Annotated in this window: 109 protein-coding genes and 2 tRNA genes (2 of these 111 cut by a window edge); 80 read left to right on the top strand and 31 right to left on the bottom strand. The window is 63.6% G+C overall.

All coding sequences use genetic code 11. The annotated features are described in order from the left end of the window. A protein-coding gene (locus AC1MEM_RS01825) for a mandelate racemase/muconate lactonizing enzyme family protein (RefSeq protein ID WP_499474967.1) crosses the window boundary here: on the top strand, positions 1-820 show its 3' portion. 347 nt of this gene lie to the left of the window's left edge; the window shows 820 of its 1,167 coding nt (coding positions 348-1,167); its start codon lies beyond the left edge, outside the window; its stop codon occupies positions 818-820. A gap of 16 nt (positions 821-836) precedes the next feature. On the opposite strand, the gene AC1MEM_RS01820 is transcribed toward AC1MEM_RS01825, so the two are convergent. Further along, positions 837-2,624: a phosphoethanolamine transferase gene (locus AC1MEM_RS01820; protein WP_499474966.1), complete on the bottom strand. Its 1,788-nt coding sequence runs from the start codon at positions 2,622-2,624 to the stop codon at positions 837-839. A 355-nt stretch (positions 2,625-2,979) separates the two neighbouring features. Here AC1MEM_RS01820 and rpsL point away from each other — a divergent pair, with 355 nt between their 5' ends. The 5 genes from rpsL (at position 2,980) to rpsJ (ending at position 7,974) form a co-directional block, all read left to right on the top strand. Continuing rightward, positions 2,980-3,366 carry a 30S ribosomal protein S12 gene (rpsL, locus tag AC1MEM_RS01815; RefSeq protein WP_056336781.1) on the top strand — a complete coding sequence of 129 codons (387 nt, stop codon included), beginning with the start codon at positions 2,980-2,982 and terminating at the stop codon, positions 3,364-3,366. Positions 3,367-3,501: 135 nt separating this feature from the next. Continuing rightward, complete coding sequence (rpsG, locus tag AC1MEM_RS01810) at positions 3,502-3,972, top strand: 30S ribosomal protein S7 (RefSeq protein WP_056336784.1); 471 nt, start codon at positions 3,502-3,504, stop codon at positions 3,970-3,972. Positions 3,973-4,089: 117 nt separating this feature from the next. Beyond that, on the top strand, positions 4,090-6,195 hold the full coding sequence (fusA, locus tag AC1MEM_RS01805) for an elongation factor G (RefSeq protein WP_499474965.1): 2,106 nt from the start codon (positions 4,090-4,092) through the stop codon (positions 6,193-6,195). 86 nt (positions 6,196-6,281) lie between these two features. Continuing rightward, on the top strand, positions 6,282-7,472 hold the full coding sequence (tuf, locus tag AC1MEM_RS01800) for an elongation factor Tu (RefSeq protein ID WP_499474964.1): 1,191 nt from the start codon (positions 6,282-6,284) through the stop codon (positions 7,470-7,472). Positions 7,473-7,659: 187 nt separating this feature from the next. Beyond that, positions 7,660-7,974 (top strand): 30S ribosomal protein S10, encoded by a 315-nt coding sequence (gene rpsJ / locus AC1MEM_RS01795; protein ID WP_136219921.1) that lies wholly within the window; start codon positions 7,660-7,662, stop codon positions 7,972-7,974. Between the two features lie 299 nt (positions 7,975-8,273). Here rpsJ and AC1MEM_RS01790 read toward each other — a convergent pair whose 3' ends face one another. The 7 genes from AC1MEM_RS01790 to AC1MEM_RS01760 form a co-directional block, all read right to left on the bottom strand. Continuing rightward, the gene (locus tag AC1MEM_RS01790; RefSeq protein WP_499474963.1) at positions 8,274-9,521 is read right to left on the bottom strand and encodes a TerD family protein; all 1,248 of its coding nucleotides are present in this window, start codon (positions 9,519-9,521) and stop codon (positions 8,274-8,276) included. Then, on the bottom strand, positions 9,518-10,426 hold the full coding sequence (locus AC1MEM_RS01785) for an HpcH/HpaI aldolase/citrate lyase family protein (protein ID WP_499474962.1): 909 nt from the start codon (positions 10,424-10,426) through the stop codon (positions 9,518-9,520). Before AC1MEM_RS01785 ends, AC1MEM_RS01790 begins: the two co-directional genes overlap by 4 nt. Further along, the gene (locus AC1MEM_RS01780; protein WP_499474961.1) at positions 10,419-11,516 is read right to left on the bottom strand and encodes a cysteine protease StiP domain-containing protein; all 1,098 of its coding nucleotides are present in this window, start codon (positions 11,514-11,516) and stop codon (positions 10,419-10,421) included. The genes AC1MEM_RS01785 and AC1MEM_RS01780 overlap by 8 nt, the downstream gene beginning before the upstream one ends. Then, positions 11,513-12,265 (bottom strand): HAD family hydrolase, encoded by a 753-nt coding sequence (locus AC1MEM_RS01775; protein ID WP_499474960.1) that lies wholly within the window; start codon positions 12,263-12,265, stop codon positions 11,513-11,515. The genes AC1MEM_RS01780 and AC1MEM_RS01775 overlap by 4 nt, the downstream gene beginning before the upstream one ends. Continuing rightward, positions 12,243-13,424 carry a phosphoribosyltransferase domain-containing protein gene (locus AC1MEM_RS01770; RefSeq protein ID WP_499474959.1) on the bottom strand — a complete coding sequence of 394 codons (1,182 nt, stop codon included), beginning with the start codon at positions 13,422-13,424 and terminating at the stop codon, positions 12,243-12,245. Before AC1MEM_RS01770 ends, AC1MEM_RS01775 begins: the two co-directional genes overlap by 23 nt. Then, on the bottom strand, positions 13,421-14,440 hold the full coding sequence (locus tag AC1MEM_RS01765) for an ATP-grasp domain-containing protein (RefSeq protein ID WP_499474958.1): 1,020 nt from the start codon (positions 14,438-14,440) through the stop codon (positions 13,421-13,423). The genes AC1MEM_RS01770 and AC1MEM_RS01765 overlap by 4 nt, the downstream gene beginning before the upstream one ends. Positions 14,441-14,513: 73 nt before the next feature. Beyond that, positions 14,514-15,089, bottom strand: coding sequence for a TerD family protein (locus AC1MEM_RS01760; protein ID WP_499474957.1), 576 nt, complete (start codon positions 15,087-15,089; stop codon positions 14,514-14,516). Between the two features lie 351 nt (positions 15,090-15,440). Here AC1MEM_RS01760 and AC1MEM_RS01755 point away from each other — a divergent pair. From AC1MEM_RS01755 to dsbD, 30 genes are all read left to right on the top strand, one after another. Beyond that, positions 15,441-15,517, top strand: a tRNA-Val gene (locus AC1MEM_RS01755). Between the two features lie 275 nt (positions 15,518-15,792). Further along, positions 15,793-16,449 carry a 50S ribosomal protein L3 gene (gene rplC, locus AC1MEM_RS01750; protein ID WP_494380040.1) on the top strand — a complete coding sequence of 219 codons (657 nt, stop codon included), beginning with the start codon at positions 15,793-15,795 and terminating at the stop codon, positions 16,447-16,449. Between the two features lie 2 nt (positions 16,450-16,451). After that, positions 16,452-17,072: a 50S ribosomal protein L4 gene (gene rplD / locus AC1MEM_RS01745; RefSeq protein WP_499474956.1), complete on the top strand. Its 621-nt coding sequence runs from the start codon at positions 16,452-16,454 to the stop codon at positions 17,070-17,072. Continuing rightward, positions 17,069-17,386 carry a 50S ribosomal protein L23 gene (rplW, locus tag AC1MEM_RS01740; protein ID WP_182990702.1) on the top strand — a complete coding sequence of 106 codons (318 nt, stop codon included), beginning with the start codon at positions 17,069-17,071 and terminating at the stop codon, positions 17,384-17,386. The genes rplD and rplW overlap by 4 nt, the downstream gene beginning before the upstream one ends. Then, the gene (rplB, locus tag AC1MEM_RS01735; protein ID WP_499474955.1) at positions 17,386-18,216 is read left to right on the top strand and encodes a 50S ribosomal protein L2; all 831 of its coding nucleotides are present in this window, start codon (positions 17,386-17,388) and stop codon (positions 18,214-18,216) included. The genes rplW and rplB overlap by 1 nt, the downstream gene beginning before the upstream one ends. Before the next feature lie 10 nt (positions 18,217-18,226). Further along, complete coding sequence (gene rpsS, locus AC1MEM_RS01730; RefSeq protein WP_182990704.1) at positions 18,227-18,502, top strand: 30S ribosomal protein S19; 276 nt, start codon at positions 18,227-18,229, stop codon at positions 18,500-18,502. Beyond that, on the top strand, positions 18,499-18,831 hold the full coding sequence (rplV, locus tag AC1MEM_RS01725; RefSeq protein ID WP_181017582.1) for a 50S ribosomal protein L22: 333 nt from the start codon (positions 18,499-18,501) through the stop codon (positions 18,829-18,831). Before rpsS ends, rplV begins: the two co-directional genes overlap by 4 nt. A gap of 11 nt (positions 18,832-18,842) precedes the next feature. Continuing rightward, the gene (gene rpsC, locus AC1MEM_RS01720) at positions 18,843-19,679 is read left to right on the top strand and encodes a 30S ribosomal protein S3 (RefSeq protein ID WP_499474954.1); all 837 of its coding nucleotides are present in this window, start codon (positions 18,843-18,845) and stop codon (positions 19,677-19,679) included. A gap of 2 nt (positions 19,680-19,681) precedes the next feature. Beyond that, positions 19,682-20,101, top strand: a complete 420-nt coding sequence (gene rplP, locus AC1MEM_RS01715) for a 50S ribosomal protein L16 (RefSeq protein WP_145653055.1) — start codon at positions 19,682-19,684, stop codon at positions 20,099-20,101. A gap of 12 nt (positions 20,102-20,113) precedes the next feature. Beyond that, on the top strand, positions 20,114-20,305 hold the full coding sequence (gene rpmC, locus AC1MEM_RS01710) for a 50S ribosomal protein L29 (RefSeq protein ID WP_379724242.1): 192 nt from the start codon (positions 20,114-20,116) through the stop codon (positions 20,303-20,305). Continuing rightward, a complete protein-coding gene (gene rpsQ, locus AC1MEM_RS01705) occupies positions 20,302-20,574 on the top strand; it encodes a 30S ribosomal protein S17 (RefSeq protein WP_020655684.1) in 273 nt (90 codons plus the stop codon). Before rpmC ends, rpsQ begins: the two co-directional genes overlap by 4 nt. A 232-nt stretch (positions 20,575-20,806) precedes the next feature. After that, positions 20,807-21,175, top strand: a complete 369-nt coding sequence (gene rplN, locus AC1MEM_RS01700; RefSeq protein WP_005663451.1) for a 50S ribosomal protein L14 — start codon at positions 20,807-20,809, stop codon at positions 21,173-21,175. Positions 21,176-21,184: 9 nt separating this feature from the next. Then, positions 21,185-21,499, top strand: a complete 315-nt coding sequence (gene rplX, locus AC1MEM_RS01695; RefSeq protein WP_056337594.1) for a 50S ribosomal protein L24 — start codon at positions 21,185-21,187, stop codon at positions 21,497-21,499. 4 nt (positions 21,500-21,503) lie between these two features. Beyond that, positions 21,504-22,043, top strand: a complete 540-nt coding sequence (gene rplE, locus AC1MEM_RS01690; protein WP_499474953.1) for a 50S ribosomal protein L5 — start codon at positions 21,504-21,506, stop codon at positions 22,041-22,043. Positions 22,044-22,047: 4 nt separating this feature from the next. Next, entirely contained in the window at positions 22,048-22,353 is a 306-nt protein-coding gene (gene rpsN, locus AC1MEM_RS01685) for a 30S ribosomal protein S14 (RefSeq protein ID WP_499474952.1), read from the top strand. Positions 22,354-22,367: 14 nt separating this feature from the next. Then, on the top strand, positions 22,368-22,763 hold the full coding sequence (gene rpsH / locus AC1MEM_RS01680; RefSeq protein WP_192056827.1) for a 30S ribosomal protein S8: 396 nt from the start codon (positions 22,368-22,370) through the stop codon (positions 22,761-22,763). A gap of 10 nt (positions 22,764-22,773) precedes the next feature. Then, positions 22,774-23,307: a 50S ribosomal protein L6 gene (rplF, locus tag AC1MEM_RS01675; RefSeq protein ID WP_499474951.1), complete on the top strand. Its 534-nt coding sequence runs from the start codon at positions 22,774-22,776 to the stop codon at positions 23,305-23,307. Positions 23,308-23,319: 12 nt separating this feature from the next. Continuing rightward, complete coding sequence (gene rplR / locus AC1MEM_RS01670; protein ID WP_454166490.1) at positions 23,320-23,682, top strand: 50S ribosomal protein L18; 363 nt, start codon at positions 23,320-23,322, stop codon at positions 23,680-23,682. 12 nt (positions 23,683-23,694) lie between these two features. Then, a complete protein-coding gene (gene rpsE, locus AC1MEM_RS01665) occupies positions 23,695-24,213 on the top strand; it encodes a 30S ribosomal protein S5 (RefSeq protein ID WP_193687461.1) in 519 nt (172 codons plus the stop codon). A gap of 10 nt (positions 24,214-24,223) precedes the next feature. Beyond that, positions 24,224-24,403 (top strand): 50S ribosomal protein L30, encoded by a 180-nt coding sequence (rpmD, locus tag AC1MEM_RS01660; protein ID WP_056337609.1) that lies wholly within the window; start codon positions 24,224-24,226, stop codon positions 24,401-24,403. 29 nt (positions 24,404-24,432) lie between these two features. After that, entirely contained in the window at positions 24,433-24,864 is a 432-nt protein-coding gene (gene rplO / locus AC1MEM_RS01655) for a 50S ribosomal protein L15 (RefSeq protein WP_123069948.1), read from the top strand. Positions 24,865-24,892: 28 nt separating this feature from the next. Further along, positions 24,893-26,227 carry a preprotein translocase subunit SecY gene (gene secY, locus AC1MEM_RS01650; RefSeq protein ID WP_499474950.1) on the top strand — a complete coding sequence of 445 codons (1,335 nt, stop codon included), beginning with the start codon at positions 24,893-24,895 and terminating at the stop codon, positions 26,225-26,227. 20 nt (positions 26,228-26,247) lie between these two features. Beyond that, positions 26,248-26,466 (top strand): translation initiation factor IF-1, encoded by a 219-nt coding sequence (gene infA, locus AC1MEM_RS01645; RefSeq protein ID WP_005663428.1) that lies wholly within the window; start codon positions 26,248-26,250, stop codon positions 26,464-26,466. A gap of 37 nt (positions 26,467-26,503) precedes the next feature. After that, complete coding sequence (gene rpmJ, locus AC1MEM_RS01640; protein WP_005663407.1) at positions 26,504-26,617, top strand: 50S ribosomal protein L36; 114 nt, start codon at positions 26,504-26,506, stop codon at positions 26,615-26,617. Between the two features lie 12 nt (positions 26,618-26,629). After that, positions 26,630-26,995, top strand: a complete 366-nt coding sequence (gene rpsM / locus AC1MEM_RS01635) for a 30S ribosomal protein S13 (protein WP_056337616.1) — start codon at positions 26,630-26,632, stop codon at positions 26,993-26,995. Between the two features lie 14 nt (positions 26,996-27,009). Then, on the top strand, positions 27,010-27,414 hold the full coding sequence (gene rpsK, locus AC1MEM_RS01630; protein ID WP_005663404.1) for a 30S ribosomal protein S11: 405 nt from the start codon (positions 27,010-27,012) through the stop codon (positions 27,412-27,414). A gap of 236 nt (positions 27,415-27,650) precedes the next feature. Beyond that, positions 27,651-28,274, top strand: coding sequence for a 30S ribosomal protein S4 (rpsD, locus tag AC1MEM_RS01625; protein ID WP_193687458.1), 624 nt, complete (start codon positions 27,651-27,653; stop codon positions 28,272-28,274). Between the two features lie 119 nt (positions 28,275-28,393). Beyond that, positions 28,394-29,371, top strand: coding sequence for a DNA-directed RNA polymerase subunit alpha (locus AC1MEM_RS01620; RefSeq protein WP_499474949.1), 978 nt, complete (start codon positions 28,394-28,396; stop codon positions 29,369-29,371). Between the two features lie 121 nt (positions 29,372-29,492). Continuing rightward, complete coding sequence (gene rplQ / locus AC1MEM_RS01615) at positions 29,493-29,888, top strand: 50S ribosomal protein L17 (protein WP_192056821.1); 396 nt, start codon at positions 29,493-29,495, stop codon at positions 29,886-29,888. A 147-nt stretch (positions 29,889-30,035) separates the two neighbouring features. Next, positions 30,036-31,958, top strand: coding sequence for a protein-disulfide reductase DsbD (gene dsbD / locus AC1MEM_RS01610; RefSeq protein WP_499474948.1), 1,923 nt, complete (start codon positions 30,036-30,038; stop codon positions 31,956-31,958). 141 nt (positions 31,959-32,099) lie between these two features. On the opposite strand, the gene AC1MEM_RS01605 is transcribed toward dsbD, so the two are convergent. Then, positions 32,100-32,630, bottom strand: a complete 531-nt coding sequence (locus AC1MEM_RS01605) for a Spy/CpxP family protein refolding chaperone (protein WP_499474947.1) — start codon at positions 32,628-32,630, stop codon at positions 32,100-32,102. A 201-nt stretch (positions 32,631-32,831) separates the two neighbouring features. On the opposite strand from AC1MEM_RS01605, the gene AC1MEM_RS01600 reads away from it, so the two are divergent. The 5 genes from AC1MEM_RS01600 to AC1MEM_RS01580 all read left to right on the top strand — a co-directional run bounded on the left by AC1MEM_RS01600 (position 32,832) and on the right by AC1MEM_RS01580 (position 40,426). Next, positions 32,832-33,560, top strand: a complete 729-nt coding sequence (locus tag AC1MEM_RS01600; protein WP_499474946.1) for a response regulator — start codon at positions 32,832-32,834, stop codon at positions 33,558-33,560. Further along, positions 33,557-34,915, top strand: a complete 1,359-nt coding sequence (locus AC1MEM_RS01595; RefSeq protein ID WP_499474945.1) for an ATP-binding protein — start codon at positions 33,557-33,559, stop codon at positions 34,913-34,915. The genes AC1MEM_RS01600 and AC1MEM_RS01595 overlap by 4 nt, the downstream gene beginning before the upstream one ends. A 104-nt stretch (positions 34,916-35,019) precedes the next feature. Continuing rightward, positions 35,020-36,225 carry an efflux RND transporter periplasmic adaptor subunit gene (locus tag AC1MEM_RS01590; RefSeq protein ID WP_499474944.1) on the top strand — a complete coding sequence of 402 codons (1,206 nt, stop codon included), beginning with the start codon at positions 35,020-35,022 and terminating at the stop codon, positions 36,223-36,225. Beyond that, the gene (locus tag AC1MEM_RS01585) at positions 36,222-39,380 is read left to right on the top strand and encodes an efflux RND transporter permease subunit (RefSeq protein ID WP_499474943.1); all 3,159 of its coding nucleotides are present in this window, start codon (positions 36,222-36,224) and stop codon (positions 39,378-39,380) included. Before AC1MEM_RS01590 ends, AC1MEM_RS01585 begins: the two co-directional genes overlap by 4 nt. Positions 39,381-39,583: 203 nt before the next feature. Then, positions 39,584-40,426, top strand: a complete 843-nt coding sequence (locus tag AC1MEM_RS01580) for a hypothetical protein (RefSeq protein ID WP_499474942.1) — start codon at positions 39,584-39,586, stop codon at positions 40,424-40,426. Positions 40,427-40,572: 146 nt separating this feature from the next. Here the strand turns inward: AC1MEM_RS01580 and hemB are convergent, their stop codons facing one another. Then, the gene (gene hemB, locus AC1MEM_RS01575) at positions 40,573-41,586 is read right to left on the bottom strand and encodes a porphobilinogen synthase (protein WP_499474941.1); all 1,014 of its coding nucleotides are present in this window, start codon (positions 41,584-41,586) and stop codon (positions 40,573-40,575) included. Between the two features lie 14 nt (positions 41,587-41,600). After that, positions 41,601-42,356: a ribosome biogenesis GTP-binding protein YihA/YsxC gene (yihA, locus tag AC1MEM_RS01570; protein WP_499474940.1), complete on the bottom strand. Its 756-nt coding sequence runs from the start codon at positions 42,354-42,356 to the stop codon at positions 41,601-41,603. 154 nt (positions 42,357-42,510) lie between these two features. On the opposite strand from yihA, the gene AC1MEM_RS01565 reads away from it, so the two are divergent. From AC1MEM_RS01565 to AC1MEM_RS01540, 6 genes are all read left to right on the top strand, one after another. Further along, positions 42,511-43,185: a c-type cytochrome gene (locus AC1MEM_RS01565; RefSeq protein ID WP_499474939.1), complete on the top strand. Its 675-nt coding sequence runs from the start codon at positions 42,511-42,513 to the stop codon at positions 43,183-43,185. A gap of 202 nt (positions 43,186-43,387) precedes the next feature. Then, the gene (locus AC1MEM_RS01560) at positions 43,388-45,478 is read left to right on the top strand and encodes a cytochrome c biogenesis protein ResB (RefSeq protein WP_499474938.1); all 2,091 of its coding nucleotides are present in this window, start codon (positions 43,388-43,390) and stop codon (positions 45,476-45,478) included. Positions 45,479-45,514: 36 nt separating this feature from the next. Continuing rightward, positions 45,515-46,675: a c-type cytochrome biogenesis protein CcsB gene (ccsB, locus tag AC1MEM_RS01555; RefSeq protein ID WP_499474937.1), complete on the top strand. Its 1,161-nt coding sequence runs from the start codon at positions 45,515-45,517 to the stop codon at positions 46,673-46,675. A gap of 83 nt (positions 46,676-46,758) precedes the next feature. Then, positions 46,759-47,739: a protein-methionine-sulfoxide reductase catalytic subunit MsrP gene (msrP, locus tag AC1MEM_RS01550; protein ID WP_499474936.1), complete on the top strand. Its 981-nt coding sequence runs from the start codon at positions 46,759-46,761 to the stop codon at positions 47,737-47,739. A gap of 3 nt (positions 47,740-47,742) precedes the next feature. Further along, complete coding sequence (gene msrQ, locus AC1MEM_RS01545) at positions 47,743-48,366, top strand: protein-methionine-sulfoxide reductase heme-binding subunit MsrQ (protein ID WP_499474935.1); 624 nt, start codon at positions 47,743-47,745, stop codon at positions 48,364-48,366. A gap of 129 nt (positions 48,367-48,495) precedes the next feature. After that, positions 48,496-48,897: an RcnB family protein gene (locus tag AC1MEM_RS01540; RefSeq protein WP_499474934.1), complete on the top strand. Its 402-nt coding sequence runs from the start codon at positions 48,496-48,498 to the stop codon at positions 48,895-48,897. Between the two features lie 99 nt (positions 48,898-48,996). Here the strand turns inward: AC1MEM_RS01540 and lysA are convergent, their stop codons facing one another. Then, complete coding sequence (gene lysA / locus AC1MEM_RS01535) at positions 48,997-50,274, bottom strand: diaminopimelate decarboxylase (RefSeq protein ID WP_499474933.1); 1,278 nt, start codon at positions 50,272-50,274, stop codon at positions 48,997-48,999. 7 nt (positions 50,275-50,281) lie between these two features. After that, positions 50,282-50,515, bottom strand: a complete 234-nt coding sequence (gene lptM, locus AC1MEM_RS01530) for an LPS translocon maturation chaperone LptM (RefSeq protein WP_499474932.1) — start codon at positions 50,513-50,515, stop codon at positions 50,282-50,284. A 39-nt stretch (positions 50,516-50,554) separates the two neighbouring features. Between lptM and cyaY the strand changes: the two genes are divergently transcribed. Beyond that, positions 50,555-50,884 carry an iron donor protein CyaY gene (gene cyaY / locus AC1MEM_RS01525; RefSeq protein WP_499474931.1) on the top strand — a complete coding sequence of 110 codons (330 nt, stop codon included), beginning with the start codon at positions 50,555-50,557 and terminating at the stop codon, positions 50,882-50,884. 123 nt (positions 50,885-51,007) lie between these two features. Here the strand turns inward: cyaY and AC1MEM_RS01520 are convergent, their stop codons facing one another. After that, complete coding sequence (locus AC1MEM_RS01520; protein WP_499474930.1) at positions 51,008-53,350, bottom strand: penicillin-binding protein 1A; 2,343 nt, start codon at positions 53,348-53,350, stop codon at positions 51,008-51,010. Between the two features lie 324 nt (positions 53,351-53,674). On the opposite strand from AC1MEM_RS01520, the gene AC1MEM_RS01515 reads away from it, so the two are divergent. The 8 genes from AC1MEM_RS01515 to AC1MEM_RS01480 all read left to right on the top strand — a co-directional run bounded on the left by AC1MEM_RS01515 (position 53,675) and on the right by AC1MEM_RS01480 (position 63,732). After that, a complete protein-coding gene (locus tag AC1MEM_RS01515; protein ID WP_499474929.1) occupies positions 53,675-54,763 on the top strand; it encodes a pilus assembly protein PilM in 1,089 nt (362 codons plus the stop codon). Next, a complete protein-coding gene (locus AC1MEM_RS01510) occupies positions 54,763-55,398 on the top strand; it encodes a PilN domain-containing protein (protein WP_499474928.1) in 636 nt (211 codons plus the stop codon). Before AC1MEM_RS01515 ends, AC1MEM_RS01510 begins: the two co-directional genes overlap by 1 nt. Then, complete coding sequence (locus AC1MEM_RS01505) at positions 55,395-56,069, top strand: type IV pilus inner membrane component PilO (RefSeq protein ID WP_499474927.1); 675 nt, start codon at positions 55,395-55,397, stop codon at positions 56,067-56,069. The genes AC1MEM_RS01510 and AC1MEM_RS01505 overlap by 4 nt, the downstream gene beginning before the upstream one ends. Then, a complete protein-coding gene (locus AC1MEM_RS01500) occupies positions 56,066-56,611 on the top strand; it encodes a pilus assembly protein PilP (protein WP_499474926.1) in 546 nt (181 codons plus the stop codon). The genes AC1MEM_RS01505 and AC1MEM_RS01500 overlap by 4 nt, the downstream gene beginning before the upstream one ends. A gap of 14 nt (positions 56,612-56,625) precedes the next feature. Next, positions 56,626-58,773: a type IV pilus secretin PilQ gene (locus tag AC1MEM_RS01495; RefSeq protein WP_499477540.1), complete on the top strand. Its 2,148-nt coding sequence runs from the start codon at positions 56,626-56,628 to the stop codon at positions 58,771-58,773. Between the two features lie 99 nt (positions 58,774-58,872). Next, a complete protein-coding gene (locus AC1MEM_RS01490; RefSeq protein ID WP_499474925.1) occupies positions 58,873-60,858 on the top strand; it encodes an Ig-like domain-containing protein in 1,986 nt (661 codons plus the stop codon). Positions 60,859-60,968: 110 nt separating this feature from the next. Further along, positions 60,969-62,579, top strand: a complete 1,611-nt coding sequence (gene aroKB / locus AC1MEM_RS01485; RefSeq protein WP_499477538.1) for a bifunctional shikimate kinase/3-dehydroquinate synthase AroKB — start codon at positions 60,969-60,971, stop codon at positions 62,577-62,579. A gap of 16 nt (positions 62,580-62,595) precedes the next feature. After that, complete coding sequence (locus AC1MEM_RS01480; protein ID WP_499477537.1) at positions 62,596-63,732, top strand: deoxyguanosinetriphosphate triphosphohydrolase; 1,137 nt, start codon at positions 62,596-62,598, stop codon at positions 63,730-63,732. Between the two features lie 44 nt (positions 63,733-63,776). On the opposite strand, the gene AC1MEM_RS01475 is transcribed toward AC1MEM_RS01480, so the two are convergent. The 4 genes from AC1MEM_RS01475 to mutM all read right to left on the bottom strand — a co-directional run bounded on the left by AC1MEM_RS01475 (position 63,777) and on the right by mutM (position 69,619). Further along, positions 63,777-65,137 (bottom strand): IS3 family transposase gene (locus AC1MEM_RS01475; RefSeq protein WP_499474645.1). Its coding sequence is split into 2 segments (ribosomal slippage): positions 63,777-64,658 and positions 64,661-65,137, totalling 1,359 coding nucleotides; the frame shifts between segments, so codons are not numbered across the junction. 591 nt (positions 65,138-65,728) lie between these two features. Then, on the bottom strand, positions 65,729-66,844 hold the full coding sequence (gene mutY / locus AC1MEM_RS01470) for an A/G-specific adenine glycosylase (protein WP_499474924.1): 1,116 nt from the start codon (positions 66,842-66,844) through the stop codon (positions 65,729-65,731). Beyond that, positions 66,841-68,760 carry a dynamin family protein gene (locus AC1MEM_RS01465; RefSeq protein WP_499474923.1) on the bottom strand — a complete coding sequence of 640 codons (1,920 nt, stop codon included), beginning with the start codon at positions 68,758-68,760 and terminating at the stop codon, positions 66,841-66,843. The genes mutY and AC1MEM_RS01465 overlap by 4 nt, the downstream gene beginning before the upstream one ends. Positions 68,761-68,785: 25 nt before the next feature. Next, positions 68,786-69,619, bottom strand: coding sequence for a bifunctional DNA-formamidopyrimidine glycosylase/DNA-(apurinic or apyrimidinic site) lyase (gene mutM, locus AC1MEM_RS01460; RefSeq protein ID WP_499474922.1), 834 nt, complete (start codon positions 69,617-69,619; stop codon positions 68,786-68,788). 97 nt (positions 69,620-69,716) lie between these two features. Here mutM and AC1MEM_RS01455 point away from each other — a divergent pair, with 97 nt between their 5' ends. From AC1MEM_RS01455 to pth, 7 genes are all read left to right on the top strand, one after another. Beyond that, entirely contained in the window at positions 69,717-71,555 is a 1,839-nt protein-coding gene (locus AC1MEM_RS01455) for a tetratricopeptide repeat protein (protein ID WP_499474921.1), read from the top strand. A 67-nt stretch (positions 71,556-71,622) separates the two neighbouring features. Further along, positions 71,623-72,237, top strand: coding sequence for an outer membrane lipoprotein LolB (locus AC1MEM_RS01450; RefSeq protein ID WP_499474920.1), 615 nt, complete (start codon positions 71,623-71,625; stop codon positions 72,235-72,237). Positions 72,238-72,253: 16 nt separating this feature from the next. Then, positions 72,254-73,135 (top strand): 4-(cytidine 5'-diphospho)-2-C-methyl-D-erythritol kinase, encoded by an 882-nt coding sequence (gene ispE / locus AC1MEM_RS01445; RefSeq protein ID WP_499474919.1) that lies wholly within the window; start codon positions 72,254-72,256, stop codon positions 73,133-73,135. A gap of 66 nt (positions 73,136-73,201) precedes the next feature. Then, a tRNA-Gln gene (locus AC1MEM_RS01440) sits at positions 73,202-73,278 on the top strand. A 148-nt stretch (positions 73,279-73,426) separates the two neighbouring features. After that, positions 73,427-74,377: a ribose-phosphate pyrophosphokinase gene (locus AC1MEM_RS01435; protein WP_499474918.1), complete on the top strand. Its 951-nt coding sequence runs from the start codon at positions 73,427-73,429 to the stop codon at positions 74,375-74,377. A 187-nt stretch (positions 74,378-74,564) separates the two neighbouring features. Beyond that, on the top strand, positions 74,565-75,161 hold the full coding sequence (locus tag AC1MEM_RS01430; protein WP_499474917.1) for a 50S ribosomal protein L25/general stress protein Ctc: 597 nt from the start codon (positions 74,565-74,567) through the stop codon (positions 75,159-75,161). A gap of 194 nt (positions 75,162-75,355) precedes the next feature. After that, positions 75,356-75,940 (top strand): aminoacyl-tRNA hydrolase, encoded by a 585-nt coding sequence (pth, locus tag AC1MEM_RS01425; RefSeq protein ID WP_499474916.1) that lies wholly within the window; start codon positions 75,356-75,358, stop codon positions 75,938-75,940. Positions 75,941-75,987: 47 nt separating this feature from the next. Here the strand turns inward: pth and AC1MEM_RS01420 are convergent, their stop codons facing one another. Next, complete coding sequence (locus tag AC1MEM_RS01420; protein WP_499474915.1) at positions 75,988-77,523, bottom strand: vanadium-dependent haloperoxidase; 1,536 nt, start codon at positions 77,521-77,523, stop codon at positions 75,988-75,990. A gap of 313 nt (positions 77,524-77,836) precedes the next feature. Here AC1MEM_RS01420 and AC1MEM_RS01415 point away from each other — a divergent pair, with 313 nt between their 5' ends. Continuing rightward, positions 77,837-78,946, top strand: a complete 1,110-nt coding sequence (locus AC1MEM_RS01415; RefSeq protein WP_499474914.1) for a patatin-like phospholipase family protein — start codon at positions 77,837-77,839, stop codon at positions 78,944-78,946. Between the two features lie 115 nt (positions 78,947-79,061). Then, positions 79,062-80,153: a redox-regulated ATPase YchF gene (gene ychF / locus AC1MEM_RS01410; protein ID WP_499474913.1), complete on the top strand. Its 1,092-nt coding sequence runs from the start codon at positions 79,062-79,064 to the stop codon at positions 80,151-80,153. A 189-nt stretch (positions 80,154-80,342) separates the two neighbouring features. Here ychF and AC1MEM_RS01405 read toward each other — a convergent pair whose 3' ends face one another. The 6 genes from AC1MEM_RS01405 to AC1MEM_RS01380 form a co-directional block, all read right to left on the bottom strand. Further along, complete coding sequence (locus AC1MEM_RS01405; protein ID WP_499474912.1) at positions 80,343-82,523, bottom strand: malate synthase G; 2,181 nt, start codon at positions 82,521-82,523, stop codon at positions 80,343-80,345. 96 nt (positions 82,524-82,619) lie between these two features. Beyond that, positions 82,620-83,021, bottom strand: a complete 402-nt coding sequence (locus AC1MEM_RS01400) for a heme-binding protein (RefSeq protein WP_499474911.1) — start codon at positions 83,019-83,021, stop codon at positions 82,620-82,622. Positions 83,022-83,076: 55 nt separating this feature from the next. Then, positions 83,077-84,330: a glycolate oxidase subunit GlcF gene (glcF, locus tag AC1MEM_RS01395; RefSeq protein ID WP_499474910.1), complete on the bottom strand. Its 1,254-nt coding sequence runs from the start codon at positions 84,328-84,330 to the stop codon at positions 83,077-83,079. Positions 84,331-84,342: 12 nt separating this feature from the next. After that, positions 84,343-85,416 (bottom strand): glycolate oxidase subunit GlcE, encoded by a 1,074-nt coding sequence (glcE, locus tag AC1MEM_RS01390; RefSeq protein WP_499474909.1) that lies wholly within the window; start codon positions 85,414-85,416, stop codon positions 84,343-84,345. 38 nt (positions 85,417-85,454) lie between these two features. Further along, the gene (locus tag AC1MEM_RS01385) at positions 85,455-86,942 is read right to left on the bottom strand and encodes an FAD-linked oxidase C-terminal domain-containing protein (protein WP_499474908.1); all 1,488 of its coding nucleotides are present in this window, start codon (positions 86,940-86,942) and stop codon (positions 85,455-85,457) included. Positions 86,943-86,977: 35 nt separating this feature from the next. Next, positions 86,978-88,630 carry an L-lactate permease gene (locus AC1MEM_RS01380; RefSeq protein WP_499474907.1) on the bottom strand — a complete coding sequence of 551 codons (1,653 nt, stop codon included), beginning with the start codon at positions 88,628-88,630 and terminating at the stop codon, positions 86,978-86,980. 219 nt (positions 88,631-88,849) lie between these two features. Between AC1MEM_RS01380 and AC1MEM_RS01375 the strand changes: the two genes are divergently transcribed. The 5 genes from AC1MEM_RS01375 to AC1MEM_RS01355 all read left to right on the top strand — a co-directional run bounded on the left by AC1MEM_RS01375 (position 88,850) and on the right by AC1MEM_RS01355 (position 95,067). Next, positions 88,850-89,659, top strand: a complete 810-nt coding sequence (locus tag AC1MEM_RS01375; RefSeq protein WP_499474906.1) for a FadR/GntR family transcriptional regulator — start codon at positions 88,850-88,852, stop codon at positions 89,657-89,659. Positions 89,660-89,863: 204 nt separating this feature from the next. Then, complete coding sequence (locus AC1MEM_RS01370; RefSeq protein ID WP_499474905.1) at positions 89,864-90,484, top strand: DVUA0089 family protein; 621 nt, start codon at positions 89,864-89,866, stop codon at positions 90,482-90,484. Between the two features lie 393 nt (positions 90,485-90,877). Beyond that, entirely contained in the window at positions 90,878-92,860 is a 1,983-nt protein-coding gene (locus AC1MEM_RS01365) for a PhoX family protein (RefSeq protein ID WP_499474904.1), read from the top strand. Between the two features lie 141 nt (positions 92,861-93,001). Further along, entirely contained in the window at positions 93,002-93,847 is an 846-nt protein-coding gene (locus AC1MEM_RS01360) for an MOSC domain-containing protein (RefSeq protein ID WP_499474903.1), read from the top strand. A 98-nt stretch (positions 93,848-93,945) separates the two neighbouring features. Beyond that, positions 93,946-95,067, top strand: coding sequence for a GGDEF domain-containing protein (locus AC1MEM_RS01355; protein ID WP_499474902.1), 1,122 nt, complete (start codon positions 93,946-93,948; stop codon positions 95,065-95,067). A gap of 71 nt (positions 95,068-95,138) precedes the next feature. On the opposite strand, the gene AC1MEM_RS01350 is transcribed toward AC1MEM_RS01355, so the two are convergent. Then, positions 95,139-97,118 (bottom strand): monovalent cation:proton antiporter family protein, encoded by a 1,980-nt coding sequence (locus AC1MEM_RS01350; RefSeq protein WP_499474901.1) that lies wholly within the window; start codon positions 97,116-97,118, stop codon positions 95,139-95,141. Between the two features lie 85 nt (positions 97,119-97,203). Between AC1MEM_RS01350 and AC1MEM_RS01345 the strand changes: the two genes are divergently transcribed. The 8 genes from AC1MEM_RS01345 (at position 97,204) to AC1MEM_RS01310 (ending at position 103,921) form a co-directional block, all read left to right on the top strand. Continuing rightward, positions 97,204-98,226: a KpsF/GutQ family sugar-phosphate isomerase gene (locus tag AC1MEM_RS01345; RefSeq protein WP_499474900.1), complete on the top strand. Its 1,023-nt coding sequence runs from the start codon at positions 97,204-97,206 to the stop codon at positions 98,224-98,226. Next, the gene (locus tag AC1MEM_RS01340; RefSeq protein ID WP_499474899.1) at positions 98,226-98,756 is read left to right on the top strand and encodes a KdsC family phosphatase; all 531 of its coding nucleotides are present in this window, start codon (positions 98,226-98,228) and stop codon (positions 98,754-98,756) included. The genes AC1MEM_RS01345 and AC1MEM_RS01340 overlap by 1 nt, the downstream gene beginning before the upstream one ends. 31 nt (positions 98,757-98,787) lie before the next feature. Continuing rightward, positions 98,788-99,390 (top strand): LPS export ABC transporter periplasmic protein LptC, encoded by a 603-nt coding sequence (gene lptC / locus AC1MEM_RS01335; RefSeq protein WP_499474898.1) that lies wholly within the window; start codon positions 98,788-98,790, stop codon positions 99,388-99,390. A 15-nt stretch (positions 99,391-99,405) separates the two neighbouring features. After that, positions 99,406-100,047, top strand: coding sequence for a lipopolysaccharide transport periplasmic protein LptA (gene lptA, locus AC1MEM_RS01330; protein WP_499474897.1), 642 nt, complete (start codon positions 99,406-99,408; stop codon positions 100,045-100,047). Beyond that, the gene (gene lptB, locus AC1MEM_RS01325; RefSeq protein WP_499474896.1) at positions 100,047-100,808 is read left to right on the top strand and encodes an LPS export ABC transporter ATP-binding protein; all 762 of its coding nucleotides are present in this window, start codon (positions 100,047-100,049) and stop codon (positions 100,806-100,808) included. Before lptA ends, lptB begins: the two co-directional genes overlap by 1 nt. A 35-nt stretch (positions 100,809-100,843) precedes the next feature. Beyond that, positions 100,844-102,316, top strand: coding sequence for an RNA polymerase factor sigma-54 (locus tag AC1MEM_RS01320; protein ID WP_499474895.1), 1,473 nt, complete (start codon positions 100,844-100,846; stop codon positions 102,314-102,316). A 63-nt stretch (positions 102,317-102,379) separates the two neighbouring features. Continuing rightward, positions 102,380-102,736, top strand: a complete 357-nt coding sequence (hpf, locus tag AC1MEM_RS01315; RefSeq protein WP_499474894.1) for a ribosome hibernation-promoting factor, HPF/YfiA family — start codon at positions 102,380-102,382, stop codon at positions 102,734-102,736. A gap of 99 nt (positions 102,737-102,835) precedes the next feature. Continuing rightward, on the top strand, positions 102,836-103,921 hold the full coding sequence (locus tag AC1MEM_RS01310; protein ID WP_499474893.1) for an enoyl-CoA hydratase/isomerase family protein: 1,086 nt from the start codon (positions 102,836-102,838) through the stop codon (positions 103,919-103,921). Positions 103,922-104,085: 164 nt separating this feature from the next. On the opposite strand, the gene rapZ is transcribed toward AC1MEM_RS01310, so the two are convergent. The 5 genes from rapZ to ilvA form a co-directional block, all read right to left on the bottom strand. Next, positions 104,086-104,949 (bottom strand): RNase adapter RapZ, encoded by an 864-nt coding sequence (rapZ, locus tag AC1MEM_RS01305; protein WP_499474892.1) that lies wholly within the window; start codon positions 104,947-104,949, stop codon positions 104,086-104,088. A gap of 140 nt (positions 104,950-105,089) precedes the next feature. Beyond that, positions 105,090-106,025, bottom strand: coding sequence for an HPr(Ser) kinase/phosphatase (hprK, locus tag AC1MEM_RS01300; RefSeq protein WP_056345175.1), 936 nt, complete (start codon positions 106,023-106,025; stop codon positions 105,090-105,092). Positions 106,026-106,070: 45 nt separating this feature from the next. Beyond that, on the bottom strand, positions 106,071-106,553 hold the full coding sequence (locus AC1MEM_RS01295) for a PTS sugar transporter subunit IIA (protein ID WP_499474891.1): 483 nt from the start codon (positions 106,551-106,553) through the stop codon (positions 106,071-106,073). Between the two features lie 344 nt (positions 106,554-106,897). Beyond that, positions 106,898-107,728 carry an NADPH-dependent 7-cyano-7-deazaguanine reductase QueF gene (queF, locus tag AC1MEM_RS01290; RefSeq protein ID WP_499474890.1) on the bottom strand — a complete coding sequence of 277 codons (831 nt, stop codon included), beginning with the start codon at positions 107,726-107,728 and terminating at the stop codon, positions 106,898-106,900. Positions 107,729-108,056: 328 nt separating this feature from the next. Beyond that, positions 108,057-109,589 (bottom strand): threonine ammonia-lyase, biosynthetic, encoded by a 1,533-nt coding sequence (ilvA, locus tag AC1MEM_RS01285; RefSeq protein WP_499474889.1) that lies wholly within the window; start codon positions 109,587-109,589, stop codon positions 108,057-108,059. 193 nt (positions 109,590-109,782) lie between these two features. On the opposite strand from ilvA, the gene AC1MEM_RS01280 reads away from it, so the two are divergent. Then, positions 109,783-110,286, top strand: a complete 504-nt coding sequence (locus AC1MEM_RS01280; protein WP_499474888.1) for a YqaA family protein — start codon at positions 109,783-109,785, stop codon at positions 110,284-110,286. Between the two features lie 317 nt (positions 110,287-110,603). After that, a protein-coding gene (locus AC1MEM_RS01275; protein WP_499474887.1) for a DUF3683 domain-containing protein crosses the window boundary here: on the top strand, positions 110,604-112,200 show its 5' portion. Its footprint extends 2,414 nt past the window's final position; only the first 1,597 of its 4,011 coding nucleotides appear in the window; its start codon is at positions 110,604-110,606; the stop codon falls past the right edge of the window.

The raw sequence follows: 112,200 nt of genomic DNA, 5'->3' as shown, positions 1-112,200 counted from the left end.
GGCGATCTGGGATGCGGTGGCCAAGATCGAGGGCAAACCCCTGTTCCAGCTGCTGGCCGACCGCTACGGCAAGGGCACGCCGGATCGTCAAGTCTTCGTCTACGCCGCCGGCGGTTATTACTATCCGGGCCAGGACCACGGCAAGCTGAAGGACGAGATGCGCAGCTATATCGACCGCGGCTACACGGTGGTGAAAAAGAAGATCGGCGGCGCCTCGCTCGACGAAGACCTGCGCCGGATCGACAGCATCTTGTCCGTGCTGCAGGACGGCCAGAAGCTGGCGGTGGATGCCAACGGCCGTTTCGACCTCGATACCGCGATCGCCTATGCGAAAGCGCTGTCGCAGTACGACCTGTTCTGGTACGAGGAGGCGGGCGACCCGCTCGACTTCGAGCTGCAGGCGACGCTGCGCAACTACTATAAAAATCCGATGGCGACCGGCGAGAACCTGTTCTCGATGCAGGACGCGCGCAACCTGGTCCGCTACGGCGGCATGCGCGCCGACCGCGACTGGCTGCAGTTCGACTGCGCGCTCTCGTACGGCCTGGTCGAATACCTGCGCACCCTGGACATGCTGCGCGAGCACGGCTGGTCGCCAGGCCGGTGCATGCCGCACGGCGGGCACCAGATGTCGCTCAACATCGCGGCCGGCCTGGGACTGGGCGGCAACGAGTCCTATCCGGACCTGTTCCAGCCCTTCGGCGGCTTCCCGGACGGGGTAAAAGTCGAGAATGGCTACATCACCATGCCGGACCTGCCGGGCATCGGCTTCGAGGGCAAGGCCGACCTGTACGCGGAGATGCAGAAACTGTCGGCCTGATGGCGATTCGCCGCCATTACCTGCGCGGCAGCGGCGTGCCCTTGTCGATCACTTCATGGCAATCGCCCCTGATCCGGGCGTTGTCGTAATCGGTCCAGCCGTAACTGTCGACATAGCGTTTATGGCGCACCAGCTGGCCGCTGACGATGCTGCGGTCGAGTGTTTCGCCGGGATAGCGGATGTCGCCCAGGTCGACCAGGGTATGAAACACGTTTTCGGTGGAGAGCGGCGCCGCGCGGTGCGCGCGTAACTGGACAAGCTTGTCCGGAAAGCGCGCGCCGTAGGCATCCGAATACCAGGCAAAGGCCGGCACGTGGAATTCGAACTGCGTGTTATGGCCATGGAAAACCTGGCGGCAACTGCCGTCGAACAGGGTCTGGCCGTGATCGGCCACGTACATCAGCGCCGCGGCCTTGTTCGATCCTTTCAGGGTGTCGATCAGCTGGGCCAGGAACCAGTCCGTATATAAAATCGAATTGTCGTAGCTGTTGTTCAGCTGCGGCTCGATCGCATCATCGGTCAGCACCGGTTTGTTCACACCCATTAACGACGGCTTCCACTGGTCGAAGCGGGCCGGATAGCGGTGCGCATAATTCCAGTGGCTGCCCAGCGTGTGCAGGACGATCAGCTTCTTTTGCGCAGGGTCGGCCAGCGCGCGTCCGAAGGGCCCGAACAGCACCTCGTCGAAATTCGAATTGTCCGTAAAGCCGCCCAGGTTCAGGAATTCGACCTGGTCCGCTTCCTTGGCGAACACGGAAACGGGCGTATCGAATTTGCCGAAGGAGATCTGGTTCGACAACCAGAAGGTTTTATAGCCGGCTTCATGGAAGGCGGTGATGAAGGATTTTTCCGTAAAGCCGTCTTTTAAACTTTTCATCGCCGGCTTGCGCGAAATGATGACCGGCACCGACAGGCGCGTGGCCGAGACCGAGGTGATCAGATCCTGCAGCGGCACCAGGTTCTTCTCTTGCGCCAGCAAGGGATTGGTCGGGCGCGCATAGCCGTTCAGGCTCCAGCGGTCGAAACGCGAGGATTCGCCCAGCACCATCACGATCACGTCCGGCGTATTGGCCGGGTCGGCCTGCCGGGCGTTGAAGCGGAACGATGCGCTGCGCCGCCGCAGGTCGGCCAGGTAGACGCGTTCCTTGTAAAAATCGAGCCCGCGCGCCACCACGCCGAAGGGCCAGGACTGGGCAAAGGCCTTGATGTCGAAGGGCGGCTGCGCCCAGTGCGGCAGGCGCGGCAGGGCGGACGCCGGCGTCGTTAGCTTCTTCGCCACCTGCGGCGCCGGGGCCAGCGTCGTGGGCGCCAGGCCCGCTTTCTGGCCGTAGGCGAACAGGGCGCAGGCCGCCACCAGCAGGCCCAGCACGAGCGACCGCGAGCGGTCGTTCCAGTCGAAGTCGCGCGTCGCCAGCGCGATCCGCCAGGTGGCCGCCCACCAGGCAACGACAGCCACCATCACGCCCAGCAGCAGCCAGGCGCGCGCGCCCAGGAACTCCAGCGCCTCCAGCGGACTGGTCTCGGCCATGATGCCCAGGTGGTGGGTCGAGATGCCCTGGCCGTAATACACATACAGGTACAGCTCGGCCGGCAGCGCAATAAACGCCGGCAGCAGCAGCCAATGAAAATACGCCGGGCGCTTGAACAGGGCCCAGGCGGCGATCCAGGCGATCACGGCCATGCCGGCGAGCTGGGCCGGCCGCGCGACGGGCAGGCCGATTGCCAGCGGAAAGAAGGGCACCACCGACAGCACCAGGTAAGTGAGCACGAGAGCAAGGTTGGCGGGGCGCAGCAGAGATCGCATCGGGAGGGGTGGCGAGGGAAAGACCGCTATTATCCGGCCTTTATCGCAGGAAATGCTATTCTGCTGGCGGGCGCGCTGCGGGGCCTGCGCCATCAATTGTGTCAGGACTACCACAGCCGTTCGCGGATTCCGCCCTGAGGCTGCCCAGAAAATCAGCAAATCGGTTGACCGCGGTTTGCGACAAGTCTATACTCGCGAGTTCTCGATTTATTCTGCACATCGCCTACGCATTCGCAGCCGCTCCTTCGGTGAGTGGCTTTCGTCGCCTCCGCTGTCGATATTTCGGGACTAGGTTTCAGTCCCCGGGCGCCAATGTTCGGGTCATCAACTGTAGTACTTTGTTGGATTAGGAACGATGCCAACCATCAATCAACTGATTCGCAAGCCGCGCGTTGCCGCGGTTGTGAAGAGCAAGTCGCCGGCACTTGAAAACTGCCCGCAAAAGCGCGGTGTCTGCACCCGTGTGTACACCACGACCCCGAAGAAGCCTAACTCGGCTCTGCGTAAGGTCGCCAAAGTTCGCCTGACCAACGGTTTCGAAGTCATTTCGTACATCGGCGGCGAAGGCCACAACCTGCAAGAGCACAGCGTTGTCCTGCTGCGCGGCGGTCGTGTCAAAGACTTGCCGGGTGTGCGTTACCACATGGTCCGCGGTGCACTGGATACCCAGGGCGTGAAAGACCGTAAGCAAGCTCGCTCGAAGTACGGTGCGAAGCGCGCCAAGGCCGGCGCCAAGAAGTAATCATCTGCGGTCTCGGTCATATCGAGGTCACATTTAAACGTTAAGTTGAGCCGGCCGGAAGGCCGAGTAAGTGAGTGGTCATGATGGCCCTCGCGAGTGCGGAACAAGCACTCAACTGAAGATAAAGGAATTGAAATGCCACGTCGTCGTGAAGTACCCAAGCGCGAGATCCTGCCAGATCCAAAATTCGGCAACACGGATGTCGCCAAGTTCGTCAACGTCCTGATGCTGTCCGGTAAAAAATCGGTCGCTGAAAACATCATCTACGGTGCGTTTGAACATATCCAGACCAAATCGGGCAAGGACCCGCTGGAAGTGTTCGCGGCCGCGATCAACAACTGCAAGCCGATGGTCGAGGTGAAATCCCGCCGTGTCGGCGGCGCCAACTACCAGGTGCCAGTGGAAGTTCGTCCGGTCCGTCGTATGGCGCTGTCCATGCGTTGGTTGCGCGAAGCCGCAAACAAGCGCAGCGAAAAATCCATGCCACAACGCCTCGGCGGTGAACTGATGGAAGCGGCCGAAATGCGCGGCGGCGCGATGAAGCGTCGTGACGAAGTGCACCGTATGGCCGAAGCGAACAAGGCGTTCTCGCACTTCCGCTTCTAAGTTATTGGCCAATCCTCTCCGGGGGCAAGGCCGTGCAGTATCAGTTGTTCAGGCCGGGCACATTTTGATCTCCAAGATGCCGCCCGGTTTTGTCCATTCAAAGATTTAGGAAAAATTATGGCACGCAAGACCCCCATTGAGCGCTACCGCAATATCGGTATCTCCGCTCACATCGACGCCGGCAAAACGACGACGACCGAACGCGTCCTGTTCTACACGGGCGTGAACCACAAGATCGGCGAAGTGCACGACGGCGCCGCGACCATGGACTGGATGGAGCAGGAGCAGGAACGCGGCATTACCATTACCTCGGCAGCGACGACCTGCTTCTGGAAGGGTATGGCCAACAACTTCGAGCCGCACCACATCAACATCATCGACACCCCGGGCCACGTAGACTTCACCATTGAAGTCGAACGCTCGATGCGCGTGCTCGACGGCGCCTGCATGGTTTACTGCGCAGTCGGCGGCGTGCAGCCACAGTCGGAAACCGTGTGGCGCCAGGCTAACAAGTACAAAGTCCCACGTCTGGCCTTCGTCAACAAGATGGACCGTACCGGTGCGAACTTCTTCAAGGTCTATGACCAGATGCGCGCTCGCCTGAAGGCAAACCCGATTCCGCTGCAGATCCCGATCGGCGCGGAAGAGAACTTCCTGGGCGTGGTCGACCTCGTCAAGATGAAGGCCATCTACTGGGACGACGCGTCGCAGGGCATGAAGTTCGACTACCGCGAGATCCCGGCCGAACTGGTCGATCAAGCCAACGAATGGCGCGAGAAGCTGGTCGAAACCGCTGCTGAAGCGACCGAAGAGCTGATGAACAAGTACCTGGAAGAAGGCGACCTCTCGGAAGAAGAGATCAAGGCCGCCCTGCGCCAGCGTACCATCGCATCGGAAATCGTCCCGATGATGTGCGGCACCGCGTTCAAGAACAAGGGCGTGCAAGCCATGCTCGACGGCGTGATCGAATACCTGCCGTCGCCGATCGACATTCCGCCAGTCGGCGGTACCGATGAGGATGACCAGCCGGTCACCCGCACCGCGTCGGACGACGAGAAGTTCGCTGCACTGGCATTCAAGATCATGACCGACCCGTTCGTCGGCCAGCTGATCTTCTTCCGCGTGTACTCGGGCATGATCAAGTCGGGCGACACCGTCTACAACCCGGTCAAGGGCAAGAAGGAACGCCTGGGTCGTATTCTGCAGATGCACGCGAACCAGCGCGAAGAAATCAAGGAAGTCCGCGCCGGCGACATCGCCGCTGCGGTCGGCCTGAAAGAAGCGACCACGGGCGAAACCCTGTGCGATCCTTCGGCGATCATCACGCTCGAAAAGATGGTCTTCCCTGAGCCGGTCATCCAGCAGGCTGTCGAGCCGAAGACCAAGGCTGACCAGGAAAAGATGGGCCTGGCCCTGAACCGCCTGGCACAGGAAGATCCGTCGTTCCGCGTGCGTACCGATGAAGAATCGGGCCAGACCATCATCGGTGGTATGGGCGAGCTGCACCTGGAAATTATCGTTGACCGCATGAAGCGCGAATTCGGCGTCGAAGCAACCGTCGGCAAGCCACAGGTTGCCTACCGTGAAACGATCCGCAAGGCAGTCACCGACGTCGAAGGCAAGTTCGTCAAGCAGTCGGGTGGCCGTGGTCAGTACGGTCACGCCGTGCTGACGATCGAGCCGCAAGAGCCGGGCAAGGGTTTCGAATTCATCGACGCCATCAAGGGCGGTGTGATTCCTCGCGAATACATCCCTGCAGTCGAGAAGGGTGTGCGCGAAACCCTGACCGCCGGCGTGCTGGCTGGTTACCCGGTCGTTGACGTCAAGGTCACCGTCACCTTCGGTTCGTACCACGACGTCGACTCGAACGAGAACGCGTTCCGTATGGCCGGTTCGATGGCATTCAAGGACGGCTGCCGCAAGGCGAACCCGGTCATCCTCGAGCCGATGATGTCGGTCGAAGTGGAAACGCCGGAAGACTACGCCGGTAACGTGATGGGCGACCTGTCGTCCCGCCGCGGCATGGTGCAGGGCATGGACGAAATCCCAGGCGGCGGTGGCAAGATCATCAAAGCCGAAGTGCCTCTGTCGGAAATGTTTGGTTACTCGACCTCGCTGCGTTCGGCGACCCAGGGCCGTGCAACCTACACGATGGAATTCAAGCACTATTCGGAAGCGCCTAAGCACGTGATCGACGCGATCGTCACTGCCAAGTCGAAGTAATATCAGTAATTACGCCCTGGCGGTGACGTCACTGCCGGGGCGAAAAAATAAAACACAATAAATCGTTCTTTTAAAGGAAGATCAAAATGGCAAAAGGTAAATTCGAGCGGACCAAGCCGCACGTCAACGTCGGTACCATCGGACACGTTGACCACGGCAAGACCACGCTGACCGCAGCAATCGCTACCGTCCTGTCGAAGAAATTCGGCGGCGAAGCGAAGGCATACGACCAGATCGATGCAGCTCCGGAAGAGAAGGCACGCGGCATCACCATCAACACCGCGCACGTCGAGTACGAGACCGAAAACCGTCACTACGCACACGTTGACTGCCCAGGCCACGCCGACTACATCAAGAACATGATTACCGGTGCTGCGCAGATGGACGGCGCGATCCTGGTGTGCTCGGCCGCCGACGGCCCAATGCCACAGACCCGCGAGCACATCCTGCTGGCGCGTCAGGTTGGCGTTCCGTACATCATCGTGTTCCTGAACAAGTGCGACCTGGTCGATGACGAAGAGCTGCTGGAACTGGTCGAAATGGAAGTGCGTGAGTTGCTTTCGAAGTACGAGTTCCCAGGCGACGACCTGCCAATCATCAAGGGTTCGGCACGTATGGCCCTCGAAGGCAAGCCAGGTCCAATGGGCGAAGACTGCATCATCGCCCTGGCAAATGCCCTCGACACCTACATCCCGACGCCAGAGCGCGCTGTTGACGGCGCCTTCCTGATGCCAGTGGAAGACGTGTTCTCGATCTCGGGTCGCGGCACCGTCGTTACCGGTCGTGTCGAGCGCGGTATCGTCAAGGTCGGCGAAGAAATCGAAATCGTCGGCATCATCGACACCGTCAAGACGACTTGCACCGGCGTGGAAATGTTCCGCAAGCTGCTGGACCAGGGTCAAGCTGGCGACAACGTCGGCCTGCTGCTGCGCGGCACCAAGCGTGAAGATGTCCAGCGTGGTCAGGTCCTGGCAAAGCCAGGTTCGATCAAGCCGCACAACCACTTCACCGGCGAGATCTACGTTCTGTCGAAAGATGAAGGCGGCCGTCACACCCCGTTCTTCAACAACTACCGTCCGCAGTTCTACTTCCGTACCACCGACGTGACCGGCTCGATCGAGCTGCCAGCGGACAAGGAAATGGTCATGCCAGGCGATAACGTGTCGATCACCGTCAAGCTGATCAACCCGATCGCGATGGAAGAAGGCCTGCGCTTCGCAATCCGCGAAGGCGGCCGTACCGTCGGCGCCGGTGTTGTTGCCAAGATCCTTGCCTAATCAGGCTTTGATCGTTGCCAGGGCGCTCTGATGAGCGTCCTGGGCATACAACAGAGGGGGCAGAATTTCGGTTCTGCCCTCTCTGCGTAACGCGGAACGATGCTATACTCTCGCTCCTTTGCTGCACGTAGTACCTGACAAATCATTGCCGGCAACAAGCCGGTTCGCTCTTTTCCAAGGAAATCGCATGTCCGCAAATCAAAAAATTCGCATCCGCCTGAAAGCGTTCGACTACAAGCTGATCGACCAGTCCGCACTGGAAATCGTCGACACCGCCAAGCGCACTGGCGCCGTCGTCAAGGGCCCAGTCCCACTGCCGACCCGCATCCAGCGTTTCGACGTCCTGCGTTCCCCGCACGTCAACAAGACCTCGCGCGACCAGTTCGAAATCCGTACGCACCAGCGTCTGATGGACATCGTGGACCCAACCGACAAGACCGTCGACGCACTGATGAAGCTGGACCTGCCAGCTGGCGTCGACGTCGAAATCAAGCTGCAGTAATTTTTCGGGCAAACGCGGAGCGATCCGCGAGCCGAAAATACATCGGGGCCGGGAAGGGCCGCCATCTGGCGAACCTTCCCGGCCCCGATTCCGTTTACGTACCGATACTATGCTGCCCGATACCTCCACGAACGGAAGTGCACTGTAGGGTGGGCATGCCCACGCGTTCGTGCTCCGACATACCCGACCGTTCAAAAACACGGTTGGATCGTGCACCGCGGTTCGCGCGTGGCGTTTCGATATGCGAATGCCGGAACGCGTGGGCATGCCCACCCTACGGTGCGATCAAGGCAGCGGGATCACTCTTTGGTCCCGGTCTTCCAGCGCAGCCCGAAATTAAACCGCCGGTCCATCATTTCGTGCGCGCTGGTTTTGCCCTGCTGCTCGAAGTATTCCGTCATCTTCGTCACCTGCAGCTGGCCGCCCTGGTTCTCCAGCATCGCGATCGCGCACATCATCTGGCTGCCGCCGCCGTCGAGCCGGACCTCGATCGGCGCCTGGTTCGGCACCACGATCGTCACCACGCCATCGGTCGCCGACCAGTTCGGCACGCCCTCGTAGATGAACGAGAAAATGATCGCACGCCGGATCTGCGCGAACTGGTCGCCGTTGATGTACAGGTTCTCGCCGTTGCTCGACGCGCCGGTGCGGTCGTCGGCGTCGAGCTTCATGAAGGGCGCGCGCTCGTAATCGCCCCAGGAATTGCCGAGCGCCTGCACCAGGCCCTTGCGGCCGTCGCTGAGTTCGAACATGCAGCCGAGGTCGAGGTCGATGCCGCCGGAGCGGCGCCGCGAGGCCATCGCGCTGTCGAGCGCGCCGCTCAGGCGGCCGAGCAGCCCGCTCTTCTGCGGCGCCTGCGGCGCCGGCGCATGCGCCATGCCCGAGCGGTTCCAGTTCAGGTTGACGTGGATGCGGCCAAAGCCGGCGCCCGCGCGCTTGTCGAGCGAGACCTTGTCGCCGCGCTTTTCGAGCGTGACTTTCGAGAGCGAGACTTTCGGCGCGGCCGCCGCCGCCGCCGATGGCGCGCGCGACGCGGCCGGCGCCTCGGTCCCGCCAAAGTGCTTCAGCAGCGCCGACAGGCCGCCATTGAACCCCTGGCCGACCGCGCCGAAGCGCCACTGGCCATCCTTCCGGTAGATCTCGGCCACAATGACCGCCTTTTCGTCGCCGAAGTCGGCGCCCGACCAGGGAAAGCGCAGGGCGCTGCCCACCGCCAGGCTGCAGCTGCCGAGGGCGCGCATCGTTTGCACGCCGTCGATCGCCGCGACGAAGACAAGTTTCGCGATCGATGCCGGCAGGGCGTCGAGCTTGACCTGAAAGCGCGCCGGGCCGCTGCCAACGCTGAGGCGCACCGCGTCGCCCGGGCTGGCCAGCTGGTTGTAGAAGATCATGTAGCGCTCGTCCGACAGCTTGTCGGCGCCGTCCAGGCCGAAGCAGGAGACGTCGACCGAAAAGCCGGGTGCGTTGATGTCGAGGTCGACGTTGAAGCTGCCGCCAACGCCGAGGTCCGCCAGCTTGCCCTTCTGGCCGCGTGCAAATTGGTTCATGTGCCTTCCCTTTCGGTGTTCAAAACGGTGGCGCCATGGGCGCCGAACAGATGCGATTGCGCGACCGTGCGCTCGGCCCAGGCCCGGTGCGTGGCCACTTCGCACATCGACTCGTGCATCTTGAAGACGGCGGGGCTGTTCTCGTCGAGGATCGCGTGCGCGGCCGCCAGGTCCTGCGCTTTCACTTTGTAGTGCTCTTCGATCGGCACGATCTGGCTCGGGTGGATCGCGGTCTTGCCGACCATGCCGTAGGCGATATCCTCGACGACCTCCTGCGCCAGCAGCTCCGGCAAATCCAGGTGCTCGAACACGGGGGCGGTGAGCATGAAGCCGTGCGGGCGGAAGATGGTCACCAGGCGCGCGATCACGGGGCCGAGCGGCGTGCGGTAGAGTGTCATGGCGCGCGGCCGGCGCAGGCCGAGCAGGGCCAATAAATCGTTGCCGCCGATGCGCAGCGCCAGGATGCGGGCGCGCACGCCGGGCGACTGCAGCAGGTCGCGGAAGGCTTCCATCTCGCGCTCGCTGAACACGTCTGCCGTTTCCAGCGTCGGCATCAGCATGTGGCCGGTGTCGCGCACGAGGCGGTAATAAGACTCGAAGTTCTGGCGCGTCGCCTTCGGGATCACGAAGCCGGTCAGTTTATGGACGCCTTTCATTGCCAGCACGCGCGCCAGCACGTCGGGGCTGCGCACGCGCACAAAGCGCTCCGCCTGGACCTCATCGTGCATGTTCTGCAGCACGACCGACAGGTTGAACAGCGCCCAGCCCAGGTCGCGGTCGGCGACCGAGTCTTCGGTACAGAAGATCAGCGAGCGTGCCTGCGGCAGTTTCTCGCCATTGGCGATCTGCAGCAGGTCTTTATGGTTGGCCGGCACGTACAGCGACGCGCCCATCGATTTATGCATCCGACGCACTCCTGATCAGCGATACGGCTTGGTAGGGCAGTGACGAGTCGATCTCGACCGGCACGCATTTTTCTTCGGCCAGCAGGCGCAGGTGTGCGACGGCCGGACCATGCGCGTCGCGCAGCAGCAGCAGGCGCGGTACCCGGCGCAGCAGCACGCGCGTGGCTTCGCCGATGCCGGGTTTTACCAGGTTGACGTCATCGATGGCGTAGCGCTTTTGCGCAGCTTCGATATAGGCTTGCGATCGCGCGGCAGCGGCGCGGGTATCGGCTGCTTTCGCCGGCAAGCTGGTTCCCGCCTGTTCAAGTGCCAGGCGTTCGAGCAGGCCGACAAAGCCGCGCGACCGGTCCTCGCCGGCGAATGCGTCGTACACCACACAGCCGTGGAAGTCGCCCGGCTGGATGGCGTCGCTCAGTACCGAGCGGCTGACGAGGCCAGAGACCGTCGCGTTCAAAATGCTGGACGGGATCAGGTAATCTTCGCAGGAAGCCGCGACGGACGCTGCACCGGCCAGGTCGGACAGCACGTGCAGGCCGGCGTCGATGGCGACCCCGTGCTGCGCATTGAAGCGGGCCACCGAGCCCGCCAGCTCGCGTGCGATCACGCCCTTGCCGGTCCAGCCGTCGACGAAGACGATCGATTCCGGCGCGTGGCCGCGCGCCAGGATGTGGCGCAGGGCGTTGGCGTCGATGCCGCGGTCGCGCACGATCGAGACCGAATAATGGGTTGCCAGACGTGCGCACAGCTTCTCCAGCAGGCGTTTCAGCACGACGCCGACCGGCGTGCCGCCGCGCGCCAGCGACACCAGCGTGACCGGCCCGCTGCGGCGCGCCGCGACCAGGCGTGCCAGGCGCAGGCAGTCGCGCGCCATGCGCTCGCCGTTCAGGCGGCAGGCCTCGTCGAACAGCGCCAGGTAGCGGGCCGATGGCGCCCGCTCGGGCGACAGCATCTCGCTGTAGTGGCGCCGGCCGGACTGGATCAGCGCTTCCTTCGCGTCGACGTCGACGAAATCCGCCGCCGGCAAGCGCTTGAGCAGGAACTGCACGTCGCCGTCCCGATAGCTGCCCGCGAAGCTCAAGGAGAGACTCAAAGCGCCCCCACCGTCTGTGCCGACAGCTGCGTGCGCCCCGGGATGATGGCGTAGTCGCAATGGGCCATGAAGCGCGCGTCGGAACGGCTGTCGCCCATACCGAAGGTGATGATGTCGCTATGTTCGCGGCGCAGGCGCTGGGTGATCCAGGCTACCGCCTCGGCCTTGTCCAGGGTGCGCGGCAGGATGGCCAGGTTGTTGCCGTTGCGGTGCATACAGTAATCCTGGCCCTCGCCGGCGAGCCAGGGCAGCACGACTTCCCGTTCGACACGTTCCAGGTTCAGCGCGACCTTGTCCGGGTCTTTCACGACGACGAAGAAGGGCGTGCCGGCGTCGTCCACCAGGCGTGGCCGTCCGCCGTAACCGGTGTGCGCGCACCAGTCTTCGATATGCCCGGACAGCTCCCGCAGGCCGGGCAGGGCGGCCAGCATGAGGCCATGCATGCGGCCCTGCCAGTCGCGGTCGATGCTGCCGTCGGACTGCAGGATGATGCCGCCGAAGTCCAGGATTGCATAACTGTTGAAGCCGAGGCGCACGCGCGCGAACGCATCGAGGCTGCGGGCCGTGGTGGGAATGACCGTCATGCCTTTCTCGACGAAGGAGAAAAAGGCGCGCTGGGCGGGCGTCGTGTACGAGCAGATGCTGCCATTGCTGTAATACGCGGCCGGCTCGAGCGCTTCGCGCCCGGCGCATTTCTCGAGCGTCTGGAACAGGGTGTCGTCCAGGTCAGCGAACAGGAACTTCTTCAATATCGTCCTCGGCGTGGTAGTGGAACAGGCGCGCATCCAGGCTGCGTGCGAAAGCGTGCAGGGCCTCGCCCGCAGGCGTTTCGTGGCAGACCAGCACGTGCCGGTACTGGCCGGGCGCGACGTTGTACAGGAAGTTGGGGATGCCTTCGCCGTAGTTATCGAGGAGGGGCAGGGCGTGCCGGACCGCGCCCCAGGTGAGGATGGGCGAGCGCGTGGTCGACTGCACGACGACGTCCAGGCCACGCCGCTCGAGGGCTGCGCCCAGCAGCGTCGACGCGTGCATGAATTCGCCTGTGCCGAGTACCAGCACCTTTTCGGTCGGCGCGATGGCGGCCGCCAGCTCGCCTGCCAGCGTGTCGGGCGTGCGCAGGGCACGGGTGAGGCCCAGGCGTCCGAAGGCCGTGCTCGCGCCACGCTCGGCCTGCCCGTCGTAGCGCTGTGCCGGCGCCGCATCGACCGGGCAATCGGCGGGCGTGAAACGGTACTCGCCTTCGATCAGCGCGCCCATCGTCGCCGGCAAGCCGAAACGTGCGCTTGAATCGTCCGTCCTTGCCGCGCCCATGAAGTTGGCCAGCACCGCCAGGTGCACGCGTGCGAGTGCCGGATTCAGGCGCCGGCACGCCTGCGTCAGGTTGAGGAAGGTGTTGCCGGTACTGGCTTCGTCGTCGACCAGCACGATGGTGCGCGCGTTTTTTAAAAGCGCCTGCTCGTGCGCACCGGCGGGCATGTGCAGGAACTGGCGCGGCGCATGGCTGTGCGCTTCCTCGAATTCGATGATGGGGCCGGTGCCGACGCGGTAGCGCGTCGTCTGCAGGAACAGCGCGTCCTGGCCCGGATGCCTGCGCAGCCAGGCTTCGAACACGCCCTGGCCGAGACCCACGGCCGTTTCCGCCATCGCGATGAAGAGCACGGGGCCGGGCGTCTCCGGTACGCTCGAAGCGAGGCGTTCGTGGATGGCCAGCATGCGGCTCGGGCGCACCGGCCAGTGCTTGCCCAGCACCTTGCTCACGAAGAGGAAGCCGCGCTTCGCGTTCGCGCGGGCTGCAAAGCCGAGCAGGTCGTCGAGTTCGCCGGCACCGCCGTGGAGTGCCACTTCGAGCAGGCCGGTCGGCAGCTGCTGCGCGAGGCGGAAGGGGAAGCTGTCGCCGCGCGCGTTCATGCCAGCTCCACGGCGCGCGCCAGCTCGGCGACGCGGATGCCGTCGCGGACCGGGGCGATGTCGACACCCTCGAAACCATCCGCAAAGCCGCGCAGTGCGATATACGGCAGGTTGGGACCGGCGATACACGCCATGCCGATCCCGCCCGACATGCGCGGATTAATCTCGAGCAGGCGCGGCTTGCCGCCCGCTTCGCGGAACTGGACATTGAAGATGCCGTTCAGGCCATGCGTGGCACACAGCTGCGCGGTCGCCTCCAGGATGTCGGCGCGCTGGTCGATGCGCTGGCCGGCGCCCGCCTGGGTCGATTTGCGGCGCACCACGGCGCTGACCAGGCGGCCATGGTCGCCGACGCAATCGACGCTGTATTCGCGCCCGTCCAGGTATTCCATCAGCAGCATGCTGCGGAAACCGCCGAGGGAGGCAATACCGGCGCGGAAGTCCGCCAGCGAGACGTGGTATTCGGCGCCGGCCATCAATAGCTCGGCGCTGCTCCGCTCTTCGTCGAGCACGGCGAAACCGAGGCCGTAGATTGAATGCGAGGGTTTCACGCAGAGCTTCGCGTGACGGCGGCGCAGGAAGTCCCAGGCCGCCTCGAAGCCGGCCGCGTCCTCGAAGTGGCGGAACTCGGCGACCGGTGCGGCAGGGAGGATGGTCTCGGCGTAGAAGCGCGCCTTGTCGTGAACAAGCTGCAGTTGCGCTTCCGATGCGGTGCTCAGCACCCGCGTGCCGATCGCGCTGAACCGCTGGTGCGCGCCGGCCAGCGCCGTCGCCTCGCGCCCCGGCACGAAAACCTCGACCTGCTGCGCGCGGCAGAATGCCACGCACCAGTCGATGTAGGCGGGCGTGGCGAGGCCCGTCGGTTCCCGGTGAAACGCGTGGGCCACCCGCGCGACGGGCGAGCTCGGATTCGGGTTGCTGTGGATGATGGTGAAACGTTCGTCCCGGTCGGCCTGGCGGATCAGCTCGATCGCGGTATGGACGGACGAAAAGCTACGGTTGAACCAGACGCGCATGGGACTCTTCTGTTGGGGGAAGAAGGGCAGTCCCGCCGCTGTCGGGCGGGACCGGGTGCCTGGCCGAGGCTGGTCAGACGTTCACGCCGAACGAGCGCGCGAGCGGACCGAGGCCGCCATTGAAGCCCTGGCCGACGGCGCGGAACTTCCAGTCGCCGCCTGCGCGATAGAGTTCGCCGAAGATCATGGCGGTCTCGGTCGAGCTGTCCTCGGAGAGGTCGTAGCGGGCGATTTCGGCGTTGCCGCTGGCGTTCAGGCAGCGGATGAAGGCCTTGGCGACCATGCCGAAGTTCTGGCGCCGGCTTTCCGCTTCGTGGATGGTGACGCAGAACGAGATCTTGTCGACCTCGGGCGGCACGCGGGTGAGGTCGACGGTGAGGGTTTCGTCGTCGCCTTCGCCCTGGCCGGTGGTGTTGTCGCCGTTGTGCACGACCGAGCCGTCGCTCGATTTCAGGTTGTTATAGAAAATGAAGTCGGCGTCGCCGCGCACCTTGGCGTCGGACCTGAGCATGAAGGCGGAGCCGTCGAGGTCGAAGGCCGCGCCGTCGGTCGAGCGCGGGTCCCAGCCCAGGCCGATGACGACCTTGGTGAGATTCGGTGCTTCCTTGCTGAGGTTGACGTTGCCGCCTTTTTGCAGACTGATTGCCATTACAGCTCCTTTCGTGATTGGTGCAGGTTGTAAAGCCGGTCGTGTGGCGCGGCCGTCGGGCCGCCGCGAATGCGCCATATGAATATAACGCTAATTGACGGATATTACACATCCGGGCTTATGGAAGACTTAGGGCGGGCGGTATCGGTCCGCACGCAAAACGCGCGGGCATGCCCGCCCTACGGTGCACCACTGGCGCGTGAAGATGTCGATGACCGAAGCGTGCCGTAGGGTGGGCATGCCCACGCGGAATTGATCCGACCGATAACGCGGCAGGCGACAGCCCCGCGAACCCATGCACACACTCAGCTATTGCAAACTCCACCAACCCTTGGCATAATGCGGCTCCCCGGGCGGTTAGTTCAGTTGGTTAGAATACTTGGTCGACATCCAAGGGGTCGCAGGTTCGAATCCTGCACCGCCCACCAAAGACACACTTCAAATTATTCGCAGAATCCAGCTCGTGATTCTGTAGAGAAAAGGCGCATCAGTGCCTTTTCTGTGCTGGCAAGCCTTGCCAGATTCCTTCTTCTCCAGACTACACGCGATAAACGCGCAACAGGGGCGACATACCCCCGATTCTCTTGTTGCGTCAAGCCTTTTTGCGCGCTATACTAGCCGGCTTCGGTATGGATTCATCAGAATCTGTACGTTTTTGTAGTTCAACTACCCCTGCCCAATCGTAGGCGGGAATGGAGAAAAAATGAGCTTGGGCCTTCTCGGTCGCAAGGTTGGCATGATGCGCATCTTCACGGATGACGGGGATTCGATCCCGGTTACCGTGCTCGACGTGTCGAACAACCGTGTCGCACAAATCAAAACTCCTGAAACTGACGGCTACGCCGCAGTCCAGGTCGCATTCGGTCAACGTCGCGCTTCCCGCGTGACCAAGGCAGTTGCGGGTCACCACGCAAAAGCAGGCGTCGAAGCTGGCACCATGCTGCGCGAATTCCGCGTTGACGCTGCCAAGGCCGCTGAACTGAAAACTGGCGACGCAGTCAATGTCTCGCTGTTCGAAGTGGGCCAGAAGATCGACGTGCAAGGCACCTCGATCGGTAAAGGCTACGCCGGTACCATCAAGCGTCACAACTTCGCATCGGGCCGTGCAACCCACGGTAACTCGCGTTCGCACAACGTTCCAGGCTCCATCGGTATGGCGCAGGATCCAGGCCGCGTGTTCCCAGGCAAGCGCATGACCGGTCACATGGGCGACGTCACCGTCACCACCCAGAACCTGGAAATCGCACGCATCGACGCTGAGCGTCAACTGCTGCTGGTCAAGGGTGCAGTTCCTGGCGCCAAAAACGGTCAAGTGATCGTCAAGCCAGCCGTCAAAACCAAAGCACAGAAAGGAGCTTAATTATGGAACTTCAGCTCCTGAATGAGCAAGGTCAAGCCGGCGCCGGCGTTGCAGCTACCGACGAAGTCTTCGGTCGCGAATACAACGAAGCACTGATCCACCAGGTCGTGGTCGCCTACGCAGCTAACGCACGTAGCGGTAACCGCAAGCAAAAAGACCGTGAAGAAGTCAGCCACACCACGAAGAAGCCATGGCGCCAAAAAGGTACCGGCCGCGCTCGTGCTGGTATGTCGTCGTCGCCACTGTGGCGCGGCGGTGGTCGCATCTTCCCGAACTCGCCTGACGAGAACTTCACCCACAAAGTGAACAAGAAGATGTTCCGCGCAGGTATCTGCTCGATCTTCTCGCAGCTGGCCCGTGAAGGCCGCCTGGTCGTTATCGAGAACCTGTCGATCGAAGCCCCAAAGACCAAGCTGCTGTCGCAAAAGCTGCAGGGCATGGGCCTGGAATCGGTCCTGGTGATCACCGACACCATCGAAGAAAACCTGTTGCTGGCATCGCGTAACCTGCCGAACGTGCTGGTTGTCGAGCCAAAAGCAGCTGACCCGATGTCGCTGGTGTTCTACAAGAAAGTCCTGGTCACCAAAGCTGCACTGGCCAAGATCGAGGAGATGTACGCATGAGCACCGCAATCAAATTTAGCGAAGAGCGCCTGATGAAGGTGCTGATGGCTCCGGTCATCTCTGAAAAGGCTACCTTCGTCGCGGAAAAGAACGAGCAGATCGTGTTCAAGGTCCTGCCTGACGCGACCAAGCCGGAAATCAAGGCTGCCGTCGAGCTGCTGTTCAAGGTCGAAGTGGAATCGGTGCAAACCGTGAACCGCGAAGGCAAACAGAAGCGTTCGGGCCGTTTCAACGGTCGTCGCAACCACACCAAGCGTGCTTTCGTGTGCCTGAAGCCAGGCCAGGAAATCAATTTTGTCGAGGAGGCTAAATAATGGCACTCGTTAAGATGAAGCCAACCTCCCCAGGCCGCCGCGGCATGGTGAAAGTTGTGACCGAAGGCCTGTACAAGGGCCGTCCGTTCGCAGCACTGGTTGAGAAGAAATCGAAGACTGCTGGCCGTAACAACAACGGTCACATCACCACCCGCCACATCGGCGGTGGCCACAAGCATCACTACCGTATGGTGGACTTCAAGCGCAACGACAAGGACGGTATTCCGGCCAAGGTCGAGCGTATTGAATACGACCCGAACCGTACCGCGCACATCGCACTGCTGTGCTACGCGGATGGTCATCGTGCGTACATCATCGCCACCAAAGGCATGGCTGTCGGCGACAGCGTCATGAACGGCTCGGAAGCGCCGATCAAGTCGGGTAACTGCCTGCCAATCCGTAACATCCCGGTCGGTACCGTGATGCACTGCGTCGAGATGCTGCCAGGTAAGGGTGCCCAGATGGCCCGTACCGCCGGCGCCGCCGTCGTGCTGATGGCCCGCGAAGGCACCTACGCCCAGGTCCGCCTGCGCTCGGGTGAAGTTCGTCGCGTGCACATCGAGTGCCGCGCTACCGTTGGCGAAGTCGGCAATGCCGAGCACAGCCTGCGCAAGATCGGTAAAGCTGGCGCGATGCGCTGGCGCGGTGTTCGTCCTACCGTTCGCGGTGTGGTCATGAACCCGGTCGATCACCCGCACGGTGGTGGTGAAGGTAAAACCGCAGCTGGTCGCCATCCAGTGTCGCCTTGGGGCCAACAGACGAAGGGTAAGAAGACGCGTTCGAACAAGCGCACTTCTTCGATGATCGTTTCGCGCCGCGGCAAGAAATAAGGGATAACACATGACTCGTTCATTGAAAAAAGGGCCGTTCGTTGACGCCCACCTGGTGAAAAAAGTCGAAACCGCGCAAGCGAACAAAGACAAAAAGCCAGTCAAAACCTGGTCGCGCCGCTCGACGATCACGCCTGACTTCATCGGTCTGACGATTGCAGTTCACAACGGCAAGCTGCACGTGCCGGTGTACGTCTCCGAGAACATGGTTGGCCACAAGCTCGGCGAATTCGCGCTGACCCGTACGTTCAAGGGCCACGCCGCTGACAAGAAGGCGAAAAAATAATGGAAACTAAAGCTATCCTCAAAGGCGTGCGCCTGTCGGACCAGAAAGGCCGCCTCGTGGCTGACCTGATCCGTGGCAAGAAAGTTGATGCAGCACTCAACATTCTGCAATTCAGCCCGAAAAAGGGCGCCACCATCATCAAGAAGGTTCTCGAGTCGGCAATCGCCAATGCGGAACACAATGATGGCGCCGATATCGACGAGCTGAAAGTCGTCGAGATCTACGTTGAAAAAGGCCCGATCCTGAAGCGCTTTACGGCACGTGCCAAAGGCCGCGGCGATCGCATTTCTAAACAATCCTGTCACATCTACGTGACTGTCGGTAACTAAGGAGTCACACGATGGGACAGAAGATTCACCCAACAGGCTTCCGCCTGTCCGTCACCCGTAACTGGGCGTCGCGCTGGTACGCCGGCAACGGCAACTTCGCTGAAATGCTGCAGGAAGATCTGGCAGCACGCGCTTTCCTGAAGAAGAAGCTGAAGAACGCTTCGGTCGGCCGCATCGTCATCGAGCGTCCAGCCAAGAACGCGCGCTTCACCATCTACTCGTCGCGTCCAGGTGTCGTGATCGGTAAAAAAGGCGAAGACATCGAAGTGCTGAAGACTTCGCTGGCGAAGATCATGGGCGTGCCCGTGCACGTCAATATCGAAGAAATCCGCAAGCCGGAAATCGACTCGCAGCTGATCGCCGATTCGATCTCGCAGCAGCTGGAAAAGCGCATCATGTTCCGCCGCGCGATGAAGCGTGCCATGCAAAACGCCATGCGTCTGGGTGCCGTCGGCATCAAGATCATGTCGTCGGGCCGCCTGAACGGCATCGAAATCGCACGTACCGAATGGTACCGCGAAGGCCGTGTGCCTCTGCACACCCTGCGCGCCGATATCGACTACGGCACCAGCGAAGCATCGACCACCTACGGCATCATCGGCGTCAAGGTCTGGGTCTACAAGGGCGACCGTTCGGTCACCGGCGAAGCTCCAGTCATCGACACCCCGCCAGATGAGAAGAAGCCACGCGGCCCACGTCGTGACGATGGCAAGCCATCGCGCGGCCCACGTCCGGCTGGCGGCGCCCGTCCAGGTACTGCAGCCCCAACCGTGCGTGCGCGTCCAGCCGTCAAGCTGGCAACCGCGACCCCGGCCGCTGCTGCACCAGCTGAGAAAGCAGGAGAATAAGCATGCTGCAACCATCGCGCAGGAAGTATCGTAAAGAGCAGAAAGGCCGTAACACCGGCATTTCGCACACCCGCGGCACCGCGGTCTCGTTCGGCGAATTCGGTCTGAAGGCAGTTGCCCGCGGCCGTATCACCGCCCGCCAGATCGAAGCAGCACGTCGCGCCATGACCCGTCACATCAAGCGTGGCGGTCGTATCTGGATCCGTATCTTCCCGGACAAGCCGATTTCGAACAAGCCGGCCGAAGTCCGTATGGGTAACGGTAAAGGTAATCCGGAATACTACGTCGCTGAAATCCAGCCAGGCAAAGTCCTGTACGAGATGGACGGCGTCGACGAAACACTGGCGCGCGAAGCATTCCGCCTGGCCGCTGCCAAACTGCCACTGGCTACCACGTTCGTCGTGCGCCAGGTCGGCCAATAACAGGAGTTGAATATGAAAGCAACGGAACTCCGCGGCAAGGACCAGGAAGCGCTGCAAAAGGAGCTGAGTGAGCTGCTGAAGGCCCAGTTTGGCCTGCGCATGCAAATCGCTACCCAGCAGCTGGGCAACACCGCGCAGCTCAAGAAAGTACGTCGCGACATCGCGCGTGTGAAGACTGTGATGAACCAGAAGGAAGCCAAATGAACGACACCACTAAAACGGCGCTGAAGCGTACGCTGGTCGGCAAAGTCGTGTCCGACAAAATGGACAAGACGGTGACCGTACTGATCGAACGTCACGTGAAGCACCCGCTGTACGGCAAAATCATCGTGCGCTCGAACAAGTATCACGCGCACGACGAGACCAACCAGGCCAAGACCGGTGACACGGTCGAGATCGCGGAAGGTCGCCCGATTTCGAAGACGAAGGCTTGGACTGTTACCCGTGTTGTGCAGGTCGCACAGGTACTGTAAGCACTAAAAATTTGTCTTGCGTGGCCCGCTGGTATCTGAGATACTAGCGGGCTTCGTTCATGTGTTGCCGCAGTTTGTGTTCCTCGGTAACTGCGGCCTGTACGAAGTAATTGGAAAGTCCAATCACCCAATCGTAATGCTCCAGCAGGGGCGCTACGGCGGGACCAAGACTGACCGCAGGCCTACGGTTCACCGTGGGATTTCTTCGGCTTAAGTTGGGAAAGAAAATACTATGATTCAAACTGAAAGCCGGCTCGAAGTGGCCGACAACACTGGTGCAAAAGAAGTTTTGTGCATCAAGGTGTTGGGCGGCTCCAAGCGCCGTTATGCGAGCATTGGCGACATCATCAAAGTAACCGTCAAGGTTGCTGCGCCACGTGGCCGCGTCAAAAAAGGTGAAATTTATAACGCTGTGGTTGTGCGTACCGCTAAAGGTGTGCGCCGCCAAGATGGCTCCCTGGTGAAGTTCGACGGCAATGCCGCAGTGCTGCTCAACGCCAAGCTGGAACCGATCGGCACCCGTATCTTCGGACCAGTGACGCGCGAGCTGCGCACTGAAAAGTTCATGAAGATCGTGTCCCTGGCACCTGAAGTACTGTAAGGAGTCGCAATGGATAAGATTCGTAAAAACGACGAAGTCATCGTTTTGGCCGGTAAAGACAAGGGCAAGCGTGGCGTGGTTTCGCGTCGCGTCGACGCCGAGCACGTGATCGTCGAAGGCGTGAACGTTGCCAAGAAGGCCGTCAAGCCAAACCCGATGACCGGCGTCCAAGGTGGTATCGTCGACAAGACGATGCCGATTCACGTCTCCAACGTCGCGTTGTTCAACGCCGCGACCGGCAAGGCTGACCGCGTAGGCTTCAAAGACCAGGACGGCAAGAAAGTCCGCGTCTACAAGTCTTCCGGCGAAGAAGTGAAGGTGTAAGAACATGGCCCGTCTCCAACAATTCTACAAAGACAAAGTCGTCGCTGACCTGACCGAAAAATTCGGCTACAAGTCGGTGATGGAAGTGCCACGCCTGACCAAGATCACCCTGAACATGGGTGTTGGTGAAGCGATCGCCGACAAGAAAGTGCTCGAGCACGCTGTCAGCGACCTGACCAAGATCGCCGGCCAGAAGCCAGTGACCACCAAGTCGCGCAAGGCAATCGCAGGTTTCAAGATCCGCGAAGGCTACCCGATCGGTACGATGGTGACCCTGCGCGGCGCCCGTATGTACGAGTTCCTGGACCGTTTCATCACCGTGGCCCTGCCGCGCGTGCGTGACTTCCGTGGTGTCAATGGTCGCTCGTTCGATGGTCGTGGCAACTACAACATCGGTGTCAAGGAACAGATCATCTTCCCTGAAATCGATTACGACAAGATCGACGCGCTGCGTGGCATGAACATCTCGATCACCACGACCGCTAAGACCGACGATGAAGCCAAAGCGCTGCTCGCCGCCTTCAAATTCCCGTTCAGGAACTAAGAGCATGGCAAAACTTGCACTGATTAACCGCGAACAGAAGCGTGCAGACCTGGTGGAGAAATTCGCCGCAAAGCGTGCAGCTCTGAAGGCGACCATCAACGACCAGTCGAAATCGGTTGAAGAGCAATACGAAGCACGCCTGGCACTCCAGGCGCTGCCGCGTAACTCGGCCCCGACCCGCCAGCGTAACCGCTGCGCCATCACCGGCCGTCCACGTGGCACGTTCCGTAAATTCGGCCTCGCCCGTACCAAACTCCGCGAATTCGCCATGAAGGGCGAAATTCCGGGTATGACCAAAGCCAGCTGGTAATAGGAGAATAAGCAATGAGTATGAGCGATCCTATCGCCGATATGCTGACCCGCATTCGCAACGCACAAACTGTTCAGAAAACCACGGTCGCAATGCCGTCGTCGAAAGTCAAGGTTGCCATTGCCAACGTCCTGAAGGACGAGGGTTACATTGAGGATTTCGCCGTGTCCACCGAAGGTGGCAAGTCGGAACTGAAAATCGGTTTGAAGTATTACACCGGCCGTCCGGTTATCGAGCGCATCGAGCGCGTGTCCCGTCCTGGCCTGCGTGTCTACAAAGGCAAAGACGAGATCCCAACCGTGATGAACGGCCTGGGCGTCGCGATTGTCTCGACCCCGCAAGGCGTGATGACTGACCGCAAAGCCCGCGCCACTGGCGTCGGCGGCGAAGTTATCTGCTACGTAGCTTAAGGAGTAGACGATGTCTCGAGTAGCTAAGATGCCTATCGCTGTACCAGCTGGCGCCGAAGTGGCGATCAGCGCAGCAGCGATCACGGTCAAAGGCCCACTGGGCACCCTGACCCAGCCGTTGAACGGCCTGGTCAAGGTTGAAAACAACAACGGCACGCTGAGCTTTGACGTGGTGGACGATTCCCGTGAATCGAACGCCATGTCGGGTACCCTGCGCGCCCTGGTCAACAACATGGTGACCGGCGTGACCAAAGGCTTCGAAAAGAAGCTGAACCTGGTCGGCGTGGGCTACAAGGCAGCAGTGCAGGGCAACGCCCTGAACCTGTCCCTGGGCTTCTCGCACCCGGTGCTGCACGCGATGCCTGAAGGCATCACCGCGGTGACCCCAACCCCGACCGAGATCCTGATCAAGGGTATCGATCGTCAAAAGGTTGGTCAGGTTGCTGCAGAAGTGCGCGCTTACCGCTCCCCTGAGCCTTACAAAGGCAAGGGTGTCCGTTATTCGGACGAAGTGGTGAAGCTTAAAGAAACCAAGAAGAAATAATCGGAGCTGACGATGGACAAGAAAGAATCGCGTCTACGCCGCGGACGCCAAACCCGCATCAAGATCGCGCAGCAGGGCGTGAACCGTCTGTCGGTTCACCGCACCAATCTGCACATCTATGCGAACCTGATCAGCCCGGATGCGAAGGTCCTGGTTTCGGCTTCGACGCTGGAAGCAGACGTGCGCGCCGAACTGGCAGGTCAAAGCGGCAAGGGCGGCAACGCTGCCGCTGCTGCCCTGGTTGGCAAGCGCGTCGCAGAGAAAGCACTGCAAGCAGGGATCACCGAAGTGGCGTTCGACCGCTCCGGTTTCCGTTACCACGGTCGTGTGAAGGCGCTGGCGGAAGCCGCGCGTGAAGCCGGTCTGAAGTTCTAAGGAAGAATCGTCATGGCAAAAATGCAAGCGAAAATGGCAAGCGACAAGCCGGATGATGGCATGCGCGAAAAAATGATCGCGATCAACCGCGTGACCAAAGTGGTCAAGGGTGGTCGTATCATGGGTTTTGCAGCGCTGACCGTTGTCGGTGACGGCGATGGCCGCATCGGCATGGGTAAAGGCAAGTCGAAGGAAGTTCCAGTCGGCGTGCAAAAAGCGATGGAAGAAGCCCGCCGCAACCTGATCAAGGTGCCCCTCAAGAACGGTACCCTGCACCACACCGTTTCGGGTCGTCACGGCGCCTCGCGCGTCATGATGATGCCAGCTAAGCCTGGTACCGGCGTCATCGCTGGTGGCGCAATGCGCGCTATCTTCGAAGTGATGGGCGTCACCGACGTCGTCGCCAAGTCGACCGGCTCGTCGAATCCATACAACCTGGTGCGCGCTACCCTCGACGGTCTGTCGAAGATGAGCACCGCGTCCGACATCGCCGCCAAGCGTGGCAAGTCGGTCGAAGACATCATCGGTTAAGGTGAAGACAATGGCAAACACCATCAAAGTACAACTGGTCAAGGGCCTGATCGGCACCCGTCAGGATCACCGCGCTACGGTGCGTGGTCTGGGTCTGCGTCGCGTCAACTCGGTTTCCGAGTTGCAGGACACCCCGTCGGTGCGTGGCATGATCAACAAAGTCTCGTACCTCGTTAAAGTAGTCGGGTAAGCCTTCGGGCTTACCTAACGGAGAAAACAATGGAATTGAATACCATTCAACCAGCTGACGGCGCCAAGCACTACAAGCGTCGCGTCGGCCGCGGTATCGGCTCCGGCCTGGGCAAGACCGCCGGTCGCGGTCACAAGGGTCAGAAGTCGCGTTCGGGCGGTTTCCACAAAGTCGGCTTCGAAGGCGGTCAGATGCCTCTGCAGCGTCGTCTGCCTAAGCGTGGCTTCAAGTCGCTGAACGCAACGTTCAAGGCTGAAGTGCGTCTGTCGGACCTGAACAACCTGGCCGTCGGCGATGTCGACATCATGGTGCTCAAGCAAGCAGGCATCCTGTCGGTGCTGGCGCGCGACGTGCGCGTCATCCTGTCGGGCGAGATCACCAAAGCGGTGAACCTCAAGGGCCTGAAGGCGACCGCGGGCGCGAAAGCGGCCATCGAAGCAGCTGGCGGTTCGGTCGCTTAAAGCGATCGCTGCCTGATCGGAGCAAAAATTGGCGACTAATTCACAACTTGGTAAAAGTGCCGCTGCCGGCTTCCCCTGGGGTCGGTTGTGGTTTTTGCTTGGCGCGTTGGTCGTGTACCGCATCGGTGCCCATATCCCGGTTCCCGGGATTGACCCGATTGCGTTAGCGTCGCTGTTCAAGCAGAACGAAGGCGGCATCCTGGGCATGTTCAACATGTTCTCGGGTGGTGCCTTGTCCCGCTTTACCGTGTTCGCACTCGGGATCATGCCCTACATTTCGGCTTCGATCATCATGCAGCTGGGGTCGATCGTCTCGCCACAGCTCGAAGCGCTGAAGAAAGAGGGCGAAGCAGGGCGCCGCAAGATCACCCAGTACACCCGTTACTTCACGGTGGCACTGGCTCTGTTCCAGGCGTTCGGCATCGCCGTCGCGCTCGAAGCCCAGCAGGGCCTCGTGATCGACCCAGGCATGGGCTTCCGCTTCGTTACGGTCGTGACCCTCTTGACCGGCACCATGTTCCTCATGTGGCTGGGCGAGCAGATTACCGAACGTGGCCTCGGCAACGGCATTTCGATCATTATTTTTGCCGGTATCGCAGCCGGTCTGCCGGCGGCGCTGGGTGGCTTGTTCACCCTGGTGTCGAACGGTTCGATCAGCAGCATCGCCGCGATCTTCATCGTTATCCTGGTGGTGTTGGTGACGTATGCGGTCGTGTTCGTTGAGCGTGGACAGCGCAAGATCCTCGTGAATTACGCCAAGCGCCAGGTCGGCAACAAGGTGTACGGTGGCCAAACCAGCCACCTGCCCCTGAAGCTGAACATGGCCGGCGTGATCCCGCCGATCTTCGCCTCCTCGATCATCCTGTTCCCGGCGACGATCGTGGACTGGTACACGCGAGGCAAGGACTCCAGCGGCCCGTTCATCGGCTTCCTGAAGGACCTGGCTGCGTCGCTTGGTGCCGGTGAGCCGATCCACGCGTTGCTGTATGCGGTGGCGATCATCTTCTTCTGCTTCTTCTATACCGCGCTGGTATTCAACAGCAAGGAAACGGCGGACAACTTGAAGAAGAGCGGCGCGTTTGTCCCGGGCATTCGCCCAGGCGACCAGACCGCTCGCTATATCGACAAGATCCTGATGCGCCTGACCCTGGCTGGTGCGGTCTACATCACCCTCGTGTGCCTGGTGCCGGAGTTCCTGCAGTCGTTCTGGAAAGTTCCTTTCTATTTCGGCGGCACCTCGCTCCTGATCATCGTGGTAGTAACGATGGACTTCATGGCACAAGTGCAGAACTACGTCATGTCGCAGCAATATGAATCGCTGCTGCGCAAGGCGAATTTCAAGGGCGGAATTCCGACGCGATAAGCGGGGAGTGAAGAGACCGAATGGCAAAAGACGACGTCATCCAAATGCAAGGCGAGATTCTCGAGAATCTCCCAAATGCGACATTTCGCGTAAAGCTGGAAAACGGGCATGTGGTCCTGGGGCATATCTCGGGTAAAATGCGGATGAACTATATCCGCATCCTCCCGGGCGACAAGGTAACGGTCGAGTTGACGCCGTATGACTTGTCCCGGGCGCGCATCGTATTCCGCACCAAGTAAAAAATATTAAGTAAACTCACCAGGAAGAGAGTACAAAATGAAAGTTAATGCTTCAGTCAAGCGGATCTGCCGCAACTGCAAGATCATCAAGCGCAAGGGCGTGGTCCGCGTGATCTGCGTCGAGCCGCGTCACAAGCAGCGTCAAGGTTAAGAGGAATAACGAATGGCACGTATTGCAGGGGTTAACATCCCAAATCATCAGCACACTGTTATCGGCCTGACGGCGATCTACGGTGTTGGCCGTCCACGTTCGCAGAAAATCTGCGACGCGACTGGTATCGCGACCAACAAGAAGGTCAAGGACCTGGACGACAACGAACTCGAGAAGCTGCGTGACGAAGTCGCGAAGTTTGTCGTGGAAGGCGACCTGCGCCGCGAACTGTCCATGAACATCAAGCGTCTGATGGATCTGGGTTGCTACCGCGGCATGCGTCACCGTAAGGGTCTGCCAGTGCGCGGTCAGCGTACCCGCACCAATGCACGTACCCGCAAAGGTCCGCGCAAGGCCGCTCAATCGTTGAAGAAATAATCTAGGAACCGACCATGGCCAAGCAACAAAGCAGCGCAGCAGCAGCGCGCGTCCGCAAGAAAGTCAAGAAGAACGTGGCTGAGGGCATCGCCCACGTCCACGCTTCGTTCAACAACACGATCATCACGATCACCGACCGCCAGGGCAACGCCCTGTCGTGGGCAACGTCGGGTGGCGCAGGCTTCAAAGGCTCGCGTAAATCGACCCCGTTCGCGGCTCAGGTCGCTGCTGAAGCAGCCGGCAAGGTCGCACAGGAAAGCGGCGTGAAGAACCTGGAAGTGCGCATCAAGGGCCCAGGCCCAGGCCGTGAATCGGCTGTCCGCGCACTGAACAACCTGGGTATCAAGATCACCGAGATCCAGGACGTGACGCCAGTTCCGCACAACGGCTGCCGTCCTCCAAAGCGTCGTCGTATCTAAATTCAGCCGGGCTGCTGCGGTAGCCCTGTTGTTTTAGGACGAGCGCCTTGGCGCCGTCGTAGAAGTAAATGCCGGTGCAGTTGCCCGAATTCGGGTATACTGCCCGGCTGTTGTCGCCTCTGGCTTTCGCTCGGGGTGATGTTTTCAGCCACGTCCGCTCATCAATGGGTCGGACTAGCGCCTGTCGCATCCTCGGGATGCCTCTGGGGCGTGATTAATACATCAAAGGATTCAACGTGGCACGTTATATCGGACCAAAAGCAAAACTGTCGCGCCGTGAAGGCACTGACCTGTTCCTCAAGAGCGCACGCCGCTCGCTCGACTCGAAGTGCAAACTGGACGTCAAGCCAGGCCAGCACGGCGTCAAGTCGGGTGCCCGCACCTCGGACTACGGCAACCAGCTGCGCGAAAAGCAGAAGGTCAAGCGCATGTACGGTATCCTCGAGCGCCAGTTCCGCCGCTACTTCGCAGAAGCGTCGCGTAAAAAAGGCAACACCGGCGAAACCCTGCTCAAGCTGCTGGAATCGCGCCTGGACAACGTCACCTACCGCATGGGCTTCGGCTCGACCCGCGCTGAAGCGCGCCAGCTGGTGAGCCACAAGGCGTTCACCGTGAACGGTAACGTCGTGAACATCGCTTCGTACGCTGTCAAGACCGGCGACGTCATCGCCGTTCGCGAAAAGGCGAAGAAGCAAGTGCGTATCGTCGAAGCGCTGTCGCTGGCAGAACAGATCGGCATGCCGAGCTGGGTGTCGGTTGACGCCAAGAAGATGGAAGGCACCTTCCGTTCGTTCCCAGAGCGTAACGAGATCGCCGCCGACGTCAACGAAGCACTGATCGTCGAACTGTACTCGCGTTAATCGTTAGTCGGCTATGTCGCCCGCTCTTCACCGAGCGGGCGTTTGTATTTCCAAGAATTCTTAAACATGCCATCAGCCTTATCGGTGTAACGAGCCGAGGGTATTGAAAAGGACATTTCATGCAAAATAGTTTGTTGAAGCCACGTATCATCGATGTCGAAGCACTCGGTGCCGGTCACGCCAAAGTCGTGATGGAGCCATTCGAGCGCGGCTATGGCCACACGCTGGGCAATGCCCTGCGTCGCGTCCTGCTGTCGTCGATGATCGGCTACGCGCCGACCGAAGTCACCATCGCCGGCGTCGTGCACGAGTACTCGTCGCTCGACGGCGTGCAGGAAGACGTCGTCGACCTGCTGCTGAACCTGAAGGGCGTCGTGTTCAAGGTGCACAACCGTGACTCCGTGACCCTGACCCTGAAAAAGGAAGGCGAAGGCGCCGTGCTGGCATCGGACATCGATCTGCCGCATGATGTGGAACTGGTCAACCCGGATCACGTGATCGCTCACCTGACCGCCGGTGGCAAGCTGGACATGCAGATCAAGGTCGAAAAAGGCCGTGGCTATGTGCCAGGTAACGTGCGTCGCCTGTCGGAAGACACGAACAAGACGATCGGCCGCATCATCCTGGACGCTTCGTTCTCGCCAGTGCGCCGCGTTTCGTACGCAGTGGAATCGGCCCGTGTCGAACAGCGTACCGACCTCGACAAGCTGATCATCAACATCGAGACCAACGGCGTCATCACCCCGGAAGAGGCGATCCGCCAGTCGGCACGCGTGCTGGTTGACCAGCTGAACGTGTTCGCTGCCCTGGAAGGCACGGAAGCCGCCGCCGAAGCGCCATCGCGTGCTCCGCTGGTCGATCCGATCCTGCTGCGTCCGGTCGACGACCTGGAGCTGACGGTCCGTTCGGCAAACTGCCTGAAAGCAGAAAACATCTACTACATCGGCGACCTGATCCAGCGTTCGGAAAACGAACTGCTCAAGACGCCGAACCTGGGCCGCAAGTCGCTCAACGAAATCAAGGAAGTTCTTGCTTCGCGCGGCCTGACCCTGGGCATGAAGCTGGAAAACTGGCCTCCTGCTGGTCTGGAAAAGTAATTTGCTCTACCTATCCGGACACCGTTGTCCGGATAGTCTTAACCCTTAATAACCGGTCCGCGGTCATGCATTTGCATGAACGATCGAAGAACTGGATTTTATACACTCGAAAGGAATTACCATGCGTCACCGTCACGGCCTTCGCAAGCTGAACCGTACTTCGTCCCACCGTCTCGCCATGCTGCGCAACATGACCGTTTCCCTGCTGCGTCATGAAGCCATCAAAACCACCGTGCCAAAAGCCAAGGAACTGCGTCGCGTCATCGAGCCGATCCTGACCCTGGGCAAGACCGACACGCTGGCAAACAAGCGCCTGGCATTCGCCCGCCTGCGCGACCGCGAAATGGTGCAGAAGCTGTTCGCCGAACTCGGCCCACGTTACGCCAACCGTAACGGCGGCTACCTGCGCATCCTGAAAATGGGTTTCCGCGTGGGCGACAACGCGCCTATGGCGTATGTCGAACTGCTGGATCGTCCGGAAGTCACCTCGGCTGACGACGCTCCGACCGCTGAGTAATCGCTTCGTGCGAATAAAAGAACCAGGCCTCGTGCCTGGTTTTTTTTCGCCTGTACGCAAGCGGGGAGGGAGCCCTTCGCGGTCACATTCCCCCTCCGCACACGGCCGGTGTACCATTCTGCTGCGCCGTGTTCATCAAAGGAAGTCATGTTCATCACCCGTTTTCGTGAAGCGCCCATGCGCCTGCTGGCTGCGCTGACGCTGCTGTTCGTGTCCATCACGCTGTTCGCTGTACCGAGCCGCGCCCAGGATTTCCTCGACCCGGCGCAGGCTTTCAAGTTCTCCGCGCGCATGGACGGCGAACGTACCGCCGTCGTGACCTACACGATCGCCGACGGCTACTACATGTACCGCGAGCGTTTTAAATTTACGGCAAGCGGGGCGAAGCTGGGCGAGCCGCAGATCCCGCCGGGCAAGGTCAAGTACGACCAGACCTTCGAGAAAAACGTCGAGACCTATCACGGCACCGTGACGATCCGCATTCCCGTCGAGAGCGGCAGCGCATTCACGCTGGAGGCCACCAGCCAGGGCTGCGCCGACGCCGGCCTGTGCTATCCGCCGCAACAACACAGCGCGCCCCTGACGGCCGGCGGCGCGGTGTCCACGCCGCCGCTGCCGATCGGCGCGAGCGCGCAGCAGCCGCCTGCATCGATCGGACTGTCCTCCGCGCCGCTCAGCGAAGGGCCGGCTAACCCCGCCTCGTCCATTGCTCGAAGCAGCGACCCCGCAGCCAGCCCCGCAGCACCCGCCGCCTCAGGGGGCAATCAGGCGCCACCCGGCAATCCCGCGCCGCCGAACAGGGCCGCCGCTCCCTCCGAAATGGCCGGCATCGACGCCATCCTGCAAGGCGGCCGCCTGCTCGCCATCGTTCCCGCCTTCGCCCTGCTCGGCCTGGGTCTCGCGTTTACCCCTTGCGTGCTGCCGATGGTGCCGATCCTGTCGTCCATCGTCGTGGGCGAGGGCGGCAAGACAAAGCGCTCGCGCGGCCTGCTGCTGTCGGTGACCTATTCGCTCGGAATGGCGATCGTCTACACGGCGCTCGGCGTCGCCGCCGGCCTGGTCGGGGAAGGACTGGCCGCGGCCCTGCAGAATCCCTGGGTGCTGGGCGCGTTTGCCCTGTTGATCGTCGCGATGGCGATGTCGATGTTCGGCTTGTATGAGCTGCAGGTACCGGCGGCGATGCAAAGCAGGCTGGCAGGCGCGTCGAACCGCCAGGCGTCCGGCAAGCTGGCCGGCGTGTTCGTCATGGGCGCGATCTCCGCCCTGATCGTCGGCCCCTGCGTGGCCGCGCCGCTGGCCGGCGCCCTGGTCTACATCAGCCAGACGCGCGACGTGCTGGTCGGCGGCGCCGCGCTGTTCTCGATGGCGATCGGCATGAGCATCCCGCTGCTGCTGGTCGGCGTGTCGGCCGGCTCGCTGCTGCCGCGCGCGGGCGCCTGGATGGAAACCGTCAAACGTTTCTTCGGCGTGCTGATGCTGGGCATGGCGCTGTGGCTGGTGTCGCCGGTGCTGCCGCTGCTGCTGCAGATGCTGTCGTGGGCGGCCCTGCTGCTCGGCTATGGCGTGTATTTGCTGAGCCGGCGCGGGCACTGGGCGGCGATGGCCTGCGGCCTGGCATTCGGCATCCTCGGCGCGCTGCAGCTGGTCGGCGCAGCGACGGGCGGACGCGATCCGCTGGCCCCGCTGGCGCATCTGACTGGTACGCCGAAGCATGCGCTGGCTTTCCAGCGCGTCAAGACCGTCGCCGACCTCGATGCGGCGCTCGCCGCGAACAGCGGCAAGACGGCCATGCTCGACTTCTATGCCGACTGGTGCGTCTCGTGCAAGGAAATGGAAAAGCTGACCTTTGTCGACCCGGCCGTGCAGGCGAAACTGACGAATACGCTGCTGCTGCAAGTGGACGTGACCGCCAACGATGCCGCCGACAAGGCGATGCTGAAACGGTTTGGTTTGTTTGGGCCGCCGGGCATCATCTTCTTCGACGCCCAGGGCCGCGAGATCGGCGACAGCCGCGTCATCGGCTACCAGGATGCACGCAAATTCCTGGGATCGCTGTCGCGGCTGGAATGATGCGGGCGCACAGCGGGCGGCATATCGGCCCATCGGGGGCGAGCCGCATCAAGGCAAACCTGGCCCTTGGGTCCGCTCAATAGCGCCGCAAGACGAAAAAAAGGAGGCCGAAGCCTCCTTTTTCGTACTGCGTAAAACCGATCAGCTTTGCACGGCGGCGCCGCGCTCGCCGCCGTGGCGGCGGTGACCGCGATGCCTGCCGCCGAAGCGCATCGCTTTGCTATCCAGCACCTGTTTCTGTTCCGGCGTCAGCACGGCGTACAGGTTGTTCAGGGCGGCCAGGCGTGCCTCCATGCGGGCGGTGCGCTGCTTCTGGCGCTCGATGCGCTGCTGCAGGCGTTGGGGCGCGGACAGGGCGGCGAGCTTCGCGCGGTCGGCGCCGGCATGGACGTCCTGGCGCTGGGCCGGCTTGCCCGCTGCCAGGAAGGCGGCGAAGGCCGGTTCCTGCTGCGCCGTCAGCTTCAACTCGGCACGCAGTTTGGCGGCATGTTGCGCCTGGCGTTCGGCGCGCCTGGCCTGGTGCTCGGCTTTGAAGGCTGCACGCTGTTCGGCGCTGACGGCGTGGGCATGACGGCCTTGCGTTGGCTGCACGGCGGCGGTCTGGGCGACAGCGGCGCCGGCGATGCCGAAGGCGGCCAGGGCGATCAAGACATTTTTGCGAATCGTGTTCATTTCCAGGTCCTCTTGGGTGTGTGAGTCAGTCGGTTGTGTGCATCAACTTGTCTCTGCACGGGATCTATCATCGCGAATAAATGTAAGCCCAGCGTGTCCCCTGCCACACTCTTTGTATCAATATGTTTCCTTCGTTATTTCATATACATACGGATACAAACACGCTGTTCATGCCCGATAGAAGCAAGGATAATCGCAGCCATGGATAATCCCTCTACCATCCTCATCGTCGACGACGACCGCGACATCCGCCAGCTGCTGGCCGACTACCTCGAGTCGAACGGCTACCGCGCGCTGGCCGCCGCCGACGGCGTCGCGATGTGGAAGATCCTCGACGAGTCGCGCCCCGACCTGATCGTGCTCGACCTGAACCTGCCGGGCGACGACGGCCTGACGCTGTGCCGCAAGCTGCGCGCCACCTCCAGCCTGCCGGTGATCATGCTCACGGCGAGAAACGAGCCGCTCGACCGCATCCTCGGCCTCGAGATGGGCGCCGACGATTATTTACCGAAACCCTTCGAGCCGCGCGAACTGCTGGCGCGCATCCGCAGCGTGCTGCGCCGCTCGCATGCGATGCCGTCCAACGCCCCGGCCGAGAACGTCCAGCAGATGCGTTTTTCCGGCTGGACGCTCGACCTCACCGCACGCCACCTGCTCAATCCCGACGGCATGGTGATCATGCTCTCGGGCGCCGAATTCCGCCTGCTGCGCGTCTTCCTCGAGCACCCGAACCGCGTCCTGAACCGCGACCAGCTGCTGAACCTCACGCAAGGCCGCGACGCCGATCCGTTCGACCGCTCGATCGACATCCAGATCAGCCGCCTGCGCCAGAAGCTGGGCGAAGACGCGCGCATGCCGCAAATTATCAAGACCGTGCGTAACGGCGGCTACGTGCTGGCCGGCCAGGTAACCGTGGAGCCGACCACGTGAAAGCGTTCCTCGGCTCGATGACGGGCCGTGTCTTTGCAACCCTGCTCCTCGGTATTTTGATATCGGCCGCGCTGACCCAGTGGCTGGCCGACGTCGAGCGCCAGCGCGTGCTCGAGCGCGCGCGCGACCAGAACCTGATCGAACGTGCCGAGCAACTCATCATGGCAACCGAGATCGTGCCGACCTCGGCCCGGCGCGCCTATCTCGGCGTTGCCAACCGTCCCGGCCTGCTGCTCGAAACCGGCGCGCCGCACCCGTCCGCCACCCAGACGACGACCTTCGCGAAAACCCTGTCCGACCGCCTCGGCAAGGGCTACCAGATCGCTGCCGCGCTGACGCCGCCGGCGGCATGTGCCCATCCGCCGCGCATGCCGCTGCTGTACGGCCTGCTCAGCGCCGAATGGCGCGGCGCCTGTGAAAGCCTGAACGTGCGCCTGCGCGACGGCGAGCAATTGCACCTGGCGGTGCTGCCGCCGCGCTCGCTCGTCGCCGCCGAGACCGATTACCGCGCCGTGCTGGCGCTGTTTTTTGTCAGCATCGCCATCCTGGCTTACCTGGTCGCGCGCATGACGACCCGTCCGTTGAAGCAGCTGGCGCAGGCCGCGCAGGACCTCGGCAACGACATCAACCGCGCGCCGCTCGACCTCACGGGGGCGAGCGAAATCCGCCAGGCCAGCGCCGCCTTCAATGCGATGCAGGCGCGCATCCGCCAGTACATCTTCCAGCGCACGCAAATGCTGGCCGCGATCACCCACGACCTGCAGACGCCGCTCACGCGCATGCGCCTGCGCCTGGAAAAAGTGTCGGACAGCGAACTGCAGGAGCGCCTGATCGGCGACCTGTCGGCGATGCAGGCGATGGTGCGCGAAGGACTCGACCTGGCGCGCAGCATGGACACCACCGAAAGCATGCAGTGTATCGACCTCGATTCGCTGCTCGACTCCGTCTGCGACGATGCCGCCGACGCCAGCCAGGCCGTCACGCTGTCCGGCCGCTCGGGCATGGCGCTGCTGGGCCGTCCGCTCGACCTGCGCCGCTGCTTGGGCAACCTGATCGACAACGCGGTGAAATACGGCCAGCAGGCGCAAGTGACGGCCGACCGCGTGAACGGCGCGGCGCGCATCCGCGTGCGCGACGCCGGACCCGGCATTCCGCAGGCAGAACAAACCCGTGTGTTCGACCCGTTTTATCGCGTCGAAACTTCGCGCTCGCGCGAATCGGGCGGTACGGGATTGGGCCTGACGATCGCCCGCAACATCGCCGAACAGCACGGCGGCAGCATCGCGCTGGCGAACCATCCCGACGGCGGCCTGGAAGTGACGTTAATGCTGCCGGAGTACTATCCCGGAAAATAAGCGCCTCACTCTGGCGCTGTCACATGCAGCTGTCATACTGATTAATCCACCTCATCGCACCTATTGACTGATAAAGCCGCCGACACGCGCGGTAAGGGACCTGAATGAAAAAGAACACTCTCGCACTGATCGCCATCCTCGTGGCCGCTGGGGCAGGCGGCGCCTGGTACATGAACCGGGGCGCCCATGCCGAAGCGGAAAGCGCACGTGGCGGCGCGGGCGGCAAGGGCGGGGCCCAGCCGCCGACCACCGTCAACGTGATCACGCCGCAGCGCCAGGATGTCGGTGTCGACGTGGCCGCGAACGGCACCGTCACGCCGCAGCGCACCGTCGACCTGCGTCCGCAAACGACGAGCACGATCCGGGAAGTCCACATCAAGGAAGGCCAGTTCGTGAAAGCGGGCCAGCTGATGTTCTCGCTGGACGACCGCAGCGACCGCGCCAGCGTGGCCCAGGCCGAAGCGGACGTGGCGCGCGGCCGCGCGACCCTCGCCGACCTCGAGCGCCAGTACAAGCGCAGCCAGGACCTGGTTGCCCAGAAATTCCTGGCGCAGAGCGCCGTCGACACCCTGAAAAGCCAGGTCGAAGGCGCCCGCGCCGCCCTGGCCGCCAGCAGCGCCGCCGTGCGCGCCCGCCAGGTCAACGCCAGCTACACCAGCATCCGCGCGCCGATGGCCGGCCGCGTCGGCGCCATCAACGTCTATCCGGGCAGCCTGGTCCAGCCGGCCACCTCGCTCACCACCGTCACCCAGCTCGACCCGATCGACGTCGCCTTCACGCTGCCGGAAGCGAACCTCGGCTCGCTGCTGGCCGCCCAGAAGCAGGGTAAAGTGACCGTGGAAGCAAGCACCGGCGGCGATGCCAAGCCAGTCAGCGGCGAACTCAGTTTTGTCGACAACACGGTTGACCCGACCAGCGGCACCATCCGCGTGAAAGCGCAGTTCGGCAACAGCGACGGCCTGCTGTGGCCGGGGCAATACGTGAACACGCGCGTGACGGTGCGCACGATCAAGGACGCCGTGGTGATTCCGCAAAATGCGATTATCATCAACGCCCAGGGCACCTTCGTCTACGTCATGGAGAAGGATGGCACCGCGCGCCAGGTGCCGATTGCACGCCAGTATGCGTTCGGCCTGAATGCCGCCGTGACCGGTCTCGCCGGCAACGAGCAGGTGATTACCGAAGGCAAGCAGAACCTGCGCCCGGGCGGGAAAGTCCGGTCGGCCGGCGCCCCGGTGGCAGGCGCGAAGCCGCAAGGCACGCAAGGTTCGCAAGGTGTGTCCCAAGCGGGAAAGGATAAAGCGGCATGAATTTGTCCGAACTGTGTATCCGCCGTCCGGTCATGGCCGTGCTGTTGTCGATCAGCCTGGTGCTGGTCGGCGTGCTGGCCTACATGCACATCCCGGTGGCGGCGCTTCCGAGCTATAACACGCCGGTCATCAACGTCAACGCCAACCTGCCGGGCGCGAGCCCGGAGACGATGGCCTCGTCGGTCGCGCTGCCGCTCGAGAAGCAGTTCTCGACGATCGCCGGCATCAAGCTCATCACTTCGACCAGCACCCAGGGCAACACCTCGCTGACGCTGGAATTCGACACCAAAATCGATGTCGACAAGGCCGCCGTCGACGTCCAGGCGGCGCTGCTGGGCGCCCAGCGCCAGCTGCCGCTGGAAATGACGGACTTGCCGTCCTACCGCAAGGTCAATCCGGCCGACGCCCCGATCCTGTTCGCGCACATGACCTCGCCCTCGATGAGCCTGGCAGAACTGAACGACTACGCCGAGAACATGATCTCGCCGGCGATCTCGACCCTGCCGGGCATCGCCCAGGTCAGCGTCAACGGCCAGAAGCGTTTCGCCGTGCGCGTGCGCGCCAAGTCCGACCTGATGAACGCGCGCAATATCTCGATGGACGAACTGGCGACCGCACTGCGCGCCGCCAACTCGAATGCGCCGCTGGGCGTGCTCGACGGTCCGGCGCAAACGCTCACCATCCAGGGCGGCGCCCAGCTGATGAAGGCGGCCGATTTCGCCAAATTGATCATCGCCACCCGCGACGGCATGCCGGTACGCCTGCAGGACGTGGCGCAAGTCGAGGATAGCTACCAGTCCGTCAAGGCGGCCGGCAGCCTGAACGGCGAGCGCTCGATCGTGCTGATGGTGCAGCGCCAGCCGAACGCGAACACCGTGCAGGTGGTCGACGCGGTGCGCGCCCTGCTGCCGAAATTCGAACAGCAATTGCCGGCCTCGATCAAGATCAGCCTGGTCAACGACCGCTCGGTCTCGATCCGCGAAGCAATCCACGACGTCAACATCACGCTGGCCGGCACCATCGTGCTGGTCATCCTGGTCATCTTCCTGTTCCTGCACCGCCTGACCGCCACCCTGATTCCCGCCGTCACCGTGCCGATCTCGCTGCTGGGTGCGTTGTCGCTGCTGTATGCCTTCGGCTACAGCCTCGACAATATTTCATTGCTGGGCATTACGCTGGCTGTCGGCCTGGTGGTCGACGATGCGATCGTGGTGCTGGAAAACATCGTGCGCCACATGGAACTGGGTAAAAAGCCTTTCCACGCGGCCCTCGTCGGTTCGCGCGAGATGGGTTTTACGATTATCTCGATCTCGATTTCGCTGGTCGCCGTGTTTATTCCGATCTTCTTCATGCCGGGCGTGATCGGCCTGCTGTTCCGCGAATTCGCGGTGATGGTGGGTCTTGCCGTGCTGGTCTCGGCGGCCGTATCGCTGACCCTGGTGCCGATGCTGTGCTCGCGCCTGCTGAAGGGCGGCGGCCACGTCGAGCCGCATGAAATGTCCTGGGTCGGCCGCCGCTTCGAGGCGATGTTTACGAGCGTGCGCGACGGCTATGCCCGCACCCTCGACATCGCGCTGCGCCACCGCTTCGTGGTCCTGATGCTGGCGCTGGGCACCCTGGTGCTGACGATCTTCCTGTACTCGACCATGCCAAAAGGCTTCTTCCCCGAAGAAGACCTGGGCCAGCTGCGCGTGACCGTCGAAACGGCCGAAGACACCTCGTCGGCACGCCTGCTGGAACTGCAGAACAAGGTCGTCGACGTGATGCGCGCGAATAAGAGCGTGGAGAGCGTGACCTCGTTCACCGGCGGCGGCAACAGCGGCCGCATGTTCCTGGTGCTGGTGCCGCGCAGCAAGCGCCCGGCCATCGCGGAAGTGCAGGACGAACTGCGCAAGGCGACGCGCAACATCGCCGGTATTCAGGTGTACATGGCGCCGGTGCAGAACCTGCAGCTGGGCGGACGCCCGAGCAAGAGCCGCTACCAGTACTCGCTGCAAAGCGTGTCCGGCGGCGAAATCGGCGGGTGGGCCGACCAGTTCCTCGAGCGCATGCGCGCCGACCCGAAATTCCGCGACGTCACCAGCGACTCGCAGAACCGCGGCCTGCAAGCGACCCTCGACATCGACCGCGACAAGGCGGCGCTGCTCGGCGTGCAGATGGCCGACGTGCGCACCGTGCTGTACGCCACGTTCGGCGAGCGCCAGGTCTCGACCATCTATTCGAGCGCGGCCAGCTATTACGTGATCCTGGAAGCGGCCGCAGCCGACCGCTATTACGACGATGCCTTGTCGAAGGTGTCGGTACGCGCAAAATCGGGCCAGCTGGTAAAACTGTCGAGCTTTGCGAGCGTGCGCCGCACGGTCGGCCCGATCGCGATCAACCACCAGGGGCAGTTGCAGGCGATCACGCTGGCCTTCAACCTGGCGCCGGGCGTACCGCTGGGCGACGCCACCGCGGCGATCGAACAGATGGGCCGCGACATGAAGCTGCCGGCGTCCGTCATCACGCAGTATGGCGGCGACGCGGCCGTGTTCCAGGACACGCAGTCGAGCCAGCTGATCCTCATCATCACCGCGATCGGCGTCATCTACGTGCTGCTCGGCTGCCTGTACGAGAGCTATATCCACCCGCTGACGATTCTGGCCGGCCTGCCGTCGGCGGCGGTCGGGGCCTTGCTCACGCTGTGGATCTTCAACAAGGACCTGACCCTGATCGCGATGATCGGCATCCTGATGCTGATCGGTATCGTGAAAAAGAACGCGATCATGATGATCGACTTCGCCCTCGACGCCCAGCGCAATGCCGGCATGACGCCGGGCGAAGCGATTCGCGAAGCGTGTATCCTGCGTTTCCGTCCGATCCTGATGACGACGCTGGCCGCGATGATGGGCGCGCTGCCGATCGCGCTGGGCATCGGCGCCGGCGCCGAACTGCGCCAGCCGCTGGGCCTGGCCGTGGTAGGCGGCCTGATCTTCTCGCAGGTGATCACGCTCTACATCACGCCCGTCATCTACCTCTACCTCGACAAGTACAGCGGCACCGGCCCGATGACCGACGACGATGTGGCGGCGGCGGAAGCCGAAGCGCAAGCCGACCCCGACGCCGGCCATGGCCAGCTCGAGCCGGTCAAATTCCCCCAAGCGCGGATCGGCTGAAACATCCTGTAACAACCATCAGGATGAGTGGCCTGTAAGCTGTGTGCAAAAGGCGGCCGTGCGAAGGAGACCCAAACCGGGTAGACTTCGCACTCGGCCGGATTTCGCTCACCGGTTTCCCAGGAAAGTGCTATTTGAACTTGCGTGACCATTCCCATATTTACGCGGAGCACAGCGATGTTTGCGAACATTGCGGGCAGCCCATGCCGGGCCAGGGCGTGCCGCAATATGGCGACCGGCGCACGAATCGCCTGGGTCTCGCCATCACGATCCTGCTGCACTTGCTGCTGGTCGCGCTGTATTTTTATCAGCCAAAAAAGCTGGAAAAGAAAGCCCGCCCGCCCGACGGCAGCGAAGTCGTGTATGTAGCGCCGCTGTCGAACCCGGCCAAGCCGCCGCCGCAAAAATCGACGGTGCGCACGCCCACCAAACCATCGAAGACCACGCCGCGCCCGACGACGCCGCGCGTCGTACGCCTGCCCAATACCATCACCTTGCCGGACGAAAAACCGGTCGAGGTGGCCAAGGTCGAGCCGCCGCCGGAGCCGAAGCGCGAAGAGATTCCGCCGGACATGGACATGACGGAATACATCGCCAAGCGCCGCCAGGCCAGAGGCGCCACCGACCCGAGCACTTCGACCGAAGAAAGCGAAGCCGCGCGCGGCAGCCGCACGGCGCTGGCGAACATCGCCGCGATCAACAAGCGCGGGCGCGACGACGCCAATGAGAGTGGCGGCGTGTTCTCGATCTCGAACAAAACCTTCCACAGCATGGACCTGAAGTTCCGCGGCTGGAACCCCAGCTTCAAGCGCCGCTGGCTGACCTCGGCCACGGTGGAGCAGGGCAGCGAACCGGACATCGAGACGGCGGTCGTCAAGAAAATGATCGAGCTGATCCGCCGCGAAAAGACCGGCGACTTCGAATGGGATTCGCACCGCCTGGGCAAAGTCATCACGATGAGCGCGCGGGTGAAGGATACGGCGGAATTGCAGGCTTTCCTGATGAAGGAAATGTTCCCGGAATACAAGCCGCCAGCGAACCGCTAGCTCTATTTGATGACGTGGCCGCCGCGTAACGTAGGGTGGGCGTGCCCACGCGTTCGCACACGCCGCACAGGGTCAGCGTTGATCCCGGACCAACGCACATAAAAAACCGTGCCTCGGCACGGTTTTTTTATGGGGCAACGACAACCTTACCCGCCCGCCTTCAGCTTCCTCGCCACATCCAGCGCAAAATACGTCAGCACGCCATCTGCGCCCGCGCGTTTGAAGGCCATCATCGATTCCATCATGACCTTGTCATGATCGAGCCAGCCGTTCAGCGCGGCCGCCTTCAGCATCGCGTATTCGCCGCTGACCTGGTAAGCAAAAGTCGGCACCTTGAATTCGTCCTTCACGCGGCGCACCACGTCGAGGTAGGGCATGCCCGGCTTGACCATCACCATGTCGGCGCCCTCGGCGAGATCGAGCGCCACTTCGCGCAGGGCCTCGTCGATATTCGCCGGATCCATCTGGTAGGTATTCTTGTCGGCCTTGCCGAGGTTGGCGGCAGAGCCGACGGCGTCGCGGAAGGGGCCGTAGAAGGCCGACGCATATTTCGCCGAATAGGCCATCAGGCGGGTGTGGATGAAGCCTTTTTCTTCCAACGCATTGCGGATCACGCCCATGCGTCCGTCCATCATGTCCGATGGCGCGACGATATCGACACCGGCCTCGGCCTGGGCGAGCGCCTGGCGGGTCAGCATGGCGATCGTTTTTTCGTTGACGATGTAGCCGGTCTCGTCCGGCAGGCCGTCCTGGCCATGGGTGGTGTACGGGTCGAGTGCGACGTCGGTCAGGATGCCCAGCTGCGGAAACTGTTGCTTGAGCCTTCTGACCGCGCGCGGCACCAGGCCGTCGGGGTTGGTCGCTTCCACGCCGTCATAGGTTTTCAGCGAGGCATCGATCACCGGGAACAGCGCCAGCACGGGAATCCCGAGTGCCACGCATTCCTCGGCCACGCCCATCAACAGGTCGACCGACACGCGTTCCACGCCCGGCATCGAGGCCACCTGCTGGCGCTGGTTCTCGCCGTCGAGGATGAAGACCGGATAGATCAGGTCGGATGCGGTGACGGTGTTTTCGCGCATCAGGGCACGCGAGAACGGATCGCGGCGCATGCGGCGCATGCGGGTGGCGGGGTACTGGCCGGTAATGATGGAACTCATCGTGGTCGCTTTCTTCAGGATTGGTCGGGGTCCGTGCCTGCGCCGGTGCCGGCATCGTTGTCGCCTGCTGCGTCTGCTGCGTCTGCTTCTTCCGCTTCTTCCGGCTCGATATCCAGGCCCACCAGCTGCTGGATCTTGGCGTCCGCTTCTTCGATGCCGATGCGTTTCAGGGCCGAGAACAGCTGCACGGTGAACGGGAAACCCTGGCCCTCTTCGTCGACATAGCTCTCGAGCACGCCTTTCGCTTCGCGCAACGCGTTGGTCTGCTCGTTGCGGTTGAGCTTATCGGCCTTGGTGAGGATGCAGTGGATCGGCTTGCCGGTCGGGGCGAACCATTCGAGCATCTGCGTGTCGAGGTCGGTGAACGGGCGGCGCGAATCCATGATCAGCACCAGGGCCGCGAGCTGTTCGCGCCGCTGGACATAATCGCCCAGCAGCTTCTGCCAGTGCAGCTTGGCATTGCCCGACACTTCCGCATAGCCATAGCCCGGCAAGTCGACCAGCAGGGCGCGGATTTCGTCGACGATGGTCGGGTCCTTGCGGTGCTGGGCGACGTGGGCGCCGCCGATCGAGAAATAGTTGATGTGCTGGGTGCGGCCAGGGGTCTTGGACGCGAACGCGAGACCCTTCTGGTTGGTCAGGATATTAATCGCGGTCGACTTGCCCGCGTTGGAACGGCCGGCAAAGGCGATCTCGGGCACCACGGTGTTGGGGAGATCGCGCAGTTGATTGACGGTCGTGAAGAAGCGGGCTTGCCAGAGTTTGGACATGGGGAAGAGGTGAAAAAGGCAATGAAATGAAGCAATGGGGAAACAAAGCTATTGTACAATAAGGGGTTATTAATTGTATGGGCTGCCCCTGTCAAGGGCGCCGGTCAGGCCGTTGTAATTACAAATCTGTTGTCGACTTTTTCAGGGTGCTCGAATGAATCGTGTGTCTGTACCGTCCGCTAACGCGGTGTTCGTGAAATCGTTGTTGGTTGCAACCCTGGCTCTCAGCAATGTCGCTGGCGCAGCCGAAGCGCAGCGCCCCGCCAAACCCGACGCCGCCAAAGGCGCCACCCTGTACGAAAGCGGCGACACCGCACGCGGCTTGCCGGCCTGCCTGTCCTGCCATGGCGCCAACGGCAACTCGACCATCGCAGCGAACCCGAAGCTGTCGAACCAGATCGAAGCCTACACCCACAAGCAGCTGGTCGACTTCACGACGCCGCAGCGCGTGAATCCGATCATGACCACCTACGCCAAGATGCTCACCGACGAGGAAAAGCGCAACGTCGCCGCCTACCTCGGCGTGCAGAAAGCCAAGCAGGGCGCCGCGAAGAACAAGGACACGATCGAACTGGGCCGCAAGATCTACCGCGGCGGCATTGCGGACAAGGGCGTTGCCGCCTGCGCCAGCTGCCATGGCGCCGCCGGCGCCGGCATCCCGGTGCAGTATCCGCGCCTGGCCGGCCAGCAGCAGGATTACACGGTGGCCCAGCTGACCGCTTTCCGTCAGGGCGGACGCACCAACAGCCCCCAAATGACGACGCTGGCGCAGCGCCTGTCGGACGCCGAAATGAAGGCAGTAGCCGACTACATCGCCGGCCTGCGTTGAGCGCCCGATACAGCCCTCATGGCTGCGTTGCATTCGTCTCGCCGTACTAGCGTACTGTCTTCGACGATGCGCCTTGCCCTGAGGGCTGTATCAGGCGCTCTTTGTATGACGACGTAACGAAAAAAGGGCGGCAGCGCGAGCTGGCGCCCTTTTTGCTGCACACTAGCTGGAAACCATGCTGCACGAGGAAGTTGGTAGAACCATGAGCACCACCGGAATTGAAATCAGGACGCGCCGCTCCTGGCTGGCCGAGACCGTCGAGCTGGTGTCGTCGATGCGCTTTGCGATCAGCCTGCTGGTGCTGCTGGCGATCGCCGCCATCATCGGCACCGTGCTGCGCCAGGGCGACATCATGCCGAACTATATCAACCAGTTCGGACCGTTCTGGTATGAGGTGTTCCGCAAATTCGGCCTCTACACCGTCTACACCAACTGGTGGTTCCTGCTGATCCTGCTGGTGCTGATCGTCTCGACCAGCCTGTGCCTGATCCGCAATGCGCCGAAGATGATGCGCGACATGCGCAGCTGGCGCGAGTCGGTGCGCGAAGACTCGCTGCGCAATTTCCACCACAAGGCCGAATGGACGGCGCCGCTCGGCGCCCGCGCGCTGGCCGAGCAAAGTGCGCTGCGCCTCGGCCACGCCGGCTACAAAGTGAAAATCGTCGAGAAGGAACACGGCACCCTGGTCGCGGCAAAGAAGGGCGCCGGCAACAAGTTCGGCTATATCTTCGCGCACACGGCCATCATCGTGATCCTGCTGGGCGGCATGCTCGATTCCGAACTGCCTATCCGCTTGCAGCAGTGGTTCCTCGGTAAGACCCCGTACACCGGCGGCGGCCTGATCGCCGACGTGCCGGCCCAGCACCGCCTCAGTGTCTCGAACCCGACCTATCGGGGCAACATCCTCCTCGCCGAAGGGCAGACGGGGCGCGTCGCCAGCATCGCGCAGGCGACCGGCTCGCTGCTGCAGGAACTGCCTTTTGATCTCGAGCTGAAAAAATTCCACATCGAGTTCTACTCGACCGGCATGCCGAAACTGTTCGCCAGCGACGTCGTCGTCCACGACCGCGAAGCGAACAAAACCTTCCCGGCGACGATCAAGGTGAACGCGCCGCTGATCTACAAGGGTGTCGCTGTCTACCAGTCGAGCTTCGAGGATGGCGGCAGCCGCCTGAAACTGACCGGCTTCCCGATGGCGGGCGCCGACGCGCGGGCCTTCCCGATCGCCGGCGAAGTCAATGGCGCCACCGAACTCAAAGCGGCCGGCACCACCTATTCCGTCGAATGGTCGGGCTTCCGTCCGTTCAACGTCGAAAATACCTCCGGCAATGACGTGCGGGCTGTCGCGAAAGGGCAAACGCTCAACGAACAGTTCGCCGCGACCCTGGACAAGGCCTCGGGCTCGGCCGGCAAGCATGCCGGCAGCAAGGACCTGAAAAACGTCGGCCCCAGCGTGCAATACAAGCTGCGCGACCAGACCGGCCAGGCGAAGGAATTCCTGAACTACATGCAGCCGGTCACGCTCGAAGGTTCCCAGGTCTACCTGGCCGGCGTGCGCTCCAGCCCGTCGGAGGCTTTCCGTTTCCTGCGCATCCCGGCCGACGACGCCTACAGCGTGCGCGAATGGATGCGCCTGCGCGCGGCGCTGGCCGACCCGGCCTTGCGTGCCGAGGCCGCGCGCCGCTATGCCGCGCGCACGATGGCGCAGGGGCAGAAGGGCGGCGCCGAGTTTGCCGGCCAGCTGCGCGAGTCGGCCGAGCGCACGCTCGGCATGTTCGCCGGCGAGGGCACGCCGGGCGGGTTTGTCGCGGTGGCCCAGTTCCTGGAAAAGATCCCGGCAGCCGAGCAGGAAAAAGCGGCCGCCGTCTTCATCAAGATGCTCAACGGAGTATTGTGGGAACTGTGGCAGGCTGCGCGCGCACGCGACGGCGCGCCTCCGATCGAAGGCAACGATACCCATGCGCGCTTCCTGCAGCTGGCGACGAACGCTTTATCGGACAGCTTCTTTTACGGCGCCCCGGTCTACCTGCAGCTCGACGAGTTCCATGAAGTGAAGGCCTCGGTGCTGCAGGTGACCCGTTCGCCGGGCAAGAAGATCGTCTATCTGGGTTGCGTGCTGCTGATTGCGGGCATTTTTGCCATGTTTTATATTCGCGAGCGGCGTTTGTGGATCTGGGTCCGCGGGAACGATCATGGCGCGCACGCCCTGATGGCGATGAGTACCCAGCGCAAAACAATGGATTTCGAAAAAGAGTTCGATGAGCTGGCAGCCAAGCTGCCGCAATCGGCGTAAGCTGGCAGCGTTGCCGAACCCGGCACAGGAGACGACATGGAAGCATCCCGACACAATCCCGGCGTGGCCTACAAGGAAGCGCCCGGCTATTTCCGCAGCCTGGGCACGGTCGACTGGCTGTTCGGCGCCGGCCTGCTGGCCGCCGTGCTGTTCGCCTTGAACCGTTACGCCGGCTACATGGACGGCTACGAGCGCGCGATCCTGCTGCTGGCCGCGCCGACCTTTGCCGCCCTCGGCTGGCACTGGAAGCCGGTGCGCTGGCTGATTCCGCTGATCGCCTTGCTGTCGCTGTGGGCGGTGTCGCTGTACGGCGGCGCGCTCGCCAGCGCCGACCAGAAATTCTTCCTCAAATACATGCTGTCGAGCCAGTCGGCCATCCTGTGGATGAGCGCGATGTTCGCGTTCTCGACCCTGTTCTACTGGATCGGCTTGCTGGCCCGTTCGCCGTTCGGCGCGGCGATCGGCTCGCGCCTGTGCTGGGCGGCGGTGGTGCTCGGTTTCACGGGCATGATGGTGCGCTGGTACGAAAGTTACCTGATCGGCGCCGACGTCGGCCACATCCCGGTATCGAACCTGTACGAGGTCTTCATCCTGTTCGCGATGATCACGGCGCTGTTTTACCTGTATTACGAGGAACGCTACGCCACGCGCCAGCTCGGCGCTTTTGTCCTGCTGGTGATCGGCGCGGCCGTGGGCTTTTTGCTGTGGTACACGGTCTCGCGCGACGCCGCCGCCATTCAACCGCTGGTGCCGGCGCTGCAAAGCTGGTGGATGAAGATCCACGTGCCGGCCAACTTCATTGGCTACGGCACCTTCTCGCTGGCGGCGATGGTGGGCACCGCCTATCTGCTGAAATCGCACGGCATCCTGGCCGACCGCCTGCCTGCGCTGGAAGTGCTCGACGACGTCATGTACAAGTCGATTTCCGTCGGCTTCGCCTTCTTCACGGTCGCCACCATTCTCGGCGCGCTGTGGGCGGCCGAGGCCTGGGGCGGCTACTGGTCGTGGGACCCGAAAGAGACCTGGGCGCTGATCGTCTGGCTCAATTACGCAGCCTGGCTGCACATGCGCTTGATGTCCGGACTGCGCGGACGCGTGGCGGCCTGGTGGGCCGTGGTGGGCCTGCTGGTGACGACCTTCGCCTTCCTTGGGGTCAACATGTTCCTGTCGGGTCTGCATTCCTACGGAGAGTTGTAACTCAGTTGTAACATCGCGCAACGCGGCATGTGAATTTGACGAAATCGTGTAAGGTAAGGGATCAATTGCCTGCGGAGTAAGCGATGCTCATCAAATCCAACCGCGACGGCGCGAATCCGCCGTTATCGTCCGAAATCACGCCGCGCGAGGTGTACGAGGAGCGGCGCAAATTCATCGCCCGCATGGCGGTCGGCGCCGTCGCCGGCAGTGCGCTGTGGGAGATGGCGAATCGCGAAGCCTTCGCCCAGGCATCCGCAGGGCAGAAGCTGGCGGCGAAAGCCAATCCCGCCTTCTCGACGACCGAGCCGCGTACCGCCTTCAAGGACGTCTCCAGCTACAACAATTACTACGAGTTCGGCCTGGACAAGGGCGATCCGGCCGAGAACGCGCACACGCTGCGCCCGCGGCCCTGGACCGTGTCGATCGAGGGCGAAATCAAAAAGCCGATGCGCCTCGACATCGACAGCCTGACCAAACTGGCGCCGCTGGAAGAGCGCGTCTACCGGCTGCGCTGCGTCGAAGGCTGGTCGATGGTGATTCCATGGGTCGGCTATTCGCTGTCGAACCTGATCAAGCATGTCGAGCCGAACGGCAACGCGAAATATGTCGAATTCACGACCCTGGCCGACCCGAAGCAGATGCCGGGCTTGCGCAGCGGCGTGCTCGACTGGCCCTACGTGGAAGGCCTGCGCATGGACGAGGCCATGCACCCGCTGGCGCTGCTCACCGTCGGCATGTATGGGCAGGTGCTGCCGAACCAGAACGGCGCGCCGGTGCGCGTCGTCGTGCCCTGGAAATACGGTTTCAAGTCGGCCAAGTCGATCGTGCGCATTCGTTTTACGCGCGACCAGCCGAAGACGGCCTGGAACGTCTCTGCGCCCTCCGAATACGGCTTTTACTCGAACGTGAACCCGAAGGTCGACCATCCGCGCTGGTCGCAGGCGAGCGAACGTCGGATTGGCGAAGACGGCTTCTTCAAGAAAAAGCGCGAGACGCTCATGTTCAATGGCTATCCGGAAGTGGCCTCGCTGTACGCCGGCATGGACCTGAAAAAATTTTTTTGAACGATGGCGGCTACTCCCAATTCAAAACAGATCTCGCTCATCAAGGCGGCGGTGTTCGTGGCCGCGCTGCTGCCCTTCCTGCGCGGAGCCTGGCTGGTGTTCAAAGGCGACCTGGTCGAGCCGCTCGAATTCATCACCCACCAGACCGGCGACTGGGCACTGTACATGCTGTGCCTGACGCTGGCGGTGACGCCGGTGCGGCGCTTGTCGGGCTGGAACTGGCTGCTGAAATTGCGGCGCATGCTCGGCCTGTTCACCTTTTTCTACGCGCTGCTGCACTTCATCGCCTTCTTCTGGTTCGATCATTTCTTCGACATCGCGGCGATGCTGCGCGATGTGGCGAAACGTCCCTTCATCCTGGTCGGTTTTACCGCCTTCGTGCTGCTGATCCCACTGGCGGCGACCAGCACGAATGCAATGATTCGCCGCCTGGGCGGCAAGCGCTGGCAATGGCTGCACCGCCTGATCTACCTGATCGCGCCGCTTGCGGTGCTGCACTTCTGGTGGATGAAGGCGGCCAAGAACAACCTGGCACAGCCGACGCTGTTCCTGGTGATCGTGGCGCTGCTGCTGGGGATGCGGATCTACTGGAGCCGGGTCAAAACGCGGGCAACGCTGCGCGCCTGAACCCGGAGTGTATTTACTGGTTGAAACATCTGGTAGCGTTCCTTACGGCTTCGCCTCACCTGTTCGGTCCGATTCGCGATGTAATGGCTCCATTGACGCAGTCCCAGCGTTACATCGAAAGGAACGACAATGAACACCAAACTGATCGCATCCGCACTCATCGCCCTGAGCGTCGCCGCCAGCGGCAGCGCTTTTGCCCAAGGCGGTGACCATGGCAATGATCGTTACGAGCATAACGACCGGAACTTCCAGGCCCATCAGCGGGACAATGACCGCAACGACCGCAACGATCACTACGACGCCCGCCAGTATCACCGCGACGACGTCCGCGGCGGCGGCCCCCGCCACGACATGCGCCGTGGCCAGCGCCTGAGCAAGGAGTACCGCAGCACCCGCTACGTCGTCAGCGACTGGCGCGCCCGCCACTTGAGCGCGCCGCCGCGGGGCCATCACTGGGTCCGCGCCGGCAACGACTACGTGCTGGCCGCCATCGCTACCGGCGTCATTGCCCAGGTCTTGCTGAGCAATTAAGCTCCGCCCATAAAAAAACCGCGCCCTCGTCAACGGCGCGGTTTTTTTTCGTCCTCAAGCGGCGACGGCGCGCCAAGGCGGCGCGCCAAGGCGGCGCGCCTATTTCAGCATCGATTCCAGCGCAAACAAGTCCGCCGGATTTTCGCGCTGGCGAATCACGTGCATTGCGTCGCCATCGACCATGATCTCGGCCGCGCGGCCGCGCGTGTTGTAGTTCGAGGCCATCGTCATGCCATAGGCGCCGGCGCTCATCATCGCCAGCAGGTCGCCCGGCTGCACCGATAATTCGCGTTCGCGCGCCAGCCAGTCGCCCGATTCGCAGATCGGGCCGACGATGTCGTACACCGCCTTGTCGCCTTCGCGCTGGGTCACCGGCTTCATGTCCATCCAGGCGCCGTACAGGGTCGGGCGCATCATGTCGTTCATGGCGGCGTCGATGATGCAGAAGTTCTTTTCCACGCCCGGCTTCAGGAATTCGACGGAGGTGAGCAGCACGCCGGTGCTGGCCACGATCGAGCGGCCCGGCTCGAAGATCACCTTCACGGCGCGCCCGTCGTGGCGCTCGGCGCGCCAGGCATCGATGCGCGCGAACAGGCGGGCGAGATAGTCGCCGACCGGCACCGGCGGCTTCTCGCCGGCCGCGCCATAGTCGACGCCAACGCCGCCGCCGATGTCGAGGTGGTGGATGTGGATGCCTTCGCCGTCCAGCGTGTCGATCAGTTCGATCAGTTTGTCGAGTGCTTCCAGCAGCGGCGCGTCGTCCAGCAGTTGCGAACCGATGTGGCAGTCGATGCCGACCACGTCCAGGTTGGGCAGCGCGGCGGCTGCGCGGTAAGTGTCGAGCGCGTCATCGAAGGCGACGCCGAACTTGTTGGCTTTCAGGCCGGTCGCGATATACGGGTGGGTCTTGGCGTCGACGTTCGGGTTCACGCGCAGCGAGACCGGAGCGCGCTTGCCCATGCTGGCGGCGACATCGTTCAGGCGGTGCAGTTCCGGAATCGACTCGACATTGAAGCACAGGATGCCCTTCTCCAGGGCCAGGCGCATTTCGCCCTCGGTCTTGCCCACGCCCGAGAAGATCACCTTGCCCGGATCTCCGCCGGCCGCGATCACGCGCAGCAGTTCGCCGCCCGAGACGATGTCGAAGCCGGCGCCTTCGCGCGCCAGCAGGTCGAGGATGGCCAGGTTCGAATTGGCCTTCATCGCATAGCAGACCAGCGCGTCGCGGCCCTTGCAGGCGTCGGCGTAGGCCGCGAAGTTCTGCAGCAGCGCCGCTTTCGAGTAGACGTAAGTTGGCGTCCCGAACTCTTCGGCAACGCGGGACAAAGGGGTGCGCTCGGCGTGCAGGACGCCATCTTGGTACGTGAAGTGCGACATGAATCTCTTATTTGACGGGGACGGGGGCGGGGACAGGCGTCGGGACCTGGACCTGGACCGGCGCCGGTGCGGCTTCCGAGGCAGGCGCGACGATCGGTGTCACGGGTTTGACTGGCGCTGCTGCAGGCCTGGCGGGTGGTTTCGGCATGTACAGCGGACCGGTCTGGCCGCAGCCGGCGAGGGCCAGGGTAAGGGCCAGGGCAGGCGCGGCAACAAGGGGAAGCGCGGTAGGTGACTTCACGATTAGAATCACGGTTTGATTAAGACCTTGGAGTGTAGCATGACCGAATCCGAATTTTTGGACCTGGCCGATTCGACGCTGAACCGCATCGAAACCTGTTTCGACAAGCTGAACGACCAGGACGTGGTCGACGTCGAGTGCAAGCGCAACGGCAACGTGCTCGAGATCGAGTTCATCGACAACGGCACGAAGATCATCGTCAACAGCCAGGCGCCGCTGCAGGAAATGTGGCTGGCGGCGCGTTCAGGCGGTTTTCATTACAAGCGCGTCGGCGACGAGTGGCGCAATACGCGCGACGATTCGGAGTTCTTCGCGGCGCTGTCGGATGTGGCCACGCAGCAGGGCGGGGCGCCGGTCAAGGTGGGGTAAGGCCGTTATTGAATGTTCGAACGGCGGGCGTTGGACGCGTGGGCATGCCCACGCGTACCGGCATAAAAATCGTGAAAGAATATTTCATGGACGAGCGTCCGACGAAATATTCTTTCAATCTACTTAAAACAACTCATTCCTCACCGCGTCCTGCGCCTTCTGCTGCGCCGGCGCCGGCGTCGTTCCCACATCCAGCGACTGCACGCCCGTCCCCGGCGGGTTCTCGGCATAGTAGTACTCGCCATTGGCCATGATCAGGCCCGGCGGCACCGCACGCTCTTCGACCGGCACGCCCTTGAGCGCCGTCTGCATGTAGCCGATCCAGATCGGCAACGCGAGGCCGCCGCCGGTTTCCCGGTTGCCCAGGTTCTTGGGCTGGTCATAACCCATCCAGGCAATCCCCACCACCTTCGGCTGGTAGCCGGCGAACCAGGCGTCGATCGAGTCGTTGGTGGTGCCGGTCTTGCCGCCGATGTCGGGGCGCTTGAGCGCCGCCTGCGCCTTGGCCGCGGTGCCGTAACGCGCCACGTCCTTGAGCATGCTGTCCATGAGGAAGGCGTTGCGGGCGTCGATCACGCGCGTCGCTTCGTTGCCGGCACGCTCAGGACGCGCTTCCGATAACACCTTGCCGGCGCTGTCGGTCACCTTCGAAATCAGGTAAGGGCTGATGCGGTAGCCGCCGTTGGCGAACACCGCGTAGGCGCCGGCCATCTGCAGCGGCGTGGTCGCGCCGGCGCCCAGCGCCAGCGTCAAATACGGCGGGTTCTTTTCCGGGTCGAAGCCGAAGCGGGTCGCGTATTCCTGGCCGTAGCGCGCGCCGATGCGGTTCAGGATGCGGATCGAAATCATGTTCTTCGATTTCGTCAGGCCGCGCCGCATCGTCATCGGGCCTTCATACTTGGCGTCGTAGTTCTTCGGCTCCCAGGCCTGGCCGCCGGTCTGGCCGGCGTCGAAGGAAATCGGCGCGTCGTTGATCAGGGTCGATGGCGACAGGCCGCGTTCGAGCGAAGCGGAATAGATGAATGGCTTGAACGAGGAACCCGGCTGGCGCCAGGCTTGCGTCACGTGGTTGAATTTATTCCGGTTGTAGTCGAAACCACCGACCAGCGCGCGGATCGCGCCGTCGTCCGTGTTGGCCGCAACAAAGGCCGACTCCACTTCCGGCATCTGCGTGATCTTCCAGTCGGCGCCGCCCTCCTGCGTCACGCGAATCAGTGCGCCGCGGCGGATGCGGCGATTCGGCGCCGCTTTCGTCGACAGCCAGCTCGATGCGAACGACAGGCCGGGACCGGTCATCTTGATCTCGTCGCCCGAGGCCAGCACAGCGGTAACGGAAGAAGGCGAGGCTTGCAGCACGACGGCGGCGACGATGTCGTCGCTGTCCGGCTTTTCGGCCAGCTCCGCTTCGATGGCCTCGTCGGCTTCGGTCTTGTCGTTCGGGATGTCGATATACGATTCGGGGCCGCGGTAGGGGTGGCGGCGCTCGTAATCCATCACGCCGCGGCGCAGGGCGAGGTAAGCGGCATCCTGGTCGGCTTTCGTGATCGTGGTGAACACGTTCAGGCCGCGCGTATAGGTGTCTTCTTTAAATTGTTCATACACCAGCTGGCGCGCCATCTCGGCCACGTATTCGGCGTGCACCCCAAAGGCCGTGCTGTCCGTCTTGACCTTGAGTTCTTCGTTCTTCGCGGTCTCGAACTGGGCGTCCGTGATGTAGCCGAGCGAATGCATGCGCTGCAGGATGTACTGCTGGCGCGTGCGGGCGCGGGTTGGATTCACGACCGGATTGTAGGCAGACGGCGCTTTCGGCAGGCCGGCCAGCATGGCCGCTTCCGCCACGCTGATGTCGCGCAGGTTCTTGCCGAAATAGATCTGGGCCGCCGACTGGAAGCCGAAGGCGCGCTGGCCCAGGTAGATCTGGTTCATGTAGACCTCGAGGATCTGGTCCTTGCTCAGGTTCTTTTCGATCTTCCAGGCCAGCAGCGCCTCGTAGGCCTTGCGTTTCAGGGTCTGCTCGGAAGACAGGAAGAAGTTGCGCGCGACCTGCTGCGTGATGGTCGAGGCGCCCTGGCGCGCGCCGGCGCCGGTGGCGTTGTGCAGGGCCGCGCGCAGCACGCCCATGTAGTCGACGCCGCCGTGCTGGTAGAAACGATCGTCCTCGATCGAGAGCACGGCCTTTTTCATCACGTCCGGGATGTCCTTGAAGCGCACCAGGGTGCGGCGCTCCTCGCCGAACTCGCCGATGAGGACGTTATCGGCGGTAAAAATCCGCAGCGGCATCTTCGGGCGGTAGTCGGTGATGGTGTCGAGGGCCGGCAGGTTCGGGTAGGCCATCGCCAGCGCGAATACCACGACCAGCACGCCGACCAGGGCGAGCCCGGCGAGCGCGGCAAAGGCCATCAGGACCAGGCGCTTGGGGCTGTATTTGTTCGGTGCGGGCTTATTCGTCGTTTGGGAAGATTTCATGCTGACTCACTATGTTGATCCGCCTCATTATAAGGCACCCCTTTCTGCGGTGGCGCAAGCTCAGCCGAAGGGGTGGTAACTGCGGCATTTGTGGCCTGCATGACAAGGGGTATTACCAAGGGAATATCAGAGTGTGGCGTCCCCGCCGGATTGTAATGTTCCAGTGTAGAAATATCTTGTCGGGGCGCATTATTGTCGCTACGATTTAACGTGGTGCCTCATATATGTGCAGTGACTTGAGTTTTTACCAGAAGATTTTTCCCGCACGCGGGCGTTGAATGGATAGGCCTGCACACAGCAGGCCGCAGCTGAGGGAGTACGCGCGTGATCAATCTGGGTTCCTTGTTCGGAAAGTCGAGCCCGCCGCTTGCCGGCCTGGACATCAGTACGACGGGCCTGCGCCTGGTCGAGCTGGCCGATGCCGGCAAGGGCGTCCTGCGCCTGGAGCGCCACGCGTTCGAAGCGCTGCCGCGCGGCGCCGTGGTCGACGGTAACATCGAAAACTTCGACCAGGTTGCCGAGGCCGTGCGCCGCGTCTGGAAGAAAAGCGGCACCCGCGCCCGCAACGTCGCGCTCGGCATGCCGCCGGCCGCCGTCATCACCAAGAAAATCATCCTCCCCGCCGGCATGGCCGAAGACCAGCTGGAAGTGCAGGTCGAATCCGAAGCCAGCCAGTACATCCCGTTCGCGCTCGATGAAGTGAGCCTCGACTTCGACGTGGTCGGCCCGGTTGCCAACTCGCCGGAAGACATGGAAGTCATGCTCGCCGCCGCGCGCCGCGAAAAGGTCGAGGACCGCGTGGCGCTGGCCGAAGCGGCTGGCCTGACGGCCACCGTGATGGACATCGAATCGTATGCCGCGCGCGCCGCGTTGTTACGCTCTATCGAGGGCGTCGCGCCGGGGCGCGCAGCCCTCGGCGCTGAGAGGATCATCGCCCTGTTCCAGATCGGCGCCGGCATCACGCACGTGTCGATGCTGCAGAACGGCGACACCGTCTACGAAAAAGAGCAGGCCTTTGGCGGCAACACGCTGACCCAGGACATCGTGCGCAGCTATGGCCTGGCCTACGAAGAAGCGGAAGCGCGCAAGAAGTCCGGCGACCTGCCGGAAAATTTCAATGCCGACCTGCTGACTCCCTTCCTGGAAAGCAGCGCGCTGGAGGTGACGCGCGCGATCCAGTTCTTCTTCACCTCGACGCCCTATACCCGGGTCGACCAGATCTGGCTCGCCGGCGGCAGCGCCCAGTTGCCGGGACTCGCCGAACTGGTGGGCGGACGCACCCGCATCCCGACCGCGACCGTCACGCCTTTCGACGGCATGCTGCTCGCCCCTGGCCTGCGCGAAGCGCAATTGCGCGCCGAGGGCCCGTCCTGGGTGGTTGCCTGCGGCCTCGCGCTGCGGAGGTTTGGCTGATGATCCGGATTAACCTGCTCCCGCACCGGGAAGCGAAACGCAAACAGAAGCAGGCGGCCTTCATCGCCATGCTGGTGCTCGGCGGCCTGCTGGGCGTGGCCGTGGTGCTGCTGGTCGGCGGCTGGAACGCCAGCCGTATCGCGATCCAGGAACAGCGCAACGCCGCGCTCTCCACGGAAAACGCGGAACTCGACAAGAAGATCAAGGACATCGCCACGCTGAAGGAAGAAATCAACGCGCTCAAATCGCGGCAACAGGCAGTGGAAGACTTGCAGGGCGACCGCAACCAGCCCGTTTACCTGTTCGACGAACTGGTGCGCCAGACGCCGGAAGGCGTGTACCTGAAATCCTTCGAGCAGACTGGCCAGCGCGTGATCCTGAACGGCTACGCCCAGTCGCAGGAGCGCGTCGCCGAGCTGCTGCGCAACCTGGCCGGCAATTCGCCCTGGCTCGAGCGTCCCGACCTGACGGAAGTGAAAGCGGCCACGCTGACCCAGAACAAGATCGTGCGCAAGGCGGTCGAGTTCACGCTGGCCGTCGCCATCAAGCGCGCCCGGGAAAACGAAGAAGGCGAGGATGGCAAGCCCAAGGCGCCGCCGGCCGGCATCGCCGCGGCGAGAGGGAGCAAGCCATGAACATCGACCTGAAACAACTGGGCGCCGAGCTGTCGTCGCAATTCCGGGATTTGCAGGGCCGCCCGCCGGGCCTGTGGCCGCTGGCGCCGCGCCTCCTGTGCGCGGCCGGGGTGATGGCGCTGGCGATCGTTGCCGGTTATTTCCTGTACTGGAGCGGGCAGTTCGAGACCCAGGAGTCGCTCGCGACCCAGGAAGCGAAGCTGCGCGACGAATACCGTTCGAAAATCATGCAGGCGGTGAACCTGGAAGCACTGCAGGCGCAGAAGGTCCAGGTCGACCAGTCGGTCGAGCGCCTGGAAAAGCAGTTGCCGAGCAAGGCCGAGATGGCCGCGCTGCTCTCCGACATCAACCAGGCCGGCGTCGGCCGCGGCTTGCAATTCAAACTGTTCCGCCCCGACCAGGTCGTGGTGCGCGACTACTACGCGGAACTGCCGATCGCGATCGAACTGTCCGGCAGTTATCACGACCTCGGCGCATTCGCAGCCGACATGGCGCACCTGCCGCGCATCGTCACGCTCAACAACATGCGCCTGAAAACCGACAAGGACGGCGCCCTGACCCTGGAAGCGATCGCCAAGACCTTCCGCTACCTCGACGCCGACGAACTGGCCACGCAGAAAGCGGCGCGCCTGAAGGCGAAGAAGAGCAAGAAAGCGGGGGCCACGCCATGATGAAGAAGATGATCGCGCCCGTGCTGACGACCGCGCTGCTGGCCACGCTGCTGGCCGGCTGCGGCGACAGCGACGTGCGCGAAGTACGCACCTGGATGGAAGAGACGAAGGCGCAAACCAGGCCGTCCGTCAAACCGCTGCCGGAGTCGAAGGAATTCGTGCCCTACGCCTACAACCAGGCCCAGGCGCCGGATCCGTTCAGCGCCGACAAGCTGGCGGGGCCGGGCGCGCAGGCGCAGCAGCCGAATAAGGCGCAGCCGGACCTGAATCGTCCGCGTGAAGCGTTGGAGAACTATCCTCTCGACACCATGAGGATGGTCGGTATGATGCAGAAGGGCGGCGTCAGCTTTGCCCTGGTGCAGATCGAGCGCAGTGTCTACCGCGTGCGGGCTGGACAACACCTGGGCCAGAACTTCGGCCAGGTAACGCGCGTGACCCCGGCCGCAACCGAAATCCGGGAAATGGTACAGGACGCTGGCGGCGATTGGGTCGAGCGGATATCGAAGCTGGAGTTGCAGCAAAGTAAGGAGATCGGGAAATGACCCCATTCGCAATGATGAACCTGAAGCGTGCGGTCGGTACGCTGCTGGTGCCGGTATTGCTGGCGCTGGGCGCAGGCGCGGCCCAGGCCCAGGACAATGCCATTGAATCGATCAGTGCGAATCAGCAGGGCGCGAACGTGGTGGTCAACATCGCGATGAAGAACGCCCCAGCCAAACTGCCGCTCGGCTTTGCGATCACGAACCCGGCGCGCATCGCGCTCGACTTCGGCGCCACCACGAACGCCACCGGCAAGAACGTGCAGGAGATCAACCTGGGCGAAGTGCGCGGCGTGAACGTGGTGCAGGCCGGCGAACGCACGCGCCTGGTGATGAATTTAAAACGTCCCGCGACCTATTCGACGGCGATCGACGGCAAGTCGGTCGTGGTCACCGTGGCCGGCGCCGGCGCCGCCGCAACCCAGGCCTTTGCAGCGCCCGCGCCGAATGCCCCGGCACTTGCCGCCGCGCCGCGCCAGACCCTGCGCAACCTCGATTTCCGCCGCGGCAGCAACGGTGAAGGCCGGGTCGTGGTCGACCTGCCGAACAATGCGGTGCCGGTCGACGTGCGCCAGCTCGGCAACAAGGTGCAGGTCGATTTCATGAACACCGGCTTGCCGGAAACCCTGCGCCGCCGCCTCGACGTGACCGATTTCGGCACCCCGGTGTCGCGCATCACGACCAGCGCCAATGGCGCCAACGTGCGCATGGTCATCGAAGCGCAAGGCCAGTGGGAGCAATCGGTCTACCAGAGCGACACCCAGCTGGTGATCGCCGTGCGTCCGGTCAAGGAAGACCCGAACAAGCTGGCCCAGGGCACCCAGGGATATCGCGGCGAGAAGATCAGCTTCGACTTCCAGAACATCGAAGTGCGCGCCGCGCTGCAGGCGGTGGCCGACATCTCGAGCCTGAACATCATCGCCAGCGATTCGGTTTCCGGTAGCCTGACCCTGCGTTTGAAGGACGTGCCCTGGGACCAGGCGCTGGACGTGATCCTGCAATCGAAGGGCCTCGACATGCGCAAGAACGGCAGCGTCATCTGGATCGCACCGAAAGAAGAACTGCTGACCAAGGAAAAGCTGGAACTCGAACAGCGGGCGCAGATCTCGGACCTCGAGCCCCTGAAATCGGAAATCTTCCAGCTGAACTACCAGAAGGCCGAATCCTTCCGTACCGTGTTCGGACTCGACGCCACCGGTGCCGCCACCACCGACACGCGCAACCGCGTGCTGTCCAAGCGCGGCAGCGCCATCATCGATCCACGCACGAACCAGCTGTTCGTGACCGACATCGCCGCGAAGATCGAAGACATCCGCATGCTGATCCAGAAGACCGACGTCGCCTCGAAGCAGGTGCTGATCGAGGCGCGCCTGGTCGAAGCGAACGATGGCTTCTCGCGCAACCTCGGTGCGAAGATCGGTTTCAACGACATGCGCGCCGTGCGCGGCGGCGACCAGGGGTACGGCATCGGCGGCAACAACCGCGTCGCCATCGGCGGCAACCTGACCGGTGTCGGCCAGGACACGCTGCAGACCCCGGACAAGGGCGACGCCTACACCAACACCACCATGGTCAACCTGCCGGCGGCCGCGCTCGGCGGCATCTCGGCCCCGAGCATCGCCTTTTCCCTGTTCTCGTCGGCCGACAACCGCTTCCTGAACCTGGAACTGTCGGCATTGGAAGCCGACGGCAAGGGCAAGATCATCTCCAGCCCGCGTGTGGTCACCGAAGACAAGATGGTGGCCGTGATCGAGCAGGGCATCGAGCTGCCCTACCAGGTGGCGTCCTCCAGCGGCGCGACCTCGATCGAATTCAAGAAGGCGAACCTGCGCCTGGAAGTCATCCCCCAGATCACGCCCGACGGCAACGTGGTGCTGGAAGTGGACGTGAGCAAGGACTCGAAGGGCGAGGAGACGCGCGCGGGCTTTGCCATCAACACCCAGCACGTCAAGACCAAGGTCATGGTCGAGAACGGCGGCACGGTGGTGCTGGGCGGTATCTACCAGCAGACCGAGCGCAGCAACGTGAGCAAGGTGCCGCTGCTGGGCGACGTCCCGGTGCTCGGCTACCTGTTCAAGACCCAGGGCCGCGAGAGCACGAAGACCGAACTACTGGTCTTCATCACCCCGAAGATTGTCGCCGACCGCATGACGTCGGCGCGCTGAGCGCCGGGCGCGCTCCAGACCGGATAACGACACCTGTGCCGGACCGTCCTGCCGACGTTCCGGCATTTTTTACAGCCGATAAAGAATAGGAACAACAACATGCTGCAAGTATCCACCCGCAATCCTGCCGCCGCCTCCGCACGCGCCGCGGTCCTGACCCTGGTCGCCGCGGCGGTCCTGTCCGCCTGCGGCGGCGGCGGCGGCAATCCCGGCGCGGTGCCGCCGGCGTCCGGAACGGGTGCCGGTACAGGCACCGGCACCGGCAGCACCCCGACGACGCCAGTCGCCACGACACCGACCGCCACCGTGGCCTTGCTGGCCACCGCCGGCCAGGCCGCCGCAACCCTCAGCGAAGGCAAGCCACTGACGGCACAGGTCACAGTCAAGGATGCCAACGGCAAGCCGGTGGAAGGGGCGTTCGTCACCTTCGCAACGGATGCCAGCATCGCGGTGTTCAAGCCGTCGTCGGGCAACGTGCGGACCAATGCCGAGGGCGTGGCAAGCGTGCAGATGCTTGCAGCCAATCTCGCGGCCGATGGCGCGGCGAAGCTGATCGTCACAGCCGAAGTCGACGCAACGACCGTCACCACCCGAAGCGTCTACACCGTTGGTGCCACACCGCTCACGTTCGGAACGGTCAGCGCGACCGAAGAAAAAATCGCGGCCTATCAAACCACCACCCTGTCAGTCGAGCTGCTCGCCAGCGGCGCGCGCTACAACGCGCCGATCAAGGTCGATTTCAGTTCGACCTGCGCCGCAGCCGGCAAGGCCTCCTTGACCGCCAGTGTATCGAGCAGCAAAGGCATCGCCCAAGCGGTGTACCGCGACATGGGCTGCGCCAACAGCGATGTCATTACCGTTTCCTCGAACAGCGTCGCTGCCGCAGTCAGCAAGACCATCGAGATCGCGCCGCCGGCCGCATCGTCGGTACAGTTCGTGAGCGCGGCGCCGACGGACAAATCGATCGTGATCCAGGGCCAGGGCGGCATCAACCGTACGGAGACGGCTACCCTGAAATTCCGCGTCATCGATAAGTTCGGCAATGCGCTGCCGAACCGGCTCGTCAACTTCCGCGTGTCGTCGCCGACGCTGGTGAACCTGAACAAGGCCAGCGACAGCACCGACGCCAACGGCGAAGTGATCACGACCGTCAATTCCGGCGCGACGCCGACCACGTTCCGCGTGTTCGCGACGCTGCCGGGCACCGCCACGGGGACGCAGCCGGATATCTCGACGACGTCCGATTCGGTCGTGGTGACCTCCGGTCTGCCGACACAGCGCACGTTCTCGCTCAGCGTCGGCAAGGTGAACCTGGAAAGCTACCGCGAGAGCAGCCCAACCGAACCGGCGACTTACATCCAGGCCCTGATCAGCGACGCCTTTGGCAATCCGGTGCCGGACGGTACCCCGGTGGTGTTCCAGACCAACATGGGTTCGGTCGGTTCCGCCGATAAGGGCGGCTGCATCACCATCAACGGCGGCTGCCAGGTCGATTTCCGCATGCAGGATCCCCGCACGGCAACGCCCGGCTTGCCGGCAACGCCATGCAATACCGGCAGTGGACCGGATGTCAGTGCGGACAGCACCCGTCGCGGCCTTGCGACCGTCTGCGCCAGCACGACCGACGGCACGAACACCATCTTCGACAAGGTCGGCCTGTTCTTCAGCGGCAGCAATGCCGTCAATGTGTTCATGAACGGCGACACGGGGACGCCCTTGTCGGGAACGACCGACCTGGGCGGCGTGGCCGCGGTCAACTCCAAGGTCTTCGTGCTGCAGCTGAACGACATCAACCTGAACCCACTGCCGGTCGGCACCCGAGTCACGGTGACGAACATGGTCAACGGCACTGCCGAAGTCACGCCGGCTGTGGTCCAAAACATCTTCCCGCTCACGAACGATGGCCGCGACGTCAGCGGCAACAACGTCGCCGGCGCCCAGGGTTCCTACCATACGTTCACGATCTCGAACCCTGCGGGCGACAAGTGCACGGTCCCGGTCACGGCAACATTTAATGTCACGATAACTACGCCAGCCGAGGTGGTAACGACAATTCCGTTTAAACTGGCGTTCAGCTGCCCGTAATCGGGTGACCGTAACAACAAACGGCCAGGCGAGTACTGGCCGTTTGTTTTTTAAGCGACGTGATTATCGTGCCTGATTTGAAAAGCAATAACATCTTTCTTGTCGGACTGATGGGGTCCGGCAAGACCACCATCGGCCGGCTGCTGGCGCGCCGTCTGAACAAGCGCTTCGTCGATTCCGACCATGCGATCGAGGCGCGTACCGGCGCTACGATCCCGTGGATTTTTGAAATCGAGGGAGAGGCGAGCTTCCGCCGGCGCGAAGTGGACATGATCCGCGAACTCACCAGCCAGCGCGGCATCGTGCTGGCCACGGGCGGCGGCGCCGTGCTCGATGCCGCCAATCGCGCCCATCTCGCCGAACGCGGCACCGTCATCTACCTGCGCGCCAGCGTCGGCAGCATCCTGCAACGCACCGCGCACGACAAGAACCGTCCGCTGCTGCAGACGGCCGACCCGAGGCGGAAACTCGAGGAACTGCTGGCCCAGCGCGAACCGCTGTACCGCGAGATCGCGGACATCGTCATCGATACCGGCCGACCTAACGTACAATCGATGGTTCAGACAATTTTGGACCAGCTGGACGCGCTCAACTCGGCGCGTTCGCGGCGCGCAAGGGCGACATCGATGAATCAAACGGCACACATCAATCTCAACGTCGATCTGGGCGAGCGCAGCTACCCGATCGCGATCGGCCCCGGCGTCATCGACGACGGCGCGGCACTGGCGCGCCTGGTCGTCGGCAACAAGGCGGCCATCGTCACCAACACGACGGTGGCGCCGCTGTACCTGGACAAGGTCGCCGCGCCGCTGCGCGCGGCCGGGCGCGAAGTCGTCGAGATCGTCCTGCCCGACGGCGAGGAGCACAAGAACTGGAGCTCGCTGATGCTCGTCTTCGACGCGCTGCTGGCCAACAAATGCGACCGCAAGACGACCCTGATCGCCCTGGGCGGCGGCGTGATCGGCGACCTGACCGGCTTTGCCGCGGCCAGCTACATGCGCGGCGTGCCTTTCGTGCAGATCCCGACGACCCTGCTGTCCCAGGTCGATTCCTCGGTCGGCGGCAAGACCGGCATCAACCACCCGCTCGGCAAGAACATGATCGGCGCCTTCTACCAGCCGCGCGCGGTGCTGGCCGATACCAGTACCCTGTCCACCTTGCCGGCGCGCGAGCTGTCGGCGGGCCTGGCCGAAGTGATCAAGCATGGCGCCATCCTCGATGCCGCCTTCTTCGACTGGATCGAAGCGAACATCGACCGCCTGGTGGCGCGCGACCCGGCCGCGCTGTCGCACGCGATCGCGCGCTCCTGCGAGATCAAGGCCGATGTCGTGCGCAAGGACGAACGCGAGGGCGGCCTGCGCGCCGTGCTCAACTTCGGCCACACCTTCGGCCATGCGATCGAAGCGGGCCTCGGCTACGGCGCCTGGCTGCATGGCGAAGCGGTCGGCTGCGGCATGGTGATGGCGGCCGACCTGTCGCGCCGCCTCGGCCAGATCGACGACGCGGCCGTCGAGCGCGTGCGCGGGCTGGTGGCTGCCGCCGGCCTGCCGACCGTCGCCCCCGATCTCGGCCTCGCGCGCTGGATCGAGCTGATGGAAGTGGACAAGAAGAACGAGGGCGGGGCGATCAAATTCATCCTGCTCAAACCTCTCGGCAGCCCGAGCGTCTCCAGCGTGCCGCCGGAAGTGCTGCGCGCCACGCTGGAAGCCTGCGTCCGTTGACAGGGAGCCGCGCGTGATCGACTTCGACTGCAACCTGGCCCCCTATGCCGCGCATTCGGCGAAGTCGCGCGGGCGCCGTTTCGACGAACCCGCGCCGGGCTCGCGCAGCCAGTTCCAGCGCGACCGCGACCGCATCATCCACTCGACGGCCTTTCGCCGCCTCGAATACAAGACCCAGGTGTTCCTCAACCACGAGGGAGACCTGTTCCGCACCCGCCTGACGCACTCGATCGAGGTCGCGCAGATCGGCCGCACGCTCGCGCGCAGCCTGCGCCTGAACGAAGACCTGGTCGAAGCGACGGCGCTGGCGCATGACCTCGGGCACACGCCCTTCGGCCACGTCGGCCAGGACGTGCTCAACGACTGCATGAAGGACTACGGCGGTTTCGAGCACAACCTGCAAAGCCTGCGCGTGGTGGATCATCTGGAAGAGCACTACGGCGCCTTCGATGGGCTCAATCTCACCTTCGAGACGCGCGAAGGCATTTTGAAGCACTGCTCGCTGAACAATGCGCGTGTGTTGGGAGAGCTGGGCCAGCGCTTCATCGACAAGACCCAGCCCAGCCTGGAAGCGCAGCTGACCAATCTCGCCGACGAGATCGCGTACAACAACCACGACATCGACGACGGCCTGCGCTCGGGGCTGCTGGGCATGGAGCAGATGATGGAGGTCGACCTGTTCGCGCGCCACCGGCAGGCTGTGGAGGCCCAGTATCCGGGCCTGCCGGGCCGGCGCGCGCTATACGAGACGATCCGCCTGATGATCACGGCGATGACGGCCGACCTGGTCGAGACCTCGGCCGCGCTGTTGCAGGACGCTGCTCCAGGCAGCATCGACGACGTGCGCGTTGCGCCGCCGCTGATCCGTTTTTCCGACACGATGCGCGCCGAGACGACTGCATTGAAGCGCTTCCTGTACGCGAATCTGTACCGTCATTTCAAGGTCAACCGCATGCGCGTAAAAGCCAGCCGCATCGTGCGCGAGCTGTTCGACGCCTTCATGACGGACCCGGTGCTGCTGCCGCCGGATTACCAGGTGGCTTCGGGCGACGCGATGAAGCAGGCGCGCAAGATCGCCGACTATATCGCCGGCATGACGGACCGCTACGCGATCCGCGAGCACAAGCGCATCTTCTCGCTCGACGAACTGTAGGGTGGGCACTTGTGAAGTGACCCCACAAAGTTGGACAGTTAAGTCTACGCAGCCAAGTGCTGAGTCCTGAATTGTACAGGGCTCAGCCCGCCGAGCTTGAGCTTGATGCGCTCGTGATTGTAGTAGTGGATATAGTCGACAATGCCGGCCTCTAACTGGTCGATACTGGCAAATTTGTTCAAGTAGAAAAATTCGGACTTGAGTACGCCAAAGAAGCTTTCCATAGCTGCGTTGTCATGACAGTTTCCCTTGCGTGACATGCTCTGCACCATGCCGCGTTCCTTGAGCATTTGGCGATAGGCCGTCATGCGGTACTGCCACCCCTGGTCGGAATGGAGCATCGGCTTGTCTGCCGAACCGAGTTTGGAAAACGCTTTTGTCAGCATCGACGTCACGAGCTCGAATGGTGGGCGCCTGTTCATCTCAAAAGCGACGATCTCACGGTTGTACAGGTCGAGCACTGGCGACAAATATAGCTTCTCGCCGGCGACGTTAAATTCGGTCACGTCCGTCACCCACTTCTCGTTCGGCGCCGTCGCTTCGAACTGGCGGTTCAATTCGTTCGGCGCCGCCTGGCCCACCTCGCCTCTGAATGACTTGTATTTCTTGGGTCTGACCAGCGACTTCAGTTTCAACACCCCCATCAGGCGCTGAACGGTCTTGTGGTTGACGTGCTGACCCAGCTGGCGGAGCGCGGCCGTGATACGACGGTAGCCGTAGCGGCCCTTGTGGCGTTCATACTCGGCCTTGATCATCGCCTTGAGCGGTTCGTACTTGTCGCCAGCCTTCTGCGCGCCGACTTGGAAATAAAAGGTGCTCCGTGCCAAGCCAATAAGCCTGAGCAAACCAGCAACTGGATACTGCTGCCTCAGTTCCTGCACTACTTGCGCTTTTTCGGCGTGGCCGATTTCTGCCGTGCTTGAACTAAGGCATCCAACTTTTTTAGGACTGCATTCTCCATGCGCAGGTAATCGAGCTCAACGAGCAATTCTTCCCGGCTGCGTGTGTCCTCGCCTGCAGGAACGACCGGCTTTGTTGGTATCGGTATTTTCTTCACTCGTCTTGTCGGCGGTAGCGTCAACGCTTTGACCCCGCCCTCTCGATATGCGCGCTCCCAAGTTCCTACTGTCGAATGACGGCGGATATCGAACTGGGCAGCGGTCTGGGTTATGGAAAGCCGATTTTCCCACATGTGCTGCAGCACCGACAATTTGAAATCGGCGTCATATCGGCTTCGCTTCTCCCTCAGTCCAGCATCGCCATGGAGCCGATAGGCCGTCACCCACCGCTCGACCAACGAGCGATTGGCCATACCGTGGCGCTGCGACAGGGCCCGATAGCCACCGCGACCAGACAAGTAATCTTGAACCACCGTGTGTTTGAACTGTTCTGTGTACTTCGACATACACCTCCCCAAAGTTGTGTCCAACTTTTGGGGGTCAGTTCATTGTGCCCACGCTGTACGCCGTCTGATTGGACGAAACACCTGATCGACCACGATACGTAGGGTGGAGTCCCGACTCCACGCGGCGCGGCGGATGATCCTCGTTTCAGCAGCCCGCAGATACGTTTCGACCATCGTGCGCCGTACCGCGTGGGCACGAGTGCCCGCCCTACGGTGCTGCCTCCGCCAACGGGGCGGGTGCCGATAATGTGGTGGTATTTCACGGCACGTACGCGTGGGCATGCCCACCCTACGGTGCTGCCTCCGCCAACGGGGCGGGTGCCGATAATGTGGTGGTATTTCACGGCACGTACGCGTGGGCATGCCCACCCTAGGGTGCTGCCTCCGCCAACGGGGCGGGTGCCGATAATGTGGTGGTATTTCACGGCACGTACGCGTGGGCATGCCCGCCCTACGGTGCTGCCTCCGCCAACGGGGCGGGTGCCGATAATGTGGTGGTATTTCACGGCACGTACGCGTGGGCATGCCCACGCGTTCGCCATATGCGCAAGGTTGGCTCCGCGGTATCCACCAACCCCGATCGGCCGACGCTTAAAACAGACTCGGACGCGCAAGCTCCAGCAACAGCTTCTTGACCGGCGCGGGCAGGGCGGCGTCACCCACGTCCGCGAGCTTGACCCACACATGATTGGCTGGCGTCGCCCCGCGCCCGGCCAGCGTCACCTTGTGCGGGTAAATGTGCAATTTGTAGTGCGTGAACACGTGCACCAGCGGCAGCAGCGCCTGCACTTCCTCGACCTCGCCCAGCGCCCGCAGGCTTGCCGCCAGCGCCACGCCGTCATCGCGTGCGACCTCGATGCCGACATGCCCATCCACTTCCGGCAGCGACAATAAACCGCCCCAGATCCCGCTGCCCGGCCGCTGCGCGAGCAGCACTTCGCCATCGTGGATCACGACCAGCATCTGCGCCCGCTTCTCCGGCGTCGTCTTCTTCGGTTTGCGCACCGGCAGTTCATCCGTCCGTCCCGTGGCAAACGCCACGCAACGCGCCTGCAGCGGACAGCGTCCGCAATCCGGCTTCGAACGCGTGCACAGCGTGGCGCCGAGGTCCATCAAGCCCTGCGTGTACGACTCGATACCCTCCACCGGCAGCAACGCATCGGCACGCCGCCACAAGCCATCCTCGATGCGCTTCTCGCCCGGATAGCCCTCGACCCCGAACACGCGCGCGAACACGCGTTTGACGTTTCCGTCCAGGATCGCAGCGCGGGTGCCGTTCGAAAACGCCGTGATCGCCGCCGCAGTCGATCGCCCGATACCGGGCAGGTCCGCCAGCAGCGCCGGGTCGGCCGGAAACACGCCGTCGTACTCGCGCACCACGCGCACCGCGCAGGCATGCAGGTTGCGCGCCCGCGTGTAGTAACCGAGCCCGCTCCAGTGCGCCATCACGTCCTCGATCGGCGCCGCCGCCAGGTCATGCACGGTCGGGAAGCGTTCCAGGAAGCGCGCGTAGTAGCCGAGCACCGCGGCCACCTGCGTCTGCTGCAGCATGATCTCGGACAGCCAGACCCGGTAGGCGTCGCGCGTGTTCTGCCATGGCAGCGTGTGGCGCCCGTGGGCGCGCTGCCAGTCGATGACCGCCTGCGAAAACGTCGGGTCGGCCAGGTCGTCGAATTCGGTCAGGCCGAATTCCATCAAGCGCCTCATGCGGCCTCCCGCAGCGGAGCATCGTCCAGCGCGAAGACGACGGCGTCGTTCAGCGCGAGCAGGCGCCGGCGCTGCTGTTCCAGTTCGTCCTGGCCCGCTTCGAAGGCGGCGATCTTTTGCTCCAGGCTGTCGGTCGCATCGTGGATGCGCTGGATCGACGACAGGCGGTGGCGCAGCTGTTCCTTGTGCTGGCGGATTTGCGTCTCCAGCGGCACCATGATCACCTTCAGCCAGCCTTCGGCATCGGCATTCGCGGCCCGGAAACTGCGCCGTACGTTCGAGACGATCGAATCGAAAAAGCGCTCGAGCAGGGTGCTGCGGCTCGTCATGAGCAGGGTCGCGGTACCGAACTGCTTGACGTAGAGCGCCTCCACCGCATCGATCTCGTCGCGGTAGCGGCCGAGGGACAGCGGCACCGGCGGCGACATCGTGAGGCCATGTTCGGCGGCGAAGCCGCGCATCATCGTGTCCATCAGCGTGCCGATCTCGACGACCTGCGCACTGGCGGCATCGAGGCTGGCGCGCACGTTCTCGAAAAAGGCGCGCACCGGGGCGCGCATGCCGGTCGCAAAGCGCGAAGCGTGCAGCGCCAGGCGCACACTTTCGGCCTGGCGCGCCACGGCGTCCATGTCGAGGATCGAATACAGTTCCGTCGACAGCCTGGCAAAGCGCGTGCGCGCATCCTGCAGGCGCAGCAGCCCGGCGTCGAAATCCTTCCGCTCGGCCTCGATGCGCCGCATCATGTGCGCCAGCACGTTCTGGTTCTTGCCGCGCAGGCTTTTCAGTTCCTGCAGCTGCTCGACCAGGCCGCGCCCGCGCGAGGCCAATGCGCTCGACTGCGCGCCCGCCAGCGCCGCCAGGTCCTCGCGCAGCGCGCTGCCGAGGATCGCCTTCTTTTGCGGGATCAGGCCATGCAGCAGGGCCGCTTCCAGTTCGCCCAGGCGGCTGCGTTCGAACAGATTCATATCGCCCTGGATGCGTCCGACCAGCGCCTTTTGCGCCGACACCGGATATACCTGGTCCGGCGTCAAGCCGAGCTGCTGCGCCACGCCATGCTGCTGGCGCGCGATCTCGGCATCGTTTTCGGCGTCGCTGCGCAGCGCGTCCCACATCGCATCGATCTTGTTGAGCACCACGATGCGGCCCGGACCGGCGCCGATATGGGTACGCCAGACTTCGATGTCGCTGCGCGTCACGCCCGTCTCGGCGGCCAGTACGAACAGCACCGCGTGCGCGTTCGGGATCAGGTTCAGCGTCAGTTCGGGCTCGGTGCCGATCGCGTTCAGGCCGGGCGTGTCGAGGATGACCAGGCCTTGTTTCAGCAGCGGGTGCGGCAGGTTGATGATCGCGTGGCGCCACTGCGAAATCTCGACCAGGCCGTCGGGACCGAGCGCATCGGCCAGCTCCGGGTCTGCCGGATCGTACAGGCCGTAGCGCTGCGCTTCCTCGGGCGGGACGCGGCGCGTCATGCTGACCTGGCGAAACGCTTCGGCCATGCGCTCGGGTGCAGCGAGTTCGAGCGGCAGCACGGTCCAGGCAGAGGCGTCGTCGCGATAGTCGCTGGTCGATAACTGGTGCGCACGGGTTTCGATCGGCAGCAGGCGGATGCAGGGGGCGTACGCCGCGTCGTACAGGAGTTCGGTCGGACACATGGTCGTGCGGCCGGCGGAGGAGGGCAGGATGCGCTGGCCGTAGTCGGCAAAGAAGATCGCGTTGATCAGTTCGGATTTGCCGCGCGAGAACTCGGCGACAAAGGCGACCGATAGCCGGTCGTCGCGCACCCGCGCCGCGGCCTGGGCCGCACGCTGGGTCGTTGCCGCATCCGACACGTCGAAGCCGGCCAGCGCCGCGCGATACGCGTCCAGCGCCGCTGCGATCGATGCGCGCCAGGCGCCGTATTGCTGAATGTCTTGCATGGTTCCGCCTGCAGGTGAATGTTGCCTAGCGCTGGCAGGTAGGGCAGTAAAACGTCGACCGCTGCCCCTGCTTGATCTGGCGCACCGGCGCGCCACAGTTTCTGCAAGGCACTCCCGCACGATCATAGACGAAATATGTCTGCTGGAAATAGCCAGATTGACCATTCACGGCAATAAAGTCTTTCAGGGTACTGCCGCCCTGCACGATGGCCTCGGCCAGAATTGTGCGAATGGCAGCGGCCAGCTTGTCGTAGCGCGCCCGGCTGATGCGCGCAGCCGGCGTCTTCGGGCTGATCCCGGCCTTGAACAGGCTTTCGCAGGCGTAGATATTGCCGACGCCAACGACGATGTCTCCCGACAGCAACACCTGCTTGATCGGCGCGCTGCGGTTACGGGTTGCCTTGTGCAGCAGCTCGGCCGAGAACTTGTCTTCCAGCGGCTCGACGCCGAGGCCGCGCAGCAGGACGTGCTCTTCGACGTCGCCATCGTCATGCGCATGCCAGAGCACGGCGCCGAAGCGGCGCGGGTCGTGCAGGCGCAGCACTTGTGTGTGTGCGCCATCGCCCACGACCAGGTCGAAGTGGTCATGCTTTTTCGGCTCGATTCCCGGCGGCAGGACGCGCAGGTGTCCGGACATGCCGAGGTGAATGATCAGCGTGCCGGAGTCGAACCGGATCAGCAGGTATTTGCCGCGCCGGCCAACGCCCGTGACGCGCTGGCCGACCAGGGATTCGGCGAGGTGGGCGGGGAAGGGCCAGCGCAGGCCTTCGCGCCGGAACACGACCTGCGTGACAACGCGGCCTTCGAGGTGCGGCGCGACACCGCGCCGGGTCACTTCTACTTCGGGGAGTTCAGGCATGAAAATCTGGCAAAATTCTTGTAAATTCGTAGGGCGGCGCCCACGCGAAATGGGGCTTGGGCGTAGAATCGAACATCATTCCACACATGGACTTGCCTTGAAAAACGCTTTCGTCATTGTAACCCTCTCCGGCTTGCTGTCGGCGTGCGCCGTGGCGCCGCAGCAGCAGTCGGACGCCGAACGCGCGGCCAGCGCCGCCGGCCGGCACTCCGACCGCGACGCCGCAGTTGCCGCTCCAGCCGACGCGGCGGAGGCTGTCGTCGACGCCTCGGCCGCAGCGGCGGACAAGGCGGCCGAGGCCGAGAAAGCGCGCCTGCCGAAAGTCGAGCTGACGAGCAAGCTGCTGAACCAGTTGCTGCGCGCCGAGTTCGCGTTCCGCGGCGGCGACTGGCAAGGCCCCTACCTGACAATGATGAGCCTGGCGCAGCAGACGCGCGACCCGCGCCTGGCGCGCCGCGCCGCCGAAATGGCGCTGGCCGCGCGCCAGCCGGAAGACACGCTGGCCGCCGTGCGCCAGTGGCGCCAGCTCGACCCGCAGTCGGACGAAGCGGCCCAGTACTATCTGGGGATGGTCATCCTGTCCGACAATATCTCGGACGCAGAAGAAATTTTCCGCAAACGCCTCGAAGGCGCGCCCGCCAAGGTGCGCGGCATCATGCTCTACCAGGTGCAGCAATTGCTTTCTCGCGCCAAGGACAAGGACGCGGCGGCCGCCATGCTCGAGCGCCTGGTCGCGCCCTGGCGCGACACGCTCGAGGGCCACGTGGTGCTGGCCCAGGGTGCGCTCAGCCGCGGCGACAAGGCCGGGGCGCAGCGCGAGGCGCGCGCCGCACTCGCTTTGCAACCGGATTCTGAAATTGCCGTCCTGACGCTGGCGCAAGCGGGAGAAAACGAGGCGCAAGTGGGCGAACTGCTGGCCAAATTCGTGGCGGCGCACCCGGATGCGCACGAAGTACGCGCGGCGCGCGCGCGCCTGCTCGTCAACGACAAGCAGTTCGAGGCCGCGCGCACCGAGTTCCTGCTGCTCGACAAGCAGCAACCGGACAACGTCACGACCCTGTACGCGCTGGGCGTGCTGTCGACCCAGCTGAACGACCCGGGCAGCGCCGAGCGCTATTTCGCGCGCTTTGTCGATGTGCTCGGGCGCAATCCGGAAGACGAGCGCGATCCTTCACGGGCCTTGCTGATCTTGTCGCAGCTGGCCGAGGAACGCGGCGATATCAAGGCCGCCGTCGGCTGGCTGGATAAACTGCCCGAAGGCGACGAAAAGGCGGCTTTCGGCGCCCGCCTGCGCCGTGCCCAGCTGCTCGGCAAGGGCGGCGACGTGCCGGCCGCGCAGCGCCTGCTCGCTTCCCTGAAACCCGGCGATCCCGTTGCGCAAGCCCAGGTCGCCGCCACCGAGGCGCAAGTGCTGCGCGATGCCGGCCAGTACGCGCAGGCTTTTACCCTGATGCAGGGCGCGACGCGCCGTTTTCCGAACAATCCGGACCTGCTGTACGACTTTGCGCTGCTGGCCGAAAAGACCGGACACCTCGAGGTGATGGAACAAAGCCTGCGTGAAGTGATACGCCTGGCGCCCGACAACCACCACGCCTATAACGCCCTCGGTTACTCGCTGGCCGAGCGCAACGTCCGCCTCGCGGAAGCCCGCGCGCTGATCGAAAAGGCATTGGGAATGGCGCCGGAAGATCCCTTCATCATGGACAGCATGGGCTGGGTGGAATATCGCATCGGTAACCTGGACGCCGCCGAAGCCCACCTGCGGCGCGCCTACGGCTTGCGCCGCGATCCCGAAATCGCCGTCCACCTGGGCGAAGTGCTGTGGCAGCGCGGCAAGCAGGCCGACGCCCAGAAACTGTGGCGCGAAGCGCGCGCGAAAGATCCGCAGAACGACACGCTGCGCAGCACGCTGGCGCGCCTGCGGCTCTCGCTGTGAAATAATGTCCGATCAGCACGGCGGGCGCGACGCTGCCCGCCGTTTCATTGCCCACTTTTTGCGACCGATGCCGACCCTCCGCCGACTCTCCCTTTTCGTTCTTGCCGCCGCGCTCGCCGGCTGCGCCACCACCGCCACCCAGACGACTGGCGCCACGACCGGCGCTGCTGCCTCCGTTGCTCCCTACCGCGACACCATCGAACTCAGCGGCCGCCTGCAGGTGACTTACCAGAAGGATGGCCAGCCCGGTTCGACCAATGGCGGCTTCGAGTGGTCGCAGCGCCCGGGCCAGATCGACGTGGCTTTCCTCAGTCCACTGAAGCAGACGGTCGCCACGATCAGCGTCACGCCGCAGCAGGCGACGCTCACCGAGGCCGGCCGCGCGCCGCGCACGGCGCAGGACATCGACACCCTGAGCGCGCAGGCGCTCGGCTGGTCGCTGCCGGTGTCGGGCCTGCGCGACTGGCTGCAGGGCTATGCCACCGGCGCTGACGGCAAGCGCTTTGTCGCTTCCCCAGCCAATAACAGTGTCTTCACCCAGGACGGCTGGCGCCTGCGCTTCGTGTCCTGGCAAGCGGGCCGGGATGGCGCGCAGATGCCGCGCAATATCATTGCCGAACGCGGCGCCGGCGCGGCCGGCGGCGAGCTGGCGATCCAGATCATCCTCGATCCGGCCGCCTGAAGAACGGATGTCGACAATGCGTTCGCTGCACAATTGCCCGGCTCCGGCCAAGCTGAACCTGTTCCTGCACGTCGTCGGCCGCCGCGCCGACGGTTATCACCTGCTGCAAAGCGTGTTTCAATTGATCGACCGCGGCGACACGCTGCATTTCGATGTGCGCGATGATGGGGATATCCGGCGCACGAACGATGTGCCCGGCGTGCCGGAAGAATCCGACCTGATCGTGCGCGCGCTGCGCCGCCTGGCCGATGCGTTTCAACTGCGCCATGGCCGCGCCGCGCCGGGCATCGATGTCGCCGTCGACAAAATCCTGCCGATGGGCGGTGGACTCGGCGGCGGTTCGTCCGATGCGGCTACCGCGCTGATGGCGGCCAATCATTTGTGGGGAGCCGGTTTCGATGACGAAGCGCTGATGGAGATCGGCTTGCCGCTGGGCGCGGACATTCCGTTCTTCATCTATGGCCGCACGGCCTTTGTCGAGGGAGTAGGGGAGGCGATGCAGCCGGTCGAGGGGCCCGATTGCTGGTATGTCGTGATCGAACCGGGCGTCTCGGTGCCCACGCCTGCAATTTTTACGGCTGAGGATTTGACGCGCGATACGAAGCCCGTTAGAATAGCGGACTTTCCTGCAGCACACTTGTTAAGTGAGTTCGGGAAGAATGATTTGCAAGCAGTGGCGTCCCGTTTATTTCCGCCGGTAGCACAGGCGATTGAATGGCTGGGGCAGTATGGTGCGGCAAGGATGACTGGTTCGGGAGCATGCGTGTTTTGCGCGGTCCCCGGCGAGGCACAGGCGGACCAGGTGGTGGGGCAAGTTCCCGGCAACTGGAAAGCATGGAAAGCCCGGTCCTTGAAGCAACATCCGCTAAAATCGCTCTTGCAAAACAATGAGTTGTAGAATAAAATTTTGCCTGTTGCAGGATTTGACGATCAGTTAGATGTTGCAGCAAGCTGTAAGTTGCGTAGGGGAATCGCCAAGCTGGTTAAGGCACTGGATTTTGATTCCAGCATACCAAGGTTCGAATCCTTGTTCCCCTGCCATTCGTTTTGTCCGGCCTGTCGATGCGTATGTGTCCAGCGGATAAATCAGGCGGTGCCGCTCTCGCGGTCCAGTCTTTAAGCGCATAATCAGCCGGTACACCCGGCTGATTCTTTTTCAAAGTATCAACGCTCTTCTCTCAGGACTCCCATGGCTTACGAAAACCTGATGGTTTTTACCGGCAACGCTAATCCGGCGCTAGCAGAAGGGGTCGCAAAAAGCCTCGGTATTCCTCTCGGTAAGGCAGTCGTCTCGAAATTCTCCGACGGCGAAGTCATGGTCGAAATCAACGAGAACGTGCGCGGCAAGGACGTCTTCGTCCTGCAGTCGACCTGTGCTCCGACCAACGACAGCCTGATGGAAATCATGCTGATGGTCGACGCCCTCAAGCGCGCCTCGGCCGGCCGCATCACCGCCGCCATTCCTTATTTCGGTTACGCCCGCCAGGACCGCCGCCCACGCTCGGCGCGTGTCGCGATCTCGGCCAAGGTCGTTGCCAACATGCTCGAAGAAGCCGGCGTCGAGCGCGTCCTGATCATGGACTTGCACGCCGACCAGATCCAGGGCTTCTTCGACATCCCGGTCGACAATATCTACGCATCGCCGCTGCTGCTGGGTGACCTGCAAAAGCGCAACTACGACGACCTGCTGGTCGTCTCGCCGGACGTCGGCGGCGTGGTGCGCGCCCGTGCCCTGGCCAAGCGCCTCGGCTGCGACCTGGCGATCATCGACAAGCGCCGCCCGAAGGCGAACGTGTCGGAAGTCATGAACATCATCGGCGAAGTCGAAGGCCGCAACTGCGTCATCATGGATGACATGGTCGATACCGCCGGCACGCTGACGAAGGCCGCCGAGGTGCTGAAGGAACGCGGCGCCAAGAAGGTTGTCGCTTACTGCACGCACCCGGTCCTGTCGGGTCCTGCGATCGAGCGCATCACGAATTCGCCGCTGGACGAGCTGGTCGTGACCGACACGATTCCGCTGAGCGCCGCCGGCCAGGCTTGCGGCAAGATCCGCCAGCTGACCTGTGCTCCGCTGCTGGCTGAAACGTTCAAGCGTATCGTCAAGGGCGACTCGGTCATGTCGCTGTTCGTCGACTAACAGTATTTGCTTCAAAATACGGCGCGCCCGGCTTCAAGCCCGGCGCGCCGTTGTACCGTAAAAGAATTCGTTTTTCTTGAGTGCTTTTAGGGCGCTCAGCCAAGCCAGCCCCTGGTCGCGGGGGCGGGCCAACCGGGAAATCGGGCGGGAATATCCTGCATGCGATCCCAAACTTATGGAGTTTCACATGAAAGTAGTTGCATTCAACCGCACCCTGCAGGGCACCGGAGCGAGCCGCCGCCTGCGCAAGGCTGGCCAGACCCCAGGCATCATCTACGGTGGCGCAGCAGCCCCGGTCCTGATCTCCCTGGACGGCAACGCCCTGTGGCACGCGCTCAAGAAAGAAGCTTTCCACGGTTCCGTGCTGGACCTCGAAATTGAAGGCGCAACCCAGCAAGTCCTGCTGCGCGACTTCCAGATGCACGCATACAAGCAACTGGTCCTGCACGCTGACTTCCAGCGCGTCGATGCTTCGCAGCCGATCCACACCAAGGTCGCCCTGCACTTCGTCAACGCCGAGACCTCGCCAGCCGTCAAGCTGAGCGCCGCTGTCATCTCGCACGTGCTGAACGAGCTGGACGTGTCCTGCCTGCCAGGCCAACTGCCTGAGTTCATCGAAGTCGACCTGGGCAACCTGGAAGCCGGTGCGTCGATCCACGTCAACGACCTGAAGCTGCCAGCCGGCGTGACCGCGCTGACCCACGGCCAGAACCTGACCATCGTCACCTCGTCGATCCCACGCGGCGCCGTTGCTGCTGAAGCGACTGCCGAAGAGAAGAAGTAATTGAAATAATTGAAGAACTCTCTCAGCCGCCGCTTGCGCGGTTGCCGGGAGAGGCCCTTCAGAGAAAAACCCGCCGCGCGCAAGCCGGCGGGTTTTTTATTTTGTTTCCCGGCCCCTGCTCGCTGCCGCGCCCGCCCGCGTACCGCAGCCGCCGGCTTTTCGGCGATAATTCCCTTTTTCCTGACGCGACCGCTATGTCCATCCGCCTCATCGTCGGCCTCGGCAACCCTGGCCCCGACTACGAACAAACCCGCCACAACGCCGGCTTCTGGCTCGTCGACAACCTCGCCAACAGCCTGCCGGGCTGCCGCCTGCAGCGCGAAAGCCGTTTCAACGCGCTGATGGCAAAGACTTCGATTTCCGGCAACGACGTCTGGCTGCTCGAGCCGCTGACTTTCATGAACCGTTCCGGCCAGTCGGTCGGCGCCCTCGCGCGCTTTTATAAAGTCAATCCCGATGAAGTGCTGGTCGTGCACGACGAACTCGACCTGCTGCCAGGCGTGGCGAAACTCAAAAAAGGCGGCTCCTCGGGCGGCCACAATGGCCTCAAGGACATCACGGCCGCCCTCGGCACCCAGGAATACTGGCGCCTGCGCATCGGCATCGGCCATCCGCGCACCCTGAACCTGCAGCAGGGCGTGGCCGACTTCGTGCTGCACCGCCCGCGCCGCGACGAGCAAAGCCTGATCGAAGAATCGATCGACAAGGCGCTGCGCGTCATCCCGCTCGCCGTCGAGGGCAAGCTCGATACGGCGACGATGCAGCTGCACACCGCCTGAGCGCCACGCTCACGTCCCTCCGCGCCGCGCGCCGCCGCACGCCTCGCTCACGGCGCGCTCTTCGCCGGCGCATCCGGCTGCACCAGTCCCCGTGCGAATACATCATCGACAACCTGGTGACTGAGCGTCATGCCCGCCGTCTTGTCGAACTGCCAGTGCACGCCCAGGTAGATCCGGCTCTGTCCCGCTTCGGCTTCCGCTTGCGATAGCGATGCAAAGCTGCGCCGCAGGCGCGGGCGCACCTTGCCATGGTTGTCGCGCGTGATCCCGTTGAATTCGTCGGATACGAAGGTGAACGGCAATTTGTCGCCGTACAGGCGGCGCAGCGTGTGGAAGGTCGAACCGCAGAAGCCCGCATGACCCGACACGTAGGACGGGAAGGGCGGCGTGAAATCCGGGCCGGTCAGGTTGCTGGCCGGCGCGCCCAGCGGCGTCCAGTCGGTATCGGCCTGGGTATCCGGATTGCCGTCGCCGCGGCCGGTGGGGCCGCTGCCGGGCCCCGCTTCCCGGATCGCCGTCACCGGGCGCCAGAAATCATACTTGTACTTCGCCTGCCAGACGGCCGCGGTCGCATCGGCCGTCGATACGTTCACCAGGGCCAGCACGCGCGCCAGTTCGAGGGCGTCCTTCGAGCGCCGCAGCGCCAGCTGCACCGCGATCTGGTTGAACAGGTTGGACGGCGTGCCGATCCAGGCCGTGCTGTCGTATGCCCAGTAAATGCCGGCAACCGTCTGGTCGCGCGTGCGCCGGGTCGGCGTGTGCACGCCGTCGCCGCCGAGCTGTTTCACTTCGTTGAAGGCGCGCGTATAGGCCTCGCTCGCCAGTGGCGGCGGCGGCGGGGCCTCGAACTGGTCGGCCGAGCGCAGGACGAAGGGCCGCACATTGCGCCAGTACGCGCCCAGCGCGATCGGGGAACGGCTGACCGGATCGGGCCGCCACACACCGGGCGCATTGCGGACCGGGTAGTCTTCGCCGACGACCGGTTCGCCATAATAATTGCCGTCGCTCGCGCGCAGCGCCAGGATCGCCGCCGCCGCGCGCCGTCCGACGTCCACGCCGTTGAGGGTGGCCCGCCCGCGCGGCAGGCGTGCCAGGTCGGCGCCCAGCCAGGCATCGAGGCGCTCCGCCTGGCGCGGATAGAGCGCGACCAGGGTGTCGTGCGCCGCCTGGGCGATCGCCGCATCCTGCGAGCTGTCGGCCAGTGCGTTGATCTGGCCGCTATAGCCGGGATAGCGTTTGACGATGGCGTTGACCGCGTCGTAGATGGCGATGTGGACGATCGCCATCACCCGGCTGGTGCGCGTGGGTCCCAGCTGCTCGGCCTCCTGCACCACGTTGCCGACGACGGCCGGCGTATGGTCGATGGCGATGGCGCGCTGCGCCACCTCGTTCCAGTAGGCCAGGCGCAGGCGCGCGTTCGAACCCCTGGGCGGCGCGTAGCGCGGCGGCAGTTCGCTCGTGCCCGGCTGGGTGCGATAGACCACGCCGCCCCCGGTGGGTGGCTGGGTGCCCGCCGCCGCCGGCGGGCCAAACAAGGGGGCGAGCAGGCAACAGCACAACAGCATGGCGCGCGACTTCATCATGACTCTCCTGTCGGGGTGGGAATCGGATCGGTGTGGCAGGCGGCCCGGCGCGACAACCGGCCGGTAGATGAGTCGAGCTTAGGAACGGACGAGTTAAAAAACAAGCGGAACAGCACAGGGCCTTGATCTCGCCCAGCACAAATTCTGAGCTCCATTAATGTGCCCTGCGCTATTTCTACTAGCACATCACTCCAAAGCAACTCGACGGATGTGGGAGCGGCAGCAAGGGGCCGGCCAGCGTGGCCCGGCCAGCGTGGCGCGGCCAGCGTGGCCCGGCCAGCGTGGCGCGGCCCGTCCTGCGATAATCGGACGCATGAGTGCACTTTCCTTCCACGCCGGCCCGCGCGCGCTGGCCCGCATCCGCGCGCACGGCCTGCGCGCCGCCGACGTCGCCGTCATTCCCGCCGCCGCCGGCGGTCCCAAGGGCCTGATCTTCCAGGCGCTCGATCAATACGTGTTCGGCGACTGGCTGCCCGGCAGTCCGCGCGAGCGCACCCTGATCGGTTCCTCGATCGGCGCCTGGCGCATGGCCGCCGCCTGCCAGCGCGACCCGGTGCGCGCCTTCGAGCGCCTGGGCGCCCTGTACGCGGGACAGCGCTACACCAGCACCAAGCCGAGCGTCGGCCAGATCAACGAGGTGGTCCAGGGGCTATTGCACGACTTCGTCAGCGGCCACGAGGACGATATCCTCAGCCATCCGCAGCACCACCTGCACCTGCTCGCCGTGCGCGGCAAGGGCGTACTGGCCGCGCCCGCGCACCGGCGGGCGGAGATGCGCGGCTTCGCGGCGGCGGCACTGACCAATTTCGCCTCGCGTGAACGCCTCGGCGGCCTGCTGGAGCGGGTGGTGATTGCCGACGCCCGCGCCCCGGCCGCCTGGTTGCGCGACAAATTCGACGGGTTTACGACGCATTTTTCGACCCTGACGCGCAGCAACCTGGCATCGAGCCTGCTGGCCTCGGGCACGCTGCCGCTCATCATGCAGCCGGTCATCATGGAACCGCGCGGCAACGACGGCGTGCCGCCCGGCCATTACTGGGATGGCGGCATCATCGATTATCACCTGGCCTTGCCCTACGCCCGCCTCGAGAAGGAAGAGCCGGACGCCATCGTGCTGTACCCGCATTTCAACGAGCACATCGTGCCCGGCTGGCTCGACAAGGCGATGCCCTGGCGCCGCTGCGCGCGCGGGCCGAACCGCGCCTGGCTCGACAATGTCCTGATCGTCGCGCCGACGCCGGCTTTCCTTAAAACGCTGCCGCGCGGGAAATTGCCCGACCGGAGCGATTTCAAATTTTACGGCCTGAACCACGACGCGCGCATCGCCGCCTGGTCGCAGGCGATGGGCGAAGGGCAGAGGCTGCGCGACGAACTGGCGGCCTTCATCGCGCGTCCCGACCTGTCGCGCCTGCGCGCGATTTGAGCGCCAAACACCGCTGGATGCGCCTGTTTTTGCGGCATTCGGGCCCGTCCCCGGTTACAATATCGGGTTACGAGCCGCGCACCCTGGCTCACCACCATCGAAAGAAAGAATTCCCATGAGTCTCCAATGCGGCATCGTCGGCCTGCCCAACGTCGGCAAGTCCACCCTGTTCAATGCGCTGACCAAGGCCGGCATCCCGGCTGAGAACTATCCGTTCTGCACGATCGAGCCGAACGTCGGCGTGGTCGAAGTGCCGGACCCGCGCATGCAGGCGCTGGCCGACATCGTCAAGCCGGAGCGCGTCGTCCCGGCCATCGTTGAATTCGTCGACATCGCCGGCCTGGTGGCGGGCGCGTCGAAAGGCGAGGGACTCGGTAACCAGTTCCTGTCGCACATCCGCGAGACCGACGCCATCGTCAATGTCGTGCGCTGCTTCGAGGATGACAACGTGATCCACGTGGCCGGCAAGGTCAGCCCGATCGACGACATCGAAGTCATCCAGACGGAATTGGCGCTGGCCGACATGGGCGCCGTCGAGAAGGCGATCCACCGCGAAAACAAGAAGGCGCGCTCGGGCGACAAGGATGCCGCCAAGCTGGTCGCCATCTGCGAACGCCTGCTGCCGCACCTGAACGAAGGCCAGCCGGTGCGCACCCTGGGCCTGGACGCCGACGAAATGGCCATGATCAAGCAGCTGTACCTGATCACGGCCAAGCCGGCGATGTATGTCGCCAACGTCTCCGACACCGGCTTCACCAACAACCCGATGCTGGACCAGCTGACCGAATTCGCGAAGAAGCAGAACGCGCCGATCGTCGCCATTTCCGCCGCCATCGAATCGGAAATCGCCGACCTCGACGACGCCGATAAAGCCGCCTTCCTGGGCGACATGGGCATGGAAGAGCCGGGCCTGGATCGCCTGATCCGCGCCGCCTACAACCTGCTCGGCCTGCAGACCTATTTCACCGCCGGCGTGAAGGAAGTGCGCGCCTGGACCGTCAAGGTCGGCGCCACCGCCCCGCAGGCGGCCGGCGTGATCCACACCGACTTCGAGCGCGGCTTCATTCGCGCCCAGACGATCGCGTACGACGACTACATCACGTATAAAGGCGAAACCGGCGCCAAGGAAGCGGGCAAGATGCGCGCCGAGGGCAAGGAATACGTCGTCAAGGATGGGGATGTGCTGAACTTCCTGTTCAACGTTTAAGCATGTGGTCGGAACCCATTAAAGTCCGTTAAGTTTCAACAGCAAATAAAAGCCCCGGTCGCGATGATGGCGACCGGGGCTTTGTTGTATCCATGGGCTTGCTTGCACAAGCGCGTTGGACCGCTTTGCAAAAAAAGCGCAGCGCAAAATACACGCCGCGCCTCAGGCATGGTCAGGAACCAGCTACCCTTATTGCGATGCCTGCGCCTTCAAGTCGAGGCGGAACTTGTGGAGCAGGGGTTCGGTGTATCCGCTCGGTTGCTCGCAACCCTGGTAGACAAGGGCGCGGGCTGCCTGGAACGCAAGCGAAGCCTCGAAGTTGCCCGCCATCGGCTGGTAGGCCGGGTCGGCGGCATTTTGCTGGTCGACGACCTTCGCCATCCGCTGCAGGGCCTCCTCGACGAATTCGCGCGATACGACACCGTGCCGGAGCCAGTTCGCAAGGTGCTGGCTCGAGATGCGCAGCGTCGCGCGGTCTTCCATCAGGCCGACATTGTGAATATCCGGCACCTTGGAACAACCCACGCCCTGGTCGATCCAACGCACGACATAACCAAGAATGCCCTGGACATTGTTTTCGACTTCGGCCTTGCGTTCGTCATCGCTCCATTGCGCCTTCTCTACCACCGGAATCGTCAGCAGGCCTTCCAGCAGTTCGTCACGCAGGCTGGCCGCGTCGGTTTTTTCCAGTTCCTGCTGGACCGCCTGGACATCGACCTTGTGGTAGTGCAGTGCGTGCAAGGTTGCAGCCGTGGGCGACGGCACCCAGGCAGTATTCGCTCCGGATTTCGGGTGGGCGATTTTCTGCTCAAGCATCGCATGCATCATGTCGGGCATCGCCCACATGCCCTTGCCGATTTGCGCGCGTCCGCGCAAGCCGGCGGAGAGGCCGGCAAGGACGTTGTTGCGTTCATAGGCGGCAATCCATTTGCTCGACTTCATGTCGCCCTTGCGCATCATGGGACCTGCCTCCATCGCGCTGTGCATTTCATCGCCGGTACGGTCGAGGAATCCGGTGTTGATGAAGGCGACACGTGAAGCCACTTCATTGATGCAGGCAGCGAGGTTGACGCTGGTGCGCCGCTCTTCGTCCATGATGCCGATCTTGATGGTGTCGCGTGGCAGCCCCAGCAAATCCTCGACGCGTGCGAACAGCTGGTTGGCGAACGCGGCTTCGGCCGGACCATGCATCTTCGGTTTGACGATGTAGATCGAACCCCGGCGCGAGTTCAGCTTGAGACGGCGGTCGTGCAGGGCGCACAGCGTCGTCATCACCGCATCGAGAATCCCTTCGGGGATCTCATTGCCGTCGCGGTCGATGACCGCCGGGTTGGTCATCAGGTGGCCGACGTTACGGATGAACAGCAGCGAGCGCCCGTGCAGCGTGACCGGCTGGCCGTTCGCACCGGTGTACTCGCGGTCGGCATTCAAGGTGCGCTTGAACGTTTTGGCTCCCTTGCTGACGGTCTCGGACAGGCTGCCGTCCATCAGGCCGAGCCAGTTTCGATACACCTGCACCTTGTCGTCCGCATCGACCGCCGCCACGGAATCTTCGCAATCGATAATCGTCGACAACGCTGCTTCGAGCACGACATCCTTGACGTGCGCGGCATCGGTCTTTCCAATCGCATCGTCCGCGTCGATCTGGATTTCCAGGTGCAAACCGTTGTGCTTGAGCAAAATAGCGGTCGGCGCTGCTGCCTCGCCGCGGTAGCCGATGAACTGCGCCGGGTCTTTCAGCTGCGTGGAACCCTGCTCGAGCGAGACGACGAGCGTCCCGCCTTCGACCGCGTAGCGCGTAGCGGAGGCGTGCGAACCAGAGGCCAGCGGTGCCGCTTCGTCGAGCACCTGGCGCGCAAACGCAACGACAAGTGCGCCGCGCTTCGGATTGAACGCAGCGCCACGGTCGGCGCCATTCGCCTCCGGGATGGCGTCGGTGCCGTACAGCGCATCGTACAGGCTGCCCCAGCGGGCATTTGCCGCGTTCAGCGCGTAACGCGCATTCGACAGTGGAACGACAAGTTGCGGCCCTGCCTGCTCGGCGATTTCCGAGTCAACATTTTCCGTGGTTGCTTGTACCTTTGCCGGAGCAGGGACGATGTAGCCGATGCTCTCGAGGAAGGAGCGATACGCACCCATATCCTGGACCGGACCAGGATGTTCACGGTGCCACTGGTCCAGTGCAGCCTGGAACCGGTCGCGTTCCGCCAGGAGCGCCCGGTTCTGAGGCGCAAGCTCATGCACGATAGCGGCGAAACCGGACCAGAACGCTTCCTTGTCGAGACCGGTACCGGGCAGTGCCTCGGTGTCGACAAAACGCTCGAGGGATTGCGCCACTTTGAGGCCATTACGCTCAGACATTTGAATCATCTACTGCTCCATCGGAAAACGAACTGAGGGGTATTCAGCTCGCGAGTTATGAAAAGGAAATCGCAAGATCGGGCCTTGCTTGCCTGCTAGCTTACGTCAGACGACTGCTTGCGCGCCGGCGCGGGCAACCTGCGCGTCCTCGCCAGGCTTTACCCCGGACACGCCGACCGCGCCCACGACCTGGTCGCCCACCATGACGGGAATGCCGCCTTCCAGGGTGGCGACGAGCGGCGCACTCAGGAAGGCAGTGCGGCCATTGTTAACCATTTCTTCGTACAGGCGCGTTTCCCGGCGTCCCACAGCCGAGGTCCGGGCCTTGCCGATGGCGATCTCGGAGCTGATCGGCGCGCTTGCGTCCAGGCGCAGGAGCCCGAGGAGGTGGCCACCGTCATCGACAACGGCGATCGCCACCGGCCACTTGTTCTTTTCGGCCTCGGCGCGCGCCGCATCAAGAATGCGGGTGGTCTCCGCAATGGTCAGGACAGGTTTCGTTTGCATAGTTCCTCCGTGAGATAAGTGTAGTGCACCATGAGTGAAGTGTGTATTCGACAAGCTAGGCCGGTGCGGCGGCCAGCCTGTCATCGATGAGCTCGATCCAGTGGCGTACCGGCAGCGCGGTCCCGGACTGCAGGTGGCTCAGGCAGCCAATGTTCGCGGAGACGATCTCCTGGGCACCGGTCGCTTCCAGGTTGGCCAGCTTGCGGTTGCGCAGTTCGGTCGCCAGTTCGGGTTGCAACACCGAGTAGGTACCGGCTGAACCACAGCACAAGTGGCTGTCCTGGCACAGCTTGACGTCGACGCCAGCCAGCGCCAGCAGGCGCTCGGCGTGGCCACGAATTTGCTGCCCGTGCTGCAGCGTACATGGGGGATGGTAAGCCACGCGCGGCCCTGCGTGCCCGCCCAGGCGCGCGCGCAGCTGCGGTTCAAAGCGCGCCAGTGCCTCCGACAGGTCGAGGGTCAGCGCCGAGATGCGCGCAGCCTTGTCGGCATAGGCTGGATCGTTGGCCAGCAGGTGGCCGTAGTCCTTGACCATGACACCGCAGCCCGAGGCCGTCATCAGGAGCGCCTCGACCGCCGCGCCGCCGCCGTCGACACCCTCGACATACGGCCACCAGGCGTCGATGTTGCGGCGCACGTCGGCCAGCGCCGCTTCCTGCTCGTCGAGGTGGTGGCGCAAGGCGCCACAGCAGCCGGCCTTGGGCGCCACCACCAACTGCACGCCGAGCGTGTCGAGCACGCGCGCGGTGGCGGCGTTGATGTTGGGCGCCATCGACGGCTGCACGCAGCCGTCGAGCACCAGCATGCGCCGCGCGTGGGAACGTTTGGGCCAGGCGCTGGGCGCCGCGCGCTTGCCGACCTTCTGGCGCAGGGCCGCCGGCAGCAGCGGGCGCAGGGCCTGGCCCACCTTCATGGCCGGCGAAAAGATCCAGCGCCGCGGCAGCAGTTCCGACAGTGCCGCGCGGGCGACACGCTGCCCCAGCGGACGCGGCACCTGGCGGTCCACCACTTTGCGGCCGATGTCGAGCAGGCGCGCGTACTGCACGCCCGAAGGGCAGGTCGTTTCGCAGTTGCGGCAGGTGAGGCAGCGGTCCAGGTGCTGCTGGGTCTTGGCGGTCGCCGGTTCGCCTTCGAGCACCTGCTTGATCAGGTAGATGCGCCCGCGCGGGCCGTCCAGCTCGTCGCCCAGCAGCTGGTAGGTGGGACAGGTTGCCGTGCAAAAGCCACAGTGCACGCAGCTGCGCAGGATGGCGTCGGCCTGGTCGCCGTCGGCCGTGCCCTTGATGAAATCAGCCAGGTTGGTTTGCATAATCGGTACTCGTTAAAACGCGTTGTACATGCGGGCGGGATTGAAGATGCCCGCAGGGTCGAAGGTGTCTTTCAGGCGCTGGTGGACGCGCGCCAGCGCAGGCTGCAGGGGCGCGAACACGCCGAGACGCTTGTCGCCGCCGCGGAACAGGGTCGCATGTCCGCCGCGTTCGGCCGCAGCCGCGCGGATCGCGCCGGCATCCAGGCCGGCCTCGCTGTGCAGCCAACGCTGGCCGCCGCCCCATTCGATCAGCTGGCGCCCCGGCAGGGGCAGGGGCGCGGAAGTCGAGGGCAGGGCGAGGCGCCAGAGGCCATCCCCGGCCTCGGCGGCCGCGAAGAACTCGCCACGCTGCTCGCGCAGGTCGTGCCAGAATTGGTCGGGCTCGGCCATCGTCTCGCCACCCAGCTCGCGCACGGCGGCGCTGACGGCGGCATTCGCGCCCGACAGGCGCAGTGCCAGCCGCCCATCGAGCCAGGCGCTGGACGATACCGGCAGCGCGCGGCCGCTCCAGGCATTGAGCCTCTCCAGCGCCGCGTGCTGGTCGAGTTCGAAGACCAGCGTCGTCTCGCGTACCGGGCGCGGCAGCACCTTGAGCGACACCTGGGCCACCAGGCCCAGCGTGCCGAGCGAACCGGCCATCAGGCGCGACACGTCGTAGCCGGCGACATTCTTCATGACCTGGCCGCCAAAGCGCAGCAGCTCGCCGCGCCCGTCGACCAGGTGCACGCCCAGCACGAAATCGCGCAGCGCACCGGCGCCCTGGCGGCGCGGCCCGGACAGGCCGCTGGCGAGCATGCCGCCGACGGTGGCCCCTGGCCCGAAGTGGGGTGGCTCGAAGGCCAGCATCTGGTTCTGTGCGGCCAGTGTCTGTTCCAGCGCGGTCAGTGGTGTGCCGCAGCGCGCGGTGACCACCAGTTCGGACGGTTCGTAGTCGACGATGCCGTGATAGGCGCGGGTATCGAACACCTCGCCGCCGCTCGCCTGCCCGTACCAGTCCTTGCTGCCGCCGCCGCGCAGGCGCAGCGGTGTGCGCGCGGCGTGGGCGGCTGCGATGCGTTCCCGGAATTGCTGAAGTACCTGTTCCATTCTTTGTTACCTTGAGGAGGATGCTTTGGAGGCGTGCTTTAAAAGCGCGGCAGGTGCGCGTGCGGGAGCTGCCCGCCGTGGACGTGCATCTGGCCGAATTCGGCGCAGCGGTTGAGCGTCGGGATCGCCTTGTCCGGGTTGAGCAGGCGGTGCGGATCGAAGGCGCGCTTGACGGCGTGGAAGGCTTCGAGCTCGGCGCTGGAGAACTGCACGCACATCGAATTGATCTTCTCGATGCCGACCCCGTGCTCGCCGGTGATGGTGCCGCCCACTTCCACGCACAGGGCGAGGATGGCCGCGCCGAATTGCTCGGCGCGCTCGAATTCGCCCGGCTGGTTCGCATCGAACAGGATCAGCGGGTGCATGTTGCCGTCGCCCGCATGAAAGACGTTCGCGCAGCGCAGCCCGTAAGTGGTTTCCATTTGCTCGATGCTGGTCAGCACATGGCCCAGCTGCTTGCGCGGGATGGTGCCGTCCATGCAGTAGTAGTCGGGCGAGATGCGGCCGGCGGCCGGGAAGGCGTTCTTGCGTCCCGACCAGAAGCGCAGGCGCTCGGCCTCGTTCTGCGACACCGCGATCGCGGTGGCGCCGGCCGCCTGCAGCACTTCCGACATGCGCTCGATTTCCTCGGCCACTTCGAGCGCGGTGCCGTCGGCCTCGCACAGCAGGATTGCGGCCGCATCGGTGTCGTAGCCGGCCTTCACGAAAGGTTCGACCATGCGCGACGAGGTACGGTCCATCATCTCCAGGCCGGCCGGGATAATGCCGGCGGCAATCACGCTGGCCACCGCGTTGCCGCCCGTGATGACGTCGCCGAAGGAGGCCATGATGACCTGCGCCGCGGCCGGCTTGGGTACCAGTTTCACCGTCACTTCGGTGACGATGCCCAGCATGCCTTCGGAGCCGATGAACACCGCCAGCAAGTCGAGGCCCGGCGCGTCCGGCGCCTCGCTGCCCAGTTCGACGACATCGCCGTCGATGGTGACGACCCGCACGCGCAGCACGTTATGCACGGTCAGGCCATATTTCAGGCAGTGCACGCCGCCCGAGTTCTCGGCCACGTTGCCGCCGATGCTGCAGGCGATCTGCGACGAGGGATCGGGCGCGTAATACAGCCCGTGGGGCGCGGCCGCCTCGGAGATGGCGAGGTTGCGCACGCCCGGCTGGACGACGGCCGTGCGTGAATATGCATCCATGCGTACGATCTTGTTCAGCTTTGCGGTCGACAGCACCAGGCCGTCGGCGATCGGCATCGCGCCGCCGGACAGGCCGGTGCCGGCGCCGCGCGGCACCACCGGCACCTGCAGCCTGCGGCAGACTTCCAGCACGTCGATGACCTGCTGCTCCGTTTCCGGCAAGGCCACCACCATCGGCAACTGGCGGTAGGCCGACAGGCCGTCGCATTCGTAGGGACGGGTGTCTTCCGTGTCGGCCAGCAGGCTACGCGCCGGCAGCACCGGGCGCAGGGCCTCGACCACCTGGCGGCGCCGCGCGGCCAGCTTGTCCGGATCGGGTGACATCTTCATGCTGTTTCCTTCTGCTGATGCTGCGCTGGATGAACTTAATGGACCAGCGCGGTAAATGGATAAACGTAGGCTTGCAAGGTCACCAGGATGCCGACCAGGCAGGCCAGGGCGATCGAATGGAAGAACACGTAGCGCAGGATGTCGCCTTCGTGGCCATACCATTTGGTCGCGGTGGAGGCGACCACGATCGACTGGGCATCGATCATCTTGCCCATCACGCCGCCCGACGAGTTGGCCGAGGCCATCAGGATCGGGTTCAGGCCCAGCTGCGTGGCCGAGGTTTTCTGCAGGCCGCCGAACAGCACGTTCGACGCGGTGTCGGAGCCGGTGAGTGCCACGCCAAGCCAGCCGAGCAGGGTGCCGAAGAACGGGTACAGCACGCCGGTATGCGAGAACGCCAGGCCGAGCGTCGAGTCGAGGCCCGAGTAGCGGGTGGTGTAGCCGAGCGCCAGCATGGCGGCGATCGTCAGCAGCGAGTAGCGCAGCAGCTTGAGCGTGTCCCAATAGACCGCGAACAGCTCGCGCAGCTTGTAGCCCATGACGAGGCCCGAAATGATCGAGGCGATCAGGATGCCGGTGCCGGTGGCCGACAGCCAGTTCAGGGTGTAGATCGCCTTTTCCGCCTCAGGCTTGAGCGCCACCGGCGGCATCTTCTGCACCATCAGGTGCAGGTTGGGCCACTCGTACTTGAAGACCGACAGGCCGTCGAGCAGCTTCTTCCACTCCGGCACGCCCCACAGGAACACCAGCACCGACAGGATCAGCCACGGCATCCACGCCTTGAGCACCGCCGAACGCGGGTGATTGTAGGCGACCGACTCGGGCGCCACGGCGTGCGCGCCGCCGGTGAACTTGCCGGCGGCGTTGGTCCAGATCTTGGCCGGTTTCCACATTTTGAGGAACATCGTCAGGAAGAACATCGACGAGATCGAAGCGCCGACGTCGACCAGCCACGGGCCGTGGAAGTTCGAGATCAGGTATTGGGGAATGGCGAAAGCGGCGCCCGCGACCAGGATGGCCGGCCAGATCGCGGCCATGCCGGCGAAGCCGCAGAAGGCCCAGATCAGCCAGAACGGCACGATGACCGAGAAGAAGGGCAACTGGCGGCCGACCATGCCCGATAACTGGAGCAGGTCGAGGCCGGTGACGCCGGCCAGCGCGATCAGCGGGGAGCCCAGCGCACCGAAGGCGACCGGCGCGGTGTTGGCGATCAGCGACAGGCCGGACGCGGCCAGCGGCGCAAAGCCCAGGCCGATCAGCATCGCGCCGGTGACGGCCACGGGCGTACCGAAACCGCCGGCACCCTCGAAGAAGGCGCCGAACGAAAACGCCACCAGCAGCAATTGCAGGCGACGGTCGGTCGTGATGGTGGTGATCGACTCCTGCAGCACCTTGAAATAACCCTTACGCTCGGTCAGCTGGTACAGGAAGATCACGTTCAGGATGATCCAGCCGATCGGCAGGAGTCCGTTCGCCGCGCCGTACAGGGCGGCCGCGGCTGCGGTCGGGGCCGGCATCGCATAGGCGAAGATCGCGACCAGCAGCGCGGCGCCAAGGCCGAGCAGGGCGGCGATATGGGCCTTGATATGAAAAAAAGCGAGCGCCGCGAGCATCACGGCGACGGGAATCGCCGCCGCCAATGTCGATAGCACGGCATTGTTCAGCGGGTCGTACACTTGGCTCCACATACTTCTACATCTCCTCAGAAAGTCATTCGGCCAGCCCGTGTAGTTTTTTAGTAGCCGGGCTGGTAACAAGGGCGCCGCGCCTGAACTGTCCTGGCCGCTTGCCATAGACTTGTATGACAATAACATGTCATACAAGTTGCAGCACAAGTGTAGGCAAGTGGACGTATAATTGTCAATTGAGTTTTGGCCAGCTGAAAAGATGTTGTGATGGAGTCACGTATGGGAGACCTGCGTCAACAGAATGAGTCGATAAGCCCTGCCGGCACGCTGGCGGACCGCGTGACCGAATTGCTTCTTGAAAAAATCAGGAATGGCGAATTTGTTGCCGGCGAGCGCCTGCCGTCCGAAGCGGCGCTGACGCAGCGTTTCGGCGTCAGCCGTACGGTGATCCGCGAGGCCATGTCGCGCCTGAAGGTGGAAGGGATGGTCGCCACCCACCAGGGCAAGGGTACGCGGGTCGTGCATCCATCCCATTCCGCCCGCTTTCAGATCGATGTGGATGACGGTTCAGTGCAGGCGGTGCTGCGCGTGATGGAGCTGCGCCGCGGCCTGGAGGCCGAGGTGGCCGCGCTGGCGGCCGAACGCCGCACCGCGGAGCAGAACGCCGGGATCCAGCGCGCCCTGCTTTCGATCGACCAGGCGGTGGCGGCCGGGCGTGACGGGGTCGACGAGGACCTTGCGTTCCACAACGCGATTGCCGACGCAACCGGCAATCCGCTCTACAACTCGCTGCTTGGCTTCCTGCGTCAATTCTTGCGCGAAGCGGTCACCCTTGGCCGCATGAGCGAGCCCCGTTTCGGCGACATCAAGGCGCAGCTCCGCGACGAACACTGCGCTGTTGCCGACGCGATTGCGCGACAGGATGTCGAAGGCGCACGCACCGCGGCGCGCCACCACATTGCCAACGTCGCAGCGCGCATTCGTGGCGCTGATCTCGATTTGTGGAGCGACGCGAGCCGTGCAGTTGCTCGCAGGCTCGCACAGTCGGAAGAGAATGTGCTGGAGCAGGCGGGCAGAGGCAAACGCTGATTCGCCGGTGGCCGCCCAAGCGCCGGGGTTTTTGTTGATACGGCTTATTGCGCAGCCGGTTCAAGCTACCGGCAGTCTGTCGACAGACTTTACACCCGGTGGCAAGACCGCGCACTCCCTTCCGCCAAGCCCTTGAATCCATACGGTTTTATTTCACGGCATAAAAATTGCTTCGCCTGCATTCAGTTTATCGATGAGGTTTTCATGAGCAAGTTTATTCGCGTGCTGCTGGCGTCCAGCGCGCTCGCCCTGTGCAGCGGCGCCGGCGCCGCCGTCATCAACGGCAGCATCGGGACCATCGACGGCGACGGCGATGGCAAGGCGAACGAGCGCAAGGTCGCGCGCGTCGCCTTCAACGTCAGCGCCGGCACGCGCCTGTTCTTCGATTCGCTCGTGTACGAGCCGAACGGCGATCTGAATGGCGATGGACTCATCACCGGCTTCGACAACGAGATGCGCCTGTTTTCCGGCACGACCATGCTGGCAATGAACGACGACTCGACCGAGACCTATGGCGACGGCTCGCAGCATCCGTTCGACTCGGCTTTTTACTTTACCTTCAGCCAGGCCGGCCGCTATGTCGTGACGCTCGGAGTGCATGGGTACGGCAACGACGATGCCTTGCTCGGCTATCAGGCCGGCCTTGGCTACCGGCCGAATGTCGGCTTGCAGAATTTCGGCGCCTGGCGCCTCTCCGTGGACGCGCTGACGGGAAGCCTGGCCAACGTGCATGAAATCGGCGCCGAGGTGCCGGAACCGGGGACGCTTGCGCTGTTCGGCGTCGGGTTGTTTGGCGCGGGATGGCTGCTGCGCCGGCGTCGCTGATTGCGCGCCTCCCTCCAATAGCCCGCCGCGTGCGGTAATGCCGTTCAGTGAAGAAGGCCGCTTCGATTCACATCGGAGCGGCCTTTGTTCTTGAGCTCGACGCGCGGGCATGCCCGCCCTACGTTACACAGCGGTCTCGACCAGCAATGACGACGGTGGCGCACCGTACGGGGTCATCGAGGCCAATGGCCTCGATGACGGGTTCACTGGGCATGCCCGCGCGTTAGCTGGCCCGGGGCAGTTCATCAGCGCTTAACTGAACGGCATTACGCCGCGTGCGGGCTTTTTTGCGCCCGCAGATTGTCTCGTCATCAAGCTGACATACCGCTCCACTATTGTTCCCTCCATGAACGCGGCACCCGCCGTGCACTATCCCGACTGGAGAGACGACGCATGAACCCGACCCCTGAACTGTCCCGCCGCCGCCTGTTGCGCATGCTGGGCGCCGCCCCGATGCTGCCGCTGGGGAGCGTTGCCGCCGCTTCGCTGTTGAGCGCCTGCGGTGGCGACAACGATGCCGGCGTGCCGGACGCCGTGGCCCCGGCCGCACCGGTGGTCACCCTCGGCTCGGTCGCCTTCAGTTCGATGGCCGCGCCGACGCTGGCCAACGCCGCCGCGATGGCGACCAGCACGGTCGGCTCGACGATGACGGTGAACTTCAGCGACAGCAGCAAGCTCGATTTCAAGCTGGCCTATCAACCCTTCTTCATCACCGGCGACATGGTCCCGAACGGCAACGGCGGCACGATCCTGGCCGGCGGCTACTACGACATCCAGAACAAACCGGTCATCGACGCGACCGTGCCTGGCCGCGAGCGCCAGTTCTTTTCCGATGCGCCCGACGGTACCTCGCTCCTCTCGGTGCCGAATGCGAGCGTGCCGGGCGTGAAGGGCAAGCCCGTGTTCGCCGTCGTGCAATTCGAATACACGAGCTTTGCCCAGGACGGCGAGACCGGCATGTACGGCCGCCTGCCGTCGCCGATCGGCGTGCTCACCCTCGACCAGGATCAGGCCACCGGCAAGCTGACGCTGGTGAAATACCACAACGTCGACACCTCGGGCGTGGAAGGTTTGTGGATCACCTGCGGCGCCAGCCTGTCGCCCTGGGGCACCCACCTGTCGAGCGAGGAGTACGAGCCGAACGCCTTTACGGCCGCGGGCGACGCCCAGTTCAAGGCCTTCAGCAAGAACCTGTACGGCAGCGAGACGAGGGCCAATCCCTACAACTATGGCCACCTGCCGGAAGTGACGGTCAACCCGGACGGCACCGCTTCCATCAAGAAGCACTACTGCCTGGGCCGCATCTCGCACGAACTGGTGCAGGTGATGCCCGACGGGCGCACGGTGCTGATGGGGGACGACGCCACCAACAGCGGCTATTTCGTGTTCGTCGCCGACCGCGAAAAAGACCTGTCGAGCGGCACCCTGTATGTCGCGAAAGTCGGCGCCGGCTTCTCGCTCGATCCGGCAGCCGCCGCGGCGCCGCTCACCTGGATCAGGCTCGGTTCCGCCACCAGCGCCGAAATCCGCGCCCTGGCCGCCAGCATCCAGGCCACCGACATCATGGATCTGCGCACGAGCGACCCGCAAGACCCAGGCTTCACGAAGATCGCGGCGAGCGGCGCCATCGAATGGATCAAGCTCAAACCCGGCATGGAAAAGGCGGCAGCCTTCCTGGAGACCCACCGCTACGCCGCGCTGGTGGGCGCCTCGATGGGCTTTACCAAGATGGAAGGCACGACCGTCAACGCGAAGGACAAGATCGCCTACTCGGCGCTGCAGAACTGCCAGAGCTCGATGGTGGCGGGAAATGCGCTGAACGTCGCCGGCAATGGCATCGCGATTCCGAAGGCGCTGAACGCCGGCGCAGTGATGGCCTTGAGGCTGACGGGCGGCCAGAAGGACCTCGGCGGCGCGGCCATCGGCAGCGAGTGGATGCCGGTCGATGTGCGGGCGCTGGTCACCGGCGAAGACATCGCTGCCGACGCCCTCGGCAACACCGCCAATCCGGACCGCATCGGCAATCCGGACAACCTGAAATTCTCGGAAAAGATGCGCACCCTGTTCATCGGCGAGGACAGTAGCCAGCACGTGAACAACTTCCTGTGGGCGTACAACGTCGACACCAAAGTGCTGTCGCGCCTGATGTCGATTCCCGCCGGCGGCGAGTCGACCGGCCTGCATGCGGTCGACGAGCTCAATGGCTGGACCTATATCATGAGTAACTTCCAGCACGCGGGGGATTGGGGCGGCATTCACAACGCGGTCAAGACCACGCTCGATCCGCTGGTGCGGGCGAACTACAAGGATAAATTCGGCGCGGCGGTGGGGTATTTGACGGGGGAGTTGAGCCAGATGAAGGTGTCGAAGGGGTGATGTTTGGCGGAGCGTGGTCATTGATGGTGTACCGCGTGGGCATGCCCACGCGTTCACAAGCCGCATCCACGCGGCCACCGGCGGCATCCGGGCCGCCACGATTGATGCGATACTGTCGCCCCCGACACCCCCGCACGCGCCATGGCCACGCTCTCCCAACTCATCCTCTACCCGATCAAATCCTGCGCCGGCCTGCCGGTCGGGGAAGCGATTGCCACCGTTTCCGGCCTGTCCGCCCACGGCGTGCACGACCGCGAATGGATGCTGGTGACGAACGACGGCCAGTTCCTCACCCAGCGCGAATTCCCACGCATGGCCGTCATCGTGCCGCGCGTGGACGGCGATGCGCTGGTAGCGGCGGCATCCGGCATGCCGCCGCTGCGCCTGCCGCTGGCGCCACAGGCATCAACGAACACGCTGCGCGTCCACATCTGGGACGACCAGGTCGATGCCATCGATTGCGGCGACGCCGCCGCCGCCTGGTTCGGCGACGTGCTCGGCACCCGCTGCCGCCTGGTGCGCTTCAAACCCGATGCCTCCCGCCCCACCAGCGAAAAATGGACCGGCGGCGCGCCTTCGAGCGCCCGCTTTGCCGACGCCTATCCGCTGCTCCTGATCGGGCAATCCGCCCTCGACGACATCAATGCCCACCTGCGCGCCGCCGCAAGAGACGCCTTGCCGATGGACCGCTTCCGCCCCAACCTCGTCATCGCGGGCACCGACCCGTTCGAAGAGGACTATACGGCCTCGTTCAGCTCGGGCGAGATCGTGATCAAGCCCGTCAAACCCTGCGCCCGCTGCCCGATCCCGGCCATCGCCCAGGTCACCGGCATCCCCGGCCCGGACCCGCTCGAGATCCTGCAATCGTGGCGCGCCAAGGCGATCCTCGACGGCGCCGTCTGCGTCGGCATGAACTGCATCGTGACCGCAGGCGAGGGCGCTGTGCTGCGCGTCGGGCAGGCATTCGAGGTCAGCCTGTCGTTTTAAGGCCGCGCTTCGGCAGGTGGAAATGAAAAAACCGGCAATCCCGTTCTCAAGCGATGAAAACTCACGTAATGTAACGGGTATTGCCAAAAGGAATTCCCATGCACCAGCCGGACGTCGCTTTGCCCGACCTGCGCAACCTCGTTGCCGAGAACGAAGCCCTGCGCGCGCGGATCAGCTATGTCATGGAGCAGGCCCAGCGCAACCACGAGATCATGTCGCGCCACCAGGCGTTTGACCTGGAAATCGTCGGCGCCGCGAACTTCCCGCAACTGGTCGGCACGATCTTCCGCCTGCTGCCCGTCATTTCCGATCTCGACAGCGTGACCCTGGCGCTGGTCGACACCGATGCCGACATCTATACGGTGATGCACAAGCTGGGCGTCGATTTCGAGGCCTTCCCGAACCTGCTGTTCTGCGAGCACGCGGTGGAACTCGGCTTCGAGCCCGGCGAACGGCCGCGCCCGCGCCTCGGACCGTACAGCCGCGCCCAGCATGGCGCGATGTTCCCGCATCCGCCCGCGGGGCTATCGAGCGTGGCGCTGGTGCCGCTGCTACGCAATAAACGCCTGATCGGCAGCCTGAACCTGGGCAGCACCGACCTGCAGCGCTTCACCGCAGCGCTCGGCACGGACTTCGTCGAACACATGGCCTCGATCATCGCGATCTGCCTGGAAAACGTGATCAGCAACGAGATGTTGAAATACATCGGGCTGACCGATCCGCTGACCGGCGTCTACAACCGCCGCTACATCGACCGCCGCCTGATCGAAGAGATCGCGCGGGCGCAGCGCCAGGATTACCGCATTTCGGTCATGTTCATCGACGTCGATTACTTCAAGGCCGTCAACGACAAGGTCGGGCACCAGGCCGGCGACGACGTGCTGCGCGAAATCGCGGCCCGCATCAAGATGGAACTGCGCGTCTCGGACGCGCTGGCGCGCTTTGGCGGCGAAGAATTCGTGGTCCTGCTGATCAATGCCGATTTGCCGGCGGCCGCCATGGTTGCCGACCGCATCCGCGCCGGCGTGGCCGACAAGCCGTTTGACGTGGCGGGCGGGCAGTGTTTGAACGTATCGGTCTCGATCGGCGTCGCCACCCTCGACGATGTCGCACGCGACCATGCGATCGAAGGGGTGGCGCAGCAACTGGTGGCGTCGGCGGACGGGGCCCTGTACCAGGCGAAGGAAGCAGGGCGCAACCGCGTCGTGATGGCCCAGTGAAATAAAATTTCATTTCTTGCTTATAGGTGAAATTTTATTTCACCATGAGCAATGAGCCGACCACCCTGCGCTTACAACAACCGCCCCTCCGCCCGCGTCACCGCATCTCCCGACCCGCGCAGCACCACCACATCGCCCGCCAGCAGCACCGTCCCGGCCTCCGGCTCGATCCGCACCCGCGCGCGCCGGATCCCGCTTACCTCCGCCCCCAGTTCATCCAGCCCCAACTCGTCGATACGTCGCCCGACCCCTTGCGCAGCCTCGTTCAGCACCACCGAATGCAGGCGCACGTACATGTGCTCCGGGTCCTCGACCAGGTCGCTGGCGCCGTGAAAATAGCCGCGCAGGGAAGCGTAGCGTTCGTCGCGCGCGCTCTGCACGCGGTGCACGACGCGGCGCAGCGGCACGCCGACCACGACCAGCGCGTGCGAAGCGAGCATCAGGCTGCTCTCCAGCGCTTCCGGCACCACCTCGGTCGCCCCGGCCTGGCGCAGCAGTTCGAGGTCGCTGTCGTCGTGGCTCCTCACGATCACCGGCAGCGAGGGCGCCAGCTCGTGCACCAGGTGCAGCACTTTTAAGGCCGCGCGCGTGTCGGCAAAGGTGATCACCAATGCACTTGCCCGATTGATGCCGGCCGCGATCAGCGCTTCGCGCCGGCCGGCGTCGCCGTAGGAAACGCTCGAGCCGGCAGACTGCGCTTCCTGCACCCGTTCCGGGTCGAGGTCGAGCGCATGCCAGGGCAGCTTCTCATCGGTCAGCAAGGTGGCCACGCTCTGGCCACTGCGCCCGAAACCCGCCAGGATCACGTGCTTTTGCGCGGCCATCGTGCGGCTTGCCAGTTGCGTGAGCTGGAGCGACTGCATCATCCATTCGTTGGAGGCGATCTTCATCACGATCTGGTCGGACTTGGCGATGACGAAGGGCGCGACCAGCATCGACAGCACCATCGAAGCCAATACGAGCTGCATCAGGAAGGGATCGATCAGCTTCGAGCCCGAGGCCATGTTCAGCAGCACGAAGCCGAATTCGCCGGCCTGCGCCAGCGCCAGACCGGTACGCATCGCCACGCCGTCCGACGAGCCGAACGCCTTCGCCAGGCCCGCGATCAGCACGAATTTCAGCAGCACGGGAATGATCAAGAGCAGCAGCACCAGCCACCAGTTCTGCAAGACCAGCTGCACGTTCAGCAGCATGCCGATCGTGATGAAAAAGAGGCCGAGCAGCACGTCGCGGAACGGTTTGATGTCTTCCTCGACCTGGTGCTTGAACTGGGTTTCCGAGATCAGCATGCCGGCCACGAAAGCGCCCAGGGCCAGCGACAGGCCGGCGCGCTCGGTGATCCAGGCCGCGCCCAGCGTCACCAGTAACAGGTTCAGCATGAACAGCTCCTGCGAGCGGCGCTTGGCCACTAACGTGAACCAGCTGCGCATGAGCTTCTGGCCGAAGAACAGCAGCAGCGCCAGCACCGCCGCGGCTTTTACCCCGGCCCAGGCCAGCGTGCGCACCAGGTTTTCCGGGTCTTTCGCCAGCGCGGGAATCAGGATCAGGAGCGGCACCACGGCCAGGTCCTGGAACAGCAGGATGCCGATGATGCGCCGTCCATGCTCGCTTTCGAGCTCCAGCCGCTCGGTCAGCAGTTTCACGACGATGGCGGTGGACGACATCGCCAGCGCGCCGCCCAGCGCAAACGCGGCCTGCCAGCCGATCCGCAGCTGCGGCGCCCACATCGCGAGAACCAGGCCGCCGATCATGGTGGCGATGATGGTCAGCACCACCTGCGCCACCCCGAGGCCGAACACGATGCGCCGCATCGCGCGCAACTGGGCCAGCGAGAATTCGAGGCCGATCGAGAACATCAGGAAAACAACGCCGAATTCGGCCAGCGCGTGGGTCGAACCGGTTTCCGCCGCGAGACCGAAGGCATGCGGGCCAATGAGCACGCCGACGGCCAGGTAGCCCAGCATCGGCGGCAGGTGCAGGCTGCGGAACACGACCACGCCGAGGACGGCGCTGCCGAGCAGCAGCAGGGTCAGTTCGAGTCCGGACGCCATGCGTGATCAGGTCTTTCTGTGAACCGAGCGTTGTTTGATACGTCTGGCAAGTTTTTTGCTTTCCCAATTCGTTTATACTTCCAGAATGAGTGTAACCGATGAAAAAACAATGCTGAACAGTTTTGACGAGAACCAGTCGCGGCGCGTGCTCGCGCTGGCGCGCGAAACCCTGGCCATCGAGGCCGATGCCATCCACGCGCTGGACGCACGACTGGATGCCGACGACAGCGTCGCGCGCGCGGTCGCCCTGATGTACGCCTGCAGCGGCCGCGTGGTCGTCTCGGGCATGGGCAAGTCCGGCCACATCGCGCGCAAGATCGCGGCGACCCTGGCCTCGACCGGCACCCCGGCCATGTTCGTGCACCCGGGCGAAGCCGCCCACGGCGACCTGGGCATGGTGACCAGCAAGGACGTGTTCATCGCGATTTCGTATTCCGGCGAATCCTCCGAATTGATGGACATCCTGCCAGTGGTAAAACGCATGGGCACGCCCCTGATCGCGATGACCGGCAAGCCGAACTCCCGTCTCGCGCTCCTGTCGGATGTCCACCTCGACGTGTCGGTGGCCAAGGAAGCCTGCCCGCTGAACCTGGCGCCGACCGCCAGTACCACGGTCACGCTGGCCCTCGGCGACGCGCTTGCGGTGGCGCTGCTCGACGCCCACGGCTTTCGCGAGGAAGACTTCGCACGCTCGCATCCGGGCGGCGCGCTGGGCCGGCGCCTCTTGACCCACGTGCGCGACGTGATGCGCAGCGGCGAGGCGATTCCGGCGGTGACGCCCGACACGCCGCTCACCCGCGCGCTGCTGGAAATCAGCCAGAAGGGCATGGGCATGACCGCCGTGGTCGACCCGGACTTCAAACCGCTCGGCGTGTTCACCGACGGCGACCTGCGCCGCCTGATCGAGCGCATGCAGGACTTTTCGAATGTGACCATCCGCGACGTCATGCACGTCGGCGCGCGCACCGTGCACCCCGAGCAGCTGGCGGTGGACGCGGTGGCGATCATGGAAGAATTCCGCATCAACCAGATGCTGGTGGTCGACGAAGCGGGCCTGCTGGTCGGCGCCCTGCACATCCACGACCTGACCCGCGCAAAGGTAATCTGATGACCCCGCTTGCACACATGGAGCGCGCCGCGCGCGTCAAAGTCATGATCTTCGACGTCGACGGCATCCTGACCGACGGCAGCCTGACCTACGGGCCGGACGGCGAAATCACGAAAACCTTCAACGTGCTCGACGGCCTGGGCATCCAGCTGCTGCAAAAGACGGGTGTGATTACCGCCATCATCAGCGCGAGAAAATCGCCGATCGTGCTGGCGCGTGCGCGCGACCTCGGCATCAACCACGTCTGGCAGGGCCACCAGGACAAGCGCGTCGCGTTTGCCGAACTGCTCGAACAGACCGGCTTCACGGCCGAGCAGTGCGGCTATATCGGCGACGACGTGATCGACCTGCCGCTGCTTGCCAAGGTCGGCTTTGCCGCGACGGTGCCGACCGGGCACCCGGAAGTGCAGCACCGCGCGCATTACGTCACCAAAGCCGGCGGCGGGCGCGGCGCCGTGCGCGAAGTGTGCGACATGGTGCTGCGCGCGCAGGGCAAGTACGAAGAGGCGCTCGCGCCTTATTTCGCATAGTTCGCATGGGCGTGACACCATGGCGACCTACGTGAACAAACGGACCGCACACCGCTGGCGCATGCTGGCGCTGATGGTAACGGCCGTGTTCTTCGCCTTCGGCAGCTTCTGGCTGCTGCAGGCGATCCAGACCGGGGACACGGCAGGCGCCGGCAACAACCTGAACGAGCCCGATTACATCGTCGAGAACTTCAGTTTCGTGCGCATGACCGAAACCGGCGTGCCGCGCTACGTGATGTCCGGCGCGCGCCTGGCCCACCATCCCGACAACGACGTCTCCGAAGTATCGAAGCCGATCGTCGAGAGCATGGCGCCGGGCCGCCCGCGCATGACCATGCACGCCGACCGCGGCCAGGTCTATCACGCCGAAAACCGCGTCGAGTTGATGGGCAATGTCGACATCGCGCGCCCGGCCACGCCCAAGAGCGAAGCACTGCGCGCGCGCACCGAGGCGCTCACCCTGCTGGCCGACGACGAGGTCGTCAAGACGAAACTTCCGGTGCAGATGACCCTCGGCGCCGCCTCGGTCAACGGGGTCGGCATGGTGGCCGAGAACCCGACCCAGAAGCTGCACCTCGGCGGGCGTGGCCAGATCGTCTATCCGCCGCGCCAGCACGCCGCACCCACCCAATAACAGGAACGAGCCCTAATGAAAACCCTTCTCGCCGCCGCCTTCCTTTCCTTGCTCTCGCTATCGGCTTCCGCCGAGCGCGCGGACTCGCTGAAGCAGGCCGTCATCAACTTCGATTCGCTCGACGTCGACGAAGTCACGCAGACGCGCATCCTGACCGGCAACGTCATCCTCACGCGCGGCACCCTGATCATGAAGTCGGACCGCGCACTGGTGAAGGAAACGCCGGAAGGCTACATGAGCGTGACGCTCACTTCCGGCCCGGGGCGCGTGGCGACCTTCCGCCAGAAGCGCGACGGCGGACCCGACCTGTGGATGGAAGGCCAGGCCGAGCGCATCGAATACGACGAGCGCCAGGAGCTGGTCAAGCTGTTCTCGAAGGCGATCGTCAAGCAGCTCGAAAACGGGCGGCTGACCAACGAGCTCGATGGCGCCTACATCTCCTACGACAGCCGCAAGGAAGTGGCGACCGTGCGCAACGACGCCAGCGGCGAGAGCAAGCTTGGCGGCGGGCGCGGGACGCTGATCATCGCACCGCGCCGCGGCGCGCCTGGCGCACCTGCGGCAGCGGTTCCCCCGGCCGGCGCGCCGGCGGCCAAGGCTGCGCCTGCATCGGCACCTTCATCGACGCCGGCAGCGCCAGTAGCAGGAAAGCGATAATGAAAGAAGCAAGCGACAAGCGCAGTACCCTGGTCGTGCGGGGGCTGCAGAAAAGTTACGGCAAGCGCCTGGTGGTGCGCGACGTGTCGCTCGAAGTGGGTTGCGGCGAAGTCGTCGGCCTGCTCGGGCCGAACGGCGCCGGCAAGACCACCTCGTTCTACATGATCGTCGGCCTGGTGCCGTCGGACGCCGGCGCCATCGAAATCAACGGCACCGATATTTCGAGCCTGCCGATCCACCGGCGCGCGGTACTCGGTTTATCCTACCTGCCGCAGGAAGCCTCGGTGTTTCGCAAGCTGACGGTCGAGGACAACATCCGCGCCGTGCTGGAGCTGCAGCGCGACGACAACGGCAAGGCACTGACCAAAGCCGCCATCAACGACCGGCTCGACTCGCTGCTGGCCGAACTGCAAATCGAGAAGCTGCGCGAGAACCCGGCGCTGTCCTTGTCGGGCGGCGAACGGCGCCGCGTCGAGATCGCGCGCGCGCTCGCCACCAATCCGCGCTTCGTGCTGCTCGACGAACCGTTCGCCGGTGTCGACCCGATCGCCGTGATCGAGATCCAGCGTATCGTGCGCTTCCTGAAGGAGCGCGGCATCGGCGTGCTGATCACCGACCACAATGTGCGCGAGACGCTTGGCATCTGCGACCGCGCCTACATCATCAACCAGGGCGCGGTGCTGGCGTCGGGACGCCCCGACGACATCATCGCCGACGAGTCGGTGCGGCGCGTCTACCTGGGCGAACACTTCCGCATGTAGCAAGCCTGTAGCAAAACACGGAACCCAAGCGGCACATGAAACAATCCCTGCAACTCCGGACTTCGCAGCACCTGGCGCTCACGCCGCAGCTTCAGCAGTCGATCCGCCTGCTGCAGCTGTCCACGCTCGAACTGCACCAGGAGATCGAGCAAATCCTGTCCGATAATCCGCTGCTCGAGCGGCTCGACGATCCGCTCGACCACTCGGTGCGCCTGCTGGCCGACGGCGCGCTCAACGCCGCGCCGGCGCAAGGCGAGGCGCCGGCGTCGAATGCGGAAGAGGGCGCCCCCGCAGCCGCGGATGGTGCCGACGGCCTTGACGGCGGCGGCGAGGTCGAACGCGGCGAGTCCGACGCGGACTGGGGAGAGTTGTCACGCGCGTCGAACGCCGACGGCGACGACGATGGCCGTCCGCAGCTGGGCGCTATCGGCGTGACCTTGCGCGAGCACCTGACGGAGCAGATCCGGGTGACCGGCGTGACGGCGCGCGACCGGGCCCTCGCCGAACTGGTGATCGACGCCATCGACGACAACGGCTACCTGGAAGAGCAGCTCGACGAGATCCACGCGCGCCTGCCGGAAGAGCTGGAAGTCGAGATCGACGAACTGCGCTGCGCGCTGGCGATGGTGCAAAGCCTCGATCCGGTCGGCGTCGGTGCGCGCAGCGCGTCCGAGTGCCTGGCGCTGCAGATCCGCGCCATGCCGGGCGTGCCGCTGGTGACGCGGCGCATGGCTTTGAAGATCGTCGAGGGTTACCTGACCTGGTTCGCGCAGCGCGAATTCACGAAGTTGAAGAAAGCGCTCGACTGCGACGACGAAGACCTGCGCGAAGCGCAAGCCGTCATTCGCCAGTGCAATCCGCATCCCGGCGCCGCCTTTGCATCGAGCGTCTCGGACTACGTCGTTCCGGACGTTATTGTCCGCAAATCGAAGAACGGCTGGAGCGTTTCGCTGAACAACGAAGTCATGCCGCGCCTGCGCGTGAACAACGTCTACGCGAATTTGCTCAAGCAGGGAAAAGGCGAAGGCCAGATGAGCGCGCAGCTGCAGGAAGCGAAGTGGCTCATCAAAAATATGCGCCAGCGTTTCGATACGATCCTGCGTGTTTCGCAGGCAATTGTGGAGCGTCAGAAGAACTTTTTCAGCCATGGCGCGGTTGCCATGCGTCCCCTTGTGCTTCGCGAGATTGCTGATACACTGGGTCTGCACGAGAGCACGATTTCTCGCGTAACAACTCAGAAATTCATGCTGACCCCGCACGGCATGTTTGAGCTGAAGTATTTCTTCGGAAGCCATGTCGCCACCGAAGCGGGGGGCGAAGCATCGTCCACGGCGATACGGGCGCTTATCGCGCAGCTGACAGGAGCAGAGGACCCAAAGAACCCATTATCCGATAGCAAGATCGCGGAAATGCTCGGTGAACAAGGCATGGTCATTGCGCGCCGCACGGTTGCAAAATACCGCGAAGCGCTCAAGATCCCTCCCGTCAGCCTCCGCAAATCCTTGTAACAGCGGCAGCCACGCGCACTCCTTGCGCGGCCCGGCGGCCGCTATCTTCTCAAAGGAGTGTGTATGAATCTCACCATCAGTGGCCACCACCTCGACGTCACCCCCGCCATCCGTGAATACGTACAGAACAAGCTCGAACGCATCACCCGACATTTCGATCAGGTCATCGATTCCCACGTGATCCTCGCCATCGACAATCTCACCGAAAAAGACAAAAGGCAAAAGGCCGAGATTAACTTGCGCGTGTCCGGCAAGACCGTGCACGTGGAGAGTGTGGCGCAAGACCTGTATGCTGCGATCGACCTGCTCATGGACAGGCTGGATCGCCAGGTGATGAAATACAAGACGATGTTGAAGGACCATAGTCGTGAGGCGCTCAAGCGCCTGCCTGAAGGCGGAGAGCCTGCTGCGGCGCTGTAATACCGGGCACTGAGCACCGTCTGAACGAGGGCGCCGGGAGGCGCCCTTTTCACGTCTGCCTTCGGTAAAATACATGTCTCTTTCACCAGCTCACTCGCCATGACCGACCACGTCCTGACCCGCATTGCCAACGGCACCGGCACGATCACCCTCGACCGTCCCAAGGCCTTGAACTCCCTCTCGCTGGCAATGGTCCGCCGCCTGACCGACATCCTGCTGGCCTGGCGCGACGACGCCTCCGTGTCCGCGGTCGTGCTCACCAGCAGCAGCGAAAAAGCCCTGTGCGCGGGCGGCGACATCCGCTTCTTCCACGAAGCGGGGCACGCCACGCCGCTTGGGGGCAGCGCGCTGCTCGAGGATTTTTTCACCGAAGAATACGCGCTGAATCACCTGATCCATTTCTATCCGAAACCGTATATTGCGATCATGGATGGCGTGGTGATGGGCGGCGGCATGGGCATCGCCCAGGGCGGTCCGCAGGCCGGCCTGCGCATCGTCACCGAGCGCACGAAAATGGCGATGCCGGAAGTGAATATCGGCCTGTTCCCGGATGTCGGCGGCAGCCACTTCCTGTCGCACGCGCCTGGGCAGCTGGGCAATTACCTGGGCTTGACGGGATTGACGATCGGCGCGGCCGACGCTTTGTATGTCGGCCTGGCCGACGTCTTCGTGCCGGGCGCGCAATTGGGCGAACTGAATGCGCTGATCGCATCGACGCCGGGCGCGCAAGTGCCCGAGGCAATCCGCGCCTTCGCTGCGCGCTGTGCCACGGACGCGGGACAAAGCGTCCTCGAAACGCAGCGCGCCGCGATCGACCGCCACTTCGGCGCCGGTTCGGTGGCCGCGATCATGGCTTCACTGGAAGGCGATGAGAATCCGTTTGCGCAAAAGGCTTTGGGAGCGATGCGCCAGCGTTCACCGTTGATGATGTGCGTGACGCACGAGATGCTGCTGCGCGGCGCCTCACTCGACGTTGCCGACTGCCTGCGCATGGAACGCACGCTGGTGCGCCGTAATTTCGAGCACGGCGAAGTGCTGGAAGGCGTGCGCGCGCTGGTGATCGACAAGGACAACGCGCCGCGGTGGAATCCGCCGACGCTGGACGCCGTGATGGCGGACATGGTCGAAGCCTTCTTCGCGCCGGCGTGGCCGGAACACGCACACCCCTTGCGGCATTTGCGTTGATATCGGTGGCGTAACGTAGCGTGGGCTCTCGAGCCTACGCGGTCATACCTACGCTTACCGTTCGGCGTCGATTACCGCAAACGCCGATCATGTGGCGCACGCGTGGGCATGCCCACCCTACGGTAAGCCAGGGCCAACGATGAACGCAGGTGCAACGTGTCTTCTTACGACTGCTCGCGATGCCTTAACACCACGCGCTCGGTCTCGTTGAAATAGGCCGCCAGCCGCTCAGCCATGTACACCGACCGATGCTGTCCACCGGTACAGCCGACGGCCACCGTCAGGTAGCTGCGGTTATCGGTCTTGAACGAGGGCAGCCACTTTTCCACGAATTTGCAGATATCGTGCAGCATCTCGGTGGCGCTCGGCTGGGCCTCGAGGAAGGCGATCACCGGGGCGTCCTTGCCGGTCAGCGGGCGCAGCGACAGGTCGTAATACGGGTTCGGAATAGCGCGCACGTCGAACACAAAGTCAGCATCGAGCGGCACGCCGACCTTGAAGGCGAAGGATTCGAAGAACAGGGTCAGCGGTGCATGCTGGACCTCGGCCAGTTCCTTGATCCAGGCGCGGAGTTTATTCGCCGACGCCTCGGAGGTATCGATCACATGGCCCAGCTGCTCGATCGCCCCCAGGCGTTCGCGCTCTTCGGCGATGCATTCGATCAGGGTGCGGCGCGACGCCGGGTTCTCGCCCGGGCGCAGCGTATGCGACAGGGGATGGCTGCGCCGCGTTTCGGAAAAGCGCGCGACCAGCGAATGGGTGCTCGAGGTCAGGAACAGGACTTTCAGCTCGTGGCCGCTTTCTTCCAGCCTGGCCACGGTGAGCGGCAATTCCGCCAGCGACTCGGCGCTGCGGGCGTCGACGGCGACGGCCAGCTTGTCCGTTCCTTCGCTCGACACGGTTTTCACCAGCTGCGGCAGCAGTGCCGGCGGCAAGTTGTCGACGCAGTAGTAACCCGCGTCTTCCAGGACATTCAGGGCAACCGATTTGCCCGATCCGGAGATACCGGTAATGAGAACAATGTGCATGGGTTGATGATACCGCAACAGCCCCCCGTTTGTCGTCGTCCGTGCCAGAATCGGCCGGATCGGGGTGCATACGTTCCGATCACGCAAGTTAGCGGGGAATGCGGCGAGGGTTTAGCGGCCGTATTTGGAACGATGGTTTTTCAATCGCCGCTCATCGCCTGTCTCTGCCGCTCCATGAACTCCTGCAGCGTATCGATCCCGCGCAGTTGCAGGATCGTGTTGCGCACAGCGGCCTCGAGCAGCACCGCGATGTTGCGGCCGGCGGCAACGGGAATGACGACCTTGCGGATCGGCAGTCCCAGCACCTCTTCGGTCGGGAAGTGGAAGGGTAATCTCTCGACTTCTTCGTCCAGCACGCCGCGTTTGACGAGGTGGACGATCAGTTTCAGGCGCATCTTGCGCCGCACGGCGGTCTCGCCAAAAATCGCCTTGATGTCGAGCAGGCCGAGGCCGCGCACCTCGAGCAGGTTCTGCAGCAGCGGCGGGCAGCGCCCTTCGATCATGTTCGGGGCGATGCGCGAGAATTCCACCGCATCATCCGCCACCAGCCCGTGCGAGCGCGAAATCAGTTCCAGGCCGAGCTCGCTTTTGCCGAGGCCCGAATCGCCGGTAATGAGCACGCCGACGCCGAGCACGTCCATGAACACGCCATGCATGATGACGCGCTGGGCCAGCTTTTTCGACAGATACACGCGCAGGAAGTCGATCACCTGCGCCGCCGGCAGTGGGGTCGAGAACAGCGGGATGTTCTGCTCGTCGCAGATGGCGAGGATGTCGGGCGGGGTTTCGAGACCCTGGGCGATGATCAGCGCCGGCGGTCCGCCGCCGATCAGTTCGCCGATCACATGGCTGCGCGAACTCGATTTCAGGCGGTGGTAGTAATTCAGTTCCTGGTGCCCGAAGACCTGGATGCGGCCCGGGTGGATCAGGTTCAGGTGGCCGACCTGGTCGGCGGCGGAGGCGACGTCGCCCGAGATCAGCCGTTCGCCGCCAGGAAAGCCGGCGAACCAGCCCAGTTGCAGGCTGTCGCGGTTGTCGTCGTACAGCCGTTGGATGGTAAGCGGAGTCTGCAGCATGGCTTGATAATAAGGAAAAGACCCAGGGGGAATACTCCCCCGAGTTTAACCCAAGGCCTGCAAACTGGGTTGCCAGTTGATAATACGTTCGTGGATCGAGCGCGGATCGGTATCGGTGGCCAGCGCCGTGCGGATCGCTTCGTCCGAGAACAGCTCGGCGATTTCCGACAAAATTTCCAGGTGCTGCTGGGTCACGTGGTCGGGAATGAGCAGGAAAAACAGCAGGCTGACCGGCTGGCCGTCAGGCGACTCGAATGGAATCGGTGCCGCCAGGCGGACGAAGGCGGCGATCGGCTGTTTTAAACTCTTGCTGCCCTTGATGCGTCCATGCGGCACCGCCACGCCGTGGCCGAGGCCGGTCGAACCGAGGCGTTCACGCGCAAACAGATTCTCCGAGACGGTCGAACGTGCGATCCCGCAGTTGTTCTCGAAAATGAGTCCGGCCTGTTCAAAGGCGCGCTTCTTGCTCGACACCGCGATGTCGAGCTGGACGTTTTCAAGAGAAAGGATTTTGCTGAGATTGGTCATTTCACGCTTTTCATGTTGCGGCGCACGAGGAGCCGACTTGCGGAGCGGAATTATAGGCCTGTTTTTGAGGCCTGTAATTCGATTTCGCGTCGGTATCCTACGCCTGTCACCGGCCCGTTTCGACCATTCACCCAGCAGTGGCGTGAGCGCTGTTTGCGCTTCCACAAGAGTTCACGCAATTTCCGTAACGAAAATCCATGCGCCTTGGATGAAACGGGGGAGGACGGGAGGATTTGCCGTGTTTTCCTCACATTTGCCCGAAAAATAGGCAAGCAGGCAGCGTGCGCTGACTGTTGTTTTTTCGTTAGTTTCTGTGGCTGGAAAGGTACAGCCCCACAAACCGTTTACTGGCGTGCGCCGCGCAAATTGTGCGGACGCCCGGTACTGAAGTTGGCCCGCCATGGATTGATGTCGAGGCCGCCACGACGCGTATAGCGCGCGTACACCGCCAGCTTGCTCGGTTTGCACTGGCGCAGGATGTCGATAAAGATGCGTTCAACACATTGCTCGTGGAATTCGTTGTGCTCGCGGAAGCCGATCAGGTAGCGCAGCAGGCCTTCCTGGTCGATCTGCGGACCGACGTAGTCGATCTGCACGCTTCCCCAGTCCGGCTGGCCGGTCACCAGGCAATTCGATTTCAGCAGGTTCGAGACCAGGGTCTCTTCGACCGGCGCTTCCTCGAAATTGGCGGTGAGCAGGTGAGGCGCCGGCGCATAGTTGTCGACCTCGATGTCGAGGCGGTCCAGCGACAGGCCGTCGAGTTCGCCCATTTTGAGCTTGCCGAAGTGTTCCGGTTCCGTGAGCGTGATGTGGACCGGCGCGCCGAAGGCGTTCGACAGGTCTTCGCGCAGCAGCGACAGCAAGGCGTCGGGGCCGGCCAGGCGGGTCTGGTTGAAGGAATTCAAATACAGCTTGAACGACTTCGACTCGACGATGTTCGGCGAATCGGCCGGCGCGCTGACCGTTGCGATCGCCACCTGGGGCTTGCCGCGCATGTTCAGCCACGACAATTCATAGGCATTCCAGATATCCAGGCCGAAGAAGGGCAGCGTGCCCTTGATCGCCAGCTCGTCGCGCTTTTGCTGGCGCGCGATCGGGAACAGCAGCTCGGGGGCGTACTGGGTCTGGTAGGCGGAAGATTTGCCAAGTGGCGATTGATCGGGGGTATTGTTCATGAGCTCGTCTCGATGCGCCGGCGCTGCGCGACAGGGTGTTGCGTCGCATGTCGATGCCGGCCCGGCGGCGGCAAAGCGGCGTATCGTACACCTTTTGGGGGGAGCTTGCGCGTCCGGTCCGGTTGGGCGTAGGGTGGTCGGCGCCACCCGGCGATATGAATCGACGCTGCGTGTGCGCCGCCCACGCGTTCAACGCACGTCAACATGGCGCGAGGTTTCCGGCGCCGCTTGAACGTGTGGGCGGCGCACACGTTGCCAATGATCACGCGTCAGGGTGGAGCCGACCACCCTACGTCACCGCAACGGCAAGCGCCGCGTCCCGGACCCATCACAAAAACAATTTATAAACCGGATTCGCCGTCTCGTCCCAATACCGGTACCCCAGCGTCGCCAGGAACTGCCGGAATTCATCCATCTCCCCGCCCGGCACCTGCAAGCCGACCAGGATGCGCCCCACGTCGCCCCCCTGGTTGCGGTAATGGAACAGCGAGATATTCCAGTTCGGCGCCATGCTGTCGAGGAAGCGCATCAGCGCGCCCGGCCGCTCGGGGAATTCGAAGCGGTACAGCAGCTCGTCCTGCGCCAGCGCGCTCTTGCCGCCGACCAGGTGGCGGATGTGCAGCTTGGCCAGCTCGTCGTGGGTGAGGTCGAGCGTGGCGAAATCGTGCTGCTCGAAGGTGTGGGCCAGCAGGCCCGACTCGCCGCGGCTGCCGACCTGCACGCCCACGAACACGTGCGCCTGGCGCTCGTCGCTGATGCGATACGTAAACTCGGTGACGTTGCGCGGGCCGACCAGCGAACAGAAACGTTTGAAGCTGCCGCGCTGCTCGGGGATCGTCACCGCGAACACGGCCTCGCGCGCTTCGCCCAGTTCGGCGCGCTCGGCGACAAAGCGCAGGCGGTCGAAATTCATGTTGGCGCCGCAGGCGACCGCCACCAGGGTCTCGTTTTTCACGGGCTGGCGCGCCATCTGCGAGCGTTCGACATAGGCCTTGGCGCCGGCGATCGCCAGTGCGCCGGCCGGCTCCAGGATCGAACGCGTGTCCTGGAACACGTCCTGGATCGCCGCGCAGATCGCGTCGGTGTCGACCAGGATGATCTCGTCCACGACTTCCTTCGCCAGGCGGAAGGTTTCTTCTCCGACCAGGCGCACCGCGGTGCCGTCCGAGAACAGGCCGACGTCCGGCAGCGTGATGCGCTCGCCCGCTTTCAGGCTCTTCGCCATCGCGTCCGAGTCGATCGACTGCACGCCGATGATCTTGATGTCCGGCCGCACCGCTTTCACATAGGCGCCGATGCCCGCGATCAGGCCGCCGCCGCCGATGGCGACGAAAATCGCGTGGATCGGGCTCGAATGCTGGCGCAGGATCTCCATGCCGATCGTGCCCTGGCCGGCAATCACGTCCGGGTCGTCGAAGGGGTGCACGAAGGTCAGCTTCTGCTCGCGCTCGAGCGTGATCGCGTGGTTGTAGGCGTCGGTATAGGAATCGCCATGCAGCACGACCTCGACCGCATTGCCGCCGCGCGACTTGACCGCGTCGATTTTCACTTGCGGCGTCGTGGTCGGCATCACGATCAGCGCGCGGCAGCCGAGGCGGGCGGCGGACAAGGCGACCCCCTGCGCGTGGTTGCCGGCCGAGGCGCAGATCACGCCGCGGTTCAGTGCTTCCTGCGACAGGTGAGCCATCTTGTTGTAGGCGCCGCGCAGTTTAAAACTGAACACGCTCTGCATGTCCTCGCGCTTGAAATAGATGCGGTTGCCGAAGCGCTGCGACAGGGTGGGGGCGAGTTCGAGCGGCGTTTCCTCGGCGACGTCGTAGACGCGCGCGGTGAGGATTTTCTTGAGGTAGTCGGTGGTCATGGTCAGCTTAAAAGCGGGAATAGGAGGGTGTGTGGCCAGTGTCCTGGTTCCTGTGACGTGAGACTGTTGACCGGGGCGGGTGACCTGGGTCGCAGTGCGATGCGAAGCCCTGGGTTGCAGGCACGTCGTATCGTGTCGGGGCGATGGTTTTTCCTCATTATAATGGACCTCTCCAACTGCCGAACCTCTACCGATGATCGAAACCGCTGTCCTCTGGCTGCTCAAGGTCCTCGCCGCTCCCACAGTCGGGCTCACGTCGGTCTTTCTCATCGCATTCGTCTCGGCCACGCTGGTGCCGCTCGGTTCCGAGCCGGCCGTGTTCGCGGTCGTGAAAGCCAACGAGGCGATGTTCTGGCCGGCGATCATCGTCGCCACCATCGGCAACACGCTCGGCGGGGCGGTCGATTACCTGATCGGCTACCGGGCGAAGATCGCCTTTGCACGGGAACGCCAGAGCCGCTGGTTCGGCTGGCTGGCGAAGTATGGGTCGAAGACCATGCTGCTGTCCTGGGTGCCCGGGATTGGCGATCCGCTGTGCACGCTGGCGGGGTGGCTGCATTTGCCGTTCTGGTCGAGCGTGATGTACATGGCGATCGGGAAGTTCGGGAGGTATATCACCATGACGGCGATACTGCTGTACGTGCCGGACGATTTCTGGCGGCGGGTAGGGGACATGATCACGCGGATCACGGGGTGAGGATTTCGCGGCTGTGCGTGGAGGGCTTCGTGAAGCGGTGTGGCGGGGCGGGCCTGGGTTGAACGCGTGGGCTGCGCACACGCAGCCAATGAGCAGCCAGCAGGGTGGAGCCGCCCACCCACGATTTGGGTTGGCGGCTCCTGAGGCTTACTTTTGATGCCTGGAAGGATGTTTTTGCAAATCTAATTTGCATCGGAGGCCCTCCTTGCACATTTTGTTGCCTGTCGGCTCGGAAGGAAATTGTCCAGGCCCAGCGTTGTGCGGCGCAATAAGCTAGAATGGTTGTCCTTCGGGCCAGTCCAACGTCTCTTCATATTATGAACGCCCCAGTACATATCCAGACCCTGCTCGCCGATAACGCACCGGCGCGCCTGCGCGAAATTCCTTATAACTACACCTCGTTCTCGGACCGCGAAATCGTGATCCGCCTGCTCGGCGAGTCGTCGTGGCAGCTGCTCGACCAGCTGCGCGGCGCGCGCCAGACCGGGCGCTCGGCGCGCATGCTGTACGAGGTGCTGGGCGATATCTGGGTGGTACGGCGAAACCCGTACCTGCAGGACGACATGCTGGACAACCCGAAGCGCCGCCAAAAACTGATCGATGCGCTGCATCACCGCCTGGCCGAAGTGGATAAGCGCCGGTTGACGGTCGACACCACCGACGGTGGCGACGCCGCGGCAGTCGCCGCACGCAGCAGCGCCGTCGAGCAGTTGCTGGCGGCCGCAACCCAGGCCGTCGACGACTTCGGCCGCGAGTTCCGCGAGATGTACGACCTGCGCAAGCGCGCGAAAACCGTGCTCGGCGCCTACACGGATAAACGCAACATCCGTTTCGACGGCATGCACCGCGTCTCGCACGTGACCGATGCCACCGACTGGCGCGTCGAATATCCCTTCCTGGTGCTGGTGCCCGACAGCGAAGAAGAGATGGCCGGCCTGGTCAAAGGCTGCATCGAACTCGGACTGACCATCATCCCGCGCGGCGGCGGCACCGGCTACACGGGCGGCGCGATTCCGCTCACCGCCATGTCGGCCGTGATCAACACGGAAAAACTGATCGGCCTGGGCGAAGTCGAGATGACGCGCCTGCCGGGCCTGGACCGCGACTACGCGACCATCCACACCGGCGCCGGCGTCGTCACCCAGCGCGTCTCGCAGGCGGCCGAAAAGGCCGGCTTCGTGTTCGCGGTCGACCCGACCTCGGCGCACGCGTCCTGCATCGGCGGGAATATCGCCATGAACGCGGGCGGCAAGAAGGCGGTGTTGTGGGGCACGGCGCTCGATAACCTGGCTTCGTGGCGCATGGTCGACCCGAACGGCGACTGGCTCGAAGTCACGCGCCTCGAGCACAACCTCGGCAAAATCCACGACGCGCCGACGGCCGTCTTCAAGCTCGAATGGACCCATCCGTCGACCAAAGGCGCGCCGAAGGGCGAGCCCTTCCGCACCGAGACGCTGACCATCGAGGGCCGCAAGTTCCGTAAAGAGGGCTTGGGCAAGGACGTCACCGACAAATTCCTGTCCGGCCTGCCGGGCATCCAGAAAGAGGGCACCGATGGTTTGATTACCTCGGGCCGCTGGATCCTGCACAAGATGCCGAAGTTTACGCGCACCGTGGCGCTGGAATTCTTCGGCCAGGCGCGCGACGCGATTCCGTCGATCGTCGAGATCAAGGACTACCTCGATTCGCTGCCGAAGAACGGCAAGCCGGAATTCGAAAGCCTGCGCCTCGCCGGCCTGGAACACCTCGATGAGCGCTACCTGCGCGCAGTCGGCTACGCCACCAAATCGAAGCGCGGCACGCTGCCGAAAATGGCGCTGTTCGGCGACATCGTCGGCGACGACGAGAACGCCGTCGCGATCGCCGCCTCGGAAGTGGTGCGCATCGCGAACACGCGCGTCGGCGAAGGCTTTG

The sequence above is a fragment of the Telluria sp. AIW5 genome (assembly GCF_056680575.1).
The sequence above is the reverse complement of the archived record's forward strand: the minus strand, read 5'-3'. Positions and strand labels throughout refer to the sequence as shown.

Bases quoted from the DNA above. Each gene is read 5' to 3' on its own strand.
- rplE (WP_499474953.1), top strand. From the start codon at position 21,504: ATGGCCCGTCTCCAACAATTCTACAAAGACAAAGTCGTCGCTGACCTG.
- rplN (WP_005663451.1), top strand. From the start codon at position 20,807: ATGATTCAAACTGAAAGCCGGCTCGAAGTGGCCGACAACACTGGTGCA.
- AC1MEM_RS01365 (WP_499474904.1), top strand. From the start codon at position 90,878: ATGAACCCGACCCCTGAACTGTCCCGCCGCCGCCTGTTGCGCATGCTG.
- rpsL (WP_056336781.1), top strand. From the start codon at position 2,980: ATGCCAACCATCAATCAACTGATTCGCAAGCCGCGCGTTGCCGCGGTT.
- msrP (WP_499474936.1), top strand. From the start codon at position 46,759: ATGCTCATCAAATCCAACCGCGACGGCGCGAATCCGCCGTTATCGTCC.
- hpf (WP_499474894.1), top strand. From the start codon at position 102,380: ATGAATCTCACCATCAGTGGCCACCACCTCGACGTCACCCCCGCCATC.
- mutM (WP_499474922.1), bottom strand. From the start codon at position 69,619: ATGCCTGAACTCCCCGAAGTAGAAGTGACCCGGCGCGGTGTCGCGCCG.
- AC1MEM_RS01765 (WP_499474958.1), bottom strand. From the start codon at position 14,440: ATGCGCGTCTGGTTCAACCGTAGCTTTTCGTCCGTCCATACCGCGATC.
- dsbD (WP_499474948.1), top strand. From the start codon at position 30,036: ATGTTCATCACCCGTTTTCGTGAAGCGCCCATGCGCCTGCTGGCTGCG.
- rpsK (WP_005663404.1), top strand. From the start codon at position 27,010: ATGGCCAAGCAACAAAGCAGCGCAGCAGCAGCGCGCGTCCGCAAGAAA.
- AC1MEM_RS01505 (WP_499474927.1), top strand. From the start codon at position 55,395: ATGAACATCGACCTGAAACAACTGGGCGCCGAGCTGTCGTCGCAATTC.
- msrQ (WP_499474935.1), top strand. From the start codon at position 47,743: ATGGCGGCTACTCCCAATTCAAAACAGATCTCGCTCATCAAGGCGGCG.
- rpsS (WP_182990704.1), top strand. From the start codon at position 18,227: ATGACTCGTTCATTGAAAAAAGGGCCGTTCGTTGACGCCCACCTGGTG.
- ilvA (WP_499474889.1), bottom strand. From the start codon at position 109,589: ATGACCACCGACTACCTCAAGAAAATCCTCACCGCGCGCGTCTACGAC.
- AC1MEM_RS01360 (WP_499474903.1), top strand. From the start codon at position 93,002: ATGGCCACGCTCTCCCAACTCATCCTCTACCCGATCAAATCCTGCGCC.
- ispE (WP_499474919.1), top strand. From the start codon at position 72,254: ATGCGTTCGCTGCACAATTGCCCGGCTCCGGCCAAGCTGAACCTGTTC.
- pth (WP_499474916.1), top strand. From the start codon at position 75,356: ATGTCCATCCGCCTCATCGTCGGCCTCGGCAACCCTGGCCCCGACTAC.
- rpsN (WP_499474952.1), top strand. From the start codon at position 22,048: ATGGCAAAACTTGCACTGATTAACCGCGAACAGAAGCGTGCAGACCTG.
- AC1MEM_RS01510 (WP_499474928.1), top strand. From the start codon at position 54,763: ATGATCCGGATTAACCTGCTCCCGCACCGGGAAGCGAAACGCAAACAG.
- rpsQ (WP_020655684.1), top strand. From the start codon at position 20,302: ATGAACGACACCACTAAAACGGCGCTGAAGCGTACGCTGGTCGGCAAA.
- rpsJ (WP_136219921.1), top strand. From the start codon at position 7,660: ATGTCCGCAAATCAAAAAATTCGCATCCGCCTGAAAGCGTTCGACTAC.
- rpsH (WP_192056827.1), top strand. From the start codon at position 22,368: ATGAGTATGAGCGATCCTATCGCCGATATGCTGACCCGCATTCGCAAC.
- ychF (WP_499474913.1), top strand. From the start codon at position 79,062: ATGAGTCTCCAATGCGGCATCGTCGGCCTGCCCAACGTCGGCAAGTCC.
- AC1MEM_RS01790 (WP_499474963.1), bottom strand. From the start codon at position 9,521: ATGAACCAATTTGCACGCGGCCAGAAGGGCAAGCTGGCGGACCTCGGC.
- glcE (WP_499474909.1), bottom strand. From the start codon at position 85,416: ATGGAACAGGTACTTCAGCAATTCCGGGAACGCATCGCAGCCGCCCAC.
- aroKB (WP_499477538.1), top strand. From the start codon at position 60,969: ATGGGGTCCGGCAAGACCACCATCGGCCGGCTGCTGGCGCGCCGTCTG.
- AC1MEM_RS01520 (WP_499474930.1), bottom strand. From the start codon at position 53,350: ATGAAATCTTCCCAAACGACGAATAAGCCCGCACCGAACAAATACAGC.
- queF (WP_499474890.1), bottom strand. From the start codon at position 107,728: ATGAACAATACCCCCGATCAATCGCCACTTGGCAAATCTTCCGCCTAC.
- AC1MEM_RS01435 (WP_499474918.1), top strand. From the start codon at position 73,427: ATGGCTTACGAAAACCTGATGGTTTTTACCGGCAACGCTAATCCGGCG.
- AC1MEM_RS01280 (WP_499474888.1), top strand. From the start codon at position 109,783: ATGATCGAAACCGCTGTCCTCTGGCTGCTCAAGGTCCTCGCCGCTCCC.
- tuf (WP_499474964.1), top strand. From the start codon at position 6,282: ATGGCAAAAGGTAAATTCGAGCGGACCAAGCCGCACGTCAACGTCGGT.
- rpsG (WP_056336784.1), top strand. From the start codon at position 3,502: ATGCCACGTCGTCGTGAAGTACCCAAGCGCGAGATCCTGCCAGATCCA.
- AC1MEM_RS01450 (WP_499474920.1), top strand. From the start codon at position 71,623: ATGCCGACCCTCCGCCGACTCTCCCTTTTCGTTCTTGCCGCCGCGCTC.
- hemB (WP_499474941.1), bottom strand. From the start codon at position 41,586: ATGAGTTCCATCATTACCGGCCAGTACCCCGCCACCCGCATGCGCCGC.
- rplX (WP_056337594.1), top strand. From the start codon at position 21,185: ATGGATAAGATTCGTAAAAACGACGAAGTCATCGTTTTGGCCGGTAAA.
- AC1MEM_RS01490 (WP_499474925.1), top strand. From the start codon at position 58,873: ATGCTGCAAGTATCCACCCGCAATCCTGCCGCCGCCTCCGCACGCGCC.
- AC1MEM_RS01585 (WP_499474943.1), top strand. From the start codon at position 36,222: ATGAATTTGTCCGAACTGTGTATCCGCCGTCCGGTCATGGCCGTGCTG.
- AC1MEM_RS01385 (WP_499474908.1), bottom strand. From the start codon at position 86,942: ATGAAGATGTCACCCGATCCGGACAAGCTGGCCGCGCGGCGCCGCCAG.
- AC1MEM_RS01355 (WP_499474902.1), top strand. From the start codon at position 93,946: ATGCACCAGCCGGACGTCGCTTTGCCCGACCTGCGCAACCTCGTTGCC.
- rpsE (WP_193687461.1), top strand. From the start codon at position 23,695: ATGGCAAAAATGCAAGCGAAAATGGCAAGCGACAAGCCGGATGATGGC.
- AC1MEM_RS01400 (WP_499474911.1), bottom strand. From the start codon at position 83,021: ATGCAAACGAAACCTGTCCTGACCATTGCGGAGACCACCCGCATTCTT.
- rplW (WP_182990702.1), top strand. From the start codon at position 17,069: ATGAGCACCGCAATCAAATTTAGCGAAGAGCGCCTGATGAAGGTGCTG.
- ccsB (WP_499474937.1), top strand. From the start codon at position 45,515: ATGGAAGCATCCCGACACAATCCCGGCGTGGCCTACAAGGAAGCGCCC.
- AC1MEM_RS01295 (WP_499474891.1), bottom strand. From the start codon at position 106,553: ATGACCAATCTCAGCAAAATCCTTTCTCTTGAAAACGTCCAGCTCGAC.
- AC1MEM_RS01350 (WP_499474901.1), bottom strand. From the start codon at position 97,118: ATGGCGTCCGGACTCGAACTGACCCTGCTGCTGCTCGGCAGCGCCGTC.
- AC1MEM_RS01600 (WP_499474946.1), top strand. From the start codon at position 32,832: ATGGATAATCCCTCTACCATCCTCATCGTCGACGACGACCGCGACATC.
- AC1MEM_RS01785 (WP_499474962.1), bottom strand. From the start codon at position 10,426: ATGCATAAATCGATGGGCGCGTCGCTGTACGTGCCGGCCAACCATAAA.
- infA (WP_005663428.1), top strand. From the start codon at position 26,248: ATGGCAAAAGACGACGTCATCCAAATGCAAGGCGAGATTCTCGAGAAT.
- AC1MEM_RS01620 (WP_499474949.1), top strand. From the start codon at position 28,394: ATGCAAAATAGTTTGTTGAAGCCACGTATCATCGATGTCGAAGCACTC.
- rplP (WP_145653055.1), top strand. From the start codon at position 19,682: ATGCTGCAACCATCGCGCAGGAAGTATCGTAAAGAGCAGAAAGGCCGT.
- AC1MEM_RS01465 (WP_499474923.1), bottom strand. From the start codon at position 68,760: ATGCAAGACATTCAGCAATACGGCGCCTGGCGCGCATCGATCGCAGCG.
- AC1MEM_RS01495 (WP_499477540.1), top strand. From the start codon at position 56,626: ATGAACCTGAAGCGTGCGGTCGGTACGCTGCTGGTGCCGGTATTGCTG.
- AC1MEM_RS01760 (WP_499474957.1), bottom strand. From the start codon at position 15,089: ATGGCAATCAGTCTGCAAAAAGGCGGCAACGTCAACCTCAGCAAGGAA.
- rpmD (WP_056337609.1), top strand. From the start codon at position 24,224: ATGGCAAACACCATCAAAGTACAACTGGTCAAGGGCCTGATCGGCACC.
- AC1MEM_RS01310 (WP_499474893.1), top strand. From the start codon at position 102,836: ATGACCGACCACGTCCTGACCCGCATTGCCAACGGCACCGGCACGATC.
- lysA (WP_499474933.1), bottom strand. From the start codon at position 50,274: ATGTCGCACTTCACGTACCAAGATGGCGTCCTGCACGCCGAGCGCACC.
- lptA (WP_499474897.1), top strand. From the start codon at position 99,406: ATGAAAACCCTTCTCGCCGCCGCCTTCCTTTCCTTGCTCTCGCTATCG.
- rplD (WP_499474956.1), top strand. From the start codon at position 16,452: ATGGAACTTCAGCTCCTGAATGAGCAAGGTCAAGCCGGCGCCGGCGTT.
- rplB (WP_499474955.1), top strand. From the start codon at position 17,386: ATGGCACTCGTTAAGATGAAGCCAACCTCCCCAGGCCGCCGCGGCATG.
- lptB (WP_499474896.1), top strand. From the start codon at position 100,047: ATGAAAGAAGCAAGCGACAAGCGCAGTACCCTGGTCGTGCGGGGGCTG.
- glcF (WP_499474910.1), bottom strand. From the start codon at position 84,330: ATGCAAACCAACCTGGCTGATTTCATCAAGGGCACGGCCGACGGCGAC.
- AC1MEM_RS01420 (WP_499474915.1), bottom strand. From the start codon at position 77,523: ATGATGAAGTCGCGCGCCATGCTGTTGTGCTGTTGCCTGCTCGCCCCC.
- mutY (WP_499474924.1), bottom strand. From the start codon at position 66,844: ATGAGGCGCTTGATGGAATTCGGCCTGACCGAATTCGACGACCTGGCC.
- AC1MEM_RS01605 (WP_499474947.1), bottom strand. From the start codon at position 32,630: ATGAACACGATTCGCAAAAATGTCTTGATCGCCCTGGCCGCCTTCGGC.
- rpmJ (WP_005663407.1), top strand. From the start codon at position 26,504: ATGAAAGTTAATGCTTCAGTCAAGCGGATCTGCCGCAACTGCAAGATC.
- AC1MEM_RS01820 (WP_499474966.1), bottom strand. From the start codon at position 2,624: ATGCGATCTCTGCTGCGCCCCGCCAACCTTGCTCTCGTGCTCACTTAC.
- AC1MEM_RS01405 (WP_499474912.1), bottom strand. From the start codon at position 82,523: ATGATTCAAATGTCTGAGCGTAATGGCCTCAAAGTGGCGCAATCCCTC.
- AC1MEM_RS01565 (WP_499474939.1), top strand. From the start codon at position 42,511: ATGAATCGTGTGTCTGTACCGTCCGCTAACGCGGTGTTCGTGAAATCG.
- AC1MEM_RS01580 (WP_499474942.1), top strand. From the start codon at position 39,584: ATGCCGGGCCAGGGCGTGCCGCAATATGGCGACCGGCGCACGAATCGC.
- AC1MEM_RS01540 (WP_499474934.1), top strand. From the start codon at position 48,496: ATGAACACCAAACTGATCGCATCCGCACTCATCGCCCTGAGCGTCGCC.
- rpsC (WP_499474954.1), top strand. From the start codon at position 18,843: ATGGGACAGAAGATTCACCCAACAGGCTTCCGCCTGTCCGTCACCCGT.
- rplF (WP_499474951.1), top strand. From the start codon at position 22,774: ATGTCTCGAGTAGCTAAGATGCCTATCGCTGTACCAGCTGGCGCCGAA.
- cyaY (WP_499474931.1), top strand. From the start codon at position 50,555: ATGACCGAATCCGAATTTTTGGACCTGGCCGATTCGACGCTGAACCGC.
- rplR (WP_454166490.1), top strand. From the start codon at position 23,320: ATGGACAAGAAAGAATCGCGTCTACGCCGCGGACGCCAAACCCGCATC.
- AC1MEM_RS01770 (WP_499474959.1), bottom strand. From the start codon at position 13,424: ATGAACGCGCGCGGCGACAGCTTCCCCTTCCGCCTCGCGCAGCAGCTG.
- rpsM (WP_056337616.1), top strand. From the start codon at position 26,630: ATGGCACGTATTGCAGGGGTTAACATCCCAAATCATCAGCACACTGTT.
- rplQ (WP_192056821.1), top strand. From the start codon at position 29,493: ATGCGTCACCGTCACGGCCTTCGCAAGCTGAACCGTACTTCGTCCCAC.
- hprK (WP_056345175.1), bottom strand. From the start codon at position 106,025: ATGCTGCAGACTCCGCTTACCATCCAACGGCTGTACGACGACAACCGC.
- AC1MEM_RS01560 (WP_499474938.1), top strand. From the start codon at position 43,388: ATGAGCACCACCGGAATTGAAATCAGGACGCGCCGCTCCTGGCTGGCC.
- rapZ (WP_499474892.1), bottom strand. From the start codon at position 104,949: ATGCACATTGTTCTCATTACCGGTATCTCCGGATCGGGCAAATCGGTT.
- AC1MEM_RS01380 (WP_499474907.1), bottom strand. From the start codon at position 88,630: ATGTGGAGCCAAGTGTACGACCCGCTGAACAATGCCGTGCTATCGACA.
- AC1MEM_RS01500 (WP_499474926.1), top strand. From the start codon at position 56,066: ATGATGAAGAAGATGATCGCGCCCGTGCTGACGACCGCGCTGCTGGCC.
- AC1MEM_RS01415 (WP_499474914.1), top strand. From the start codon at position 77,837: ATGAGTGCACTTTCCTTCCACGCCGGCCCGCGCGCGCTGGCCCGCATC.
- AC1MEM_RS01320 (WP_499474895.1), top strand. From the start codon at position 100,844: ATGAAACAATCCCTGCAACTCCGGACTTCGCAGCACCTGGCGCTCACG.
- AC1MEM_RS01375 (WP_499474906.1), top strand. From the start codon at position 88,850: ATGGGAGACCTGCGTCAACAGAATGAGTCGATAAGCCCTGCCGGCACG.
- AC1MEM_RS01340 (WP_499474899.1), top strand. From the start codon at position 98,226: ATGACCCCGCTTGCACACATGGAGCGCGCCGCGCGCGTCAAAGTCATG.
- rplC (WP_494380040.1), top strand. From the start codon at position 15,793: ATGAGCTTGGGCCTTCTCGGTCGCAAGGTTGGCATGATGCGCATCTTC.
- rplO (WP_123069948.1), top strand. From the start codon at position 24,433: ATGGAATTGAATACCATTCAACCAGCTGACGGCGCCAAGCACTACAAG.
- rpmC (WP_379724242.1), top strand. From the start codon at position 20,114: ATGAAAGCAACGGAACTCCGCGGCAAGGACCAGGAAGCGCTGCAAAAG.
- AC1MEM_RS01345 (WP_499474900.1), top strand. From the start codon at position 97,204: ATGAGTGTAACCGATGAAAAAACAATGCTGAACAGTTTTGACGAGAAC.
- fusA (WP_499474965.1), top strand. From the start codon at position 4,090: ATGGCACGCAAGACCCCCATTGAGCGCTACCGCAATATCGGTATCTCC.
- yihA (WP_499474940.1), bottom strand. From the start codon at position 42,356: ATGTCCAAACTCTGGCAAGCCCGCTTCTTCACGACCGTCAATCAACTG.
- AC1MEM_RS01590 (WP_499474944.1), top strand. From the start codon at position 35,020: ATGAAAAAGAACACTCTCGCACTGATCGCCATCCTCGTGGCCGCTGGG.
- AC1MEM_RS01430 (WP_499474917.1), top strand. From the start codon at position 74,565: ATGAAAGTAGTTGCATTCAACCGCACCCTGCAGGGCACCGGAGCGAGC.
- AC1MEM_RS01370 (WP_499474905.1), top strand. From the start codon at position 89,864: ATGAGCAAGTTTATTCGCGTGCTGCTGGCGTCCAGCGCGCTCGCCCTG.